This is a genomic window from Cryobacterium lyxosi (genome assembly GCF_004403345.1).
GTDB lineage: Bacteria > Actinomycetota > Actinomycetes > Actinomycetales > Microbacteriaceae > Cryobacterium > Cryobacterium lyxosi.
The window spans coordinates 169,684-285,026 of record NZ_SOGT01000012.1 but is presented as its reverse complement, the minus strand read 5'-3'; the positions used below and the strand labels follow the sequence as shown (position 1 = coordinate 285,026).

At 64.7% G+C, this 115,343-nt stretch carries 102 protein-coding genes, 1 tRNA gene and 1 riboswitch (2 of these 104 only partly in view); of the genes, 50 read left to right on the top strand and 53 right to left on the bottom strand.

Going from position 1 to position 115,343, the window contains the following annotated elements:
- From E3T27_RS11120 to E3T27_RS11100, 5 genes are all read left to right on the top strand, one after another.
- Positions 1–959 carry the 3' portion of an alpha/beta hydrolase gene (locus E3T27_RS11120; RefSeq protein WP_134572777.1) on the top strand. Its footprint begins 577 nt before the window's first position, so the window shows 959 of its 1,536 coding nt (coding positions 578–1,536); the start codon falls outside the window, past its left edge; its stop codon occupies positions 957–959.
- Positions 960–1,029: 70 nt separating this feature from the next.
- The gene (locus E3T27_RS11115; RefSeq protein ID WP_134572775.1) at positions 1,030–1,263 is read left to right on the top strand and encodes a hypothetical protein; all 234 of its coding nucleotides are present in this window, start codon (positions 1,030–1,032) and stop codon (positions 1,261–1,263) included.
- Between the two features lie 180 nt (positions 1,264–1,443).
- Positions 1,444–1,519: transfer RNA gene (locus E3T27_RS11110), tRNA-Thr, on the top strand.
- A 323-nt stretch (positions 1,520–1,842) separates the two neighbouring features.
- Positions 1,843–2,916: a tellurite resistance/C4-dicarboxylate transporter family protein gene (locus E3T27_RS11105; protein ID WP_241992221.1), complete on the top strand. Its 1,074-nt coding sequence runs from the start codon at positions 1,843–1,845 to the stop codon at positions 2,914–2,916.
- Positions 2,917–3,329: 413 nt separating this feature from the next.
- A complete protein-coding gene (locus E3T27_RS11100; RefSeq protein ID WP_134572773.1) occupies positions 3,330–3,650 on the top strand; it encodes a hypothetical protein in 321 nt (106 codons plus the stop codon).
- Positions 3,651–3,800: 150 nt separating this feature from the next.
- On the opposite strand, the gene bioD is transcribed toward E3T27_RS11100, so the two are convergent.
- The 5 genes from bioD to bioB are packed head-to-tail and all read right to left on the bottom strand — an operon-like array spanning position 3,801 to position 9,144.
- Entirely contained in the window at positions 3,801–4,526 is a 726-nt protein-coding gene (gene bioD, locus E3T27_RS11095; protein ID WP_134572771.1) for a dethiobiotin synthase, read from the bottom strand.
- Entirely contained in the window at positions 4,523–5,614 is a 1,092-nt protein-coding gene (locus E3T27_RS11090) for a cytochrome P450 (protein WP_134572770.1), read from the bottom strand. Before E3T27_RS11090 ends, bioD begins: the two co-directional genes overlap by 4 nt.
- Positions 5,614–6,768 carry an 8-amino-7-oxononanoate synthase gene (locus tag E3T27_RS11085; protein WP_338144898.1) on the bottom strand — a complete coding sequence of 385 codons (1,155 nt, stop codon included), beginning with the start codon at positions 6,766–6,768 and terminating at the stop codon, positions 5,614–5,616. The genes E3T27_RS11090 and E3T27_RS11085 overlap by 1 nt, the downstream gene beginning before the upstream one ends.
- Positions 6,768–8,096, bottom strand: a complete 1,329-nt coding sequence (bioA, locus tag E3T27_RS11080; protein WP_134572768.1) for an adenosylmethionine--8-amino-7-oxononanoate transaminase — start codon at positions 8,094–8,096, stop codon at positions 6,768–6,770. Before bioA ends, E3T27_RS11085 begins: the two co-directional genes overlap by 1 nt.
- Positions 8,089–9,144, bottom strand: a complete 1,056-nt coding sequence (bioB, locus tag E3T27_RS11075; RefSeq protein WP_104198326.1) for a biotin synthase BioB — start codon at positions 9,142–9,144, stop codon at positions 8,089–8,091. Before bioB ends, bioA begins: the two co-directional genes overlap by 8 nt.
- Positions 9,145–9,237: 93 nt before the next feature.
- Between bioB and E3T27_RS11070 the strand changes: the two genes are divergently transcribed.
- Complete coding sequence (locus tag E3T27_RS11070) at positions 9,238–9,879, top strand: TetR family transcriptional regulator (protein ID WP_134572766.1); 642 nt, start codon at positions 9,238–9,240, stop codon at positions 9,877–9,879.
- Positions 9,880–10,227: 348 nt separating this feature from the next.
- Here the strand turns inward: E3T27_RS11070 and E3T27_RS11065 are convergent, their stop codons facing one another.
- The 12 genes from E3T27_RS11065 to arsM all read right to left on the bottom strand — a co-directional run bounded on the left by E3T27_RS11065 (position 10,228) and on the right by arsM (position 22,424).
- A complete protein-coding gene (locus E3T27_RS11065) occupies positions 10,228–13,026 on the bottom strand; it encodes an AMP-binding protein (protein ID WP_134572764.1) in 2,799 nt (932 codons plus the stop codon).
- 382 nt (positions 13,027–13,408) lie between these two features.
- Positions 13,409–13,795: an ArsR/SmtB family transcription factor gene (locus tag E3T27_RS11060; RefSeq protein WP_104198323.1), complete on the bottom strand. Its 387-nt coding sequence runs from the start codon at positions 13,793–13,795 to the stop codon at positions 13,409–13,411.
- 48 nt (positions 13,796–13,843) lie between these two features.
- Positions 13,844–15,304, bottom strand: a complete 1,461-nt coding sequence (locus E3T27_RS11055; RefSeq protein WP_134572762.1) for a multicopper oxidase family protein — start codon at positions 15,302–15,304, stop codon at positions 13,844–13,846.
- Positions 15,304–15,603: an SHOCT domain-containing protein gene (locus E3T27_RS11050; protein WP_233201014.1), complete on the bottom strand. Its 300-nt coding sequence runs from the start codon at positions 15,601–15,603 to the stop codon at positions 15,304–15,306. Before E3T27_RS11050 ends, E3T27_RS11055 begins: the two co-directional genes overlap by 1 nt.
- 187 nt (positions 15,604–15,790) lie before the next feature.
- Positions 15,791–16,615: a WD40/YVTN/BNR-like repeat-containing protein gene (locus E3T27_RS11045; RefSeq protein ID WP_134572760.1), complete on the bottom strand. Its 825-nt coding sequence runs from the start codon at positions 16,613–16,615 to the stop codon at positions 15,791–15,793.
- A 121-nt stretch (positions 16,616–16,736) separates the two neighbouring features.
- Positions 16,737–17,396, bottom strand: a complete 660-nt coding sequence (locus E3T27_RS11040) for a M23 family metallopeptidase (RefSeq protein ID WP_206750166.1) — start codon at positions 17,394–17,396, stop codon at positions 16,737–16,739.
- 332 nt (positions 17,397–17,728) lie between these two features.
- Positions 17,729–18,178, bottom strand: coding sequence for a DUF305 domain-containing protein (locus E3T27_RS11035; protein ID WP_338144897.1), 450 nt, complete (start codon positions 18,176–18,178; stop codon positions 17,729–17,731).
- 235 nt (positions 18,179–18,413) lie between these two features.
- Positions 18,414–18,902: a hypothetical protein gene (locus E3T27_RS11030; protein ID WP_134572754.1), complete on the bottom strand. Its 489-nt coding sequence runs from the start codon at positions 18,900–18,902 to the stop codon at positions 18,414–18,416.
- 166 nt (positions 18,903–19,068) lie between these two features.
- The gene (locus E3T27_RS11025) at positions 19,069–20,307 is read right to left on the bottom strand and encodes an MFS transporter (protein WP_134572752.1); all 1,239 of its coding nucleotides are present in this window, start codon (positions 20,305–20,307) and stop codon (positions 19,069–19,071) included.
- Positions 20,308–20,500: 193 nt separating this feature from the next.
- Positions 20,501–21,187: a cation diffusion facilitator family transporter gene (locus E3T27_RS11020; RefSeq protein WP_134572750.1), complete on the bottom strand. Its 687-nt coding sequence runs from the start codon at positions 21,185–21,187 to the stop codon at positions 20,501–20,503.
- A complete protein-coding gene (gene cmtR, locus E3T27_RS11015) occupies positions 21,184–21,537 on the bottom strand; it encodes a Cd(II)/Pb(II)-sensing metalloregulatory transcriptional regulator CmtR (protein WP_104198315.1) in 354 nt (117 codons plus the stop codon). Before cmtR ends, E3T27_RS11020 begins: the two co-directional genes overlap by 4 nt.
- 134 nt (positions 21,538–21,671) lie before the next feature.
- Positions 21,672–22,424, bottom strand: a complete 753-nt coding sequence (gene arsM, locus E3T27_RS11010) for an arsenite methyltransferase (protein WP_104198314.1) — start codon at positions 22,422–22,424, stop codon at positions 21,672–21,674.
- A 96-nt stretch (positions 22,425–22,520) separates the two neighbouring features.
- Here arsM and arsD point away from each other — a divergent pair, with 96 nt between their 5' ends.
- Both arsD and arsA read left to right on the top strand, forming a co-directional pair.
- Positions 22,521–22,916 (top strand): arsenite efflux transporter metallochaperone ArsD, encoded by a 396-nt coding sequence (gene arsD / locus E3T27_RS11005; RefSeq protein ID WP_104198313.1) that lies wholly within the window; start codon positions 22,521–22,523, stop codon positions 22,914–22,916.
- A 4-nt stretch (positions 22,917–22,920) separates the two neighbouring features.
- A complete protein-coding gene (gene arsA, locus E3T27_RS11000) occupies positions 22,921–24,672 on the top strand; it encodes an arsenical pump-driving ATPase (RefSeq protein WP_134572748.1) in 1,752 nt (583 codons plus the stop codon).
- Here arsA and E3T27_RS10995 read toward each other — a convergent pair.
- A complete protein-coding gene (locus E3T27_RS10995) occupies positions 24,669–24,938 on the bottom strand; it encodes a hypothetical protein (protein WP_134545967.1) in 270 nt (89 codons plus the stop codon). The two genes, arsA and E3T27_RS10995, sit on opposite strands and share 4 nt — an antisense overlap.
- Before the next feature lie 56 nt (positions 24,939–24,994).
- On the opposite strand from E3T27_RS10995, the gene E3T27_RS10990 reads away from it, so the two are divergent.
- The 5 genes from E3T27_RS10990 to E3T27_RS10970 are packed head-to-tail and all read left to right on the top strand — an operon-like array spanning position 24,995 to position 30,210.
- Positions 24,995–26,377, top strand: coding sequence for a DHA2 family efflux MFS transporter permease subunit (locus E3T27_RS10990; protein WP_134572746.1), 1,383 nt, complete (start codon positions 24,995–24,997; stop codon positions 26,375–26,377).
- A complete protein-coding gene (locus E3T27_RS10985; RefSeq protein WP_134572744.1) occupies positions 26,374–27,360 on the top strand; it encodes a Gfo/Idh/MocA family protein in 987 nt (328 codons plus the stop codon). Before E3T27_RS10990 ends, E3T27_RS10985 begins: the two co-directional genes overlap by 4 nt.
- A 45-nt stretch (positions 27,361–27,405) precedes the next feature.
- Entirely contained in the window at positions 27,406–28,872 is a 1,467-nt protein-coding gene (locus E3T27_RS10980; protein ID WP_241992220.1) for a D-alanyl-D-alanine carboxypeptidase/D-alanyl-D-alanine-endopeptidase, read from the top strand.
- 19 nt (positions 28,873–28,891) lie between these two features.
- On the top strand, positions 28,892–29,482 hold the full coding sequence (locus E3T27_RS10975; protein ID WP_104198308.1) for an isochorismatase family protein: 591 nt from the start codon (positions 28,892–28,894) through the stop codon (positions 29,480–29,482).
- Complete coding sequence (locus E3T27_RS10970; RefSeq protein WP_134572740.1) at positions 29,479–30,210, top strand: alpha/beta fold hydrolase; 732 nt, start codon at positions 29,479–29,481, stop codon at positions 30,208–30,210. Before E3T27_RS10975 ends, E3T27_RS10970 begins: the two co-directional genes overlap by 4 nt.
- A gap of 90 nt (positions 30,211–30,300) precedes the next feature.
- Here E3T27_RS10970 and E3T27_RS10965 read toward each other — a convergent pair whose 3' ends face one another.
- The 8 genes from E3T27_RS10965 to E3T27_RS10930 all read right to left on the bottom strand — a co-directional run bounded on the left by E3T27_RS10965 (position 30,301) and on the right by E3T27_RS10930 (position 39,118).
- Entirely contained in the window at positions 30,301–31,647 is a 1,347-nt protein-coding gene (locus tag E3T27_RS10965; protein WP_134572738.1) for an MFS transporter, read from the bottom strand.
- A 224-nt stretch (positions 31,648–31,871) separates the two neighbouring features.
- On the bottom strand, positions 31,872–32,612 hold the full coding sequence (locus tag E3T27_RS10960; protein WP_233201010.1) for an IclR family transcriptional regulator: 741 nt from the start codon (positions 32,610–32,612) through the stop codon (positions 31,872–31,874).
- 29 nt (positions 32,613–32,641) lie between these two features.
- Positions 32,642–33,469 carry an HpcH/HpaI aldolase family protein gene (locus E3T27_RS10955; protein WP_134572736.1) on the bottom strand — a complete coding sequence of 276 codons (828 nt, stop codon included), beginning with the start codon at positions 33,467–33,469 and terminating at the stop codon, positions 32,642–32,644.
- On the bottom strand, positions 33,454–34,239 hold the full coding sequence (hpaH, locus tag E3T27_RS10950) for a 2-oxo-hept-4-ene-1,7-dioate hydratase (protein ID WP_134572734.1): 786 nt from the start codon (positions 34,237–34,239) through the stop codon (positions 33,454–33,456). The genes E3T27_RS10955 and hpaH overlap by 16 nt, the downstream gene beginning before the upstream one ends.
- Positions 34,240–34,250: 11 nt before the next feature.
- Positions 34,251–35,324: a 3,4-dihydroxyphenylacetate 2,3-dioxygenase gene (gene hpaD, locus E3T27_RS10945; RefSeq protein ID WP_134572732.1), complete on the bottom strand. Its 1,074-nt coding sequence runs from the start codon at positions 35,322–35,324 to the stop codon at positions 34,251–34,253.
- Positions 35,325–35,421: 97 nt separating this feature from the next.
- A complete protein-coding gene (hpaE, locus tag E3T27_RS10940) occupies positions 35,422–36,948 on the bottom strand; it encodes a 5-carboxymethyl-2-hydroxymuconate semialdehyde dehydrogenase (protein ID WP_134572730.1) in 1,527 nt (508 codons plus the stop codon).
- Positions 36,945–37,667 (bottom strand): GntR family transcriptional regulator, encoded by a 723-nt coding sequence (locus E3T27_RS10935; protein ID WP_134572728.1) that lies wholly within the window; start codon positions 37,665–37,667, stop codon positions 36,945–36,947. The genes hpaE and E3T27_RS10935 overlap by 4 nt, the downstream gene beginning before the upstream one ends.
- A complete protein-coding gene (locus tag E3T27_RS10930) occupies positions 37,652–39,118 on the bottom strand; it encodes a fumarylacetoacetate hydrolase family protein (RefSeq protein WP_104198300.1) in 1,467 nt (488 codons plus the stop codon). The genes E3T27_RS10935 and E3T27_RS10930 overlap by 16 nt, the downstream gene beginning before the upstream one ends.
- A gap of 159 nt (positions 39,119–39,277) precedes the next feature.
- Between E3T27_RS10930 and E3T27_RS10925 the strand changes: the two genes are divergently transcribed.
- From E3T27_RS10925 to E3T27_RS10900, 6 genes are all read left to right on the top strand, one after another.
- A complete protein-coding gene (locus E3T27_RS10925; RefSeq protein ID WP_134572726.1) occupies positions 39,278–40,759 on the top strand; it encodes an NAD-dependent succinate-semialdehyde dehydrogenase in 1,482 nt (493 codons plus the stop codon).
- Between the two features lie 270 nt (positions 40,760–41,029).
- Positions 41,030–41,584: an RNA polymerase sigma factor gene (locus E3T27_RS10920; RefSeq protein WP_134572724.1), complete on the top strand. Its 555-nt coding sequence runs from the start codon at positions 41,030–41,032 to the stop codon at positions 41,582–41,584.
- A 186-nt stretch (positions 41,585–41,770) separates the two neighbouring features.
- Positions 41,771–43,081, top strand: coding sequence for a DUF4397 domain-containing protein (locus E3T27_RS17000; protein ID WP_241992219.1), 1,311 nt, complete (start codon positions 41,771–41,773; stop codon positions 43,079–43,081).
- A 149-nt stretch (positions 43,082–43,230) separates the two neighbouring features.
- Positions 43,231–44,037, top strand: coding sequence for a TrmH family RNA methyltransferase (locus tag E3T27_RS10910; protein ID WP_134572722.1), 807 nt, complete (start codon positions 43,231–43,233; stop codon positions 44,035–44,037).
- Positions 44,038–44,088: 51 nt separating this feature from the next.
- The gene (locus E3T27_RS10905; protein ID WP_104198296.1) at positions 44,089–45,273 is read left to right on the top strand and encodes a thiolase family protein; all 1,185 of its coding nucleotides are present in this window, start codon (positions 44,089–44,091) and stop codon (positions 45,271–45,273) included.
- Positions 45,273–46,070: a 3-hydroxyacyl-CoA dehydrogenase gene (locus E3T27_RS10900; RefSeq protein ID WP_134572720.1), complete on the top strand. Its 798-nt coding sequence runs from the start codon at positions 45,273–45,275 to the stop codon at positions 46,068–46,070. The genes E3T27_RS10905 and E3T27_RS10900 overlap by 1 nt, the downstream gene beginning before the upstream one ends.
- Positions 46,071–46,188: 118 nt before the next feature.
- Here E3T27_RS10900 and E3T27_RS10895 read toward each other — a convergent pair whose 3' ends face one another.
- A complete protein-coding gene (locus tag E3T27_RS10895) occupies positions 46,189–46,506 on the bottom strand; it encodes a carbon-nitrogen hydrolase family protein (RefSeq protein ID WP_134572718.1) in 318 nt (105 codons plus the stop codon).
- Positions 46,507–46,578: 72 nt separating this feature from the next.
- Positions 46,579–48,021: an XRE family transcriptional regulator gene (locus tag E3T27_RS10890; RefSeq protein ID WP_134572716.1), complete on the bottom strand. Its 1,443-nt coding sequence runs from the start codon at positions 48,019–48,021 to the stop codon at positions 46,579–46,581.
- Between the two features lie 178 nt (positions 48,022–48,199).
- Here E3T27_RS10890 and E3T27_RS10885 point away from each other — a divergent pair, with 178 nt between their 5' ends.
- A complete protein-coding gene (locus E3T27_RS10885; RefSeq protein ID WP_104198292.1) occupies positions 48,200–50,047 on the top strand; it encodes a phosphoenolpyruvate carboxykinase (GTP) in 1,848 nt (615 codons plus the stop codon).
- Between the two features lie 119 nt (positions 50,048–50,166).
- Here E3T27_RS10885 and E3T27_RS10880 read toward each other — a convergent pair whose 3' ends face one another.
- Positions 50,167–52,140, bottom strand: coding sequence for an ABC transporter ATP-binding protein (locus E3T27_RS10880; RefSeq protein WP_134572714.1), 1,974 nt, complete (start codon positions 52,138–52,140; stop codon positions 50,167–50,169).
- Between the two features lie 67 nt (positions 52,141–52,207).
- Between E3T27_RS10880 and E3T27_RS10875 the strand changes: the two genes are divergently transcribed.
- From E3T27_RS10875 to E3T27_RS10865, 3 genes are read left to right on the top strand one after another with little or no spacing between them, the layout of a single operon-like run.
- Positions 52,208–53,149 (top strand): ABC transporter ATP-binding protein, encoded by a 942-nt coding sequence (locus E3T27_RS10875; protein ID WP_104198290.1) that lies wholly within the window; start codon positions 52,208–52,210, stop codon positions 53,147–53,149.
- Between the two features lie 29 nt (positions 53,150–53,178).
- Positions 53,179–54,009 carry an ABC transporter permease gene (locus tag E3T27_RS10870; RefSeq protein WP_104198499.1) on the top strand — a complete coding sequence of 277 codons (831 nt, stop codon included), beginning with the start codon at positions 53,179–53,181 and terminating at the stop codon, positions 54,007–54,009.
- Positions 54,006–54,845 (top strand): ABC transporter permease, encoded by an 840-nt coding sequence (locus E3T27_RS10865; RefSeq protein ID WP_134572712.1) that lies wholly within the window; start codon positions 54,006–54,008, stop codon positions 54,843–54,845. Before E3T27_RS10870 ends, E3T27_RS10865 begins: the two co-directional genes overlap by 4 nt.
- Before the next feature lie 59 nt (positions 54,846–54,904).
- On the opposite strand, the gene E3T27_RS10860 is transcribed toward E3T27_RS10865, so the two are convergent.
- The 7 genes from E3T27_RS10860 to E3T27_RS10830 all read right to left on the bottom strand — a co-directional run bounded on the left by E3T27_RS10860 (position 54,905) and on the right by E3T27_RS10830 (position 61,445).
- Positions 54,905–56,257, bottom strand: coding sequence for an MFS transporter (locus E3T27_RS10860; protein WP_198416526.1), 1,353 nt, complete (start codon positions 56,255–56,257; stop codon positions 54,905–54,907).
- A gap of 153 nt (positions 56,258–56,410) precedes the next feature.
- Positions 56,411–56,767 (bottom strand): hypothetical protein, encoded by a 357-nt coding sequence (locus tag E3T27_RS10855; RefSeq protein WP_104198287.1) that lies wholly within the window; start codon positions 56,765–56,767, stop codon positions 56,411–56,413.
- A gap of 33 nt (positions 56,768–56,800) precedes the next feature.
- On the bottom strand, positions 56,801–57,277 hold the full coding sequence (ribH, locus tag E3T27_RS10850) for a 6,7-dimethyl-8-ribityllumazine synthase (protein WP_104198286.1): 477 nt from the start codon (positions 57,275–57,277) through the stop codon (positions 56,801–56,803).
- Positions 57,277–58,536, bottom strand: a complete 1,260-nt coding sequence (gene ribA, locus E3T27_RS10845) for a GTP cyclohydrolase II (RefSeq protein WP_104198285.1) — start codon at positions 58,534–58,536, stop codon at positions 57,277–57,279. Before ribA ends, ribH begins: the two co-directional genes overlap by 1 nt.
- Positions 58,533–59,192, bottom strand: coding sequence for a riboflavin synthase (locus E3T27_RS10840; RefSeq protein WP_104198284.1), 660 nt, complete (start codon positions 59,190–59,192; stop codon positions 58,533–58,535). Before E3T27_RS10840 ends, ribA begins: the two co-directional genes overlap by 4 nt.
- A gap of 8 nt (positions 59,193–59,200) precedes the next feature.
- On the bottom strand, positions 59,201–60,244 hold the full coding sequence (ribD, locus tag E3T27_RS10835; RefSeq protein ID WP_104198283.1) for a bifunctional diaminohydroxyphosphoribosylaminopyrimidine deaminase/5-amino-6-(5-phosphoribosylamino)uracil reductase RibD: 1,044 nt from the start codon (positions 60,242–60,244) through the stop codon (positions 59,201–59,203).
- A gap of 87 nt (positions 60,245–60,331) precedes the next feature.
- Positions 60,332–60,473, bottom strand: a riboswitch (FMN riboswitch).
- A gap of 84 nt (positions 60,474–60,557) precedes the next feature.
- Entirely contained in the window at positions 60,558–61,445 is an 888-nt protein-coding gene (locus tag E3T27_RS10830; protein WP_233201034.1) for a sugar-binding transcriptional regulator, read from the bottom strand.
- A 209-nt stretch (positions 61,446–61,654) separates the two neighbouring features.
- Between E3T27_RS10830 and E3T27_RS10825 the strand changes: the two genes are divergently transcribed.
- The 4 genes from E3T27_RS10825 to E3T27_RS10810 all read left to right on the top strand — a co-directional run bounded on the left by E3T27_RS10825 (position 61,655) and on the right by E3T27_RS10810 (position 67,301).
- Positions 61,655–63,397, top strand: coding sequence for a glycerol-3-phosphate dehydrogenase/oxidase (locus E3T27_RS10825; RefSeq protein WP_134572710.1), 1,743 nt, complete (start codon positions 61,655–61,657; stop codon positions 63,395–63,397).
- Between the two features lie 182 nt (positions 63,398–63,579).
- A complete protein-coding gene (locus tag E3T27_RS10820; protein WP_104198498.1) occupies positions 63,580–64,314 on the top strand; it encodes an MIP/aquaporin family protein in 735 nt (244 codons plus the stop codon).
- Between the two features lie 89 nt (positions 64,315–64,403).
- Positions 64,404–65,918 (top strand): glycerol kinase GlpK, encoded by a 1,515-nt coding sequence (gene glpK, locus E3T27_RS10815; RefSeq protein ID WP_134545916.1) that lies wholly within the window; start codon positions 64,404–64,406, stop codon positions 65,916–65,918.
- Between the two features lie 441 nt (positions 65,919–66,359).
- Positions 66,360–67,301 carry an endonuclease domain-containing protein gene (locus E3T27_RS10810; RefSeq protein ID WP_206750165.1) on the top strand — a complete coding sequence of 314 codons (942 nt, stop codon included), beginning with the start codon at positions 66,360–66,362 and terminating at the stop codon, positions 67,299–67,301.
- 80 nt (positions 67,302–67,381) lie between these two features.
- On the opposite strand, the gene E3T27_RS10805 is transcribed toward E3T27_RS10810, so the two are convergent.
- From E3T27_RS10805 to E3T27_RS10765, 9 genes are all read right to left on the bottom strand, one after another.
- Complete coding sequence (locus tag E3T27_RS10805; RefSeq protein ID WP_134572706.1) at positions 67,382–68,251, bottom strand: HAD family hydrolase; 870 nt, start codon at positions 68,249–68,251, stop codon at positions 67,382–67,384.
- Positions 68,248–68,853: a GNAT family N-acetyltransferase gene (locus tag E3T27_RS10800; protein ID WP_134572704.1), complete on the bottom strand. Its 606-nt coding sequence runs from the start codon at positions 68,851–68,853 to the stop codon at positions 68,248–68,250. The genes E3T27_RS10805 and E3T27_RS10800 overlap by 4 nt, the downstream gene beginning before the upstream one ends.
- Positions 68,853–69,857, bottom strand: a complete 1,005-nt coding sequence (trpS, locus tag E3T27_RS10795) for a tryptophan--tRNA ligase (protein ID WP_104198276.1) — start codon at positions 69,855–69,857, stop codon at positions 68,853–68,855. The genes E3T27_RS10800 and trpS overlap by 1 nt, the downstream gene beginning before the upstream one ends.
- The gene (locus tag E3T27_RS10790) at positions 69,854–70,711 is read right to left on the bottom strand and encodes an exodeoxyribonuclease III (protein WP_104198275.1); all 858 of its coding nucleotides are present in this window, start codon (positions 70,709–70,711) and stop codon (positions 69,854–69,856) included. Before E3T27_RS10790 ends, trpS begins: the two co-directional genes overlap by 4 nt.
- A 13-nt stretch (positions 70,712–70,724) precedes the next feature.
- Positions 70,725–71,795, bottom strand: coding sequence for a YihY/virulence factor BrkB family protein (locus E3T27_RS10785; RefSeq protein WP_134572702.1), 1,071 nt, complete (start codon positions 71,793–71,795; stop codon positions 70,725–70,727).
- 76 nt (positions 71,796–71,871) lie between these two features.
- The gene (locus E3T27_RS10780; protein ID WP_104198273.1) at positions 71,872–73,539 is read right to left on the bottom strand and encodes a glycoside hydrolase family 13 protein; all 1,668 of its coding nucleotides are present in this window, start codon (positions 73,537–73,539) and stop codon (positions 71,872–71,874) included.
- 32 nt (positions 73,540–73,571) lie between these two features.
- Complete coding sequence (locus tag E3T27_RS10775; protein ID WP_134572700.1) at positions 73,572–74,477, bottom strand: carbohydrate ABC transporter permease; 906 nt, start codon at positions 74,475–74,477, stop codon at positions 73,572–73,574.
- Entirely contained in the window at positions 74,477–75,409 is a 933-nt protein-coding gene (locus E3T27_RS10770) for a carbohydrate ABC transporter permease (RefSeq protein ID WP_134572698.1), read from the bottom strand. The genes E3T27_RS10775 and E3T27_RS10770 overlap by 1 nt, the downstream gene beginning before the upstream one ends.
- Before the next feature lie 20 nt (positions 75,410–75,429).
- Positions 75,430–76,668: an ABC transporter substrate-binding protein gene (locus E3T27_RS10765; protein WP_241992218.1), complete on the bottom strand. Its 1,239-nt coding sequence runs from the start codon at positions 76,666–76,668 to the stop codon at positions 75,430–75,432.
- Positions 76,669–76,832: 164 nt separating this feature from the next.
- Between E3T27_RS10765 and E3T27_RS10760 the strand changes: the two genes are divergently transcribed.
- Positions 76,833–78,035, top strand: a complete 1,203-nt coding sequence (locus tag E3T27_RS10760; protein WP_134572694.1) for an ROK family protein — start codon at positions 76,833–76,835, stop codon at positions 78,033–78,035.
- A gap of 77 nt (positions 78,036–78,112) precedes the next feature.
- Here the strand turns inward: E3T27_RS10760 and E3T27_RS10755 are convergent, their stop codons facing one another.
- The 5 genes from E3T27_RS10755 to E3T27_RS10735 form a co-directional block, all read right to left on the bottom strand.
- Entirely contained in the window at positions 78,113–78,874 is a 762-nt protein-coding gene (locus tag E3T27_RS10755; protein WP_104198271.1) for a succinate dehydrogenase iron-sulfur subunit, read from the bottom strand.
- Complete coding sequence (gene sdhA, locus E3T27_RS10750) at positions 78,874–80,700, bottom strand: succinate dehydrogenase flavoprotein subunit (protein WP_104198270.1); 1,827 nt, start codon at positions 80,698–80,700, stop codon at positions 78,874–78,876. Before sdhA ends, E3T27_RS10755 begins: the two co-directional genes overlap by 1 nt.
- Before the next feature lie 17 nt (positions 80,701–80,717).
- Positions 80,718–81,170 (bottom strand): succinate dehydrogenase hydrophobic membrane anchor subunit, encoded by a 453-nt coding sequence (locus tag E3T27_RS10745; RefSeq protein ID WP_104198269.1) that lies wholly within the window; start codon positions 81,168–81,170, stop codon positions 80,718–80,720.
- 11 nt (positions 81,171–81,181) lie between these two features.
- Positions 81,182–81,595, bottom strand: coding sequence for a succinate dehydrogenase, cytochrome b556 subunit (gene sdhC / locus E3T27_RS10740; protein ID WP_104127400.1), 414 nt, complete (start codon positions 81,593–81,595; stop codon positions 81,182–81,184).
- A 110-nt stretch (positions 81,596–81,705) separates the two neighbouring features.
- The gene (locus E3T27_RS10735; RefSeq protein ID WP_134572692.1) at positions 81,706–82,890 is read right to left on the bottom strand and encodes a glycosyltransferase family 4 protein; all 1,185 of its coding nucleotides are present in this window, start codon (positions 82,888–82,890) and stop codon (positions 81,706–81,708) included.
- A gap of 96 nt (positions 82,891–82,986) precedes the next feature.
- On the opposite strand from E3T27_RS10735, the gene E3T27_RS10730 reads away from it, so the two are divergent.
- The 10 genes from E3T27_RS10730 (at position 82,987) to E3T27_RS10685 (ending at position 94,758) form a co-directional block, all read left to right on the top strand.
- The gene (locus E3T27_RS10730; protein WP_134572690.1) at positions 82,987–84,108 is read left to right on the top strand and encodes a mannose-1-phosphate guanylyltransferase; all 1,122 of its coding nucleotides are present in this window, start codon (positions 82,987–82,989) and stop codon (positions 84,106–84,108) included.
- Between the two features lie 63 nt (positions 84,109–84,171).
- Positions 84,172–85,233 carry a BMP family lipoprotein gene (locus tag E3T27_RS10725; RefSeq protein ID WP_134572688.1) on the top strand — a complete coding sequence of 354 codons (1,062 nt, stop codon included), beginning with the start codon at positions 84,172–84,174 and terminating at the stop codon, positions 85,231–85,233.
- Positions 85,234–85,375: 142 nt separating this feature from the next.
- A complete protein-coding gene (locus E3T27_RS10720) occupies positions 85,376–86,479 on the top strand; it encodes a BMP family lipoprotein (protein WP_104198266.1) in 1,104 nt (367 codons plus the stop codon).
- Between the two features lie 160 nt (positions 86,480–86,639).
- Complete coding sequence (locus E3T27_RS10715; RefSeq protein ID WP_134572686.1) at positions 86,640–88,202, top strand: ABC transporter ATP-binding protein; 1,563 nt, start codon at positions 86,640–86,642, stop codon at positions 88,200–88,202.
- Complete coding sequence (locus E3T27_RS10710) at positions 88,199–89,494, top strand: ABC transporter permease (RefSeq protein ID WP_104198264.1); 1,296 nt, start codon at positions 88,199–88,201, stop codon at positions 89,492–89,494. The genes E3T27_RS10715 and E3T27_RS10710 overlap by 4 nt, the downstream gene beginning before the upstream one ends.
- Positions 89,491–90,777, top strand: coding sequence for an ABC transporter permease (locus E3T27_RS10705; protein WP_134572684.1), 1,287 nt, complete (start codon positions 89,491–89,493; stop codon positions 90,775–90,777). The genes E3T27_RS10710 and E3T27_RS10705 overlap by 4 nt, the downstream gene beginning before the upstream one ends.
- Positions 90,774–91,202 (top strand): cytidine deaminase, encoded by a 429-nt coding sequence (locus tag E3T27_RS10700; protein ID WP_134572682.1) that lies wholly within the window; start codon positions 90,774–90,776, stop codon positions 91,200–91,202. The genes E3T27_RS10705 and E3T27_RS10700 overlap by 4 nt, the downstream gene beginning before the upstream one ends.
- Positions 91,199–92,503 (top strand): thymidine phosphorylase, encoded by a 1,305-nt coding sequence (locus E3T27_RS10695; protein WP_104198261.1) that lies wholly within the window; start codon positions 91,199–91,201, stop codon positions 92,501–92,503. The genes E3T27_RS10700 and E3T27_RS10695 overlap by 4 nt, the downstream gene beginning before the upstream one ends.
- Positions 92,504–92,822: 319 nt before the next feature.
- Positions 92,823–93,725: a hypothetical protein gene (locus tag E3T27_RS10690; RefSeq protein ID WP_134572680.1), complete on the top strand. Its 903-nt coding sequence runs from the start codon at positions 92,823–92,825 to the stop codon at positions 93,723–93,725.
- Between the two features lie 46 nt (positions 93,726–93,771).
- A complete protein-coding gene (locus E3T27_RS10685; RefSeq protein ID WP_134572679.1) occupies positions 93,772–94,758 on the top strand; it encodes an aldo/keto reductase in 987 nt (328 codons plus the stop codon).
- Positions 94,759–95,170: 412 nt separating this feature from the next.
- On the opposite strand, the gene E3T27_RS10680 is transcribed toward E3T27_RS10685, so the two are convergent.
- Positions 95,171–95,986 carry an aldo/keto reductase gene (locus E3T27_RS10680; RefSeq protein ID WP_134545867.1) on the bottom strand — a complete coding sequence of 272 codons (816 nt, stop codon included), beginning with the start codon at positions 95,984–95,986 and terminating at the stop codon, positions 95,171–95,173.
- 23 nt (positions 95,987–96,009) lie between these two features.
- A complete protein-coding gene (locus tag E3T27_RS10675; RefSeq protein ID WP_134572677.1) occupies positions 96,010–97,218 on the bottom strand; it encodes an MFS transporter in 1,209 nt (402 codons plus the stop codon).
- A gap of 150 nt (positions 97,219–97,368) precedes the next feature.
- Here E3T27_RS10675 and E3T27_RS10670 point away from each other — a divergent pair, with 150 nt between their 5' ends.
- The 8 genes from E3T27_RS10670 to E3T27_RS10635 all read left to right on the top strand — a co-directional run bounded on the left by E3T27_RS10670 (position 97,369) and on the right by E3T27_RS10635 (position 105,308).
- A complete protein-coding gene (locus tag E3T27_RS10670) occupies positions 97,369–98,346 on the top strand; it encodes a siderophore-interacting protein (RefSeq protein WP_134572675.1) in 978 nt (325 codons plus the stop codon).
- Positions 98,343–99,395, top strand: a complete 1,053-nt coding sequence (locus E3T27_RS10665; protein ID WP_134572673.1) for a FecCD family ABC transporter permease — start codon at positions 98,343–98,345, stop codon at positions 99,393–99,395. Before E3T27_RS10670 ends, E3T27_RS10665 begins: the two co-directional genes overlap by 4 nt.
- Complete coding sequence (locus tag E3T27_RS10660) at positions 99,395–100,450, top strand: FecCD family ABC transporter permease (protein ID WP_134573016.1); 1,056 nt, start codon at positions 99,395–99,397, stop codon at positions 100,448–100,450. Before E3T27_RS10665 ends, E3T27_RS10660 begins: the two co-directional genes overlap by 1 nt.
- On the top strand, positions 100,450–101,304 hold the full coding sequence (locus tag E3T27_RS10655) for an ABC transporter ATP-binding protein (RefSeq protein ID WP_104198253.1): 855 nt from the start codon (positions 100,450–100,452) through the stop codon (positions 101,302–101,304). The genes E3T27_RS10660 and E3T27_RS10655 overlap by 1 nt, the downstream gene beginning before the upstream one ends.
- A 62-nt stretch (positions 101,305–101,366) precedes the next feature.
- Complete coding sequence (locus E3T27_RS10650; protein WP_134572671.1) at positions 101,367–102,368, top strand: iron-siderophore ABC transporter substrate-binding protein; 1,002 nt, start codon at positions 101,367–101,369, stop codon at positions 102,366–102,368.
- Between the two features lie 274 nt (positions 102,369–102,642).
- Entirely contained in the window at positions 102,643–103,536 is an 894-nt protein-coding gene (locus E3T27_RS10645; RefSeq protein ID WP_134572669.1) for an ABC transporter substrate-binding protein, read from the top strand.
- Between the two features lie 21 nt (positions 103,537–103,557).
- The gene (locus tag E3T27_RS10640) at positions 103,558–104,541 is read left to right on the top strand and encodes an amino acid ABC transporter permease (protein ID WP_369831173.1); all 984 of its coding nucleotides are present in this window, start codon (positions 103,558–103,560) and stop codon (positions 104,539–104,541) included.
- Entirely contained in the window at positions 104,541–105,308 is a 768-nt protein-coding gene (locus E3T27_RS10635; RefSeq protein WP_104198249.1) for an amino acid ABC transporter ATP-binding protein, read from the top strand. Before E3T27_RS10640 ends, E3T27_RS10635 begins: the two co-directional genes overlap by 1 nt.
- Before the next feature lie 101 nt (positions 105,309–105,409).
- Here the strand turns inward: E3T27_RS10635 and hrpA are convergent, their stop codons facing one another.
- Entirely contained in the window at positions 105,410–109,507 is a 4,098-nt protein-coding gene (gene hrpA, locus E3T27_RS16995) for an ATP-dependent RNA helicase HrpA (RefSeq protein WP_241992217.1), read from the bottom strand.
- A gap of 101 nt (positions 109,508–109,608) precedes the next feature.
- Between hrpA and E3T27_RS10620 the strand changes: the two genes are divergently transcribed.
- The 4 genes from E3T27_RS10620 to E3T27_RS10605 all read left to right on the top strand — a co-directional run.
- Positions 109,609–110,442 carry an aldo/keto reductase gene (locus E3T27_RS10620; protein WP_134572667.1) on the top strand — a complete coding sequence of 278 codons (834 nt, stop codon included), beginning with the start codon at positions 109,609–109,611 and terminating at the stop codon, positions 110,440–110,442.
- 163 nt (positions 110,443–110,605) lie between these two features.
- Complete coding sequence (gene pnuC / locus E3T27_RS10615; RefSeq protein ID WP_104198247.1) at positions 110,606–111,271, top strand: nicotinamide riboside transporter PnuC; 666 nt, start codon at positions 110,606–110,608, stop codon at positions 111,269–111,271.
- 393 nt (positions 111,272–111,664) lie between these two features.
- Positions 111,665–113,917, top strand: coding sequence for a thioredoxin domain-containing protein (locus E3T27_RS10610; RefSeq protein WP_134572665.1), 2,253 nt, complete (start codon positions 111,665–111,667; stop codon positions 113,915–113,917).
- Positions 113,918–114,401: 484 nt separating this feature from the next.
- On the top strand, positions 114,402–115,343 hold the 5' portion of the coding sequence (locus tag E3T27_RS10605; RefSeq protein ID WP_104198245.1) for a stealth family protein. Its footprint extends 855 nt past the window's final position; the window shows 942 of its 1,797 coding nt (coding positions 1–942); the start codon lies at positions 114,402–114,404; the stop codon falls past the right edge of the window.

Sequence of the window (115,343 nt, the reverse complement as noted above, 5' to 3'; positions counted from 1 at the left end):
CCGGGCCGCTGCTCGGAACGGTCGACACGAAGAGCGCCGCCCGCGACCTGGACCTGCTGCGCGCGGTGCTTGGCGATACTCACCTGAACTACCTCGGTTATTCCTATGGCACCTTTCTCGGCGCCACTTATGCCGAGCTCTTTCCCGAGAAGGTCGGCCGTCTTGTGCTTGACGGGGCCGTTGACCCGTCGACCAGCAATTTCGAGGTGACCAAGACCCAGGCGGTGGGTTTCGAAAACGCCCTGCGTGCCTACCTCACTGACTGTCTGGCGGGCAAGGACTGCCCTTTCCGTGGAAGCGTAGACAGCGCGATGACGACGATCGGCGCATTGCTGAATTCGGTGGACGCCAGCCCCATTACCGCCAAGGACGGCCGTCAACTGGGCGGAAACGCGCTACTCACGGCGATCATCTACCCGCTCTACCAGGCCACGGCGTGGCCACAACTGAGCACCATGTTGGATACCGTGCTGCACGGCAGTGCCGAGGGCGCGTTTCAATTCGCGGATGCCTACAACGGCCGCGACGCCGACGGCAACTACACCGACAACTCGACCGAATCGTTCATGGCCATCAACTGCATCGACTATTCGTACAACGCCGACCCGACCGTGATGCGCGCCCAGGCCGCCGAACTCGAAGCAGCGGCCCCGGTGATCGGCCCGTTCATGAGCTTCGGCGACATCGGCTGCGCCGATTGGCCCTATAAGTTCACCGGCGAACGCACCGAGATTCACGCGTCCGGGGCGGCACCCATTCTGGTTGTCGGCACCACCAACGATCCGGCAACCCCGTACGTCTGGGCGCAGCAGCTGGCCGAACAGCTCGACAGCGGCAGCCTGGTGACCTATACGGGGGAGGGGCACACCGCCTACAACAAGTCGAATTCTTGCGTGAACGATGCCGTTGACTCCTATTTTGTCGACGGTATCGTGCCGGCGTCCGACCCGCAGTGCTGACCCGAGCAGATTTGCGTGCTGTGAAATAACTGAAGCATGTCGATCGAAACTGAAGTGCCCCGACAGCGACGTGCTGGCCGACCTGTCAGTGCTGCTCTCCCAGCGCTCGCAGTGCACGGCCGTAGACCGGGAGATTCACCAGCAGCGCCGCTCGGTCATGAAGGAAAACGTCTACCTTTCGGGCATGTGCACGGCTACCCTGCGTGACGTCGAAGACCAGGTACAGCAGGCCAGCGAGCGACGCTGTACGGCGGATGCGCCGGATCTCGCCCAAGATCAGGCCGAGCTGTATCAGCGCGCCTAGGTGTTCGCCCCCGTGGCCAGCATCCGTCATGCCAGACGGTGCTGGTCTGCGGGCGCTGGAGCGAGCCCGTTGTCGGACCGCGGGGGGATGCGTCATTCGCCGAGGTGTACAGAATCACCCGCAGAAACGACTAGGATTGGCTGCTGTGTCACCGAGTGCCTTATGGGGCGTTCTGGTAACGCCGCCTTAGCTCAGTTGGTAGAGCATCTCACTCGTAATGAGAAGGTCGTCAGTTCGATTCTGACAGGCGGCTCCACTAATAATCCTGGTCAGAGTCAGTTTACAAACTCGTCTCAGCGATATGTTTCTCGGATATTGTCATATTTGCCCACAATCCGCCACATTTGTTTCAAGTGCGCGGTTATTGAGGGTGTCTGCAACGGCGTCTAACGTCCGAGCCGCGGACCTGAATGTCGACTGGGGGGCGGTCGCTGCGGATATCGATCCGGGCTGATCCGGGCTGATCCGTGGTGTCCGCCACCACCTGGCCGCCTCCGCTGGTCCACTTGACCTGGATCGAGTCCGCCTCCGGGCCAGCGCGAGAGCCGCGAGTTCCGCTCGGAGGGCTAGCCTGTGATGATGGCGTCCGAGCGAAGTGTGCGAGTGCGCGCCGCCGTACGCACGATGCCACCTGGATATTTCGCCATGGTCATGGCCACCGGCATCCTCTCGATCGGCATGAACCTGATCGGGGTCGCAGGCCTCAGCTACGCGCTCCTGGTGGTCTGCGCCGGAGCTTATCTGGCGCTCTTGGTTTTGACTGCATGGCGGTTTGTGGCCTTCCGATCAGACTTTTTCGATGACCTGCACGACCCGAACCGGGGATTCCAGTTCTTCACCTTTGTCGCCGGCACCAATGTGCTGGCTGCGCGTTTAGCCGTGGAAGGATGGTTTCCTGCGGCAACGGTGCTCCTGGGTGTGTCTGGTGTGGCCTGGGTGGTGCTCGGTTACGCGGTGCCCTGGCTCGCCGTACTGGGCCGCACGGCACGCCCCGTACTGGGGTCGGCAAACGGAACCTGGTTTATCTGGGTCGTTGCGAGCCAGTCGGTCGCCGTCGTGGCAGCGGCGCTCGAACCGGTCGCGGGCGATGCCCGGCCGCTGCTCGCGGTGCTGGCCATATTGTCGTGGTCGGTCGGCATTTTCCTCTATGGAGCCGCTGGGGTGTTCGTCTCACTGCGCCTGATGCTCTACACACTGCGGCCGGAAGATCTCGATCCGCCGTACTGGGTATCGATGGGCGCCTGCGCGATCACAGTTCTGGCCGGCGCCCGCATCGTCGAAATGGCGGATGCTCCGATGGTAAGCGCGACTCGCGGACTGGTCGGCGGCATATCCGTGATGTTCTGGGCCTTCGCGACCTGGCTCATCCCCGTGCTCATCGCCGTGGGCATTTGGCGTCACTTCAAACGCCACGTACCACTGCGCTACCAAGCGACACTGTGGAGCATCGCGTTCCCCGTCGGAATGTATGCCGTCGCCGGAATCTATCTGGGTCAGGCCGACACGCTGCCGCTCGTCGGCCAGATTGGTACCGTCACGCTGTGGGCTGCGCTGGTCGTATGGCTCCTCGTTTTCACAGCGATGGCGCGGCAACCGATCCGGGCAGGTCGCGTCCGACATGATGCCCGATGGCACGAGAACGCCGTTCGGTAGCAGTCGGCGAGGGGGCTGGAGCACGCCGGGTCTAGTCCGGCGAGAGGGTGCCGTTTCGACCTGAGATGGAACGCGAACCGTGCGCGAGCATCCGGTTGCATGCGAGAAGCCATCTTTGGCCCCTTGGCCGACTTTGATGGGGCCAGAAATGGCATCTCGGGGGCGGTGCGATGTTCTCATGGGCCAGAAGGGGCATCTCGGCGTGTGTCCTTCGTCATCTAAGTTGGCGCAAATTGCTGCGTTGAGGACCGGTGCGTCAACTGGAGTGAACCTTCTTGGCTGGTAACGGTTCATTACGGATGACGCAAGTGGACGTTTCGGCTGCCTCTTCGCGCCTTCGAGGGATCGATGGTGTCTGGCCTATGAAACCCCGGAGCCCAGTTTTCGTCCGTTCAACGACGCAGCGGATCAGCGTGCCTGCCGGCCGCCATCAACTCGGAAGAATCCCGGTCCAGCGTGCCTTCACCACCGCCACCAGCGCCGAACTTGACGCGGTGCTCGTACTCACCGCGTCGAGTGATCCTTGGGTGGTCAAGCTGCTGGAGGAAGCATGCCGCCACGGCAAGGCCATCGCCATCGCCGATACGGCTCGCGACCAATTCAATAGCGTGAGCTTCTCCGCGGACACGGCCGGCGTGGTCTTCGGCGATGCCGCCGCGTCCACGGACGGCATCCTCGGTCTACTCCCGGCGCACCGCGTCTGGGAGCGCTTGGGTTGTGTTCAAGCGGGATAGCCAGCGCGGGTCACGGCACCGTTAGTTCTCATGTCGATGGTCTCGAATGTGGCACCGTCATGTTCGACTAGAACGGCAACCGTTCAAGTCAGATTGTCGCAGTAACTTGACGAGCGCACGGCCGAGGGAACCGCTATTCTGAAACGGTCCCTAGTCTGGTGTCCGAGGAGTCGACAGCGGGAGCCAGCCCGCCGCGCTTTTGCGGAAGACCGCAGGATCCAGGTGCGACGATCCTGCGGGGATTGCCCCGAGCAGCGGTACGCCCAGCGACTCGAAATACCGGCGATTGTCGAGCTCAATTTCAGACGGGTCGTTGGGCCAGGATCCGATGACGATACCCGCGACGGGGATGCCACGATTCCGAAGCGCCTCCAATGTCAGTTCGGTGTGGTTGAGTGTGCCGAGCCCGCTTCGGCAGACCACGATGGCCGCGGCATCGTGCCCGAATGACGCGGCCAGGTCGGCGAGCGTGTGACCGAACCGGTCGAGGCGTACGAGCAGGCCGCCCGCACCCTCGACGACAACCCGGTCGTGGCTTCGGGTCAGTCGGCGGATGCGTTCTAGGTGCTCGCCGAGAGTGGGCAGCGTCGCGAATTCACGGGCCGCTGCGGCGACTGGGGCCATCGGTGCCCCCAGTCGGATGCCCTCAGTGACGGAGCGGACGCCGGAGAGTCGGGCGACCTCGCCCATGTCACCCGGTTCGCCCGGCAGGACGCCGGTCTGTGTGGGCTTGTCGATGGCTACGCTCGAGGTGCTCTTCGGAGGGCTCGGAAGCACAGCCAGTGCGCACGCAAGGGCGGCGGCGGTGATCGTTTTGCCCACATCCGTGTCAGTCCCAGTGACGAAGAGGATGGGGGTTTCGGTGGCGACCGTCATGTGGCCTCCAGCGCAGCCATGACCGTCGTCGGCGTCTGGAACGAAAGGAGTCGAATCCATTCGGGATCCCGCCCCGTGAGCACGAGCGTGGGGAACGCGCGCGCGGTCTCCTCGAGCACGGTGATGGTTTCGAGTTCCGCGAGTTTGGCGCCAAGGCACCGATGGAGCCCGTGGCCGAACGCGAGGGAGTACGCGGTGGGCGTGGCATCTTCCGGATGATGCCCGCTGAGCTCAAGCAGGATCTCCGCACCGGCGGGCAGATTTACTCCCCCCAGCATGCTGTCCGTGGCCACCACGCGACGCCAGGTGTGGACGGACGACTCGGAGGCGAGCAGCCCCCGAACGAACGCAGCGGCCGATGCTCCCTGCGACAGCTCGTGCCACAACGTCCTATTCTGGAGCGCGCGGTAGAACGCAATGTTGATCAACTGCGCTGTCGTCTCCTGCCCAGCGATCACAAGGAAGTAGCCGAGGGAGCAGATCTCGGGGGTGCTCAGCCCGGCGGCGTCGAGCACGCCGAACAGCGAATCGTCTCCCTTGCTCGCAACGACGGTCTCGCGCAGCCACGCATAGAATTCGGCCGCGCTGGTGGCGAGCATGACTTGGCGTTCCTCGTCGGGCCATCCCCAGAATAATTCGAGCGAGTCCCGGCTCCACCGTTTGAGCAGCAACAGGTCGGGACAGTCGAACCCCGTCAGCTCCTGCATAATCACGGGTGGGATGCGGCGGCCGATGATATCCGCGAGGTCGATCGGTCCGCTTGCCAGTGCCTCTGCGGCGGCCTGGCAGCGCTGTCGTGTCAGCTTCGTCACGCGCGGGCCGACCGCGGCGACCTTAGCTGGAGTGAAAAAAGTGCCGACCATTTTTCGGACGGCGCGATGCCGGTCGCCGGTCGCGGAGGCGAGCACCGGTGGCAGGGCGAAGCGCGCGCGACTGAGCACGCGCAAGGCCGCCGTGCGGAGCGGAACCACAGTCGTCAGAGCGTTCGTCGGCACGAACTCGTCGACGCGGCGGAACACTTCCCGCACCTCGCCGGGATCGCGTACGACGTGATATTTCGTTGGGAGGTGCACTGCGTTCGCGGGCATCAGTTTCCGTCCAGGAGCATCGAGGTCATGAGGGCGGTTGCCCAGACCAGCCGGGCGGGGTCGGTGTCTGCGTGCGCCGTCAGTCTCAACCGTGAGATTCCATCCGGAACACTTGGTGGGCGGAAACAGCCGACAAGAATGCCCTCGTCGCGCAGCCGCTCTGTCACCTTCACGGCGATGTCGGGCGATCCGACGCGGATTGATTGTACGGGTCCGGCTGCACGATCCACTCCGCAGGACGAGGCGATCAGGCTCGCGACGCGATGAAGCGCATCCACTCGGGCTGGCTCGGCGAGGATGATGCGACATGCAGCAGCCGCAGCGGCCGCTGGCGCCGGGGCGAGTCCGGTGTCGAAAATAAAACTGCGGGCGGTGTTGACGAGGTGGTCCCGCAGCATTTCCGATCCGAGCACGGCGCCGCCCTGCGCTCCCAACGCTTTGGAGAGCGTGGCGGTCACGACGACGTGGTCTGCTCCCGCGAGGCCGGCGGCATATACGCCTCCCCTCCCTGCTCCGAGCACTCCGACTCCGTGGGCCTCGTCCACGACGAGCAGTGCGTCGTGCGTGGCGCAGAGCATAGCGGCGTCGAGAAGGTTCGGGGCGTCTCCAAGCACGGAATAGATGGATTCGATGACGACGATCGCTCGGGTCTGGGTACGGTTGGCCAGCAGGTCGTTGAGCGCGGCAAAGTTCGAGTGGGGGATCGTTGTGACTGGAGAGCGCGACAGCCGGGCTGCATCGACAAGGGACGCGTGGATGTGGGCGTCGATGAGGATGAGGGTGTCCGGTCCGCCGAGAGCGGTCAGGATGCCGAGATTAGCTGCATAGCCGCTGGAGAAGGCGAGCGCGGCGGGCTGACCTGTCAGTTCGGCCAACGACTGTTCGAGGTGATTGTGAATGGGAAGTGTGCCCGTCACCACGCGGGATGCGCGCGCCCCCGTGCCGTACCGTTCGGTTGCTGTGATCGCGGCCGCCTTCAACCGCGAATCGGTCGACAGGCCGAGGTAATCGTTGGATGCGAGGTCGAGGGGACGATCAAGCGCTCCCGTTCCAGCATCTTCGTCCGTGCCCGGTGAGATCCGGGTGGCACGCACGGTCCCGCGGCGGTCGCGCACCCGTGCCGCATCGATAAGCCGGTCTTGCATTGTTCCCATCAGCCGTGCACCTGCGCAATGGCTCCACCGATGGCTTCAGCAATGTTCGTGATGTCCTGCGAGCTGCTCACGTAGGGCGGCATTGTGTAGACGAGATTGCGGAACGGCCTCAGCCACACTCCCCGTTCGAGCGCCGCGCGGGTGACTGCGACCACATCGACGGGGCTGTCGAGTTCAATAACACCGACCGCCCCGAGGACGCGCACCTCTCGCACGAAACTGTACGAGGCGGCGGGTGCAAGCGCTGTGGCTAGAGCGGCACCGATCCGTGAGACCCGTGATTCCCAACCGTTCAGCAATCCGAGCGACGCGCTCGCCACGGCGCAGGCGAGCGGATTCGCCATGAACGTCGGACCGTGCAGGAGCACGCCCGGCGCGGATTGCCCAACTATCGTCGCCACCTCGGCCGTGCACAGCATCGCCGCGAGCGTGAGATAGCCGCCGGTGAGCGCCTTCCCCACACACATCACATCGGGAGCGATGCCGGCCCATTCGGTGGCGAATAACTTGCCGGTTCGGCCGAATCCGGTCGCGATCTCATCGAAGATCAGCAGGATGCCGTGTTGGGTTGCTACCCGCCGCAGAGCTTTCAGACACCGTGGCGCGTATACATACATACCTCCCGCGCCTTGCAGGATCGGTTCTACGATGATGCCGGCGATCTCGGCACTGTGCCTGAGGATCGTCTCCTCCATCGCCTCCACCCAGGAGTCGACGGCTACATCGTCGGTGACGAGCCGGCCATCGATAAGGGTGGCTTTGGGTGGCCGCTGAAGGAACAGCTGGGCTGGTATCAGGTTGGGGAATGCGGAGTGCATTCCATCGATCGGGTCGCAGACGCTCATCGCCCCGACGGTGTCCCCGTGGTAGCCGCCCCGAAGCGCTAAGAATTGTTGGCGGCGAGGACGGCCAGCAGACGCTTGATACTGGACGGCCAGTTTGAGGGCGACCTCCACCGAGACGGATCCGGAATCGGCGAAGAACACGTGCGCGAGTGGCTCGGGTGCGAGGTTCACCAGTTGTTCGGCCAGTCGCACCGCGGGCTCGTGGGTGAGTCCGCCGAACATCACGTGGCTGAATTGATCGATCTGTTTCCGGAGTGCCTCGTCGAGGACGGGATTCCGGTAACCATGGATGGCACTCCACCAGGAGCTCATGCCGTCGATTGCCTCGAAACGGGTGCCGTCCTCCGCCCTGAGGTGCAATCGCACCCCGGATGCGCCGGTGACCTCGTACGGCGCCGGACCGTTGAGCGCTGCGTATGGGTGCCAGACCAAACCGCGATCACGTTCCACGAGGGACCGCGCAGCGGCACGGGACTTAGGCATTGGGCGCGACGTGCGTGCCGGCTCCCCGCTGGCGGAGAGTGACCCCGGAATGGTGGTCAGCGCTGGGTGTGGCACCCAGAACCTGAAAGCCGGCGTCGGCGATCATTGCAAGATCCGCCTGGGCCTCCTGGCCTTCGCTGGTCAGGTAGTCGCCGAGAAACAGGGAATTGGCGACCTGTAGTGCGAGCGGTTGAAGCGAGCGCAGGTGCATCTCGCGACCGCCGGCCATTCGTAATTCGGTGCGGGGGCAGGCAAAGCGGACCAACGCGAGGATGCGCAGGCAGGCACCGGGAGTGAGCAGCCACGTGCCCTCAAGCGGCGTGCCATCGAACGGCATCAGGAAGTTCACCGGGATTGATTCGCTGCCAAGGTCGCGCAGCGCGAACACCGCATCGATCAGCTCGTCGTCGGACTCGCCCATGCCGACGATCAACCCGGAGCACGGCGAAAGTCCCGCATCTTTGGCATGCCCCACCGTGCGTACCCGATCTTCGTATTCGTGGGTGGTGCAGATGTCGGCGTAGCGAGATTCGCTGGTGTTGAGGTTGTGATTGTACGCGTCAACCCCGGCGGCCTGCAGCTTTTCGGCCTGCCCTTCCTTAAGGATGCCGAGACAGGCGCAGACTTCCACCTGCGGATGCTCCTCTTTCAGACGGTCGACCATGTCGGCAACCCGAGCGACGTCATGATTGCTCGGTCCTTTGCCACTGGCGACGAGACAGACTCTGGATGCGCCCGCCCGAATCCCAACGGTCGCCTGCTCGACAGCTTCCTCGGGCTTCAGCCAGCTGTACTTCAGGATCTGCGCGGCTGAACCTAGTCGCTGGGAGCAATAGTGGCAATCCTCCGGGCACAGCCCGGATTTCAGGTTCACGAGATAGTTCACCTTGACCATGTTGCCGAAGTGGGCACGGCGGAGCCGGGAACCGGCGGCTATCAACTCCATCAACTCGTCGTCGTTGCTGCGAAGGATGGTGAGAGCGTCAGTGCGGGTGAGCGTACCGTCATTCAGCTGCTGGGCGGCAATTATTTCAAATTTATTGAACACCGTTCAAGTATAGACTTAGACGTCCGGCATTGATTGCCCGGATCGTGCCCGTGAAGGTGCATTAGGACCTACTCAGCCCGACGGAGGATTCACATGGCACTGTCGCGGGAACATATCGTCGACGCCGCGATGACGATCCTGCGCAGCTACGGTCTCGCCTCGCTGTCCATGCGCAACCTTGCCAAGAATCTCGGGGTGCAACCCGGCGCTCTGTACTGGCACGTCAAGAGTAAGCAAGACCTGCTCGTACTGCTCGCCGACCGCATCCTCGCGACGACGCCGGCATGGACAGATCAAGTAGGGGCGCGTTCCGACCGGGCCGACGCGCGCCAGGCTGCGCTGGATATTCGCACAGCATTGACGTCCGTCAAAGACGGAGCCGAGGTGGTCTCGGTGGCCCAAGCCCTCAATCCGAGGCAATTGGCGCCACTGCAGCGACTGCGTGACACGCTTCCCTCCAATCTAACTCTGAGGCAGGCCGAGTGGGGCGCCCGAGCGCTCACCCACTACATCCTCGGCGCCGTGGCTGAAGAGCAGACCCACGCCGAGCTGATCCTGGCCGGCGTCGCCGCCAGCGAAGAGTCGACCGCCTACACGACCGAAGCATTCATCTTCGGAGTTGACGCATTCCTGCGCGGCCTCGGCGCCGCCGCCTCCGCACCCTGCACCGTGATCGACCTCGCAACCGAGGATCAACGCGCTGTTCCAAGAAAACAGCTACACGCCGACAGTTGAAATCGAGGAAGACGAGTCTCACGATCGACAGGGCGGCAGCCGGAATGGCGATAGCACGAGGATGAAAGCGCATTCGAACGCGATCGTGCCCCAGGTCGCGAGTTTCGAGAACGCCCGATGTTGCACAAGCCGCAGTCCGCGCGAAAGGTGCCGTGGTCGACCGTTGAAAGCATGTCGGCGGGCCTGCGTGTCCGCGCCTGATCCGGATCTGCTGTCTGGCCGCGTGTATCCCCGGCGGAATTCTCCTTGATCGTGAGTACGGTCACAGTGCCGCTTTCTCTTGCGAGTCTGGGATGTGCCCGAATATAGAGATATCGCACGTAATTTTGGCCTGACTGATTAGTATGCTCACCTCTCCCCAGCGACGGTTTTGGGCAGAATCACCGGCAGTCCGGCCCGCTCAGCAGACGAACCCACCGGCACCACCTCTGGCGCGTGGGGATTCATGTCTTGGGAGCGAAATCCCCCACTCCCATCCGCTGCCCAACGATTCATGCTCGGTTGGCTCGATCCGTTGATGTGGACCGGTTCAAGTTCGGATTGCAAGGGGGTTCGGCTCCTCAAGCCTGTGCTGGCAGCGTGATTGAGTGCTCGGCCGATCAGGCGATACAGGTACCACGCCGCGACACCGATGGTGAGTGACGAGACCGTTCCGAACCAGGGGGCGCTGGCCTCCCAAGTCGGGTAGACGACCCAGTGGGTGAGGTAGATGAACAGGGATGCGCTGGCCAGCAGTCGAACGGCCGGGACGAGGGCGCGTGGCATCCGCAACCGTTTCACCCAGATCAGCAACAGTATTCCGGCCACCACGACTGCTTCGCGCGCTGGATCCCCGAAAAATCCGATCGTGCCGACGATCGCCGCCGCCGATGCCGCCACACACTTCCAGCTATTGTCGGCGCGGGCGATGACCCAGCCGAGCACGAAAGACCAGAGCACGGTGACCGGGGTGTAGCGTTCAATTCCTTCTGCTTCGATGCCGACGAGTGCGAATCGGGTCGTGACGGCTGCCGCGAACAAGACGACCGGGAACGCCCACGGGTGCCGTCGTTCGAGGCGGTCGATCGGGCGAATGAGGAACATTGCAGCAAAGCCGAGCATGGTCCAGACGGCGGCCTCGAGAAACCAGAATTGCCATTGCTCGTTCCACTTGCCGTCGCCGGGGACGAGGTTATTGACCAGCAGCGCTGTGGTCCAGGTGTACTTGCCGGTGAACACGGCGACGGCCCCTATCCAGAGCGTGGCCGGAATCGCGATCTGGGCTGCGCTTCTGAGCAGGCGGCGAACGCGCGTGGCCCCTGCAACGTCGGCGAGCTGAAATCTGGCCAGGTTGTATCCGGCGACGGCGAGCAGCAGGTGTGCTCCGCCCTGAACCGTGATCAGGTCGGCATGGGTGCCGACGATCAGCACGATTGCAAGTGCGCGGAGAACGGCGGGAGTCTCGACCCGGGGAAAGCGGGCCCTCCACACTCCAACTGTCACCGCTCCACGCTTCGCCGTTTCGCCCACGGCCGTGCTGTCGGTCTGTGGGGGAGGGGCGAAGGCCGAGGACGCGAGGTGCCGGGCCGATTGTGCTGGCCAATCCCGCGGCAACGCCCCGAGGAGATCCTCCAGCTGCAGGGCCACCTCGACGTAGCTCAACGAATCCCCGCCGAGCCCGGCGAAAGTGTCGTCGATGGTCGCGTCTGGGCGCCCGAGGAGCACGATGAACAGGTTACGGATCAGGTCGGAGAGTGCGACCTGCCCGGGGTTCGCTGCTGTCGGCGCCTCCTGGGCGTCGATCATCTGGGCATACCGGACGAGCGAGGCAAGGTCGGGCTTGCCGCTGGCTGTGCGAGGAAACTCGCTAACGGGGTAGACGCGTATCGCGTGCGTGGGGATGCCGAGTCGCGCGGCGGCGCGGGTTCGTGCCCTGTCAACGTGCCGGGCTGCACGGATGAATACGAGCAAGCGTTCTCCGGAGCTTGCCGTACGGGCTTCGATTCCTTCCTCGGCGAGGAGACGTTGGACGGAATCGAGGTCGACCCGGAGTCCGTACACCTTCACGAATCGGCTGAGCCGTCCGACGACCTCGAACATGCCGTCCTCGCATTGCCGGGCGAGATCGCCGGTGCGAAGTTCGTGGACCGTGCGCCCCAACGCGAAGTCGGCGGGTGTCTCGGCGTAGCCGAGCATGACGTTGGGGCCTTCGTAGACGAGTTCGCCGACGTCGGCTCCCGCCTCGGCATCGATGCGCAGGTGGCCTCCAGGGATGGGGCGGCCGATGCTGCCGGCGGCGTGGTCGGCGAGCTCCGCGGGCACGTACGCCATTCGCGCAGTAGCCTCTGTCTGTCCGTACATCACGAAGAATTCGAACCCGCGACGCTCACCGAGGCGTGCGAAGCGGCGCACCGCTTCTGGGGCGAGGCGGCCGCCGGCCTGGGTGAGGTAGCGGATGCTCGCTGGCAACCGATCGGTGAAATCGCCCGCCTCGAGAAGCTCGAAGGTGTAAGGCACGCCGGCAAAAGAAGTGATCCGATGTGTCTCGGCCTCGTCCCAGAACGTCGCGTCGGCCACCGATCGCTCGGTGAGGACGACGCTCGCTCCCGACACGAGGTGGCTGTTCAGAACCGAGAGGCCGTAGCAGTAGTGCATCGGCAGCGTGGTTGCTGCCCGGTCAGCAGGAGTGATGCGCAGGTACGCCGCAATTGCTTGTGCGTTGCTCAGCAGGTTTTGCCGGGACAACCGAACGAGCTTCGGCGACCCGGTGGATCCAGAGGTGCTGACGAGCATAGCGAGGTCGTCGGAGAAGCTGTGCGTGGAGCCGGGCCGTATCTCCCGCAGGCCCGGGCCGTCCTCGCCATGGACGGCAATGACATCAGGGTCGAACCGTTCAGCCAGCGACGCGCGATGAGTCCGTGATGCTTCATCGTCACCCGGTGCAACCAGAAGCACCGGGTGGCCGCCTTCCAAGGCTGCAAGGTAGGTGACGACCGGCTCGATGGCATTTGCTGCTTCCAGCATCACGAGTCGGCGGACACTACCAAGCTCGAGACGGCGTATGGCGACCATCCTGGCCAGCTGGGCATAGCTGAAATCTCCACTGGCGGTGACGAATGCGACGTCGTTGTCTGAACCATTGAGGAGGGTCAGTCGTGGTGCGGGCATGGTGTGGAGCACGAGAAAACTTTCGAACGGTGCGCACGGGCTAGTTAGGTAAGGATACCCTACATTACAAGAAACCTCACAGACCGCGAAAGTTCATTTCGCCACTGAACCCGTGTCCACAAACGGGGCAAAGCCAGTCGGGCGGTTGCGACCGTGGTTCGCGAGCCCGGCATCCCGCCAGCGAGATAGCACGCAAGATAGATCCCCCACCACAGGGGCGCCGGTGCGCCAGCGAGTTGCAGGGACCAGGCGATGAGGAATAGCAGCAGCGCGAGGCCGGCCCAGCGAACCTCGGGCAGGCGGCTGTCCGTGCGGACGATCGATGGGGGTGTTGCGAGGACGCGGCCTCCGGTGCGGATTGGCGCATCTGACAGTTAGTCCGTCATGCGCTGCCAGCCTCCGCGCTTGTCGATGCAAGGTCAGCGTGGTGGTGGCGAGGCGTGCCGCCAAGGCTGTGCTCGGCTTGGAAGATCGCGTCGCGCACGAGCTGCGAGGCATGCTCGTTTTCGAGGCGGTAGAAAATGCGTGTGCCCTCTTGTCGTGTTGCCACGATGCGTGCCAGGCGCATCTTCGCCAGATGCTGCGACACCGACGCAGGGCTCTTGTCGACGATTTCGGCCAGATGGCCCACCGACAGCTCTCCCGCGTCTCGCAGCGCGACAATCAGACGCACCCGGGTAGCGTCCGCCAGCATCGAGAAGATTTCTACGGCGAGTTCGACGAAGTCGCCCTCGGGAAGATGACCACATAGCCGCTTATCTGCATCCATGCGCAAATAATAGCAGATACTCGTTGGGGCATCCCGGGGTTCCCTCGTTCAGCGGGCGTCGATGATGCCCATCATGCCGGCGTCTTCATGGTCGAGGATATGGCAGTGGTAGACGCTTCGCCCGCTGAAATCATCGAACTTGACCCGAACTCGTACAGTGCTGCGTGCCGGTATGTTCACGACGTCCTGCCAGATCACCGACTCGACTGGTCGGTCATCCTGTTCAATAATCTGCATCGGCCAGACGTGCAGGTGTACGGGGTGATCGAGAGTGCTGGTGTTGGTGAGGGTCCATTCTTCGATGCTTCCAAATTGTACGGTCGTGTTGACATGGGTGGCATCAAAGGTGCGGTCGTTGATCGTGGCTGACATCATTCCGCCGTTCATGCCGCCCCCCATTCCCATGGCGAACACCAATTCGCGTCGGGCGGTGACGGTAGAAGAACGCAAGTCCGTTGGTGAGAGTTGGTCGGGCACAGCGGCGAATGCGGCGGTGTCGGCGCCGGCGACTGCGAACGTGGCCAGTGCGACATCAGCGGAACTGAACGTGCCGCCGCCCATCATTCCGCCCGACGTGCCACGCTCATAACGGAGCGCGCGCAGGGTGGATGTGCCAGCGCGTGCCGTCACGAGCAGGTCTGCGCGATTGCCCGGAGCCAGGACGACTTCGTCAACGTTGCGGGCGGATTCGAACCGGCCGGAGTCGATGCCCAGGAGGGTGAGTTGCTGTCCGTCGAGTCGAAGATGCAGATAGCGGGAGGTGCAGGCGTTGATGACTCGCCAGCGTTCCCGCTCGCCGGGGCTGGCGCTCAGCAGGGGATCACGCTGCCCGTTCACCAGAACGAGCTCGCCCTCCCGGCCCGTCATTTTATCCATCTCGGTGGCAGCTGAAATGGTGCCGGATGAATCGAAGGTGATGTCGGAGATGACAAGGACGCGCTCCCGGGTGGCGGGAATCTCCTCAGGGTCTTCCACGATGATGGCGCCATAGAGACCTCCGAACACTTGGTCGGCGACAAAGCCGTGGTGGTGCGGGTGATACCAGTACACGCCCGGTGCGTGATTGTCGGGCAGTTCGTACTGGTAGTCGAAGGATTCGCCGGCTTTGATCGTGACGAACACGTTGTCGCTGTTGTTCTTCGGAGAGACGTGGAGGCCGTGCACGTGCAGGTTGCTCGGATCGGTCAGGCCATTACGTAGGCTGACATTGAGAATATCGCCGGCTCGAACACGCAGTGTGGGGCCTGGAACACCCCCGTTGTAACTGAGCGCGCGCACGTCCTTACCGGCAATGCTCACGTGCTGAGACGACGACTCCAAGGCCACCGACAGCACGCCGTTGGAGCTGCGCAATTCGGTGGGCTGAACGAAAATGGCCCCGGACGCAGACTCTGAGGCCAGCGGCCTGACTGATTGGTGATTCACGAGCAAGCCAGTCCCTCCGATGGCTACCCCGCCAATTCCTACCCCGCCCAGAATGAGAGCGTTTCGGCGGCTGATGTCAGCCATCATCGGCCTTCGGCGAGCACCCGTATCTGCTCGCGGTACTGCTCTGGTGTTAGCTCCCCGCGAGCGAAACGCTCGTCGAGGATTTTCCGCGCGCTGGTGAGATCGGGCGACGCGGGAACAGCCGGCGGTGCCTGGACAGCCGGCGACGAGGGGCCACTCTGCCCGTTTTTTGTAGATAAACGAATGACGATGTACACGAGAATGGCGACGCCGACCAAAGCCATCAATCCGAACCCCCAGAACCACCCCATACTTCCATTGCTCCACATCATGATGTGATTCCTTTCGTGATCAGTCAATACGTAATGATACCTCTGGGGGTATCTTTTCCTGCTGGAAGTCAGCCGAACATATTCAGATCGGATAAAAGGCCGGTGCCTGGGCCGGTGCAGGAGTGCACGTGGGACAACAAGCCAATCACGTCGTCTGGGGTGTGCCACGCGCTGGGGCAGTGAGGTATCCCGGTGTCGTTCGGCGGTGTGCCGGCTAGCTGGACACCGATACCAGTGTGGTCCAGGTGTTGCCGTAGTCACTGCTGGCGGCGATGCCGGTGGCGTCCGCGACGAGGATCCAGGGTGAGGATCCGCCGACGACGGTGAACGCTTCGGGGGTGCGACCGGTCGTTCCGGTTTGCGTCCACGTCTCGGCGTCCTGGCGCCAGACTCCGCCGTCGGGATCCAGGCCGACCAATCCGCCGCCGGCAAAATCCAGAAGCAGTAGCCCCGGTGCTCCGTCCAACGCGGTGAATGAGCGCCCCGCATCGGTGCTCACCAGAACGCCCGCGGCGGTCGTGGCGTAGAGCAGATCGACCTGGGCTGGATCTGCGCTCAGGTCGCGGAGTGCGAGCTGAGCTCCCGCTGACCACGTGAGGCCGGAGTCGTCACTGACGGAAATGGTCCCAGCTCCCGCGTCGTAACCGTAGACACGAAGGGTGCCGTCGTCGAGGGGGACGGCATCCAAATCGTGAAAATCGGTCTTGCCGGCCAGCGACAGCGGTGTCCAGGAAGACGCACCGTCTGTGCTGGAGATAAGTCCCAAATTGGGAAGCGCCAGATCGCTGGGTTCGGCCGGATCAGGGTGGCCCGATGCCATCAACTGGCCGGGCGCGGCCACGGTGAAGCCCATCGTGTCCTGCGCCAGGCCGGCGAGCTGCATCGGTTGGGTCAGGTCTGCTCGTGGCGCTCCGGTCAGATAGGTGTCTGGCAGCATTCCGGTCGGGATGAGCCACACCCCCTGGTGCGTGGCCGCGTAGGTGTCTCCCGTGAGAGGATCGGTGCCGAGTCCATGCACGTGTTCGAAAGCGTTCGCCATGGCGGCAGTGCTGGGCGATACCGCTGTCGGATCTCCATCGTTGGCCGAACACCCCGTCAGAACCATGAGGCTGACGAGCGGTACGGATAACGCACTGATCCGGCGTGTTGATCGGTTGATTTTAACCAAGAGTGACTCCTCGGGCGCTCATGAATGTTTCTGCATCGATGCCATCACCGTCGACGCGCGTTTCAAAGTGCAGGTGGCAGCCGCTGGACGCACCCGTTGATCCCACTATGGCAATGATTTCACCGGCTACAACCATCTGACCGGAATCAACGAGGAGCTGACTGTTATGGGCATAACCCGTCTCGATGCCTTTGCCGTGGTCGATGAGAACCCAGTTGCCATAGGAGCCCTGATAGCCCGAGGTGACAACTTTTCCTCCGGTCGCCGCGAAGACGGGCTGGCCGCAGGGGGCGGCAATGTCGGTGCCGTTGTGAAAGTCGCCGACACCATCAACTGGTTTGTTCGGCCGAGAACCGAACGGGCTCGATATTCGGCCCAGGACAGGTAGAGCCCAGCCTTGATCGCTGAGCTGGCCCGGACTCAGGCTGGCGTATTTTCCATCGCTGGCAACTGTGGTGTACGAGGCCGGTTCAGGTGCTTCCGTGATGGTGTACCCGTCACGTTGAAAGGGAACGGATGTTGTACCCGCGGCGGTGACACTTTGTAGATCGGCCGTCTTCGCGGCGCTCGCAGCTGCCGCCTGCGGTGGTTCTATGTTCACCGCGAGTGCGGGAAGGGACGCGCCGACCGCAAAGAGCGCGATCATCGCCATGGCGCTGGCGGCCGCAGCACGCTGGCGCAGCGGGATGGGCCGAGAGGTGGCTTTAACCGGTGGCGCAGTTTTCGATGAGCCGGATCGGCCCGCACGCACCATGTTCTCCATAGCGCGGATATCGCGGCGTGACATCGGTGGAATGACACCGGGGATGGGCGGCGCCGTGGCGACGTGACCGGTGTTATCCACGGAACACCGTCCCGGAAATACCCATCAGATGAAAAAATTGACGGCGATACATGAATATGTCCTTGCAGGTGATTCAGAAAACGAATGGTGGTGTCCTGGGGCCGGCCTACCAGAGAAGAACCCGCCCCGAATGTGCCGCTCTAGAGCGAGGTGAGAAGCTCGGCCATGACGGCGATTTCAGCCGACTGCGTCTTGACGATATTGGCGGCCATCGCCTGGGCATCCGCATTCTCACCATTATCGATTTCGAGCTGAGCCATCGCGACGGCCCCCTCGTGGTGCGCAGTCATCTGTTTCAGGAACAAGGAACTGGCGTCTGCTCCCGAGGCGTGCTGCAACGCCATCATGTCGTCGTCGGACATCATCCCAGCAGAGCTGCCGCCCATGCCGGACATGTCCGACATACTGTTCTCCTCTTCGCCCCACGCCGTCAACCAGTCTTTCAACTGGGCGATCTCCGGTTTCTGCGCAGCCTTGATCTCGGTCGCGAGGTCGACCACGCTTTGATCGAGGTTGTCCTTGGCGAGTAGCTCGTCGCTCATTTGAATGGCCTGTTCATGATGGGGGATCATCATCTGGGCAAAGGTCACGTCGGCGGAGTCAAACGCCGCTGTGCTTTGGCTGGCAGCAGGGCCCGCTGATTCGGCGGCGGGGCTGCCTCCAGAGCATGAGCTGAGAGTGAGAGCTGCTGCCAAGGTCACGGCAGCGTACAAGAAAGTTCGTGGGTAGAGCATCGTTCATCCATTCGTCTGTTAGCGGTAGAAACCGGTGCCAGCGGGCACGGCAAAGTTCCGACCACGTGCTGGCTCGGAACTGCATCTCGGTCTAAACGCGACAGATGGAGAGAAGGGTGAGACTGGGCCGCTGACGCGGTTGGGCGCTGATGCGCCAGGAGCTCGACATCACGCAGGTATCGAGCAGGCGTCGATACCTGGCCGGTAGCCGAGTCAGAAATACCAGAACGACGAGAGTCAGTAGCAGAACGCACATCATCGCCAGCAGAGCGCATTCAAGCATCCCGTGGAGGCTTCCGGACGCGATCGCCGCGAAGACGGGAGCTGCCATGACTGCAGCCATACCCGTCACCGACGTCTGGTGCTCCGCAATAGCCGGTGATGCAGCAGCCGATGATGCAGCAGCCGATGATGCAGCAGCAGCAGATGATGCGGGGACCAGCGCGGGCATGGCGTGCCCGGCGGTTTCGGAATGAACGGCGAAAACTGCGAACAATAGCGCGGCAAGAGCGAGCAAGGAGACGAACGGAGACGCAGAGGCGGGCGCTCGTAGACGTCGCACCGCACGATCCAGCGTCATTTCACCTACTTCTCTGCCAGCAGCCCCTGCTGAACTGCCCAATGTCTTCTCTTGCAGAATACCGCACGGCCAGCGGCGAATCCTGAGTGCCGGTTTTATCCGAGCCAAAACCGTGATTTCGACAACACATTCCGCCGCCATCGCGATCGATCAAGACCACCATCTCTCAGATGGTGATCGTTGATTCCGCCTGTGCCAGAGGTGTCGACTGAGTCGTCCAGGCCCGAAACGCAATGATCCCAGAGAGTATCCCGATACCGGCCAGTACGGTCGCCGTTGGCGCCAACCCGAGCTGGGCGCCGAGTATCCCGGCCAGTGGGTAGGTGACGATGAAACAGGCATGGGACAGAGAAAACTGGGCGGCGAAAACGGCCGGTCGGCTGGTCTCGTCGGAAGAGCGGCGCAACAGTCGCGCCGATGGCGTCAGGATGAGTGCGGTCGCGGCGCCGAGTATGAACCAGATCACGAGGAGACCAGGCCAGGTCAGGGGTATTAGCGGCGCGAGAACAAGACCGGCGAGGGCCAAAAGCCCGGCGGGCAACACCGCACAGCCGAGCAGCATGACGTTTCGGTCGTCAAAGCGCTCGAGTACCCGGGGCAGCGCAAGAGCGACGAGCATGGACCCGAATCCGTAGCAGGCGAGGGCGAGAGCAAAGTCGGACTGAGCGCGGCCTAAATGGCTTTGCACAAGCACGACGGTGTTGACGATGACCATACTGGTCGACGTTGCGACGACCATGTTCATGGCCAGCAGGGCGCGCAATTGCGGTGTGCGCGAGAAGACGCGAACGCCGCGGGTGAGACGCTCCGAGAATGGTGTTGTCACGGCCACCTGATGAGCCGGCAGAGTGGCGGTGAACACGAGGAGGGCGGAGCCAACGAACCCGACGATCGTTCCCACAAAAAGGGAGTGGTAGCTGATAACGGTTAAGAGGGCGGCGGCGAGAATCGGGCTGAGGAGCGATTCGAGGTCATAGGCCAGTCGCGACAGCGACAGCGCCCGGGTGTACTCGCTCTCCCTCGGCAGGACCTCCGGGATGAGGGCTTGGAACGCGGGGGTGAAGGTGGCTGAAGCGGCTTGCAGCACGAAGATGAGCAGGTAGATCTGCCAGGCATCGGTGACGAACGGCAGGGAGAGCGCGACGATCGCGCGGAGTGCATCCGCTGATACCAACAGGGTCTTGCGTGGCACGTGCGTGGTCAGCGCGGAAATGACCGGGGCGACGCCGACGTAGGCGAGCATCTTGATGGTCAGTGCGATGCCGAGCACTATCCCGGCGTCACCGCCGGCGAGGTCGAACGCGAGGAGGCCGAGGGCTACAGTGAGCATTCCGGTGCCGATCAGAGCGGCAATTTGCGCGCTGAACAATCGGCGATACGTTCGGTTGCGTAGGACCTCAAGCATGAGCGACCGCACAGTGTGTGTCAATGGCTCGCTCGAGCGGATGCCGGTGGTGCGCCGGTGTGCCCACGACGGCATGCCCAGCTTGGACGATCACATCCGCATCAAGCGTGCACATGTCCTTATCTGCATTCATACGCAGATTATTGCACAATGCCCCGCAGTTCGGTCGTAAGCCATTGCCCGGCATGAACTCTTAGGAGCCGGCCTCATGTTCAAGGGTGCGTTCACCGGTCAGCGCGGATACCGGCGTGGCGCACGTGTCGCCTTTCCATGCTGCACTGCCCTCTCGGATCGCGAAACCCGCGATAACCAGCGCGGCGACCGCATCAGCCCAGGCCCAGCCGAGTAGGGCGTTCAGCGCGAGCCCGATGAGTACCGCGGCCGAGAGATACGCGCACAGCAGGGTCTGCTTCGAATCGGCGACCGCCGAGGCGGAACCGAGCTCGCGGCCGATGCGGCGTTCGAAATAGCTCAGAACCGGCATGACCACCAGGCTGATGGCCGTGAGCACAATACCGACCGGACTGTATTCGGGTGTGCGTAACCCCATGATCGACAGCGCGGCGTCGATGCTGACGTACGCGGCGAGAGCGAAGAAGGAGAACGCGATCACGCGCAACGCGAGCTTCTCCCGTTGCTCTGGTTCTGGCGCAGCGAACTGCCAGGCAATCGCGGCAGCGGAAAGTACCTCCACGATTGAGTCAAGGCCGAACCCGATCAGCGCAGCCGACGACGCGATGGATCCGGCCGCGAGGGCGATGACGGCCTCGATGAGGTTGTAGCAAATCGTGATCGCGACGATCCAGCGGATCCGGCGCTGGAGGAGGCGTTTGCGAATCGGGCCCAGCGCCGGAAGATGAAGGGGTGAGGGCGCGCTCATGTTTCGGCTCTGCAACACAGGGGTACGTCACAGGTGTCATCTGCGCACGCGTCACCGTCATCGACGGCGAGGACCACGTCGACCAGCGCGACCAGCGCACGCGTCAGATGCGGGTCGGCAATCTCGTATCGCGTCGACCGACCTTCCGGCGTGGCCACCACGATGCCGCAACCGCGCAGGCAACTCAGGTGGTTCGACACATTCGAGCGCGTCAGCCGCAGCCCGTCTGCGAGCTGGCCGGGATACCCAGGGGTGTCCAGCAGGCTCAGTAGAATCCGCGATCGGGTCGGATCCGCCAAGGCCCGCCCGAGCCGATTCAGTACATCCAGACGAGAGGCACTAGTCAGCATGCACTGACATTACAGTGGTCACTGACGTATCCGCAAGCACATGCACTGTCATCTCGGGCTGTAGCGGTCCCACTTTCTGGTTCAGGATTGCTGCTCGTGGGGACCGGCCGCTCCCTGGAAAAAAGCGCCCGGGACTAGGCGCTGGGTTTGACCGCCTTCACGATGCTCCCGTGCATTTCGGGGGCGACTTCGTGGGTGTATTCCACAGTCGCGTCAAGAAATCCTGCTGCGGCGAGCGCGTCCAGGTATTCCTGGTTCGAGAGGGCCCCGGCGATGCAACCGGTGTAACTGCCGCGCTCGATGCGGTCCTCTGCGCTCAGGTGGTTTTCGGCCACCACGTCGGAGATTCCGAGGCGCCCGCCGGGCTTCAAAACCCGGAACATCTCGGAGATCACCGCATTCTTGTCGGTGGACAGGTTGATTACGCAGTTGGAGATGATCACGTCGACGGTTGCATCGGGCAGGGGGATGGCTTCCATTTGACCCTTGATGAACTCCACGTTGGTGGCTTGGGCCTTCGCCGCATTAGCTCGGGCAAGCCTGAGCATCTCATCGGTCATATCGAGCCCGTAGGCGAAGCCCGTTGGGCCCACACGACGTGCGGAGAGCAGCACGTCGATACCGCCGCCGGAGCCGAGGTCGAGCACCGTTTCTCCCGGGTGCAGGTCGGCGACAGCTGTCGGATTGCCGCAGCCCAGACTGGCCAGAAACGCCTCTTCGGGTATCTCTAAATTTTCGTTTCCGGTGTAGAGCGCGGAGCCGAACACGTCGCCGTTGCCCAAATCGGTCGGCACGCAGCACGACGTGCTCGAGACGTCACTCAATTGCACTGCGGCCGTCGCGTAGCGTGCGCGAACACGTTCCGTGATCTCAGATTTCTCGGTCATGAATTGATCCCTTCCGGTAGATGCGGCACCAGCCTACTGCTACATTGATTCTTATCGATATAACGAGTGAAGGCTCAACTTTTGAGGGAGATCCACATGGCTGCCATCCGAATCTACGAACCGGCACTGTGCTGCGACACCGGAGTCTGTGGCGTCGATGTCGACCAGTCCCTGGTCGAGGTGACCGCGACCGTGCGCAGTCTGCAGGACCTTGGCGCTGACATCCAGCGCCATAACCTGGCCACCGACCCGCTCGCTTTCACCACGGATGAGACCGTGCGCGCCTTCATGCACGTCGTCGGTTCGACCGGTCTGCCGCTCACCGTCGTCGATGGTGTCACCGTCGCGACCGGTGCCTATCCCTCGAAAACCCAACTGCTCGCCTTCGCCGGCCTCGCTCCCGTCACGAGCGAGCCAGCCGAGCGAGTCCAGCTCGGCCTGACCGAAAAATCTGAAAGCGGATGCTGCGGCGGCGCCACCGGCTGCTGCTAGCACCATGAAGTTTTTGAAAGACCCGCCCCGCTTTCTGTTTTTCACCGGTAAGGGTGGCGTCGGCAAGACATCCGTTGCCTGCGCTTCGGCCATCGAGCTGGCCACCCGGGGCCGCCGAGTGTTGCTGGTGAGTACCGACCCGGCATCCAACATCGGGCAGGTATTCGGCGTCACGATCGGCAACACGGTCACTCTGATTGAGGCCATTGCCGGTCTCAGCGCCCTCGAAATCGACCCGGAGCAGGCCGCGGATGCCTATCGCGAACGCATCATCGCCCCGGTTCGGGGACTTTTGCCGGAGCGCGAGCTGGCCAGCATTGCTGAGGGCCTGTCCGGTTCGTGTACAACCGAGGTTGCCTCGTTCGACGAGTTCACGAACCTGCTGACCGATGACAGCCTGCTCCAGACCTACGACCACATCGTGTTCGACACCGCGCCGACCGGACACACCATCCGCCTGCTGCAGTTGCCCGGCTCCTGGACGGAGTTTCTCAACGCGGGTAAGGGTGATCCGTCGTGCCTCGGCCCGCTATCCGGGCTGGAGAAGCATAAGACGGTGTATGCGGCTGCGGTCGCTGCTCTGGCCGACCCGCGGCGTACGCGGCTGGTGCTCGTGGCGCGCGCGCAGGCATCCGCTTTGAGCGAGATCGATCGCACGCACGCTGAGCTGGCGCAGATCGGAATTCTTGGTGGCTATGTCGTTATCAATGGACTGCTGCCAGTTGGCGCGGGAACAGAGCCGATAGCCGCAGCGGTGCGCACACGCGAGTCGGCCGCGCTGGACGGTATTCCGCCGACCATCGCTATCCTGCCGCGTGATCTGCTCGCGCTCAAAACCGGCAATATGACGGGTATCAGAGCGCTGCGCGACCTGTTTCAAGCCGACAGCGATAACGGAGTATCGCCGCAGACCCTGGTCGAAGTGCCGAATGCCCCGCTTGGCCAGTTCGTCGACGAGCTGGAACAGGCCGGTCACGGCCTGATTTTATGCATGGGAAAAGGCGGCGTCGGCAAAACCACGATCGCTGCGGCAATCGCGGTTTCCCTCGCTCGGCGCGGCCATGCGGTGCACCTGACCACGACGGACCCGGCGGCCCACCTGGTGGACACCCTGCACGGAACCCTGCCGGGGCTGCGCGTCTCGCGCATCGACCCGGACGAGGCGATTCGGGAGTATCGAAATCACGTCATGGCTACCAAGGGCAAGAATCTCGACGACGACGGCCGGGCTGCCCTGGCCGAAGACCTGCTCTCGCCGTGCACCGATGAGGTCGCGGTGTTTCGGCAGTTCTCGAAGGCCGTACATGAATCGCGGCACGAATTCGTTGTCGTTGATACCGCTCCGACCGGCCACACCTTACTGTTGCTCGATGCCACGGGGTCGTACCATCGTGAAATCGCGCGTCAGATGGGGGAGGGCATGGCGTTCGTGACCCCGTTGATGCGGCTGCAGGATTCCGCGCTGACCAAGGTGTTGCTTGTCACCCTGGCCGAGACGACGCCGGTGCTCGAGGCCGAGGAGCTTCAGCAGGATCTTCAGCGAGCCGGAATCCAGCCGTGGGGCTGGGTAGTCAACAATTCCATTGCCGCAGCGCGCCCCGAGTCACCGTTTTTGCTGGCGCGCGCCGCCAACGAAGTCACCCAGATCGACAGGGTGTTCGACCACGCCGATCGGGTTGCGATCGTGCCGTTACTGGCCGATGAACCGATCGGCGTGGACAGGCTGACTGCGCTGACTGCGCCCGGTCGCGGCTAGCGGGCCATTTCGGGGTGCACCTTGATGACGGTGATGTTTTTCGTGGGATGCACGGTTTTCGCTGGCGCCCGCGAAAAACCTTTTGCTCCCTCGAGGCGGTTCTGACCGCGAAACTCGGCCAGGGCGTCGTCAAAGATGGCGTTCAACTGGGCCCCGGTGAATTCTCCCACCGCCCCCTCTGTGAAGCTGATGCTGATGAGCGTGGTGTCGGGAAAGTGCCGGTTCATGCGGATGAAGCCATCGGCATCCTGCTGCAGGGTGATCATTGGTCTAGTCTGACCTATATGGCACGCCGCGGCAGCACGTGGGGTTCATTCACGTCATGACCCGTTCACCGACCGATTCCCCACGGCTTGTTCTGGTGGTCGCGGTGCTGGCCTCGTTCATCGCCTTTCTCGACGGCACCGTCATCAATGTGGCCCTCCCCGCGATCACCCGTGAATTGGGCGGAGGCATCTCGACCCAGCAGTGGGTCGTCGATGCCTACCTCATCACCCTCGGCGGCATTATTCTGCTGGCCGGTTCGCTCTCCGACGCGTTCGGGCGCAAGCGGGTGCTGTTGTGGGGTCTCGTGGGGTTCGCTTCGGCATCCGTTCTCTGTGCGGTGGCTCCAAGCGCTCCCTTTCTGATCGGCGCACGTGCCATCCAGGGCGTCGCTGGTGCGCTGCTGGTGCCGAGCTCGCTCGCCCTCATCTTCAGCACGTTTTCGGGTGCCGGCCAGGCCCGCGCGATCGGAACCTGGACCGCCTGGACCAGCACAGCCTTCATCGCCGGCCCGCTCATCGGCGGCCTGCTGGTCGACCTGGCGTCGTGGCGGCTGGTGTTCGCCATCAACATCGTGCCGATCGCGCTCACCCTGGTTCTGTTGGCGCGGTTGCCGGGCGACCGGGCAGCGGATGCCGCGCCCCGTGTCGACGTCAGCGGAGCGGTTCTCGGAGTGCTCGGCGTGGCACTGCCCGTCTTCGCGCTGATCGAGCACGCCGCCTTCGGCTGGGGAAGCCCGGTCATTCTGGTGCCGCTTATCGTCGGACTGCTGAGTTTTGCGGCGTTTATCTGGCACGAAAACCGTGCGAAAGCGCCGATGATGCCGCTCAGCCTGTTTCGGGTGCGCAACTTTTGGGTGGGAAACGTGGCGACGACTCTGATCTACGCCGCTCTCTCGCTCGGCACGTTCCTGCTCGCTGTCTTCTTGCAGCAGGTTGGCGGATACAGCGCGACGCGCGCCGGGTTGGCCCTGCTGCCAGTGAGCATTTTGAGCATCGCCCTGTCCACCGTCGTCGGCCGTCTGGCTGGCCGATTTGGCCCGCGTCTGTTCATGTGTGTCGGGCCGATCATCGCCGGTATCGGGTTTTTCGTCATGCTCCGCATCGATTCGAGCGTCGCCTATTCCAGCCAGGTCCTGCCCGGCGTCATCATCTTCGGCCTGGGCCTGACAATCACGGTCGCGCCGCTGACCTCCGCCATCCTGGGCGCGATAGAACCCGGCCGGGCGGGCATTGCCTCCGCGGTCAATAACGCGCTCTCCCGGGTCGCCGGACTGGTGGCCATCGCCGCGGCGAGCATTATCGTGGGCCCGGTGCTCGACGTCGATGGGTTCCATCGCGCCGCAATCGTCACCGGAATTCTGCTGGTCGGAGGCGGAATCATCTCAGGCATCGGCATCCAGGACCCCGTGTCGGTGCCGGCCGATAAGCTCCAGGCATGACAGATTCGATTCGCTGGGGAATCCTGGCCACCGGCGGTATCGCCCACCTGTTCGCGAGCGACCTCGTACAAAACGGCCACACGGTGCAGGCCGTCGGGTCGCGCAGCCAGGCGTCAGGGGATGCCTTCGCCGCCGAATTCGGCATTCCCACGGCACATGCCAGCTACGAGGCGCTGGTCAACGATCCCGAGGTCGACGTCATCTACGTGTCGACACCGCATCCGTTTCATGCCGAACACGCTGCCCTCGCGTTGAATGCTGGCAAACACGTGCTGATCGAGAAGCCGATCGCGCTCAACGCCCGGGAAGCCCGACAGATCGTCGACCTGGCCGCGAGCAAGAATCTGCTCGTGCTCGAAGCCATGTGGACCCGGTTTCTGCCGCACATGGTTCGCATCCGTGAGATTCTGGCGGCCGGCACGCTCGGCGATGTGCGCAGCGTGCTCGCCGACCATACCCAGGACCTTCCCGACGACCCGGAACACAGGATCAATTCCCTGGTCCTCGGCGGCGGTGCCTTGCTTGATTTGGGGGTCTATCCGGTGAATTTCGCGCACGCTGTGTTCGGGGCGCCCGAAACGATACTGGCCAGCGCGTCGTTCAAGGCCACCGGAGCGGATGCCCAGGTCGCGACGATTTTTCGCTATGTGGGGGGTCAGATCGCCACGACCTTCTCGGCAAGCGACACCCGCGGCCCCACCTCGGCGTCGATCATCGGCACTGAGGGGCGCATCGACATCGACGCCGTCTGGTACGCACCGACCGGTTTTCGGGTTTTGGACACGGTCGGCACCGTACTCGAAACGTTTGTACCGGCCGAGTTCACCGGCCGCGGGATGCACTTCGAGGCGGTCGAAGCCGAGACCCTGATTCGAGCCGGCAAGCTCTCGAGCGACATCATGCCGGCCGAAGAATCGGTTGCCATCATGCACACCCTCGACGCGGTTCGGGCCAGGATCGGCCTGCGCTACCCGGGTGAATAGCTGGCCCGAAGGCGCGTCGGTTACCATACGGAGGTGGATGAACCCGTGCAGACACCCGTAGCCCACGAGGCCGACCCTGCCCCGCGCAGCGGAATCCGGGCAGTCTTCACCCGGTACCGCCGGGCCTGGCTGATCGCCGCCGGTGCTCTCGTCTTCGTGCTGCTGGGCAGTGGGGCCGTCTTCGCCGGAACCCAGACCGGCGCCGCCGAACCGGCAGCGGCATTCGTTGCGCCGTCGCCCGCGGCCATGCCGCTTCCCACTCCCACCATCGATCCGGTTCGACCGGTGCCCGCCGAAGCGACAGCGGCCAGCCGGTTGCGTACCTGCTCGGTTGCCGCGCTCGCCGCCGACGCCCGCCTCGCCGATTTTCAGGCGCAGGTCGTCAATGCCAACACCGGTGAGGTGTTGTTCGACCGCGGCGGCACGACGTCCTCGCGCACCGCGAGCGTCATGAAGGTGCTCACCTCGGCCGCTGCCCTCAACGTGCTCGGCAGCGACTACCGGGCTACGACCCGCGTAGTGAAGGGCGCGGAACCCGGTCAGGTCGTGCTCGTCGGCGGGGGAGACCTGACCCTGTCGCGGCTACCCACCGGTCAGGAACCGTTCTACACCGGCGCCGCCCACCTCGACGACCTTGCCACCCAGACCAGGGTCGCCTGGGCCGCCGACCCGACCAATCCGCCGATCACCTCCCTCGTACTCGACGCCTCGTATTTTTCCGGCCCTGACTGGGACGAGGGCTGGGCCCGCACCGAGCTCGGCCTCGGCGCCATGCCCGAGATCACCGCGCTGATGGTCGACGGTGACCGCGACGACCCGACCCGCAGCACATCGGCGCGCAGCGAAGACCCGATTGCCCGGGCCGGCCAGGCCTTCGCCGACGCACTCGGCGGCGGCCTCAGCATCAGTCAGGCCACCGCCCCGGCCGGAACCGTCCAACTCGGTGCCGTACAGTCCGCGCCGGTGTCTACGCTCATTCAGCAGTCCCTGATCGTGAGTGACAACACCATCGCCGAGATGCTCGCCCGCCTCGTGGCCATCGAAAACGGCGCGGGCAACTCTTTCTCCGCGCTGCAACAGGGCATCGTCGGTGGCCTCGCCGCCTACGGCATCGACACCACCGGCATGATCATCAAGGACGGCTCGGGACTCAGCCCCCACAATGCTGTTTCGCCGGCGTACCTGACGGCCCTGTTCCTCAAGGTCAACGCCCGCGAGGGCAACCTCGGCGTGCTCTTCGACGGCCTGCCGATCGCCGGCGGACCGCGCGGTTCCCTCTCCTACAGCGACCGTTTCGCCGGTGCGAATTCTGCCGCCGACGGCGCAGTGTTCGCCAAGACCGGCTGGATCGACACCGGCTACACGCTCGCCGGGGTCATTCGCGCCGCCGACGGCACCCCGCTCACCTTCGCCATCTACGCTATCGGCAACGTGAGCTCAAACGCTAAAATCGCCATCGACACCTTGACCACCGGCTTGTTTCACTGCGGTGACAATTTGTCGAACAACTAACCCTTCGCAAGGAGACCTCGTGACCCGCGCACTGTTCATCATCGACGTTCAGAATGATTTCACCGAGGGCGGAGTGCTCGGCGTTGACGGCGGGGCAGCGGTCGCGGCGGGTGTGAGTGCGCTGCTGGCCGAGCATCCGCTTGCCTATGAATATGTCTTCGCCTCGCGTGACTGGCACGATATCGGCAATGACAACGGTGGCCACTTCGCGCGCGATGCGGCGCCCGACTACGTCACAACCTGGCCGGTGCACTGCGTGGCCGGCACGACGGGCGCCGAGTACCACAAAGCTCTGACAACGGATGCCGTGACCTTCCACATTCGCAAGGGCCAGGGCCGGCCCGCATATTCCCTCTTCGAGGGCGCCACCGAGGCCGGGCAGACGGTGACGGAGTTGCTGAGCGAGCACGGCGTGACCGAGGTCGACATCGTCGGCCTCGCAACGGACCACTGCGTGCGAGCGTCCGTTCTCGACGCGCTCGAACACGGCCAGCGCGTGCGGGTGCTGACCGATCTCGTTGCCGGTGTCGCCGCGGAATCCACGTTGACCGCCCTCGCTGAGATGGCGCACGCCGGCGCGGTGTTTGCCGTGAGCGACGCCGTCGAGTGACCTTATTCGCAAAAAGACTCGACGGCGTACGTATTGCCTGTGATGCCGCTCCCGGGGAGCGACCGGTTCTGCTCGTGCACGGTTTCGCGTCGACCGCGGCGGTCACCTGGATTGGCTCGGGGTGGGTGCGGGCGCTGGGGGAAGTCGGGCGGGGCGCGATCACGCCCGACCTGCGCGGGCACGGGCGCAGCGACAGGCCGCATCACTGTGCCGACTACCTACCGAGGCAGCTCGCCGCTGACCTCGTGGCGGTGCTCGACACGCTGCAACTTGAGCGGGTCGACGTAATCGGTTATTCCCTGGGGTCGCGGGTCGTGGCCGCCCTGGCCAGGCTGGTTCCTGAACGCGTGCGCAGCCTCGTGCTCGGCGGGGCAGGGCCGCTCGAACTATTCGACACCTGGGATCAGGGCGAGGTCAACCGGTTCCTGCTCTCTGGCGACCTTCCTTCCGACCCGACCATTGCCGCCGTACTCGGGCCGGCGATCACTGCCGGTGCCGACCGGGAGGCGCTATGGGCGTGCGTGCAGGGAATGGCGGGATGCACCCTGGACGTGCCAGTGGGTATCCCGCAATTGTTTGTGGCGGGCGGCGCCGACCAGATTCCGGCGGGGGTAGCCGTGCTCGCGGCCGAACGCGGTGCCGGGTACGTCGAACTGCCCGGCCGCACCCACCTCAGCGCGCTGACCGCCCGCGAGTTCAAGCAAGCCGCCCTGGAGTTCTTGAACTGAGCCGCTGGCTCGTAGCCCGAGCGCAGGGAGCATGAAGTAACCGTGCCGCCGAAGTGTTAATCCGAGCGGCACGGTTGTGATCTACGACAGTTACTCGTGCGTGCTGATGCCCAGCGCAACCCCGCGCGTCTCTTTCACAAGGGTCACCGCGATGAAGGATATCGCGGCGAGCGCCATGAGGTAAATGCCGATCGAGATGGACTGTCCGGTCTGATCGAGCAACAGTTGCGCGATGAGCGGGGCGAACGCGCCACCGAGAATCGCGCCGAGCGCGTAGCCGATCGAAACGCCGGAGTAGCGCACCTGGGCCGGGAACATTTCGGCGTAGAGCGCGGCCTGCGGGCCGTAGGAGAAGCCGAGCCCGCTCGCCAGGATGATGAGCGAGAGCGCAAACCAGACGATGTCGCCGGTGTCGATGAGCAGGAACATGGGGATCGCCCAGATGAAGAGGAACGCGTAGCCGAGCTGGAAGGTGCGCACGCGGCCGATTTTGTCGGAGAGGATTCCACCGAGCATGGTCGACGCGAGCCAGAACGCGGCGGCGACGGTGCTGGCGATGAGCACCGGGGTGCGCTCCATGCCGAGTCCGCCAGCTTCAGCGGGCTTGGTGGCGTACGAGCCGAAGAAAGCGATGAGCATATAACCGGCCGCGTTGTTGGCGATGAAGATCAGTGCGGTGAGGATGACCTGACGCGAGTGGTTCTGGAAGAGTTGCTTGAGCGGGGCGGCAGATTCCCTCTTGCGGGTCTGCATCTCTTTGAAGACCGGGCTTTCGGCGACCGCGCGGCGGATGACCCAACCGACGACGATGAGCAGCACAGAGACGAGGAACGGAATACGCCAACCCCAGCTGAGGAATGCTTCGTCGCTCATCGAGGTGGTCACGATGATCATGACACCGGTGGCGAGAATGAGGCCGACCGGAACCCCGATCTGCGGGTAGGCACCAAAGAATCCGCGCTTGTTGATCGGTGCGTGCTCGACGCTCATGAGCGCCGCGCCGCCCCATTCGCCGCCGGCCGAGAAGCCTTGCAGGATGCGAAGCACGATCAGCAGGATCGGTGCCGAGACGCCGATCTGGTCGAAGGTCGGCAACAGGCCGATGAGGGCAGTGGCCGCGCCCATCATGACGAGTGTGAACACCAGCATCGCCTTCCGACCGATGCGGTCGCCGAGGTGCCCGGCGACGATGGCGCCGAGCGGGCGGAATAGGAAGCTGATGCCGAGTGACGCCCAGGCGATCAGCTGGGCGAGCGGCTCGTTTTCGCCGGCGAGCGGGGCGAAGAACAGGCCGGCCAGTACGAGGCCGGCGGCCTGGGCGTAGATGAAGAAGTCGTACCACTCGATTGTGGTACCCACCATCGTGCCGGCGAGGACCCGCCGTTCTTCATTCCGTTTGGCGCTGATTGCCTGCGTGCGCTCGGTCGTTAAGGCCATGGAATACTCCCTTGTATCTCACTGCGGTGCTGGGTCGGGTACTGCTGCAAAGTGTGGGGATCGTGCGGAGAAAACCGGCACGGGGGCAGTATGGCAGCAAAACCAAAGATTACCTACCTATTGGTCAGTATTGTGTGGGATCGTTACTTGTGCGGGATGTGGAGCATGATCGCACCTTGCACGCACGATTGACGCGCAGTAGCGCGTGTGACGCGCAGAGCGGGTCAACTGAGCTCGGCGACGATCGTGCGCGCAGCCTCGGTGAGGGCTGCGCCGATGTCGGTGGGGGAGTGCGGGCTCGAGATATAGACGACGGCGATGGCGGCAGGCGAATCCCCGGGCACGGGCAGCGGCACGGCGATCGACGACAGGCCGGGAATGACTTCGTCGTGGCTGGAGGCGTAGCCGACAGTGGAGACCTCACCGGCCTCGCTCCGGCGGGTTTCGGTGAGACCGAGCGCGGCCCACTGCTCGGCGTTCAGCGCGGACTGGATGGCGATCCCTGGTGCCCCCACGTGCAGCGGATGCCGTGTGCCGGGCCGCTGCACCACCGTCGCGTGGGGCTGGCGCGATTCGATGCTCACGAGCGTGACCACCTCGCCCTGGTCAAGCACGGCGACGAACGCGGTCATGCCGAGCTCGTGGGCAATGCGGGTGAGCACGGGCAGTGCCGCGGCCTGCAGGTCGCGGGACACCCCGCGGGCCAGGGCGGCCAGGCGGGGGCCGAGCCGCACCAGTCCGGCCGGGTCCCGCACGACGAGGCCGTGATCTTCCAGGGTGCGGAGGATGCGATAGGCGATCGAACGGTGCACGTCGAGGGCGGCGGCGAGTTGGAGGATACTCATCGGTTCGTCGGATTCAGCGAGAATCTCCAGTATGCGAATGCCCCGCGACAGGGTTTGCGAGTGCGCGGCGGGCGCCGAGGCGGGGCTGCCGGAGGTCTCGGCGAATTCGGGGATCGACACCCTCTCATTCTCGCATTCGGCCTGGGCGCTCAGTAACTCGGCCGTGGGACGGCATCGACGGCAGGGCCCGTGGTGCCGGGTTTGATGAACGTCGCAGCGAGCTTCTCCGAGGCCCGGGCGAGAACGGCCACGTCGGCACCGACGAGCACGAAGCGGGCGCCCGCCGCGAGGTAACGCTCGGCGGTTGCGGGTTCGAAGGCATTGACGCCGGCGGGTTTGCCGAGCGCCGACACCGTGCGGATGCACTGCTCGACCGAGGCGACGACGTCGGGGTGGTCCTGCTGGCCGAGCAGGCCCATCGACGCGGCGAGGTCGGAGGGGCCGATGAACAAGCCGTCGATGCCGTCGACGGCGGCGATCTGGGCGATGTTGGCCACGGCATCCGTCGTCTCGATCTGCACGAACAGTGAGATCGTGTCGTCGGCGCGGGCCAGGTAGTCGTCGATACGGTTCCACCGGGACGCCCGGGCGAGGGCGCTGCCGACGCCGCGAACGCCGAGCGGTGCGTAGCGCACCGCGGCGGCCATCTCGCGGGCCTGCTCGGCGGTGTCGATCATGGGGATCAACAGGTTCTGAGCGCCGAGGTCCAACAATTGCTTCACGATGACGCGCTCGCCGGCTGGTACGCGTACCAACGGCACGATCGGGTAGCCGTGCACGGCCTGAAGCTGGCTCAAAGTTGACTCGAGGCCGTTCGGGCTGTGCTCGGTGTCGATCAACAGCCAGTCGAGACCGCTGCCGGCGCAGATTTCGGCCACCAGCGCGCTGCCGGAGCACACCCACATTCCTATCTGGGCACGTGCGGTGCCGGCGAGAACGTCGCGGAAGGTCGGCTCTGCTGCTACTCGAATCGGCATGTGATTGCTCCCAATGGTCCGTAGTCGGCGTGCACCGTGTCGCCCTGTTCCACCCACATCGGGCGGGTGAACGAGCCGGCCAGGATGATCTCGCCGGCCTCGAGCCTGGTTTCGTGCTGGGCGAGCTTGTTCGCCAGCCAGTAGACGCCGGCAGCGGGGTGGCCCAGCACGGCCGCGGCCACGCCGGATTCCTCGATGGTCTGGTTGCGGTAGAGCAGCGCCGACACCCAGCGCAGGTCGATGTCGCCGACTTTCACCGGCGTACCGCCCAACACCATTCCGCCCATCGCCGCGTTGTCGGAGATGGTGTCGACGATGGTACGGGCGGCCATTTCGATGCGTGAGCTGAGGATTTCCAGCGCCGGAACGACGTAGTCCGTGGCATCGAGCACGTCGAACAGGGTGCAGTTCGGGCCGGACAGTGACCTGCCGAGCACGAACGCGAGTTCGACTTCGATTCGCACGTTCGAGAAGCTGTCGAAACGGATGCTCGCGCCATTCTCATAGACCTCGTCAGCGAAGATCACACCGTAATCGGGTTCGGTGATGCCGGTGGCGTTCTGCATGACCTTGGAGGTCAGGCCGATCTTGTGGCCGACGAGACGGCGGCCGGCCGCGATACCGCGCTCCCTCCACAGGCTCTGCACGGCGTAGGCATCGTCGACGGTCATGCCGGGGTAGCGGGCGGTGAGGAGGGGGACCGTCGACCGGGTTCGGCCGGCCGCGACGAGTTCGTCGGCGATCTCTTCGATGACGCAGTGATCAAGCATGGGCGCTGCTCCTAGAGGGTGGTGCCGAGTTTGAAGCCGGCCAGCTCGTCGTCTTTGCGCGTGTACGAGAAGCCGTCGGCGCCGACGGTCACGGCCATTTCGCTCGACTCGGTGCGCTCGATTACCGGCTGGGGGTTGCCGTCGAGGTCGAGCACGAGCGAGGCATCCGTGTACCAGCTGGGGACAACGGGGTTGCCCCACCAGTCGCGCCGCTGGTTGTCGTGCACGTTCCAGGTGACAACAGGGTTGTCGGGGTCGCCGGTGTAGTAATCCTGCGTGTAGATCTCGACGCGGTGGCCGTCGGGGTCACGCAGATACAGGTAGAACGCGTTCGAGACGCCGTGACGACCGGGTCCGCGCTCGATCAGATCGCTCTTGCGCAACGCGCCGAGTTTGTCGCAGATATAGATGATGTTGTGCTTCTCGTGCGTGGCGAAGGCGATGTGGTGCATACGCGGCCCGGTGCCGCCGGTGAGGGCGGTGTCGTGCACGGTGTCCTTGCGGCGCATCCACGCCGCGTAGGTGACGCCGTCTTCGTCTTTGATGTCTTCTGTGACACGAAAGCCGAGATCTTCGAGGTATCCACGGCCGCGGCCGACGTCGGGGGTGACCTGGTTGAAGTGGTCGAGGCGCACGAGCGCGCCCGGACCCTGCAGGTCGTAGCGCCAGGCGAGTCGTTCTACGTGGGTGGTCGCATAGAAGAATTCATAGGGAAAGCCAAGCGGGTCTTCGACGCGTACGCTGTCACCGATGCCCGTCACGAAGCCATCGGTGCGGCGTTCGGTGCGGCAGCCGAGCTCCTGATAGTAGGCCTCGGCGAGGTCGACGTCTTCGGGGCTGCGCACCCGAAAGGCCATCGCGGCGACGGCGGCGATGGGTCCCTGGCGCAGTACCAGGTTGTGGTGGATGAATTCCTCGAAGCTGCGCAGGTAGATCTCGGTGTCGCTCTCCTCGGTGACGACGAGGCCGAGAATATCGACGTAGAACTCGCGTGACTTAGCCAGGTCGGTCACGACGATGTCCATGTAGGCGCAGCGGAGGATGTCGGGCGGGGGGTTGGTGGGGGTGGGAATGGGATTGGTCATGGGGTTCTCCTCGTTGAGATAACGGATGCGTGGGGCGGAGTCTTGACACAGCCAGCGTTGGTCGAATGGCTGGTGCCGACCCCACCCGGGAGCGGGGCTAGTTGCCGCCGAAACGGGGCGTGTGCACCGGGGCGAGCGTGATGTGCACGGCCTGCGAGTCGGTATAGAAGTCGATCGATCGGTAGCCGCCCTCGTGGCCGAGGCCGGAGGCCTTGACTCCGCCGAACGGGGTGCGGAGGTCCCGCACGTTGTGCGAGTTCAACCAGACCATCCCGGCATCAACAGACTGGGCGAAGTTGTGCGCGCGACTGAGATCGGTGGTCCAGATGTAGGCCGCCAACCCGTACTTCACACCATTGGCCAGGGCGAGGGCTTCGGCATCCGTTTCGAAGGGGGTGATGGTCACGACCGGGCCGAAGATCTCCTCCTGAAAGATGCGGGCGGTCGGGGCGACGTCGGCGAACACCGTGGGGGAGACGTAGTTGCCCCGTGCCAACCGTTCGGGAAGCCCGGCGGGGCGACCGCCGCCGGAGAGCAGACGTCCCTCGGTCTTTCCGATCTCGACGTAGCTCAGGACCTTGGCGTAGTGCTCGGGGTGCACGAGCGCGCCGACCTCGGTCCTGGGGTCGTGCGGGTCGCCGACGACGATGCTTGCTGCGCGGGCCGCGTAGCGTGCGCAGAAGTCATCGTAGATAGAGCGCTCCACTAGGATACGGCTCGACGCGGTGCACCGCTCGCCATTCAGCGAGAACACACCGAACAGGGTCGAGTCGATCGCGGCGTCGAGGTCGGCGTCGGCGAAGACGACGGCTGGTGATTTGCCGCCGAGTTCCATGGACATGCCCTTGAGGTTCGCGGCGCAGTTGCGGTAGATGGTCTGGCCCGTGGTGGTTTCGCCGGTGAAGGAGATGAGCGGCACGTCGGGATGCTTGACCAGCGCATCGCCGGCCTCCTCGCCGATGCCGTTGACCAGGTTGAACACGCCGTCGGGAACGCCCGCAGTGCGAAAGATCTCGGCCCAGAGGCTTGCTGACAGCGGCGTGAATTCGGCCGGTTTCAGCACGACGGTGCAGCCGGAGGCGAGCGCGGGCGCGAGCTTCCAGCTTTCAAGCATGAATGGGGTGTTCCACGGGGTGATCAGCCCGGCAACCCCGACCGGCTTGCGGTTGACGTAGTTGATCTGCTTGCCGGGTACCTTGTAGGTGTCGTCGGCCTGCGCCACGATCAGGTCGGCGAAGAAGCGAAAGTTCTCGGCCGCCCGTTGCGCCTGGCCGAGCGCCTGCGTGATCGGCAGCCCGGTATCGAAGGTTTCCAACTCGGCGAGCCGGGCATCCTGCGCCTCGACGGCGTCGGCGATGCGGTTCAGCACGCGGGCGCGGGCGCGGGGCAGCATGCGCGGCCACGGTCCGTTGTCGAAGGCGTCCTTCGCGGCCGCGACAGCCAGATCAATGTCCGCCTGCTGGCCGGCGGCCGCGGTGGCATAGGTCTGGTTCGACACCGGGTCGAGCACGTCAAACGTTTGGCCGCCGACGCTGTCGACGAATTCTCCACCGATGAAATGACGGATACTGGTGGGCAGGTCGGCCGGTACGTAGTGTGCGGTCTGGGCAGACGTCTGTGTCATTGGTCAGGCTCTCTTTCTCGGGACGGGTCGGATGCCGGCTGGGGGTGCTGCGACTTCTGGTACACGAGGAAGGCGTCCAGTGTGCCGGTGCGGTGGGCGCGCGCGGCCAATTCGAGCGTGAGCGCGTCGGCGCCCGACTCGATCAGCTGCAGCAGGTTGTCGTGCTCCGCTACTGAGTCGCGGGCGCGGCCGGGCACGAAGCTGAAAGTGGAGTCGCGCAGCACCTTCATGCGGTTCCAGCCGCGGTGCACCAGATCGAGGATGTGCGGGTTCGGGCAGCTCTCGAACAGGATCGAGTGGAATTCGAGGTTGAGTTCGGTGAACCGGTGCGGGTTGAGATCTTCGAGGGAGGCGATCATGGCCTGGTTGACCGTGCGGGCGCGTTGGATGTCAGCGGTGGTGATGAATGGCGCCGACAGGGCCGTCGCGACGCCCTCGACCACGCTCAGCGTTTGCATCGTATAGAGATATTCGGTCTCTTCGAGCATGGCGACCTGCGCCCCGACGTTGCGCTCGAAGGTGACCAGCCCCTCCGCTTCGAGGCGACGGATCGCCTCGCGCACCGGTACGACGCTCACGCCCAGATCCTTACCGATCGCGCCGAGTACTAAACGGTAGCCCGGCGTGAAGGTTCCGTCGGAGATGCGCGCCGTGATCCATTGGTAGGCGAGTTGGGACTTGCTCACGCCGATGGGCGGGAGCGTCACTGGGGCAACCATTTTTGGTACCGCCCTTTCCACGTGGCGTTCATCGGGTATAGCCCGTCGATGCCCTCGCCCGCGGCAACCATCTCGGCGATGAAGGTCTCCTCACGCTCCTGCTCGATCGCGTCGGTGACGACCTCCTCGATCAGGTGCGGCGGAATCACCAGGACGCCGTCGGCGTCTCCCACGATCACATCGCCGGGTTGCACGGCCGCACCACCGCAGGCGATGGTGAGGTCCGTGTCCCACGGCACGTGACGACGGCCGAGAACGGCCGGATGCGCGTTGGCGAAGTACGTGGGCATCTCGAGGGCGGCCACGGCGGTCACGTCGCGCACCCCGCCATCCGTCACCAGACCGGCTGCGCCGTTGACCTGCGCGCGAAGGGCGAGGATGTCCCCGACGGTGCCGGTGCCGGTCTCGCCGCGAGCCTCGATCACGAGCACATCATCGGGGCGGAGCGAATCGAAGGCGCGCTTTTGCGCGTTGTAGCCGCCGCCGTGGGCGATGAAGAGGTCCTCCCGGTTGGGAATGAATCGCAGGGTTCGGGCGAGCCCCACCAGACGTTTGGTGGGACGAGTGGACTGGAGTCCGTCGATCGAGACGTTGTTCAGGCCGCGTTTGCGCAGTTGAGAGCTGAGCGTGGCCGTTCCGACCGAGTTGATCTTCGCTTTGAGTTCGTCGGTCAGAACGCTGGCTGAGCTGGCCGAAGCTGTCAGCCCGGCCGCTTGGGATGAACCCCACGCCTCAGCTCGCTGCAGATCGTCGATCTTCGGGCTGGCGCCGTATTCGGCCATCGCGACCGTACCGGCGATGACCGGGGTGACCAGTCGCCCGCTGCTCGGCGCGCCCGGCGCAGTCGGGGCATCCACTTCGACCTCGACCACGTCGCCGGGCTGCACCACGGAGGACCCAGCGGGGGTTCCGGTGAGAATCACGTCGCCCGGCTCGAGCGTCATCAGCTGGGAGAGATCGGCGACCAGACGGCCGAACGGGAAGACCACGTGCGCAGTTGTGTCTTCCTGCACCAACTCGCCGTTGACCCAGGTGCGCACCCGCAGGGCATCGGGTTCAACGCCTCTGGCGTTGATCACGTTCGGGCCGAGAGGGGTGAAGCCGTCTCCGCCCTTGGACTTCAGATTCGACCCCTTGTCGGCGTAGCGCAAATCGTAGACGCCGAAGTCGTTTGCGGCGGTGACGCCAGAGACGGCCGCCCAGCCCTGTTCCGGGCTCACTCGACGGACCCTATGGCCGATGATCAGGGCGATCTCGCCCTCGAAGGCGAGCAGTTCGGTGCCGGCCGGGCGGTCAATCGGGGTGCCGGACGCGCTCACCGAGGTGCCAGGCTTCAGAAAGTAGGAGGGCTGCTCCGGTACCCGGCCGCGCTGGGCAATGCGCGAGGGATAGTTGAGGTGCAGGGCGATCACCTTGCCGGGGGTACCGGTGAATGATGTGGGCTTCTGCATAGAACGGCCTCTCGCAGCGCTGCGTGTGTATTTGAAATAATATACGATCACGCGAAAGGCGCAACCCCGCAGAAACACGAGCGACCAGCGACCCTGTCGGTGGGCGCCGTTAGGCTACTAGCGTCAGATCGACGGGCAGACACAAGCATGGGAGATGCAATGACAGTTGTTACCGACGCGCCAACGAACGAATCTGAGCTGCTCGCTCGAGTGCCGGGCCAGCTTTACATCAACGGGCAGTGGGTCGCTGCGACCGGCGGGCGCACCCTCGATGTCACCGACCCGGCGACCGGTCGTGTCATCAAAACCATCGCTGACGCGAGCGTGGCCGATGGCGCCGCCGCCCTCGACGCCGCCGACGCCGCCCAGGCCGGCTGGGCCGCGACTCCCGCCCGCGTGAGGGGTGAAATTCTGCGCCGCGCCTTCGACCTGCTGCAGGAACGCAAGCACGAGTTCGCGCTGCTCATGACCATCGAAATGGGCAAGCCACTGCCCGAGGCACTCGGCGAGGTCGCCTACGGCGGCGAGTTTTTGCGCTGGTTCAGCGAAGAAGCCGTGCGCATCAGTGGCCGTTACGGCGCCAACCCCGAGGGCACCGGGCGCATGATCGTCACCCAGCACCCGGTCGGTCCCTGCTTCTTGATCACCCCCTGGAACTTTCCGCTGGCCATGGCGACCCGCAAGATCGCCCCGGCACTCGCCGCCGGCTGCACCGTCGTCGTCAAGCCGGCCGCGCTCACTCCGCTGACCACCCTGCACTTCGTGGCTCTGCTCGAAGAGGTCGGCCTGCCAGCCGGGGTCGTCAACGTCATTACGACATCACAGTCCGGCGCGGTCTCCGAGCCGATCATCACCGACCCGCGCCTCCGCAAGCTCAGTTTCACCGGGTCGACCGCGGTCGGCAAATCCCTCATCAAGCTGTCCGCCGAAAACGTGCTGCGCACCTCGATGGAACTCGGTGGCAACGCCCCCTTCGTCGTCTTCGCCGATGCCGACCTCGATCAGGCCGTTGATGGAGCCATCATCGCAAAGTTCCGCAACATCGGCCAGGCCTGCACTGCAGCCAACCGCTTCATCGTGCACGAGTCCGTCGTCGCCGAATTCACCCGCCGGATCACCGAAAAAGTCGCGGCGTTCCAGATCGGGCGTGGCACCGAGACCGGCATCACCATCGGCCCGCTCATCGACGGCAAAGCCGTCGCCAAGGCAAATTCGCTCGTGCAGGACGCCCTCACCCGCGGTGCGACCCTGATAACCGGCGGCGCTGCAATCGAGCGCGAGGGGTCCTTCTACGCGCCCACCGTACTCACCGATATCCAGCCGGGTAGCGACATTCTGCGCGACGAAATCTTCGGTCCGGTGCTCGCGATCAGCACCTTCACCGACGAAGCGGACGCTGTGCGCCTCGCCAACGACACCGAGTTCGGCCTGATCAGCTACGTATACACGACCGACCTCGCCCGCGGCCAGCGCATGATCGACACGTTGCAGACCGGCATGATGGGCCTGAACACCGGCGTCGTCTCGAACGCGGCCGCACCCTTCGGCGGCGTGAAGCAGTCCGGCCTGGGACGTGAGGGAGGGCTCGAGGGTATCCAGGAATACCTCTCGACGAAGTACACGCTCACGCCTGTTCCCTAACCTGCTGTTCTTCGGTGGCTGGTCAATCTGCGGCAGGGTGCATCCGTCTTGCTCTCAATGAGAGAACTTAGGGAGTAACTAGTTCCCACCCCGGGAGGGTCACAGTACGCGGCGTCGGGCATGCTGCTGTGGCCCTCTTTGTGCGGCTGCGAAGTCCTGCCTGAAATGAAGAAAACTCACTAAGCTGGTGCGCGCGAGTGTTGATTCCCGAGGGTTCGCGTCTCGCGCCCCTGTCCAGTTTGTGTTTTGACCCCGAGGATCCGCCCCGACGTGAGTGCACCCACCGACGATGACGAGGCCGTGGCCCGCGCGTTTTGCGACGGCGACGAGCGCGCGTTGACCGCAGCATACGCACGCTGGTCACCGCTGGTGTTCACGATCGCCGTACGTTCGCTCGCCAATGCGACCGATGCCGAAGACGTCACCCAGAAGGTGTTCATCGCGGCCTGGCGCGGGCGCGTGGGGTTCGACCCGGCGCGCTCCCGGCTGCCGGCCTGGCTGATCGGCATCGCCCGGCACATGATCGCGGATGCCCACGAGGTGCGCAGGCGACAGCGGCGGCTCGAGGAATGCCTCGCCGCAACCATCCCATCGCACCATTCCGATGACAGTGCCAGCGTCGTCAACCGGGTGCTGGTCGGCGACGAAATCAACCGTCTGGAGCCTGTGCCCCGCCAGGTAGTGCGGCTGGCCTTCTTCGACGATCTCACCCAGGTGCAGATCGCCAGGATCCTCGGGCTGCCGCTCGGCACGGTCAAGAGCCATATGCGCCGCAGCCTGACGCGCTTGCGCACCCGGCTGGAGGTGTCCGATGACTCCTATTGATGCCGGGCATATAGCTGCGGACGACCTGCACCTCATGGCTCTCGCCGAACTCGATACGCGCGCGGTGAGCTGCACTTGCTCTAGCATCGAAAAACTTTCCGACGGTGCATCCAAAACCCGGCGGGGCAGGGAAGTTGTTAACAGGAAGGCGAAGCCGCCTGCCGTAACGACCCAATGGAGGTAGCAATGCGCAAGTCCATCGCCGTCGGAATATCCGCCGGCCTCCTCGTCGCCCTTGCCGGGTTCGCGCCGGCGCAGGCGGCCGTGCCCGCGGCATCCGCGGCACCGGGCACCGCCTCGGTGTCGGTGCTACACGCCATTCCCGGACTGATCCTCGACATTTCGGTGGACGGCCGTGTCGTTGTCGATGACTTCACGCCGGGAACACTGCTCGGCCCGCTGAAACTTGCAGCTGGCACGCACACCGTCAAGATTTCCGCCATGGACCCCCTCGTGCTCGGCGGCAGTGCCAACGGCAAGCCGACGGTCGACATCTCACTCAGCGGTTCGACCACCGTGACCCTGACGGCTGGCCGCAGCTTCACGGCCGTCGCCCACCTCGCCGACACCGGTATTCCCACCGCCACCCTGTTCAACGACGACACCACGCCGCTGGCTGCCGGGCAGGGCCGTCTCACGGTGCGCCACGTTGCGGCCGCTCCCTCCGTCGACGTTCTCGCGAACGGTGCGGTGGCCGTCGCCGGCTTGACCAACCCGTCGCAGGCCATGCTCGACCTGCCGGTCGGCACGATCAGTGCTGTCGTCGCCGCCGCCGGAACCACGGCGCCGCTGCTCGGCCCGGCCGACGTCACGATCGCCCCGCGCACCAACACCATCGTGTACGCCTGGGGTAGCCTCGCCAAGGGAACCCTTGCCCTGTTCGTACAGACGGTACGCACTCGGGCCGCCGCGCCGGCATCCGTTTCGGTGCTGCACGCGATCCCCGGCGTCGTGGTTGACGTGTATGTCGACAACAATCTGGTCATCGACAACTTCGAACCCGGCACCCTCACGAAGACGTTCCGTATTGCGGCCGGCAGCTACACCCTCGCCATCACCGCAGCGGATGCCGCCGACGCGAGTGCTCCTGTGATCGGTCCGGTCGACCTCACGGTCGCATCCGGCCTGAACTACACGGCCGTAGCCCACCTCAGTGAAACCGGAGTACCGACCGCAGCCTTGTTCACGAACGACACTTCCGCGCCCGGCGACGGCCAGGGCCGCCTGACCGTGCGCCACGTTGCTGCCGCCCCCGCCGTCGACGTGCTCGCCAACGGAGCCCCGGCCATTTCCGGCCTGACCAACCCGAACGAGTCCGTGCTCGTGCTACCGGTCGGTACCATTTCAGCAGCGGTCACCGCTGCCGGAACCACCGAGGCCCTCATCGGTCCCGCCGACGTCGACATCGCCTCGAGCACGAACACCATCGTGTATGCCTGGGGCAGCCTGGCCGACGGCACGCTCGCCCTGGCCGTGCAGACGGTGTCCACCAAGTAGATCCAGCCCGACTCGGGGCATAACTCCTGCAATTTGATTCGTGTTCCTGTGTGTGCCGGAGAATTCCGGGGCCCGCACGCAGGCCGTCTTGAAACTGCAGGAGTTATGCCGTCGAAGGGGCCGAGGTGGCCGCTCGTTAGACTTTGCGGATGCCCCTGATCGCTATCGATGACCTGAGCGACCCACGACTGGTCGACTACGCCCACCTCACCGACGTGGCCTTGAAGAAGGCCCGCGGCACCGAACACGGGCTGTACATCGCCGAGTCAGCCCTCGTGCTCGAGCGGGCCCTCCGCGCCGGGCATGCTCCGCGATCGGTGCTCGCTCTCGGCAATACGGCCGACGAGGCACTCACGGTGCTCGGCGACTACGCCGCCGAAATTCCGGTGTTCGTCGGTCCTGGCGACCTGCTCGCCGATCTCACCGGGTATGTTCTGCATCGCGGTGTGATCGCAGCGATGAACCGGCCAGAGCTGCCGGACGCCGATGCCCTGCTGGCCGGAGCGCGCCGCATCGTCATCCTCGAAAACGTGTCGGACCCGACCAACGTCGGCGCCATCTTTCGCTCGGCCGGGGCCATCGGGGCGGATGCGATCCTGGTCACGCCCCGCTGCTCCGACCCGTTCTACCGCCGGGCCATTCGCGTGTCCATGGGTACCGTGCTGCAGGTGCCGTGGACCCGGGTCGGCGACTGGATGGAGACCCGCGCCCTGCTCACCCGGCACGGGTTTCACATGGCCGCCCTCGCCCTCACCCCCGACGCGGTCAGCCTGCGCGATTTCGATGGCACCGGGCATGAGCACCTGGCCCTGCTGCTCGGCGCCGAGGGAGAGGGGCTCACGCCCGACGCGCTCGCCGCATCGGACAGCGTCGTGCAGATTCCGATGAAGCACGGCATCGACTCGCTCAACGTGGCCGCGGCGAGTGCCGTCGCGATGTGGGCGCTGTCCCAGTAGTCGAATGCCGCCTGCCTGCTGTTGTCGCACCGGCGGGCCTAGGCTGGGGTCATGAGCAATGAAGCTGTCATCGTGGACGTTCTGCGCACCCCGTCGGGCCGGGGCAAACCCGGGGGAGCTCTCGATGGTATTCATCCGGCCGACCTTCTGGCCACCGTGCTGCGCGAACTGGTCAGCCGCAACAACCTCGACCCGGCGCTCGTCGACGACGTGATCGGCGGCTGCGTCAGCCAGGTCGGCGAACAGAGCAACAACATCACCCGCACCGCTCTACTGAGCGCCGGGTTTCCCGACACCGTTCCCGGCACCACGATCGACCGGCAGTGCGGGTCCAGCCAGCAAGCTACCGCCTTCGCCGCCCAGGCCGTCATGAGCGGCAGTGCTGACGTCGTCATCGCCTGCGGCGTCGAGTCGATGAGTCGCGTTCCGCTCGGGTCATCGGCCAGCTCCCAAGACCCATTTGGCACGCTCATGCATGAGCGCTATCCCGACGAACTGGTGAACCAGGGCGTCTCCGCCGAGCTCATCAACCAAAAATGGAACCTCGGCCGCGACGCCCTCGACAACTACGCGGCCCGCTCCCACCGGCGCGCAGCAGCGACGGCCGAACGGGGAGATTTCTCCGGCGAAATCGTGACCGTCACCCGGCCGGACGGCAGCGTGGTCAGCGAGGACGAGACCATTCGCGCCGGCACGTCGCACGCCTCGCTGGTGGGCCTGCTGCCCGCCTTTCGTACCGATGCCCTCGCGGCCCGGTTTCCGAAGCTTGGCTGGCATGTCACGGCCGGCAACTCCTCGCCGCTGACCGACGGAGCCTCGGCGACCCTGATCATGAGCGCCAAGCGGGCCGACCAGCTCGGCCTCAACGCGCGCGCCCGGTTTCACAGTTTCACCGTGGTGGGAAGTGACCCGCTGCTCATGCTGACCGGCGTGATTCCGGCGACCCAGCGCATCCTCTCGCGGGCCGGCCTGAGTATCGACGACATCGACGCTTATGAGATCAACGAGGCCTTCGCAAGCGTGCCGCTGGCATGGCTGCACGAGCTTCACGCCGACCCCGATTGCCTCAACCCGCGTGGCGGCGCCATCGCCTTGGGCCACGCGCTCGGTTCCTCGGGTACCCGCCTGCTGGGGACCCTGCTCAATCACCTCGAAATGACCGGTGGTCGATGGGGCCTGCAGGCCATGTGCGAGGGCGGCGGCATGGCCAACGCCACCCTGATCGAGAGGCTCTGATGCACGCCGTCAATGTGCTCAATAGCGGATGCTCCGCCCTCATCACCGGAGGCGCCTCCGGCCTCGGCCTGGCCTGCGTTCGCACCTTGCACGAAGCCGGGGCATCCGTGGTGTTGCTGGATCTGCCCGGTGCCCCCGGCGAGGAGATCGCCGCCTCCCTTGGCGACCGGGCCCGGTTCGTCGCCGGCGATGTGACGAGCGCCGGCGATGTGCAGACCGCCGTCGACGCCGCGGTGGCCCAGGGTCCGCTGCGCATCGTGGTCAATTGCGCCGGCATCGCGCCGGGCGCTCGCACGGTCGGCCGCGATGGGCCGCTGCCGCTCGAAGACTTCGAACGCGCCATTCGCATCAACCTCGTGGGTACGTTCAACGTCGTGCGACTGGCCGCCGCGGCGATGCAGCGCACCGAACCCGTCGGTGACCCGGACCGCCAGGGCGGCGCCGAACGCGGCGTCATCGTGAACACGGCATCGGTCGCCGCGTTTGACGGGCAGATCGGGCAGGCGGCCTACGCTGCCTCCAAGGGTGGCGTCGCCGCGATGACCCTTCCGCTGGCCCGCGAGTTCGCGCAAAGCCTGATTCGGGTCATGTCGATTGCGCCTGGAATCTTCGACACTCCCATGCTGCAGGGGCTGCCGCAGCCGGTGCGGGACTCCCTGGGCGCTCAGGTGCCGCACCCGTCCCGACTCGGCGACCCCGACGAATTCGCATTCCTGGTGCGGCATATCATCGAAAATCCCATGCTCAACGGAGAAACCATCCGTCTCGACGGGGCGATTCGGATGCAGCCGAAGTAGTCATTGGCGGCCTGGCCGCCCTCGCACATAGGCCTGCTGGTTTTCGGCGTTTCGCTCATGCACAAAGAGTGGGGTGATTCGGCGTATCTGATTGTCGGGATCGTCCCCGTTCTGCCACTCATCTTCGCCCTGTGGCGCAATGGGCGTCTGCCGGCTGACGCCTGATCAGGCCGTCCCGGAGCGGCTCGGCATCCGCTTTGAAAATTCTGGCGGCCCGCACGTTCCCGGGGTGCTTGCTGAGGGTGAGTTCGGGCAGAAAGACGATTCGGGCACTGGCCTCGGCGGCCAGGCGGATGCCCTCGGCCAGCTCAGCCTGCAGCGTCGCCTCGTCGGCGTGCCAGCGCTGCTGCACGAGGCCGACGCACAGTGGGAGGCGGTCGGGCGCCTGCACCCGCATGGACGAGGATGGGCACGACGGGGCCGTAATCAGACGCATGTTGTTCCCCAGAGATTCTGAGCGATCAACTACCGATTTCACACTAGAGGGCGCCGCTACTTCGCCACGCCGCTACTCCGCCGCGTGTGCCTCGAGGAACGCGTACACCTCGGAGTCGTCAACGCCTGGAAAAGTTCCGGACGGCAACGGTGACAACACGTGCGCGTGCAGCCGGGCGCTCGGCCAGGCCCGTCCAGCCCAGCGGGCGGCGGCATCGGAATCGGGCCGACGGCAGCATGACTCGTCTGGGCAGCGCGATACCGTGCGCTGCGTGGTCTCCCGCCCGCGAAACCACTTGGCCTGCGCAAACGGAACGCCGACGCTGATCGAGAACTCGCCGGCATCCGTTGACCCGGTCTGCGTCGCCGACCAGTACGTGCCGGCCGGGGTGTCGGTGTATTGGTAGAACTCGGTGGTGCGGTTGGTGTGGGTGAAGGCGCTGCGGGCGCTCCATTGCTTGCAGACGTACTGGCCTTCGATCGACCCGGTGACGTCCACCGGAAACGGCAGGTCGTCGTTCTCGTACCCCTTTTGCAGGGCGCCGTCGCCGTTGACCCGCAGAAAATGCAGCGTCATGTCGAGGTGGGATGTGGCGAGGTTGGTCAATCGCAACGCCGCCGCCTCATGGGTCACGCCGAAGGCGTCGCGAAAGTCTTCCACGGCCAACTCCCGCTCCTGCTTGGCATGTGCAAGAAAGGCAACGGACGCTTCGCGCGGCATCAAACACGCCGCCGCGAAGTAGTTGATCTCGAGTCGCTGCCAGAGGAACTCGGCGTAGCTGACGGGCCGTTCGTGCCCGAGCAGCCGGTGACCCATCGCCTGCAACGCCATCGAACGCAGGCCGTGCCCGCCGGGAATCGAGGCCGGCGGCAGGTAGATGCGACCGTTGGCGAGGTCGGTGACCGACCGGGTGGAGCCCGGCAGGTCATTGACATAGATCAGGCTGAAGCCGAGCTGATCGGCCATGACACTGACCTCGCGGTGGGTGAGGGCGCCCGAGGTATGCCCGCTGGCGCGCACCCGCTCCTCCACGAGCTCCTCGATCTCGGGCATGTAGTTGCCCTGCTCGCGCATCCGTTCGCGCAATTCGGTGTTCGCGCGGCGCGCCTCCTCCGGCGTCGCGATGGCTTCGCTGGCCCGGCGCGACAGCTCCCGGTGCAGGCCGAGAAGCGACTCGATGGCCGGCAGCGGCATCCCCTTCGTGACTTTGACCATTGGCAGTCCCAGCGCCCCGTAAAGCGGATTCTTCTGGGCCCGATCCAGTTCGATCTCCAGCGCCGCACGGTTATTGGGCGCTTCCCGGCGCAGCAGCTCGGCCAGATCGACCGACAACGCGGTCGCGAGGTCCTGCAGGGTCGACAGTTTCGGTTCGCGGCGGCCATTCTCGATCAGGGACAGCTGGCTGCCGGCGAGGCGGACCCGCTCACCGAGCTGGTCGAGCGTCAGACCGCGCTCGCCGCGAAAATGGCGGATGCGATGGCCGAGGGTGATCAGATCGGAACCTTGAGGCGACATTCCTTAACGATATCTAAAGAATGACGATTCTTAACTCGCAATATCGCGGTTTCTCATTGGGAGGAAGGCCACTCTGAAGTTGTGGCCAAAATTCTGGCCGTACGCAGCGTCATTCACGCAACGCAGCCCGGCGTTCCACAACTTTGCACCTACCCGAGCAGTACAGAAAGGCCAGACGATGACCCTCACCCATTCCCGCCAGAGCACCGGGGACGCCGACCCGAGTCGCACGGGTAGCACCGACCCCAACCTGCAAGCCTGGGTCGACGAGATTGCGCGCCTGACCGAACCCGACGCGATCGTCTGGTGCGACGGCTCCAAGCGCGAGGCCAATGACCTGTCCAAACTGCTCGTCGCCTCCGGCCAACTCATCCGGCTGAACCCGGAATGGCGCCCCAACAGCTTTCTTGCTCGCACCAATCCGAAGGACGTCGCCCGCGTCGAGAACCGCACCTTCATCTGCTCCAACGATGAAGCGGATGCCGGCCCCACCAACAACTGGGCCGAACCGTCCGCCATGCGCGCCGAACTGCGCGGGGTCTTCGCCGGCTGCATGCGCGGTCGCACCATGTACATCGTGCCGTTCTCGATGGGCCCGCTTGGCGGGCCTATCTCGCAGCTCGGCGTCGAGATCACCGACTCTCCCTACGTCGTCCTCAACATGGGCATCATGACGCGCATGGGTGAGACCGTGCTGACCATGATCGAAGCCGGCGAACCGTGGGTGCACACCGTGCACAGCGTCGGCTACCCGCTGATCGACCAGTCGGGCATCACTCGCCCCGAGGTGGAGTGGCCCTGCAACGACGACAAATACATCGTGCAGTTTCCTGACACCCGGGAGGTCTGGTCCTACGGTTCCGGCTACGGCGGAAACGCCCTGCTGTCGAAGAAGTCCTTCGCTCTGCGCATCGCGTCGGTCATGGGCCGAGACGAGGGCTGGCTCGCCGAGCACATGCTGCTCATCAAGCTGATCTCCCCCGAGGGCGGCGTGTTCCACATGGCGGCCGCGTTCCCATCGGCCTGCGGCAAGACGAACCTGTCGATGTTGCGCCCGACCATCCCCGGTTGGAAGGTCGAGACCATCGGCGACGACATCGCCTGGCTGCGCCAGGGCGAAGACGGTCGCCTGTGGGCGATCAATCCAGAGGCCGGCTTCTTCGGCGTCGCCCCCGGCACCGGTGAAACCACCAACCCGACCGCCGTCTCCACCATGTGGGGCAACACCATCTTCACCAACGTCGCTTTGCGCGACGATGGCGACGTCTGGTGGGAAGGCCTCACCGACAAGGCTCCCGACCACCTGATCGACTGGCAGGGCAAGGACTGGACGCCCGATTCCGGCCGCACCGCCGCCCACCCGAACTCTCGCTTCACCGTTGCGGCCGCCCAGTGCCCATCGATCGCCGACGACTGGGAAGCCGCCGGTGGCGTACCGATCGACGCCATCGTGTTCGGTGGCCGCCGGGCGACGAACGTTCCGCTGGTTGCGCAGGCGCGCAGCTGGAAACACGGCGTGTTCATGGGAGCCACCATTTCGTCTGAGAAGACCGCAGCCGCTGACGGCATCGTTGGCGAGCTGCGCCGCGACCCGTTCGCCATGCTCCCGTTCTGTGGCTACAACATGGCCGACTACTGGGGCCACTGGCTCAAGGTCGGCAAGGAACTCGGCACCAACGCCCCGGCAATCTTCCAGGTCAACTGGTTCCGCAAGGGCCCGGACGGCGCTTTCATCTGGCCCGGTTTCGGCGAGAACTCGCGGGTACTCGAATGGATGATTCGCCGCATCCAAGGCACCGCCGACGCCATCGATACCCCGATCGGCCTGCTTCCGGCCGAGGACGGCCTGAATCTTGACGGTCTCGACCTGTCGAAGGAAGCCGTCGACCAGTTGTTCGCGATCGACCAGAACAGCTGGCTCGCCGAGTGTGACCTGACCGAGGAATACTTCGACAAGTTCGGTGACAAGGTTCCGCCGGCGCTCCGGGCCGAGCTCGCGAGCGTGCGGTACCACCTGAAGGACTAGTTTCTGCAGCAGAAACAGCCCTGTCGCCTCGCGCGGCAGGGCTGTTTCGTGCTTTCAGTCCGACTCCGGTAGCTGAGACAAGCCGATACCGGTTTGAAGCATCCTGACGGCGCGGCTGGCTAGACCAGAAGCTGGTGCTTGGCGAGATCCCGGTACAGGGGCGTCGAGACGACGAGTTCGGAGTGCGTGCCGACGCCGACGACCTGGCCATGATCGAGCACCACGATCTGGTCGCTGTCGACGACGGTCGACAAACGGTGCGCGATGACGATGAGCGTGCGGTCGGCCGCAACGGCATCGATGGCCTCCCGCATCATCTGCTCATTTTTACCGTCGAGGCTCGACGTCGACTCGTCGAGTAACAGAATCGGTGGCGCCGCGAGCAGCGCCCGCGCGATGGCGAGTCGCTGGCGTTCGCCACCGGAGAGCTTGACTCCCGATTCCCCGACCGCGGCGCCGAGCCCCGCCGGGTCGCGCTCGAGCACCTCACCGAGATTGACGGCGTGAAGCACGGCGATGCACTCGTCATCGGTGGCGTCGGGAGTTGCCAGAGTGAGGTTGTCCCGCAGCGATCCGGCGAGTACCGGGGCGTCCTGTTCCACATAGCCGATCTGGGCGCGCAGCGCGGTGCGGTCCAGCGAGCGGATGTCCAGCCCGCCGAGTCGCACGGTGCCATCCGTGACGTCGTAGAACCGCTCGATCAGGGCGAGAATCGTGCTTTTGCCGGCGCCGCTGGGCCCGACGAGCGCCGTGCGCAGGCCGCGCGGTGCGTTGAACGAGACTCCCGTGAGCACGGGACGGGGTTTTGTGGAGGCGGGAGCATCGGTCGGGGATGCCGGGACTGCGTCATCGGGGGCAACGGCAGGGCCAACCAGACCGGCGGCATCTGTGGCCTCGGTGCTGCCCGGGTCGGACTCAACCGGGGCGACCGAGTAGCCGAAGTGCACATTCTCGAAGCTGATTGCAGCGGCCTCGGGGCGTACCTTTTCGTTCGCGGCACCAACGGTCATCGCGAGCGGGGCGATGTCGCGATCGAACTGGTCCTCAGCGGGCAGATCGATGATTTCCTGGATGCGGCCCAGCGCGCCGAGCGCGGAATTGACCGAGGTGATCGCGCCGAAGAACTGCCCGAGCGGCATGATCATCATGAAGAGAAAGAGAATGAACGCGACCAGGTCGGCAATGGTGATGGCGTCGCTGGCGACGCGAAAACCACCGACGCCGAGCACGACGAGGAACGACACCTGCAGGGCAATCCCGGCGATCGGTACGACGAGGGCGCTGATCTTGGCGACCTTGATACCCATGCGCCAGGCACCGCGGGCGTCCTCGTCGATCACGGCGACTTCACGTTCGGTTGCATTGGCGGCACGAACAGTGCGGATGGCGCTGATCGCCCGTTCGACGCTGGCCGCAAGGTCACCGACCTTGACCTGGGCTGCCGTGCTCGCAGTGCGGATGCGACGCGACAGCAGGATGACGGTGACCACCGATACCGCGATGACGAGCACGGTCAGTCCGAGCAGCACCGGGTCGATGATGAGCATTGCCACGAGTGCACCGATGAAAGTGAGTGATCCGCCGATAGCTTCGACCAGGCCCTGGGTGAGCACCGCGCGCAGCAGGGTGGTGTCGCTGCCGACGCGGGAGACGAGGTCTCCGGTGCGACGCGCGTCGAACTCGCTGATCGGCAGGCGCAGCAGACGCCCGACCAGTTTGCGGCGGCTCGAAAGCACAACCCCCTCACCGGTGCGCTGCAACAGGTAGTGCTGGTAGCCGCTGATCAGGCCCGAAATGACCACGAGGGCGATCAATAGGCCGACGAGGGATCCGAGTGGATCGTTAGCCTGCACGATCGTGATGACCTGGCTGACGAGCAGAGGCTGGGCCAGGCTCGCGGCAGCGCCGAGCACGCTCAGTACGATGACGACGCTGAGCACCTTTTTGTGCTCGAACAGGTAGGGCAGCAACTGGCTGAACGTCGCCCTCGGCCCGCTGGGGGCGGGGCGGCCACGACGGCCGCGCGGCGGCTTCGCTGCGGTTGGCGAAGCGGGGGCAGCGGAGGTTTCGGGCGCACGGCTAGCGGTAGTCACTCGTAAATCTTAACCGTCCCGGATGCGAACCATCCCCACTGAAGCGGGGGCGGTCTAGGTTGGAACTGTGCCAGCGACTGTCATTGCCACCCAGAATCTCGTCAAGAGTTATCCGGTCAAAAACTCAAAGGATTTCGTCGCCGTCGACGGCATCAGTTTTGAGGTCGCGCCGGGGGAGTCCTTCGGGCTGCTCGGCCCCAATGGCGCGGGCAAGTCCACGACGATGCGCATGATCGGTGCGGTCTCCACCCGCACGAGCGGTGACCTCGACGTGCTCGGCCTCGACCCGAACCGCTATGGTCCCGAGATTCGCTCGCAGCTCGGCGTCGTGCCGCAGGAGAACAACCTCGACATGGAACTGAAGGTGCGCGAGAACCTGCTGGTCTACGGCCGTTACTTCGGGCTGCCACGCGCCCGCGTCGCCCGCCGCGCCGACGAACTGCTCGAATTCGCCCAGCTCGCCGACAAGGCCGGCGCCAAGGTCGATGACCTCTCTGGGGGCATGAAACGCCGCCTCACCATCGCCAGGGCCCTCATCAACGACCCGCGCATCTTGCTGCTCGACGAACCGACGACCGGCCTCGACCCGCAGGCGCGCCACATTCTGTGGGACCGTCTGTTCCGCCTGAAGGAGCAGGGCACGACGCTGCTTCTCACCACCCATTACATGGACGAGGCTGAACAACTCTGCGACCGCCTTGTCGTGGTCGACAAGGGTCGCATCATGGCCGAGGGCTCCCCGGCCGACCTCATTCGCCGCTATTCCTCCCGTGAAGTACTCGAAGTGCGCTTCGGTTCTACCCAGAACGCTGAGGTCGCCGGTCGCATCCAGAGCTACGGTGAGCGAGTTGACGTGCTGCCCGACCGCATTTTGGTCTACAGCGACAGCGGCGAAAACGAATTAGAGCGGATGACCGCTGCCGGCCTCCGCCCGATCACCAGCCTCGTACGCCGCTCCAGCCTGGAAGACGTATTCCTGCGGCTCACCGGCCGAAACCTGATCGAGTGAGCGGCCCAGTGGACGACATCAGCGACGAAATGCGCGCAGAGACGCGCGCGGCGGCCGTCGCAGCCGCGGCGCGCACCCGACGTTACGGCTCCTGGTATGTGGCCGAGCACCGGTTTCGGGTCATGCGGTCGTATGCCCAGACCGTGCTCTTCACCGCCGTCGGCAGCCCGCTCGTCTACCTGTACGCGATGGGCGTGGGCCTGGCCAGCCTCGTGGACGGCAATCTCGGGGATGACGCCATCGATGGGGTGAGCTACCTCGCCTTTCTGGCGCCGGCGCTGCTGGCAAGCAGCGCGATCGCCGTAGCCTCCGAGGAGTTCACCTACCCGATCATGCTCGGCTTCAAGTGGAACCCTACCTTTTTCGGTATGAATGCGAGCTCCATCCAGCCCGGCCAGATCATCAACGGCCTCGTCATCTCGGTCGCGGCACGCATGCTCGTCACCTGCACTATTTTCTACGTCTTCATGCTCGCCTTCGGGGCGGTGCCCGGCCGGCTCGGGTTCGTCGCCGTGCCGGTGGCGCTTGTGACCGGGCTGGCCTTCGGCGTGCTTGTGATGGCCTACACGGCCACCCTGAAGGACGACACCGGACAGCTGGCCATGGTGCAACGCTTCGTGATTTTGCCGATGACCCTGTTTTCGGGCACGTTCTTTCCGCTCGACGTGCTGCCGCCGTATCTGCAGTGGATCGGCTGGATCTCCCCGCTCTGGCACGGCACGGAGCTTTCTCGCGTCTTTGCTTACGGCCTGCCGGAGCCGATCTGGCTCAGCCTGGTGCACGTGCTTTATCTGGCCGCCCTGCTGGCCATCGGCTGGGTCTGGGCCCGCCGCCTCGCGACCAGACGGCTGAACAAATGACCGGGCCGCAGCTCTCTCCATCGACCGTAGCGGTGTCCGCTGCCTCGCCGCGCCGGTTTGGCAGTCTGTATGCCGGCAACGCGCGCAGCGTGATGGCGCGCGGCTGGCGGGCCACACGCAGCACCAACTCGCTCGTGGTGCTCAGCGGATTCGTCGAGCCCATCTTCTACCTGCTGTCGATGGGCCTCGGCCTCGGAGCCCTGATCGGCCAGGTGCAGACCGCTGACGGCACTCAGATGCCCTACGCGGCGTTCATCGCCCCGGCCCTGCTCGCCGTCGCCGCGATGAACGGCGCGATCTACGACTCGACCTGGAACGTGTTCTTCAAGATGCAGTTCGCCAAGCTCTACGAGGGCATGCTGTCCACATCGCTTGGCCCGCTCGACGTGGCGCTTGGCGAGATCTCGCTCGCCCTGCTGCGCGGGCTGCTTTACGCGACCGGATTCCTGCTCGTGATGCAGGTGCTCGGGCTCAACTTGTCTTGGTGGGCGCTTCTGGCCCTGCCGGCGGTCTTGCTCATCGCGTTCGGCTTCGCGAGCATCGGGATGGCGGTGACGAGCTACATGAAGACCTTCCAGCAGATGGACTGGATCAACTTTGTGCTGCTGCCGATGTTTCTGTTCTCGGCCACGTTCTACCCGCTCAGCGTCTACCCGCAGGGCATCCAGTACGTGATCCAGGCGCTGCCGCTCTGGCACGGTGTCGAGCTCGTTCGTGGCCTGACTACCGGGCAGATCGACCCCGGAATGCTCTGGCACGTGCTGTACTACGCCGTGATGATCGTGATCGGCCTGGTCTTCGCCACTCGCCGCCTCAAGGCCCTCTTCTTGAACTGAAGAAACGCACCCCCTCCTCGCAATCGCGAGAGGGGGTGCGGATGCTGTGCGGCGACAACCTAGCGGTGCAGGTCGAGGTCCTTCGTTTCGCGGCTGAGGACCAGCGCGATCAGGGTGATGACAGCCATGACCGAGAGATAGATACCGACCCAGAACGGGCTTCCCGCACCGAGGGTCCACAGCCAGATGGCGATGAATGGGGCGACGGCTGCGCCGAGAATTGAACTCATGTTGTAGGCGAAGGCTGAGCCGGTGTAACGCACGCTGGTCGGGAACAGCTCGGGCAGCAGCGCGCCCATCGGGCCGAAGGTCATGCCCATGAGCGAGAAGCCGACGATAAGGAACAGCATCACGCCGGGAAAGCCCGCGCCGAGCAGTGGTACGAACAAGAGGCCGAACACGATGATGAACAACGTCACGATGATGAGCGTCTTACGTCGTCCGTGCTTGTCTGCCCAGGGTCCAGAGGCCAGCGTGAAGATTCCGAAGAACACCACGCCGAGAATCATCATGAGAATGAAGTTGTTGTAGCTGAATCCCAGGCCGGGAACCGGGGCATCCGTTGCGGCCCGGCCGTAGCCGAGCGTGAACGTGGTCATCAGGTAGAACAATACGTAGGTCGCGAGCATGATGAACGTGCCAAGGATCAGTTCGCGCCAGTTGGACTTGAACACCGCCGCGAGCGGCAGCTTCTCGACCCGGTCTGCCTGGACGACCTTGGTGAAGACCTCACTCTCTACCAGGCGCAGCCGCACCCAGAGTCCGATGATGACCATAACGGCCGAGAATAGAAACGGGATGCGCCAGGCCCATTCGAGGAATGCCTCGGACGGACGGGTCGGGTCGGTCGACGGCAGGGCGAGGGCAAGGCCGAGGAACAGGCCGTTGGCGATGATGAAGCCGAGCGGCGCGCCAACCTGCGGGAAGGTGCCGTACCAGGCGCGCTTGCCTGCCGGTGCGTTCTCGGTCGCGACGAGTGCTGCGCCGCTCCACTCGCCGCCGAGGGCGAAGCCCTGGGCGAGACGCAGGAGGACGAGCATGAACGGCGCCCACCAGCCGATCATGTCGTAGGTCGGCAGCAGGCCGATCAGGAAGGTCGCGATGCCCATCGTGAGCAACGCGCCGACCAGGGTGGCCTTGCGTCCCTTACGGTCACCGAAGTGACCGAAGAACAGCGCCCCAATCGGGCGGGCGACCATGGCGGCGCCGAACACGGCGAAAGAGGCGAGCAGCGCGGTGGTCTCGTTGCCCGTCGGAAAGAACAGGTGCGGAAAAACGAGCACGGCCGCGGTCGCGTAGACGTAGAAATCGTAGAACTCGATGGTCGTGCCGATGAGGCTCGCCATGATGACGCGGCTCTTCGGGTTGAGAGGCGTGGTCGGCGTCGAAACTGGCGCTGTGGATGTTGACATGGGGGTGAAACGCTCCGGAAGGTGGCTGGGCGCCAACGAAACCCGCAAGTCGATCTGACTTCCCGCGGAAGCGTTTACGCACGAATAGTGGTGTGACCTCGTGTAGAGGTCACATCGCAGTTTACCCCCGGGGGCTATCGCCTCGAAGACCCGTTACTTCCAGAGCACCGCGATCACGACGTTGGCGAAGGTCAGGGCGCCGATGGCCCACAGTACGAGGGACGACACGGTCGGCTTCTTGCGATTCACGATCACGAGCACGGTGATAACGATGAGCACAAGCAGCTTGATGCCGATTTTGGTGTTGTCGATATAGCCGAGCGAGCCCATCTCGATGACGCCGACGAGCAGCAAACCGGTGACCAGTTGGGTCAATGCACCGTGAAACATCGCGGTGACAATCGTGCCCTTGCCGGCAATGATCGGCTTGATCTGCACGAGGAAGCCACCAAGCAGTGAGGCCAAACCGACGAAGTGCAGAATAAGCAGAATGTTGCGTAGAAGGTCCATGCGTTCAGCCTAGGCACTCAAACGCGCCCCCAGTTACCCGATGTGCCCGCGTAACTCCTGCAGCACCAGCGCGGTGGCCAGAGCGGCGGATGCCGCCTCCGCGCCCTTGTCTTCCTTCGAACCGGGTAGTCCCGCCCGGTCGAGGCCCTGTTGCTCGTCGTCCAGGGTCAGCACCCCAAATCCAACCGGTTTGCCGGTATCGAGCGCGACGCGGGTGAGGCCATCCGTTGCCGCATTCGACACGAAGTCGAAGTGGGGAGTGCCGCCGCGAATGATCACACCGAGGGCGATGACAGCATCAGCACCGCTGTCCAGGGCGACCTTGCAGGTGACGGGCAGCTCGAAGCTGCCCGGTACCCGCACGAGTGAGAACTCAGCGTTGCTCGCTTCGAGTACCCGGGTGGCACCGGCGATGAGACCGTCGGTGATCACGTCGTGCCAAAGACCTGCCACGATGACCACCCGCAGGCCTGCCGCGTCAACTGAGATTGTGGGTCCTGTTCCAGCCATTAGGCGATTCCATTCATAATTTCGATGTTGGAGATATGGTGCCCCATGCGGTCACGTTTGGTGGCAACGTACTTTTCGTTGAACTCCCCGATGCCGACGATAAGCGGTACACGCTCGGTCACGGCAATGCCGTGCAGCTCGAGCTGGCGCACTTTTTCGGGATTGTTGGTCAGCAGCCGTACCTCGCGCAATCCCAGATCGTGCAGAATGCCCGTGGCCGCGCCATAGTCGCGGCTGTCACCGGGCAGACCCAGCGCTAGATTCGCATCCAGGGTGTCCAGGCCGTCTTCCTGCAGCGCATACGCCCGCAGCTTGTTGATGAGGCCGATGCCGCGCCCTTCCTGGCCGCGCAGGTAGACGACCACGCCGCCCTCCGCCTGGATGATGTCGAGCGAAGCGCTCAGCTGCGGTCCGCACTCACACTTGAGCGAGCCGAACGCTTCGCCGGTGAGGCACTCGGAGTGCACCCGCACGATGGCGCCGTCGACCGGCGTGCCCGCCACGAGAGCGACGTGGTCAGCACCGGTCGAGCGGTCCCGGTAGGCGCGTATCCGAAAAGTTCCGTGCCGGGTGGGCACCGTGGTCTCCACCTCGAAGTCGACCCGTGGCGCCTCGGTGAGCGGGGCGATTGTCGGTAGGGGTTCATTCGGGTGGAACTCATTGAGGTAGCTGATCAGGTCTTTGATCGTGATGACGAGCAGGCCCTCGCGCTCACCGAGTTCGAGCAGGCCGGGGAGGCGCATCATCTCACCGTCTTCGCCGACGATCTCGGCGATGGCCGCGACTGGAACCAGACCGGCCAGTTTCATCAGATCGACACCGGCTTCGGTATGGCCGCCACGCTCCCTCACACCGCCGTCTCTGGCGCGCAGGGGCAGGATGTGGCCGGGGCGGTGCAGGCTCGCCGGTGCCGACGCGGGGTCGGCGAGCACACGCAGGGTGTGGGCTCGGTCGGCAGCGCTGATCCCGGTCGACAGCCGGTCGGCGGCGTCGACGCTTACCGTGTAATTGGTGCCGAGCGGATCTTCGTTGTTCACGACCATCACCGGCAGATCGAGCTGGTCGGCGAGCTCGTTGGTCATCGGGGCACAGATGAAACCGGAGGAGTAGCGCACGGTCCAGGCGATCCATTCCTGGGTGGCGAGCTGGGCCGAGATGATGACGTCGCCCTCGTTTTCGCGGCCCTCGTCGTCGGCGACGATGACCGGTCGGCCGAGGCGTAGGGCGTCCAGTGCGGCAGGAATGTCGGCGAGGTTCATGATGCGCTCCTTGGTGCGGTTGCGTGCTGGGGTTCTGGGGTTTTTGCGGCGGCGCTGAGGGCCAGCATTCGCTCAACGTGACGGGCCAGAATGTCGGTCTCGATGTTGACCTGATCGCCGACCCGGCGCTCGCCGAGCGTTGTCGCGGCGAGGGTTTCGGGGATGAGGGACACCTCGAACCACTGGGTCGCGTCGGTGGCCGGGCTGATGTTGCTCACCGTCAGGGAGACGCCGTCGATTGCGATCGAGCCCTTGTCGACGACGAGTTTGGCAAGCTGGAGGCTGACGCTGAATCGCAGCACTCGCCAGGCTTCGCCCGGAGTGACGGCGAGCACGGTGCTCGTGCCGTCGATGTGGCCCTGCACGATGTGACCGCCGAGGCGCCCGCCGACGAGCGCTGCGCGTTCGAGGTTGACCGGGGAACCGACGCGGGCCTCGGACAGTGTCGACATGTGCAGGGTCTGCGCCATCACGTCGGCGGTGAAAGTCGAGGCGGTGCGCTCGACCACGGTGAGGCAGACCCCCGAGACGGCGATCGAGTCGCCGTGACCGGCGCCATCGACCACGAGCGGGCCGTGGATGGTGAAGCGGGCAGCATCCACTGTGGTCTCGATGCGCGCAATCTGGCCGAGTTCCTCGATTATTCCGGTGAACATGGGGTTCCTTAGGTAGTGAGGGGTCTGGCGACGATGAGAACATCGTCGCCAATCCGGTTGAGGGAATGGATGGAGAGACGGCGCTGCTCGCCGATGGTGGTCACGCCGAAGTCGCCGAGAGCGAGCTGGGGGCCACCGAGGAGCGTTGGTGCGAGGTAGACGAGGTACTCGTCGACCAGCCCGGCGGCGACGAACGCGCTCGCCACGGTGGGCCCGCCCTCGATGAACACGGTGCGCACAGCCCGCTTGTGTAGGTCGGCCACCAGGCCAGGCAGGTCGAGGCCGTCGAAAAGTAGTGGCGGGTGCGGGTGTGCGTAGACCGCAGCGGATGCCGGCAGCGCTCGGCGTCCAACGACCACGGGAATGGGCTGTCGGGCGAGGAGGTCGCCGGCGAGGTCGCGGGCGGTCAGCGCCGGGTCGTCGGCGAGCACGGTGCCGGTGCCGACCAGGATCGTGTCGCTGGCGGCGCGACGCCGGTGCACGTCGAGCCGCGCTGCCGCTCCCGTGATCCAACGGCTGGAGCCGTCGGCAGCGGCCGCGCGACCGTCGAGGCTGGAGGCCCACTTCAGCGTGATGAAGGGCCGGCCGAGGCGGGCGGCGACAAGCCAGTCGCCGAGAAGGGCTTCCCCGTCAGTGGCGAGCAGGCCGCCCTCCACCTTGATGCCGGCCGTGCGCAGCCGCGTGGCACCGCCGCAGGAGTGCTCGCCCGGGTCGGTTACGGAATAGACGACGCGGTCGACGCCGGCGTCGATCAGAGCGACCGCGCACGGACCGGTCCGGCCGACATGGTTGCACGGTTCGAGCGTGACGACGACGGTGCTGCCGCGGGACAGGCCGGGGGCGAGATGGGAGAGCGCGTCGACCTCGGCGTGCTGGCTGCCGGCACCGCGATGCCACCCCTCGGCGAGGGTGTCGCCGTTGGCGCTCAGGATGACGCAGCCGACCCGTGGGTTCACGCCGGTGGCCGGACCGCGGGCGGCGAGTTCGAGGGCGCGGCGCAGTGCGCTAGCCAGTACAGCGCTATCCAGGCCGACTGCCGCGTTGTTGGTCATCCCGCCCTCATCCGTATGGGACGAGCTCCGGGGGTATGGGGTGTGCAGCATGCACAAACCCGTCGGTCGACCATAGGGGCCAACCAACTCGTGCGCCTCCCGTCCGGACTTTGACCGTCGGTGCTGGAGTTTCACCAGCTCAACCGCTGGTCCCTCGATGGCGCTGGGGGACTAACGGGTCGCGGACTTTAACCGCCGGTTCGGAATTACACCGACCCCGGAGCACGTGTATTGCAAGTTCTTCTTCTAGTTATAGTGCAACAGCCTGCGTGACGTGTTATTCCCGGCGACAAGGGCTGTCACGATACCGACGTCAGGGGGCCTCGACCAACGCGCGGGCGGTGCTCTCATCGACGAATAGGTCGGTGATGAGCGACGCGGCGAGGGCGCCGCGCAGACTAGCGAGCTTGGAACGGCCAGCCACGACGCAGATGCGGCGCGGCGTGCGGCGCAGCACGGTGAAGTCCGGTCCGGTGGACCGCTCGTTCAAAGCGATACCGTCGGCCGAGCCGTCGGCGCGGTAGAACACTGTCGCCACATCGCCGACCACGCCGGCTGCGCCGAGTGCATCGAATTCGGCCTGTTCAAGGTAGCCGCCCGCGTAGACGCGGCTGACCACTCCAGAGAAAGGAGAACCGAGGCCGAATAATGCGATATCCATGATGGCCTGCATCTCAAGCAGGCGACTGACGCTGCGCTCCCGCCACAATGCGTGCTTGGTCGCCGGGTCGTCGAAAAAGGCGGGCACCGGAAACTGCTGCACGTGCGCGCCGAACGCCGTGCCGAAACGGCCGAGAATTTCGCTCGCGTAACCCAGGCCTGTGGTGCGCATGTTTCCGGCACCGTTCAACTGCACGATCTGGGAGTTGTGGGTCTGCTTCGGGGTGATGTGGCGGCTGATCACGTTCATGGTGGAACCCCAGGCGATGCCCATAGTCATGTTTGAGTCGAAGTATTGACCGAGAATCCGTGCAACCGAGAGGGCGACACGCTCGAGCCGATCGACGTCACTCGCGCTGTCCGGCACCGGAACGACGTGAGCGGTGATCTGAAATCGAGCCTCGATCTGCTGCTCGAGTTGACTCGGGGCATCCAGTGGAGACTTGATCTGAATATCGACCAGGCCGGTCTCGCGCGCGTGGCTGAGCAGGCGAGAGACCGAGGAACGGGAGGTGTGCAGCTCTTGGGCGATGGCATCCATCGTGAGGTCCTGAATGTAATACAGGTGCGCGGCGGTGAGGGCGTCGCGGCTGCGATCAGACTGTGCGGGATCGGTGTCGAAGATCACGGGGCTCCTTGCACGTATGTTCAATCCAGTTGAGAAATTGTGTCGGACTGTCAGACTACATCTATTCATACGGCTTGCCCCGTGCAGATTATCGGGCAATCCCCGAGACAAAGGTGACAACAATGTCGTTCCTCAACTCACAGACTTCGACCGCAATCGCCGATCGCCCGAGCGCCCAAGTGCTCATCATCGGTGCCGGTATCAACGGCATCGCAACCTTTCGTGATCTAGCCCTGCAGGGCGTCGACGTGGTCATCGTTGAGAAGAACGATTACGTCTCCGGCGCCTCGTCGGCCAGCTCGCACATGATTCACGGCGGCGTGCGCTATCTCGAAAATGGCGAGTTTCGCCTGGTCAAGGAGTCGGTCGAGGAACGCAACGGCCTGCTCAAGATCGCGCCGCACTACGTCAAGCCATTGCAGACGACCATCCCCATCTTCTCGACCTTTTCGGGTGTGATGGCCGCGCCGCTACGTTTCCTCACTCACAAGCAGGGCGCCAAGCACGTCGAGCGCGGCGCGATGCTCATCAAAATCGGCATGATGATCTACGACGCCTTCTCCCGTGACGGCGGATCGGTACCCCGCCACGAATTCAGGGGCCGCACCAAGGCACTCGCCGCCCTGCCGCTGCTGAACCCAGGCCTGAAGTACACGGCCACCTACTATGACGCCGCCATGCACGACCCCGAACGCCTCGCCCTCGACGTGCTGCGCGACGGCCTCGACGCCGGCCCGCACGCTCGCGCCGCCAACTATGTCGAAGCGGCCGGCATCACGGAAAACGGTGTACTGCTTCGCAACAGCATCACCGGCGAAGAATTCTCCTTTCGTGCAGACATCATCGTCAACACGAGCGGGCCGTGGACCGACCTGACCAATGACGCTCTCGGCCAGCCGAGCACTTTCATGGGCGGCACCAAGGGTTCCCACGTCGTGCTCGACAATCCGCAACTCCTCGCGGCGACGGGAGGCCGAGAGATCTTCTTCGAGCACGAAGACGGCCGTATCGTGTTGATCTACCCGCTCAAGGGCCGCGTTCTCGTCGGCACCACCGACCTCGAGCACGACATCACCCAGCCCATTCGCTGCACCGAAGACGAGATCGATTACTTCTTCGATCTGGTCGCGCACGTTTTTCCAACGGTACCGGTCGATCGTTCGCACATTGTGTTCCGCTTCGCCGGCGTGCGTCCGCTACCGCGACACGACGATGAAACACCGGGTTTCGTCTCCCGTGACTACCGCATCGAGTCCCGTCCGCTGCCCCGCACCGACGCCGCTGATGGCACCCTGCTCAGCCTGATCGGCGGTAAGTGGACCACCTTCCGCGCCCTCGCTGAGAACCTGAGCACGGACATCCTGAAACTGCTCGGCCTGCCGCGCACGGTTTCTACCGAGGGGCTCGCTATCGGTGGCGGCCGCGACTGGCCGGCAACGGATGCCGCCCGCCTGGTTTGGGTCACAGCCCACGGCGACGAGGTGGGTACCGATCGCGCCGCAGCCCTGCTCGCCCGCTACGGTACCAGAGCGAGCGAGGTCATCGACTTTCTCATCGATCCGGCCGGTCCAGCGGACGCCCCCCTCGTGCACGACACCGACTACACGCGGCGTGAAATCGAGTTCCTGGCCGGGTTCGAGGGCGTTGTGCGGCTGAGCGACGTGCTGTTGCGCCGCACCAGCATGGCCTTCGTCGGCGCCGTGACCACTCCTCTGATCGAGGAGATCGCCCGCGTTGTCGCCCCTGTTCTCGGCTGGAATGCCGCACGCCGCGCTGAAGAGATCGAGCTGGCTCGCGCCAACCTGATGGACGTGCACGGGGTCGACCTCGCCCCGGTCGCCGAAGCCGGTGTTCTGATCGACTGACCCACTCGGACTGACGATTATTGACAATCTGCACGAACGTGCACGAGAAACCTGCTCACTCCGGCCCGGTCACCGCTACGTTTTAGACATCACGCACGACAGCCGGACTCAACAACACTGTTGGGTGCGGTGAACAGCACTCCATCTGAAAGGTCAATGTGGACAATCTCGGTGTCGTCTTTATGTCAGAGGTCGTGGGAACGGCCATCCTCGTATTACTCGGCTGTGGTGTGGTGGCCAACGTCGCGCTCGCCAAGAACAAGGGCTTCGGCGGTGGCTTTCTCATGGTCACGATCGGCTGGGGCCTCGCGGTCTATGCCGGTGTGATCGCCGCGTACAACTCCGGTGCCCACCTGAACCCCGCCGTCACGCTCGGCCTTGTCGCGAGTGGGGTTGATACCTTCGGGTCCGGCGTTCCGGTCAATGTCGCCTCGACGCTCGCCTACATCGGCGCGCAGATGATCGGCGCTATTCTCGGCGCCGTCGTGGTCTGGCTCGCCTACAAGCCGCACTTCGATCAGGAGCCGGACGCGGCAAACAAACTCGGTGTCTTCGCGACCGGGCCAGCCATCCGCTCTTACGGGTGGAACCTCGTCACCGAGATCATCGGCACCTTCGTGCTCGTCTTCGTCGTCATCGGATTCGGCCGCAACGGCGATGCCGGCGGGCTCGCCGCGCTCGGCGCGCTCCCGGTGGCGCTGCTCGTGATCGCCATCGGCGCCTCGCTCGGTGGGCCGACCGGGTACGCTATCAACCCCGCACGTGACCTCGGTCCCCGCATCGCGCACTTCCTGCTGCCGATCAAGGGCAAGCGCGGCAGCGACTGGTCCTACTCGTGGGTTCCGGTTGTCGGTCCTATCATCGGCGGCGTGCTCGCCGGAGCATCATCGGGCGTGCTGCTGCCGGTTTTGGGCTAATCCTTCCGACGCAGTCCGCGGCATCCGCTTTCGTTATCGTTATCGTTTCAACACCGTATTTCTCACCTGGAACAACAAAGGAGTTACACATGGCCAAGTACGTTCTCGCCATCGACCAGGGGACCACGAGCTCCCGCGCGATCATCTTCGACAAGGCAGGGTCGATTATTTCGACCGGCCAGCTCGAGCACGAACAGATCCTGCCACAGGCTGGCTGGGTTGAGCATGACCCGAAGGAAATCTGGGACAACACCCGTGAGGCCATCGGGCAGGCGCTGTCGAAGGCGAATATCACCCGCCACGACATCGAAGCCGTCGGCATCACCAACCAGCGCGAAACCGCTGTCGTCTGGGACAAGACCACCGGCGTGCCCGTCTATAACGCCATCGTCTGGCAGGACACCCGTACCCAGCCGATCGTCGACCGGTTGGCAGCAGATGGCGGCGTCGATCGGTTCAAGTCGACCGTCGGCCTGCCGCTGGCCACCTACTTCTCCGGGACCAAGATCGTCTGGATCCTGGAAAACGTCGAGGGAGCACGCGCTAAAGCGGATGCCGGCGACCTTCTGTTCGGCACCACCGATTCCTGGGTGCTGTGGAACCTGACCGGCGGCACCGAGGGCGGCGTGCACGCAACCGACGTCACCAATGCGAGCCGCACCATGTTCATGGACCTCAAAACACTGCAGTGGGATGACGAGATTCTCAGCATTTTCAATGTGCCGAAGTCGATGTTGCCCGAGATCAAGTCGTCCTCAGAGGTGTATGGCACTGCCAGCGGACACAGCCTGCTGCGCGAGGTGCCGATAGCCGGCATCCTCGGCGACCAGCAGGCCGCGACCTTCGGCCAGGCTGCTTTCGACCAGGGCGAAGCGAAGAACACCTACGGCACCGGAAACTTTCTGATCTTCAACACCGGCACCGAGATCATCCACTCGAAGAACGGCCTGCTCACCACCGTGGGGTACAAGCTCGGCGATGCCCCGGTGCACTACGCGCTCGAGGGTTCGATCGCGGTGACCGGCTCGCTCGTGCAGTGGATGCGTGACCAGCTCGGCATCATCAAGGACGCCTCCGAGATCGAAGACCTCGCCAAGACGGTCGACGACAATGGCGGGGCCTACTTCGTGCCGGCCTTCTCCGGCCTGTTCGCGCCGTACTGGCGGTCGGACGCGCGCGGGGCGCTCGTGGGACTCACGCGCTACGTGAACAAGGGCCACATCGCCCGGGCGGCGCTCGAGGCCATCGCGTATCAGACGCGAGAGGTGCTCGACGCGGTCAACGCGGACTCCGGGGTGCCGCTGACCGAGCTCAAGGTCGACGGCGGTGCCACGGTCAACGACCTGCTCATGCAGTTCCAGGCCGACATCATCGGCGTGCCCGTCGTGCGCCCGGTCGTCGCCGAGACCACCGCGCTCGGCGCCGCCTACGCGGCCGGCCTCGCCGTGGGCTTCTGGAGCGACCTCGACGACCTGCGCTCCAACTGGCAGGAAGACGCACGCTGGGAGCCATCCATGGAGCCAAAGGAAGCTGCTCGTCTCCTGCGCAACTGGAAGAAGGCCGTCACGAAGACCCTCGATTGGGTCGACGAGGACGTGAAGTAGTTCACACCTCCCTCCCCGCCCGCCGCTTCCCCCTCCCGGGGCGCATAACTCCTGCAATCTGCCGCGTCAAATTTTTGGTGGTCCGTGTTTTGGCGGTCCGTAGACACAGCGAGTGCAATCTGCAGGAGTTATGCCTCGGTGACTGCCGGTGATCGGTGATCCGTGATCGGTCAACATGGCTCGATCGCCCTTCTGGGTGATCGTTGTCACTCCGGGATGGCCCAATCGCGTAACTCCTGCAATTTGGTCTCTCGGTCCGGCCGACCCGAGTGCTTCCGGGTTAGATTGCGGACGAGCACGGAGATTGCAGGAGTTATGCGCTTAGGCGAGAGGTACGACACGAAAGAGTAAGCACGGAAAAGTAAGCACGGAAGAGTTATGCACAGGCGGCTGGAAGCGCTGTCCCCAGATTGGTTGCGGGGAGGTCCTAGTGACTGGAAAATGACGACGATCGTCTGCATGAACCCATTTCTGATCTCCCTCGCTGGCCAGTGCCGCATCGTCAGCCGACAAGACCTATTGAACAGCGGCATGCGAGCCAAACACATCACGGCGGCAGTGCGTAGCAATACGCTCATCCGAGTCCGCCGCGATCACTACGCTCTGCCGGGAACCGATCGACACACGCTCGAGGCGGTTCGCATCGGCGGGCGCGAAGCCTGCGTTTCGGCGGCCCGGGAGATCGGCTTCTTTGCCTTCGACACGCAATTCACCCACGTGCATATCCCGCGGGAGGGCTCCCGCCTGCGCAGTCCCCAAAGTCGTCACGTTCCGCTGGCGGCCGCCCCGCGGGACGGCGTCGAGCTGCACTGGTGGCCGCTCATCGACAGAACTGATGGCACCGAGTACTGCGTCGGGCCCCGCGACGCCCTCGCCCAGATCATCCAGTGCCAGGAACCTCGCTTCGCTCTCGCGGCGCTCGACACAGCCCTGCACGAGCATAAGATTCGGGGAGCTGACCTCGATGAGATCTTCGCCCATGTCCCCGATAAGCATGGCGGGCTGCGGTCCCGCATCGATGCGCGAGTGGATGCCGGCCAGGAGTCCGTTCTACGCGACCTGTTCCGGTCCGCCGGGTACCGCTGTGACATTCAGGTGCACATCGACCGGGTCGGCCGCGTCGATGTCCTGGTTGAGGGCTGTGTAGTCGTTGAGGCGGACAGTCAGAGTCATCACAAAGCCTGGGAGGAGCACATTCGCGACCGCACCCGAGACCGGTTGCTGGCAACCCTCGGCTATGTGACGCTCCGCGTGCTGTATCAGGACATCATGTTCGATCCGGAGGGCGTGCTTCGGGCAATTCAGAAGCTCGTCGACATTTGCCGGTATGGGAGCCCCCGAGTCTTCACTGCCGCCCAAGCAACGGGAATCCGCGGCGCATAACTCCTGCAAATTTCGAATGACCCAAAATATAAGGCCCACAATTCGGGGCCTTATCGAGCGCAGGCTGCAATTTGCAGGAGTTATGCTCCCGGGTGGGCAGCAAACAGGCCCGGCAGGCTGGCGAGAGTGTCGATGCGGAGAACTCCGAGGCGTGCGGCATCGTCTGTGTCGCCAACGCCAACGCCAACGCCAACGCCAACGCCAACGCCAACGGCAACGCCAACGGCAACGCCTTCGGCAACGGCAACGCCTTCGGCAACGGCAACGCCTTCGGCAACGCCAACGCCAACGCCATCGGCGGCAGCGGATGCGCCGGCGCGGTCCAGCCAGACCCCCGTCAGCCCCGCAGCGGCCGCGCCCAGGGCATCCGTGCGCAGCCGATCTCCCACGTAAACCGCTTCCTCGACGGGCACGCCAAACAGCGCGCAGGCGTGCTCGAAGATGCGCGTGTCGGGCTTGGCAAAGCTGAGCGCGCCCGAGGCGATGACATGCTCGAACCGGTCAGCCAAGCCGACGCGACGAATCTTCTCGCCCTGAAAAACCGGGTCGCCATTCGTGATGAGGCCAAAGCGCACCGCGGGAATCACCTCGGCCAGCGCATCGAAGCAGGGGAGCGCATCGTCATGCAGCTGCCACCGGGACCGGTAGCTTTCGAAATATTCGTCAAACCACGCATCTGCTTCGGCGTCGGTCAGCACGATGCCGGACGAGGCCGTGAAATCCTGGGCGCGGGCGCGGCGCTGGCCGGCAAAGGTGAGAGTGCCCGCGAGGTAGGAGTGATAGTGCTCCTCCTCGAGCGCACTCCACAGCACCGTCGCCGCTTTCCGGTCGGCGGTCGCGAAGGCACCGCCGACCCGGTCGAGGTGGAGCAGAATACCGGCAGCGACCGCGTCCCGGTGAGCGAACAGGGTGTCGTCGAGGTCGAACAGTACGACGCGCGGCACGGTCATCGGGCGAGGGCCGCTGCTGGCCAGCCGGGCTGCCGGCTGCGGTCATCGCCGGCTGCGAGGTGGCCGTGCCAGGAGTCGGGGAAGGTTCCGTCCCGGTAGGCGGTGACGGATGGCCCCGTGCCGGAATATCGAAATCCCGACTTCCATGCCGCTCGGGCCGACGCGACGTTTCCGACCAGGCATTCCCAGTGCAACACGTCGATGATTCCTGCCGCGAACGCCCAATCGGCGACGAGCCGCTGAGCTTCGGGTATGAGGCCGCGGCCCCGGTACGGGGCGCCCAGCCAGAAGCCGATGGAGCCCACCCGGTGAACGGATGCGTCCGCCGCGACGGATTCCCCGCTCAAGCGCAGACAGATCACGCCCAGCAGGTCTGGGCCGGCAGGGTCCCGCAACGCCCAGGTATATTCCCGATCCGACATCCATCCGGAGGGGACATACTCAGCGAGGAAACCTTCGGCGTGCTCCAGATGGTAGGGCCACGGAACGGTCAGGTAGCGCTCAAAAAGCGGGTCCTGGCAGTACTCGAAGACCCGGTCAACGTCTCCGACGACGGGCGCATCAAGCAGTGCCAGCGGGGAGGAGAGCGAGAACGGCTGCATTAGCGAGGGGGGAGAAAACCGACGCGGTCGTAGACGGTGGCCAGGGTCTCATTGGCAACATCAGAGGCCCGGGCCGCGTTGGACGCGAGAACCCGGTCGAGCTCGGCCGGGTCATCCAGCAGCTCGGCCACGCGCTGGCGGATCGGGTCGAAGGTACCCAGAACCACCTCGACGAGCCCCTTTTTCAGGTCACCATACCCACGGCCAGCGTATTCGTTCTCGATCGACTCGATCGATTCGCCGGCGAGCACGGAGTAGATCGTGAGCAGGTTGGCCACACCCGGCTTGTTCTCGCGGTCGAAGATTACGCCGCCGTCGGCATCCGTCACGGCCCGCATGATCTTCTTCTTGGTGACGCCGGGCTCATCGAGCAGCCAGATGATACCGGCATGCGACTCGGCGGACTTCGACATTTTCGACGTGGGATTCTGCAGGTCGTAGATCTTCGCGGTCTCCTTCACGATCGCCACTTCGGGAATCGTGAAGGTGTCGCCGAAGCGTGAGTTGAAGCGCAGGGCGAGGTCGCGGGTGAGTTCCACGTGCTGGCGCTGGTCTTCCCCGACCGGCACCACCTCGGTTTGGTACAGCAAGATATCCGCCGCCATCAGCGTCGGGTAGGCGAACAGGCCAACCGACGTAGCGTCGGCGCCGTGCCGCACGGACTTGTCCTTGAACTGCGTCATGCGACTCGCCTCACCGAACCCGGTGATGGTGTTGAGCACCCAGGCCAGCTGGGCGTGCGCGGCGACGTGCGACTGCACGTACAGCGTTGACGCCGACGGGTCGATACCGGCCGCAATGTACTGCGCCGCCGTGCCACGCGTGTTCTCGCGTAGCTTGGCCGGCTCCTGGGCGACGGTGATGGCGTGCAGGTCGACGATGGAGAAGAACGCGTCGTGCGTCTGCTGCAGCGACTTCCAGTTCAAAAGCGCGCCGATGTAGTTGCCGATCTGCAGGGACTCGGCCGAGGGCTGCATACCCGAATACAGGCGGGGTTTGGTCATGAGTGTGCTTCCTTCGCGAGGTCATAGTCGACCACGACGGGGGAGTGGTCGCTCCAGCGCTGGTCGTACGCAGCGGCCCGGTCGACCGCATAATTCAGAACGGATGCCGCCAGCTTCGGGCTGGCCAGATGGTAATCCAGGCGCCACCCGGTATCGGTATCGAAAGCCTGCCCGCGCTGCGACCACCAGGTGTACGGTCCTTCAACCTCGCCGGCCCACTTACGGCCGACGTCCACCCAGCCGAGTCCCGCCCCCGTGTTGTACTCCGGCTCGCCTTCGCCGCCGAGGATACGGTCGAAATACTCACGCTCCTCCGGCAGAAATCCCGCGTGCTTCTTGTTGCCGCGCCAGTTCTTGATGTCGAGCGTGCGATGGCCCACGTTGAGGTCGCCGAGCACGAGCGCGAGCGGGCTGTGCTCGGTCAGTTCGGGCATCCGGGCAATCATGGCATCGAGAAATTTATACTTCTCGATCTGCTTCGGGGTGTCGGTCTCGCCGGAGTGCACGTAGGTGCTCACGACGGTGACGATCTGTCCGTTGACCTCGTAGTCCGCCTCGAGCCAGCGGCCGGCGCTGTCGAATTCTTCAGCGCCGAGAGCGACGCGATGAATGGATGCCGTGGCCCGGCTCGCCAGGGCGACACCGGCCCGGCCCTTGGCGGTGGCGGCGTCGTGCAGAATATTCCAGTCCGGCCCCAGCAGACCCTCGAGGTCTTCGGTCGAGGCGCGCACCTCCTGGATGGCCAGAATGTCCACGTCGCGCTTGTTCAGCCAGTCGCCCATTCCCTTGCGGTACGCGGCTCGTACCCCGTTTGTGTTGATGCTGGCAATGCGGAGCGGTTTGGCAGAAGACATGGGTCAAGTCTAGTTAGCGCGCATCTGCCGAATCGGCCAGGGCGCACTCCGCCACCCGCGCTTTCGCCGCCTTCAGGCGGCGGCCGGCGGCCCACCGGGCATACCACGGCGACGTATCGAGGCCGGCCTGGGCTGCTGTGAGCTCGGCCTGCGCGGTCAATCGGAGGGCGTCCCGCATCCGTTTCTCGTGCCGGTTGGCAGCCTCGTCGGCGCTGAGTGTGTGCGGCGGAATGCCCGCGTCGGCCATGCCGACCGCGATCCACGAGGCCGCGATGAGTGTCACGGAACTCACGAGGTTGAACCAGACCAGCAGACCGATGATCACGGCGAAGGTTGCCAGCAGTGGGTTGCGGCTGGCGCCACCGAGGAGCACTCCACCGAGAATTTTCAATAGTCCGAGGGCGACACCGCCGAGCAGTGCCCCGGCGAACAGCCGTCGCACCGGAATACGCACCCGTGACAGCACCCGGAACAGGCCGGCGAGGGTGAGCGTGTCGATGACGAGTACGACGGCCAGGCCGATGCCGCGAGCAGACGCCTCGTAGAAGAACGAATCCTGCGCAATCTGAAAGAGGCGAAACAGGGCGCCGAGCAGCGCGGTGCTCGCGAGGGAGACGAGCGCTGACACGACCAGGGCGAGCCCGAAGATCAGCCCCAGGCCGAGCTCGCGCAGCTTGACCCAGATGAAGAATGTGGTTTGTGGGGGCATCCCGAAGACGGTGCGCACCGCCTGTGCGGTGGTCGAGAGCCAGCCGAGGGCGGTCAGGAGCAATCCCGCCAGGGCAATGGCGCCGGTCCAGGTGAGTACGCCGGTGGTGGCGAGTACCTTCGGATCGATGATGGCGTCGGTGCCGATCAGGCCCGGAACCGACTGGTTGATGATCGCGTACAAAGCGTTCAGCAGTCCCTGATTCGCGGTAAGAAACAGGCCGGCGATGGAGAACCCTACCCAGACTGCCGCAAAGATGGCGAAGATGGCCTGGTACGACATCCCGCCGGCGAGGATGCCGCCACCCACATTGGTGAAGTGGGCGAACACCCGCACCGGACGCCACGCTTGGATGCGCGCCAGAAACTCTTCCACGAGCTACAGCTTAACGACGAGGACGCCTCGTTCACCAGCGAAGAGTGACTGACGCACCCGGCAGTGCGTGGGTGTCCTACCGGAGCAGCCAAGCGGTCGCTGCGCCGGGAAGTAATCCAGCAGTCAGGGGCGAGCTGGTCACCAGGACGGTGCCCTCTGGCAGCGCGACCGGTGCGACGCCGAAGTTTGTCACGCTGGTCCACCCGTTTGGCCGGCTGAACGCCAAAACATCGGGTAGTTCGGTGTCGATCCATTCGAGACGCTCGTCCGTCTGGAACTCGCGGCGCAGCTCGAGCGCCCGGCGGTACAGGGTCAGCGTTGAATTCGTGTCGTGTTCCTGTGCCTCCACGGACAGGCCGTGGAACCACGCCGGTTGGGGTAGGTGCGCGGCACCGGCACCGAATCCGAATGAGGGACCTGTTTTCGACCAGGGCAGCGGAACGCGGCATCCGTCGCGTCCGACATCGATACCCTGACTCCGGAAGAACACGGGGTCCTGGCGGTCATCGGCTGGGATATCAGCGACCTCGAGCAAGCCGAGTTCTTCTCCTTGATACAGGTAGGAAGATCCCGGCAGCGCCAGTTCGAGCAGCGTGGCTGCGCGAGCTCGACGAAGTCCGAGTTCGGCGTCGAGGGCCGGCGTTGTTCCGCCGCTGAGTAGCCATTCCGTGCCTTGTTTCACGGTACTTCCGGCACGAGGAGGAAGGCCATAACGCGTCGCGTGGCGGACGACGTCGTGATTGGAGAATACCCACGTCGTCGACGATCCAGACTCTGCAGCCAGCTCGAGGTTGAACGTGATGACATCACGGAACGCCGTGGCGTCGAAATCCGCTTCGAGGAGGTCGAAGTTGAAGGCCTGCCCGAGACCTTCTGCACTGGCATAGCGGGCGCGGCGGGAGGGGATGACCCACGCCTCAGCGACGGCGGTGCGAGGAGGGTCATAGGAGTTGAACACCGTGCGCCACTCGGCATAGATATCGTGCACGTCGTCACGGTCCCACATGGGATGCGACCCAGCTTCGTGCGGGGCGTCGAGGTCGGCCTGTGACGGTAGCGACTGAGGGAGATCTTTCGCGAGACCGTGTGCAACATCGATACGGAAGCCGTCGACACCCCGATCCGACCAAAATCGCAGTGTGTGCACGAAATCTGCTCGAACCTCGCTGTTCTTCCAATTGAGGTCGGGTTGTTCCGGCGCGAAGTAGTGCAGGTACCACTGGCCGTCACCAACGGGTTCCCACGCCGGGCCGCCGAACGTGGACGTCCAATCGGCGGGTGGCTGAGTACCGTTTGTGCCGAGGCCGTCGCGGAAGATGTATCGAGCGCGGGCCGCGGATCCGCGGGGTGACGCCAGCGCCTCGCGGAACCATTCGTGTCGGTTTGACGTGTGGTTGGGCACGATATCGACGATGAGGCGCAACCCGGCGTCATGGAGCGCCGTGACCATGTCGTCGAAATCGGCGAGGGTTCCCAGTTTGGGGTCGACGTCGCGGTAGTCGTCGACGTCGTAGCCGCCGTCGGCGAGGGCGGATGGATAGAACGGACTGAGCCAGACCGCGTCCACTCCAAGGGTCTGAAGATAGGGAACCCGCGTCGTGATGCCGGGCAGATCGCCGATGGCGTCGCCGTTCGAATCCGCGAATGAGCGTGGGTAGATCTGGTAAACGGCCGCCTGTCGCCACCAGGCGGCGGCGCTGTTGGCATCGATCGTGTCGGGTTGGGCGTCGAGGACGTTGGTCATGATTTCCTTTGTGAGGGTGGTTGGTCAGGTCGTTATTTGATGGCGCCTTGCGTGACTCCGGACATCACCCAGCGCTGCGTGAAGAGGTAGACGATGATTGCGGGAGCCAGGGCGAGGAGGTATGAAGCGAACGCAACGTTGTAGTTGTTGCTGAACTGCGTCTGGAAGATGCTTTGCAGAACGGGGAGAGTCTGTAACGACGGATCGGACGTGATGAGCGATGGCATCATGAAGTCGTTCCACGACACGAGGAACGCGAAAATTCCGACGGTAGCGCTCATCGGTGCCAAAAGCGGAAACACGATTTTCCAAAAGACTTGCCCCGTCGTCGCCCCATCGAGCCGCGCGCTTTCTTCGAGCTCCTCGGGGAGTGACCGGAGGAAAGCCGTGAAGAGCAGGATGCTGAACGACAGCTGAAACATGACGTGCAATATGGCCACGCCGATCGGGTTATCCAGCCCGACGAGTCCGGTGAGGGTGACCTGGGACAGGGCGAGAACGGGGAAAGGCAAGAACATCGCCGCGAGGAGATAGTAGAACGACCAGCGAAAGAAGCGACGGTGCCAATTGCGCGAGATTGCATAGGAGGCGAGAGCGCTGAGCAGAATCGTCCCGAGCACCGTGGTCGTGGTGACGAACACCGAGATGGCGAAACCACGCGGAAAGTCGGTGAGACTCCAGGCAGCGAGAAATCCGTCGACCGAAAATGGTGACGGAAGTGAGAATGCGTTTCCGTTGACGGCTTGTGCCGTCGTTTTGAAAGCCATCGACACGGTCACATAGAGCGGCGCGAGCACCGCAAGGGAACACAGTACGAGCACGAGTGTGAGCGTGAGCCGCGGACGCTTTCTGCGGTTGCGCCGACGCTGCCTGACCTGGTCGGACTCGGTACTGCGCCAAACGGTATCGGTGGGAGCAATCAGCAACTGGCTGGTCATCAGAAGGCCGCCTTTCCGCGGGTGAGGCGCACTTGGATGAGGGCAATCACGAGGGCGATCAAAAAGAAGATCGTGGCATTGGCCATCTGATACGCGTAGTCCCCGCTGGTGAATCCGGAAAAGATCACCATCGCGATGCTTCTCGTCGAGGTCCCCGGACCCCCGTTAGTCAGGCCGAAGATGATGTCATAGGCATTCAGAAAGTTCTTGAAGCCGATGACCAGATTGATGAGGACGTAGCCGGAAATGAGCGGAAGGGTGATCAAACGCAGCTGTGCCCACGTCGACGCCCCGTCGAGTGACGCTGCCTCGTGAACATCACCAGGAATCGACAGGACACCAGCGATGTAGATCAGCAGTGCCGACGGTATCGCCTGCCACGCGGTTACGAGCGAGATGGCGATCCACGCCAGGTTCGGATCAGAGAGCATGCTGCCGACCAGGGGCGCGAATCCGATCGACTCAGCGAAGGCTGGCAGCGAGTTGGAGAACAAGAAATTGAAGACGAACGCAATGATGATGCCTGATACCACCATGGGCAAGACGAACACGGCGCGCAGGGCGACCGTGCCGCGGATGCGAGCGGTGAGGGCAATCGCGAGCAGGAATGCGATGATATTGACCAGTATCACCGTCACTAATGCCAGCCCGATCGTGAAACCGTACGAGTTGAGTACGGCCGGATCGGAGAACAGGGCGACATAGTTCGTGAAGCCGGTGAAACTCCACTCCCCGAAGCCGATCGAGTCGGTGAAACTGAAGAAAATACCCATGAGCGCTGGCAGGGTGATCGCGAGCGTGAACAGCACCAGGGTCGGAAAAAGGAATAAGTGGAAAGTCGGGTCGACACGGTCGGCACGCGCCGACTTCGAGCCGGTGTGGGGAACCGCAGTGCCGGGGATCTTGGCCCGGGCATGGAGTGAGATGGCCATGGGATGTCCTTCGTTGTCGGTCAGGAACGGAAGGCGAGTCGCGCCCAGTCGGCGTCGAGGGTGCGCAGCGTTGCGGCAGGATCGTCGTCGAGCACCATTGCCTGCGCATAATTTTGCACGGGGATGCTCTGGGGAACCAGCTGTGAAGCGCCTAGGGAGAATGCGGCGTCATCATAGAACGGCTGTAAGTCGACCAGAGTGGGATGGGTGACGGGCGGGGCATCCGTTGTGACGCCGAAGGCGTTGTTGACGGCGTTATAGGCGTTGATGATTTCTGGTTGCATCAGGTAGGAAAGAAACTCCCGCGCTGCGGCCTTCTTGGTCGATGCCTCCGGAATCCACAGGGCAAGGTCGACGTTGACTCGGATCTTGCGGTCGGCGGCCACTTCTGTCATCGGCAGAGGGAACGCCCCAATGGGCAGATCGGGAGCGGTCTTGGCGATCTCGCTCAGCGCCCAGGGTCCTTGAAAATACATGGCGGCCTCGCCGTTGGCGAAAGCGAGGTTGCCGTCGCCGTAACTGCGGCTGTTGGCATCTGCGTTCACGTAGGCGGCAAGCTCAACCATGCGCTTCATCGGGTGGGCCAGAGCCTTCTCAAACGACACGGATGATGACGGGCCGACGTTGTGTCCCAGCGATTCAAGTTCGTTGAACAGCGATGCAACGTCGACGCTTCCGCCCACCGTGTAGTCGAAGAGCCCCTGTGACACGGTCCAGGGGTCCTTGAAGGTGCCGTAGATCGGCGTGATACCCGCTGCGGTGAGTACGTCGCACACGGCGATGAACTCGCTCCACGTGGTGGGCACCGTGAGGCCCTGTTCGGCAAAGATCTGCCGGTTGTAGAGCACACCCGCCGCCATGAAGGAGTAAGGGATAACGCTCGTGCGCCCGGGATAGGTCGCGGTCTGTTCGATCAACGGCACAAGGTCGGCGTTGATCCGCTTCGCCTCGGGCAGGTCGGATAGGTCGCTCAGGGCACCGTGCTCGACGTAACGCGCGATCTCGAAGTTGTAGTTCAGGCAGCCGAGGTCAGGTGGGTTGCTCCGCACGAAGCCGGCCGACAGGTTGGACGAGAAATCGTGCACCACGCGAATGCGACTCTGGGCTGCGTGAAAATTCTCGATCACCTCGTCGAAGTAGCCGATGACCTCCGGCTTACTTTGGTGGAACGTTATCTCGGTAAAACCGGATCCAAAACGGGCGGGTGTACACGCACTCAGGCCGAGGCTGACAGCTGCAGCGGCAGCACCACCAAGCACGGACCGTCTGCTGAGAGGTCGAGGGGTGAGAATTTTCGAGAACACGTCTTTGTCTCCTAGATGAATCGCAGCGCACCGGCCGATAAACAACCAGTACTAAATCTAGGATATAGATTTAGTTAGAAAAAGCCAGTTTCGTTTCCAGGATCGGTAAAGTCACATCAATGGAGCAATCACTTGGCGCGGTGTCGACGCAATTGCTGCGACGTATCAACGCCGGACGAGTCGTGCAGTTTGCCTGGGACACGGGTGCCTTCACCGCGAGCGACGCAATCGTTGCCTCCGGGCTGACCAGATCAACCGTTTTACGGGTATGTGACGAGCTCATCGTGAAGGGGTGGATTCACGAATTGAGTGACACCCGCGAGGCCGGGGCGTACAGCAAAGGCCGGCCAGCGAGGCGTTACGCTTTCCGCAGCAGCGCTGCCCACGTTGTCGCGGTCGACGCTGGGCAACATCATGTTTCGGCCTGGGTGACCGACCTGCAAGGTAGCGTGCTGGCGTCATCGCCCGAGCCGATCACCCCTCGATCGGATAGCGCTCTCGACCGGCGGCGCGCCGTGGAAAGGGCCGTGAACCTGGCCGTCGACGGCGCCGGCGCATCGGAGCGATCCGTGCTCGCCGCAGTCATCGGCGTTCCTGCACCCACGGACGAAAACGGTGTGTCACCGCGGGGAGATGACGGCTTCTGGGCACGGATGAATCCGGGTTTCGCACAGCTGTTCGGCCAGCGTGGCTGGAGCGTCGTGGTAGAGAACGACGCAAACCTGGCGGCAATTGCGGAGGGCGCGATCGGGGCAGGAGTCGGGGTATCCTCCTTCGTGAATCTGCTCTCCGGAGCCCGGTTCGGCGCGGGGGTCATGGCGAACGGAGCCCTCGTGCGGGGTGCCCGGGGTGGAGTCGGCGAGCTTCACCTTCTCGACCTCGTCGATGGCGTTGGATCTGCCGATGGACTGGGTCGACTCGCGGTGGCCTGGACTGACGCGGCACGGGTCAAGGGCACAATCCCGATCACGAGTCCGCTCGCCGCGGGCCAGGTGGAGGCTTTGGACGTGTTCGCGGCCGCTCGAGCTGGCGATGCGACCGCAGTGGGTATCGTCGACCGGTTAGCGGCGCGTCTCGCCCGGGTGTGTGCGGTGCTGGGTGGCCTGTTGGACACAGAACGCATCATCATCGGCGGGGCCATTGCTCCGGCTGCGGACCTGTTGATTGAGCGGGCCGAGCCCATTCTGGCGGCGTTCATGCACGGTCAGGTTCCAACGCTCGTAGCTTCTCCGCTGGGCGCTCGCGCCGTCGGGCTGGGCGCAATCCACCGCGGCCTCGAACTCATTCGCAGCGACCCGTTGCGCTTTTCCCTCAATACGTAGACTGAAAGTGACTTTCGGCCACGGTGTCACGTTTGAAGTGAATGAGATCGAGGCCCGCCAGCGGGCCTGGGTGACAGTTACGCCTTGCCGCGCATGATGGCCTGCTTGACCTCGGAGATGGCCTGGGTCACTTGGATGCCGCGGGGGCAGGCCTCCGTGCAGTTGAAGGTCGTGCGGCAGCGCCACACGCCCTCCTTGTCGTTGAGAATGTCGAGGCGCACGGCCGCATTCTCATCGCGGGAGTCGAAGATGAAGCGGTGCGCGTTGACGATCGCGGCCGGGCCGAAGTACTGGCCGTCGGTCCAGAACACCGGGCAGCTCGACGTGCACGCTGCACACAGAATGCACTTGGTGGTGTCGTCGAAACGGGCGCGCTGGGCGACCGTCTGGATGCGTTCCTTGCCCTTGACCGGGGTGACGCTGTTCATGAGGAACGGCTGCACCGCCTTGAACGAGTCGAAGAACGGCTCCATGTCGACGATGAGGTCCTTCTCCAGCGGCAAGCCCTTGATGGCCTCCACGTAGATGGGCTTCGTGACGTCGAGGTCCTTCATGAGCGTCTTGCAAGCGAGACGATTGCGGCCGTTGATGCGCATGGCGTCCGAGCCGCAGACGCCGTGTGCGCACGAGCGACGGAAGGTCAGCGACCCGTCCTGTTCCCACTTGATCTTGTGCAGCGCGTCGAGCACGCGGTCGGTCGGGTAAAGCTGCACATCGAAATCCTGCCAGTGCGGCTCGTCGTCGACCTCCGGGTTGAACCGACGAATAATGAGCGTCACCGTGAAGGACTTGATCTCCTCGGGAACGACGGGCTTCTGATCAATCGTGGCGGAACTCACTAGTACTTCCTCTCCATCGGCTGGTAACGGGTGATGACAACCGGTTTCCAGTCGAGTTTGATGTGGTCGGCGGCATCCGCGCTCATGGCGTCACCCTTGAGGTAGGCCATGGTGTGCTTGAGGTAGTTCTCGTCGTCGCGCACGAGGTAATCCTCACGCTGGTGTCCGCCGCGGCTTTCCTTGCGGTTGCGGGCGGAGTAGACGACAACCTCAGCGAGGTCGAGCAAGAAACCGAGTTCGACCGCCTCGAGCAGGTCGGTATTGAACCGTCGGCCCTTGTCTTGCACGCCGATGTTCTTGTAACGCTCACGCAGCAGGTGGATGGTCTCGGTGACCTCGGCGAGGGACTCGTCGGTGCGGAACACCTGGGCCTTCTTGTCCATCTCCTCCTGCAGAATCTTACGCAGCACGGCAATGCGTTCGGTTCCAGTCGATGAGCGGATGCCTTCCAGCAGTTCGCGCACCTCTTTGGCCGGGTCTTCCGGCAGGGGCGTGAACGAGGCCGTCTTGACGTACTCGACCGCGTTGTTGCCAGCACGCTTTCCGAACACGTTGATGTCCAGCAGCGAGTTGGTGCCGAGGCGATTGGAGCCGTGCACCGAGACGCAGGCGCATTCGCCGGCGGCGTATAAGCCGGGAACGACCTCTTCGTTGTTGCGCCAGACTTCGGCCTTCACGTTGGTGGGGATTCCGCCCATCGCATAGTGCGCGGTCGGCATGACCGGCACCGGTTCGGTGACCGGGTCAACGCCGAGATAGGTGCGGGCGAACTCGGTGATGTCGGGCAGCTTGGTCTCGAGCAGTTCCTTGCCGAGGTGCGTGCAGTCGAGGTACAGGTAGTCTTTCTCCGGCCCGGCGCCGCGACCCTCAGCAACCTCCTTGAGCATGCAGCGCGAGACGATGTCACGCGGGGCGAGGTCCTTGATGGTCGGCGCGTAGCGTTCCATGAAGCGCTCTCCGGAGGCGTTCCGCAAAATGGCGCCCTCACCGCGGGCTCCCTCAGTCAAGAGGATGCCCAGCCCGGCCAGGCCGGTCGGGTGGAACTGGAAGAACTCCATGTCCTCGAGCGGAAGGCCCTTGCGCCAGACGATACCGACGCCGTCACCGGTGAGGGTGTGCGCGTTCGAGGTGGTCTTGTAGATTTTTCCGAAACCGCCGGTGGCGAAGATGAACGCCTTGCCCTGGAAAACGTGCAACTCGCCGCTCGACAGGTCGAGGGCGACCACGGCCGATGGCTGGTCGACGCCGTCGACGCTGGTCATGACGAGGTCGAGCACGTAGTACTCGTTGAAGAAGTTAATGCCGCGCTTGACGCAGTTCTGGTACAGCGTCTGCAGAATCATGTGGCCGGTGCGGTCGGCGGCATAGCAGGAGCGGCGAACCGGGCTCTTGCCGTGGTCGCGGGTGTGGCCGCCGAAACGACGCTGGTCGATCTTGCCCTCCGGCGTACGGTTGAACGGCAGGCCCATGTTTTCGAGGTCGATGACCGCGTCGATGGCTTCCTTGGCCAGGATCTCGGCAGCGTCCTGGTCGACCAGGTAGTCGCCGCCCTTGATCGTGTCGAAGGTGTGCCATTCCCAGTTGTCTTCCTCGACGTTGGCCAGGGCCGCGGCCATGCCGCCCTGTGCCGCACCGGTGTGCGAACGCGTCGGGTAGAGCTTGGAGATGACCGCTGTACTGGCGTGGGGGCCGGCTTCGATGGCGGCACGCATGCCAGCCCCACCCGCTCCCACAATGACGATGTCGTGCTGGTGGTAGTGCACGCCGTCTACGACGGTGGACTCCGGAGCCGGATTGGGAACGGCGGGTGAAGTAGAAGAAGTCATATGTGTGTGTGCAGCTCCTAGAGGGACGTACAGAACGAGGCAACGAGGTCGGCGGGCGCACCGGCGGGGCAGGGATCGAAGGTGAACACCACGAGGGTGCCGAGCACGATCAACGAGACAACACTGACCAGAATGGCAACCTTGAGGATGCCGCGGCTGATTCGCGAGGTCGCGTAGTCATTGACGAGGGTGCGCATACCGTTGCCGCCGTGAATCAGAGCGAGCCAGAGCATGATGACATCCCAGACCATCCAGAACGGGTTGGTCAGCTTGCCGGCCACGAACGCGAAGTTCAGGGCGCTGACGCCCTCGCCGATCATGAGGTTGACGAACAGGTGGCCGAAGATGAGCACGACCAGCACGACGCCGGAGACACGCATGTAGATCCAGCCCCACTTTTCCCAGTTGACACCGCTCTTCTTGGTGGAGTGGCTGTATGGGCTGCGGGGAGCTTCGATTGTTGAAGTCATAATGTCGCCCCCTAGTGGCTGAACACGTTGATGAGGTGGCGCGGCACGAAGCCCAGCATGGTGACGACCCACAGGCCGATGACGACGTAGAACAGCACCCGCTGGTACTTGGCGTTCCAGAAGTCGATCAGAATGATCCGCAGCCCGTTGAACGCGTGGAACACGATGGCTCCGACGAGTGCGACCTCACCGAGGCCCATGATCGGCGTCTGGTACTGCGCGATAACCGCGTTGTACGCTTCGGGACTGACCCGCACGAGCGCCGTGTCGAGAATATGAACGAGCAGAAAGAAGAAAATCGCGACGCCCGTGATGCGGTGCAATACCCACGACCACATCCCCGTGTTGCCCCGATACAGGGTGCCGGCGGGGCGACGTGACGTCGTCTTCTGCTGAGAATCTAGGGTTCCTGCCGTCTGTGGCATGAACAACCCTCCCTGGCTGAATAATGGCTCTTTAGTGAGACCGAGAATGCGCTATAAGCACATGCCATTATTCTACAAGCGTGCCGCCCGCTCGTGTCAGTTAGGTTGCCCTAACGTTGCATCGAGGGTGGTATGTGCGTGCCGGCGCGCACGGCCAGTCGCTCGTCGACGGCTTGCTCGTAGTAGTCGACCAGTTCGGCGCAGACCGTCGGCCAGGAGCGCCCAAGCACTGCGCGTCGCCCGGCTTCGCCCATGCGTGCCCGCAACATCGGATCACGTGCGAGCTGGTACACCCAGTGCCGCAGGTCGTAGTCGTCGTCCGGTCGAAACAGGTACCCGTTCACGCCGTGCGTCACGAGGTCGATCGGTCCGCCAGCGTGCGGGGCCACGACGGGCAGGCCGGCGGCGTGCGCCTCCTGCAGCGTCTGACCAAAGGTTTCTTCGGTACCCGCGTGCACGAATACGTCAAAGCTCGCGTAGGCAATGGCCAATTCGCGGCCCGACAGGCGTCCCAGCCAGGTGACGGGCATACCCGAGAGAGCGCGCCGAATCGAAGGGACGCTCGGCCCGTCTCCGACGAGAGCTAAACGGATGCCCGGCACCCCGCGCAGTGCACGCAGTCGCTCCACCTGCTTCTCCGGGGCCATCCGGCCGACATACCCGACAATCACGTCAGGCTCAGCGCCATTGCGCGTGAAGGCGTCGTGCTGCGGCGCAATTCGTTCCCGCAGGGCGGCGACCGCCGGGTCATTCTTCAGATTCGGGTGAAACCCGGCGAGATCGACTCCGCGAGTCCACATCGCCAGGCGGGGAACGCCGAGGCGCAGCAGGGCAGCCATCGACGACGACGACGGCACGAGAGTGCGGGTGGCGCCCTCGTGCACCCACTTCACGAACCGCCAGGCCAGGGCGGTGGCGGGGCCGAGGTGGTTTCGGTGCGCGTAGCCGGCGACATCCGTCTGAAAGATCGCGACGGAGGGAATGTCGAGCCGGTTGGCGGCGCTGATGCCCTGGGCGCCGAGCAGAAACGGGGAGGCTGCGTGCAGGACATCGGGGCGAAAGTCAGCGAGCAACTTCTGCACCTGCGGGCTCGGCATGCCGACCGGAAACTCACGGTAGTTGACCGCCGAGACGGTGTGCACCGGAAAACCGGCATACTCGACGGGGGCGCCGTGGGGGGCGATGACCATGGCCTCGTGACCGGCGGCGGCCAGGTGCTCGAGCACCCGGCAGACGCTCGTGGTCACACCGCTGACGGTGGGGAGAAAACTTTCGCTGATTACTGCGATCCGCATGGTCTGAGAGTAAACAACGAGCATTGCCGCCGAGTAACGGGCGCATGAACAGTGGTCTCGCGCCGTCGGAGTGCGGGCGCCGGATAGTCTGGGCGCATGATTACGTCCACTGAGCCCATCGACCGCCTGTACAGCGTGATTCCCGCCGGCGGTATCGGCTCCCGACTGTGGCCGCTGTCGCGAGCGGATGCCCCCAAATTTCTGCACGACCTCACCGGGTCTGGACACACCCTACTGCGCGACACCTGGGATCGCCTCGTTCCGCTTTCGAACGAGCAGCGCATCATGGTGGTCACCGGGCGGGCGCACCGTGCTGCCGTTGAACAGCAGTTGCCCGAACTGACCGACCCGAACGTTGTACTCGAGAGCGAACCGCGCGACTCGACCGCCGCGATCGGCCTCGCCGCGGCCATTCTGGAGCTGCGTGAACCCGGCGTGATCATCGGGTCGTTTCCCGCCGACCATGTCATCAAGGGCGACGCGCTGTTTCGTTCGGCGGTGCTGGAGGCGGTTGTCGCAGCGGATGCCGGCTATATCGTCACGATCGGCATTCAGCCGACCGAGCCCGCGATCGGCTTCGGTTACATCAAGAGCGCCGCTTCTCTGGCGATCGATGGGGCACCGAGCGCCCTGGCCGTTGACTCCTTCGTCGAAAAGCCCAGCCCCGATGTTGCGGAGCGCTACCTCGCCGACGGCCATCACTTGTGGAACGCCGGCATCTTCATTGCCCGTGCCGACCGCCTGCTGGCCGAGATTGAGGCGGCCGAGCCCGAGCTGTACGCCGGGCTCATCGAACTGGCTGCCGCCTGGGATACCCCGGCCCGCGGCGCCGTCGTCGACCAAGTCTGGCCGCGCCTGAAGAAGATCGCCATCGACTACTCGGTCGCTGAACCGGCCGCCGCCGCCGGCAAGCTCGTGGTGATTCCCGGCCAGTTCGACTGGGACGACGTGGGCGACTTCGCCTCGATCGCCAAGCTGCATTCGGGCGGACGCAAGGCCAACCTGGCCATCCTCGGCGAGGGAGCACGGGTGCTCGCCGACTCGTCGAGCGGCATCGTGGTCAGCCACACCGGCCGCATGATCGCGCTGATCGGCGTCGAAGATATCGTCGTGATCGACACGCCTGACGCGTTGCTGGTCACCACGAGTGCGAACGCCCAGAAGGTCAAGGCGGTCGTCGACGCGCTGAAGCTCTCGGGTTCGAGCGATGTGCTCTAAACCGGTACCGGTGTTCGGCTCGCACTGAGTAGAATTCCAGTTCATGCTAAAGGGAGTGTCTTTATGCGTCACTTGATTGCTGTTTCTGCTCTCGCGGCATCCGCTCTGCTGCTGGCCGGGTGCGCGCAGGCACCGACACCGACCGCGACAACGGATGCAACAGCGCCGGACTATTGCGCCCGTATGGTCACGAACTCGGGCGGTCTCGACGACCGGTCCTTCAACCAGTCCAGCTGGGAAGGGCTGCAGGAGGCGGCGACGAAGTACAGCATCGGCACCGAGGCGATCGTGTCGACGTCGGAGAGCGATCTGGCACCCAATGTGAGCCAGGCCGTTGCGACCGGATGCCAGTTCGTTCTCACCGTCGGCTTTGAACTCGCCGATGCCACGCTCGCCGAGGCGACGGCCAACCCCGACGTACACTTCGCGATCGTCGACGAGGTCGTCGATGCGCCCAACGTGAAACCGATCGTCTTCGACACCGCGCAGGCGTCCTTTCTGGCCGGCTACCTTGCGGCCGGCGTGAGCAAGACCGGCATTGTGGCCACCTTCGGTGGCGGCAACCAGCCGCCCGTCACCCTGTTCATGGACGGTTTCGTCGACGGCGTCGCCATGTACAACGACAAGCACACAGCTGCGGTGCAGGTGCTCGGCTGGAACAAGGACACCCAGGACGGCAGCTTCACCGGCGATTTCGAAGACGTCAACAAGGGCAAGGCCTTTGCCCAGGCGTTCATCGACCAGGGCGCTGACATAATTTTGCCGGTGGCCGGCCAGGTCGGGCAGGGCGCCGCCGCCGCCGCCGTTGAAACACCGGGAGTCTCTATTATTTGGGTCGATAACGATGGCTATGTCACCTTGCCGGCACAATTCCAGTCCGTCGTACTCACGAGTGTGCTGAAGAACACCTCGGCCGCTGTTGTGGAAACCATCGGGTCCGACCTTGACGGTACCTTCGACAACACGGCTTTCGTGGGTACGTTGAAGAACGGCGGCGTCGAGATCGCCGACTTCCACGACCTGGCCTCGCTGGTCACGCCTGAACTGAGTGCCGAGCTCGACCAGATCAGAGCCGCGATCGTAGCCGGGATCATCGCCGTAGAAGGCCCCAGCACACCCCAATAGGGGGAAAGTCGTCTCGGCAATGTCGCGGCTTGGTAACGACTCGCGCGCGCACCCACAATGCTCATCCGCGCACCGTCACATTGGGTAACGTGGATCGCACCACGCCCGTGCGATCTCGCTGGGCAGCACCCTGGAGGTCCTCTTGACAATTTCGACCCGTAAGGCCGCACTTGCCGGTCTTGCAATGTTCGGTACCGTGGCGATGCTGGCCGCCTGTGCTCAGGCGCCCGCTACGACCGACAACACCAACTCTGCCGCCGCCAGCGACTTTCTGCCCTGCATCGTGTCCGACTTCGGAGGCTTCGACGACAAGTCGTTCAACCAGTCGAGCTTTGAGGGCATAAGCCAGGCCGCCGACGAAATCGGCGTGGAGTTCAAGCAGGCGGAATCCAAGTCGGCCGACCAGTACGTGAGCAACGTGAGCAGCATGGTCGATCAGGGCTGCAACTTCATCCTCGACGTAGGGTTTGCGCTGGCCAACGCCACCCGCGATGCGGCCAAAGCCAACCCCGACGTGCAGTTTGCGCTGATCGACTCGGCGATCTCCAACGATGACTTCAGTCCGCTCGTGCTCGACAACGTGAAGCCGGTGCTCTACGACACCGCCCAGGCCGCCTACCTCGCGGGCTACCTCGCCGCCGGCACCACCAAGACCGGAACCGTCGGCACCTACGGCGGACAGCAGTTCCCCTCCGTCACCATCTTCATGGACGGCTTCGTCGACGGCGTCGCGCACTACAACGAGGTCAAGGGCGCAGACGTCAAGGTTCTCGGCTGGGACAAGGCCGCGCAAGCGGGCTTGTTTGCAGGCAGCTTCGACGACATCGCCAAGGGCAAGACCATCAGCCAGGGCCTCATCGACGCGGGCGCTGACATCATCCTGCCCGTCGCCGGACCGCTCTTCCAGGGCACCGCGCAGGCAATCCAAGATTCCGGCAAGGACGTCGCCATCATCGGCGTCGACTCCGACCTCTTCGAGACCTCGCCCGAGTTTGCCTCCATGTACCTCACCTCGGTCATGAAGCAGATGACGGATGCCGCCAAGAGGATCACCGTGGACGCCTCCAAGGGTGACTACACCTCGGAGGCCTACGTCGGCACCCTGGAGAACAAGGGAGTGCTCCTCGCGCCCCTGCACGAGTGGGAGTCCAAGGTCGACCCGGCAATCATGACCGAGATCGACGCCATTACCGCCGACATCATCAGCGGCGCGATCGTGGTCGAGTCACCCGCCACACCGAAGTAAAACACCGACGACGCCGGGGAGGACAGCTCACGCTGGCCTCCCCGGCGTCGTTCCGCGTTCCCGACCGCGGGTGCCGGTGCGACAGAGTCTCCTCGTCACCCGGCCCCGCTGAACTGAGTCGCCGCGTTGCTGGCGGCGTCCGCTCAATAGAATTGGACTCATGAAGCTCGAACTCCGCGGCATCACCAAGAGGTTCGGCGCCCTGGTTGCCAATGACCGAATCAGCCTCACCGTCGAGGCTGGTGAAATTCACGCGCTGCTCGGCGAGAACGGCGCCGGCAAATCCACCCTGATGAACGTGCTCTACGGCCTGTACCGGGCCGAAGAGGGCGAGATCCTGCTCGACGGTGTAGCCCAGCACTTCAGCGGGCCCGGAGACGCCATGAACGCGGGCATCGGGATGGTGCACCAGCATTTCATGCTCATCCCCGTCTTTACCGTCGCCGAGAACGTGATGCTCGGGCACGAGGAAACGCGCTCCGGCGGCCGCCTCGATCTTCCCGCCGCCCGCAAGCGCGTGCGTGAGATCTCGGAACGGTTCGGATTCGACGTTGACCCCGACGCGCTCGTGGAAGACCTGCCCGTTGGCGTGCAGCAGCGGGTAGAGATCATCAAAGCGCTCTCCCGGGACGCGAAGGTGCTCGTTTTCGACGAGCCCACTGCCGTGCTCACCCCGCAGGAGACCGACGAGCTCATGGCGATCATGCGCCAGTTGAAGCGCACGGGCACGTCCATCGTCTTCATTACGCACAAACTGCGGGAAGTGCGCGAAGTCGCCGACCGTATCACGGTCATCCGCCTCGGCGCGGTCGTGGGCGAAGCCAGCCCTACCGCGAGCAACGAGGAACTGGCCATGCTGATGGTGGGCCGCGCGGTCGACCTCACCGTGGAGAAGACCGAGGCCGCGCCCGGTGAGGCGGCCCTGGTCGTGACCAACCTCACGGTGCACGATGCGCTGGGCCACGTCGTCGTCGACGATGTGAGCTTCACGGTCGCTGTCGGCGAGATCCTCGCCATTGCCGGGGTGCAGGGAAACGGCCAGACTGAACTGACCGAGGCCCTGATGGGGCTCCAGCCGCGGGTCACCGGCGGGATCACCCTCGACGGCGTAAGCCTGCGCGGCCGCACGGTACGCCAAGTGCTCGATGCCGGCGTTGGCTTCGTGCCGGAGGACCGAACCGAAGATGGCCTGGTCGGCGAGTTCACCATTGCCGAGAACCTCATGCTCGACCGCTCGCACACCGAGCCGTTCGTCAAGCGTTTCAACGTACAGCTCGAGTACCTCTCCCGCTTCGCCACCGAGAAAGTCGCCGAGTTCGACGTGCGGTCGCAGGGAATCGACACTCCCGTCGCTCGGCTCTCCGGCGGCAACCAGCAGAAGGTCGTGCTCGCCCGCGAGCTCAGCCGCTCCCTGCGCCTGTTCATCGCCGCCCAGCCCACCCGTGGGCTTGACGTGGGTTCCATCGAGTTCGTGCACGATCGCATCGTTGCCACCCGGGATGCGGGCACGCCGGTCATCGTGATCTCCACCGAGCTCGACGAGGTGGCGGCACTGGCCGACCGCATCATGGTTATGTACCGCGGTCGCATCGTCGGTATCGTGCCCGGCCTGACCCCTCGCTCCGTGCTCGGGCTCATGATGGCCGGCGAAGTGCCCAACCCGGCCGGTCCCACGAATACGCCCGACACCGACACGCCACGTACAGAAGGAGCTGCCGCATGAGCGACAGTCAGACTCCCGCCCCGAGCACCCCAGCAGCAGGCACTCCCGACTCCACGACGCGCGGCCCAGCTCCCCACACGCCGGAACAGTCTCGCTGGCACAACGCATTCCGGGAAATCACCACGGGGAGCGCCCTCATCTCGGTGCTCGCCGTCCTGCTCGCACTCGTGGTGGGCGCGGTGATGATCGCGTTCACCAATAAAGACGTGCAGGCCGCGTCCGGCTACTTTTTCTCGCGCCCCGCTGATACCGTCTCCGCCATCTGGCAGGCCGTGAGCGGTGCGTACTCCGCCCTGTTCCAAGGGTCGATTTACAACTTTCGCCGCCCCGATTTCGCCGACGGCATCAAGCCCCTCACGGAGACGCTCACCTTCGCCACGCCGCTGATCGCGGCGGGGCTCGGCGTGGCCCTCGGCTTCCGGGTGGGCTTGTTCAACATCGGTGGGCGCGGGCAGATGCTCATCGCCGCGGCCATTGGCGGCTGGGTAGCCTTCGCCGTGGACCTGCCCTACGGCATCCACCTCGTTGCCGCGCTTGTGGCTGGCATCCTCGGCGGCGCGCTCTGGGGCGGTCTGGTGGGCCTATTGAAGGCCCGTACCGGCGCCCACGAAGTGATCACGACCATCATGCTCAACTACGTTGCTTTCTACCTCGTCAGCTACCTCCTGCGCGACGGGTTTCTCAAGACACCCGGCTCGAACAACCCGCAGAGCCCCGCCACTCAACCGACCGCTATCTTTCCCGACCTGCTCGGACCAAACTACAATCTGCACTTCGGCTTCGTGCTGGTGATCGGTGCGACGGTGTTCACCTGGTGGCTGCTCAGCCGCTCCAACATTGGCTTCCAGTTTCGCGCCGTGGGTGAGAACCCCAACGCCGCGCGGGTCGCGGGCATCAGCGTGCAGCGCATGTACGTCTACGCCATGTTGTTCTCCGGTGGCCTCGTCGGGCTGGCCGGAATCAACCAGGTGCTCGGTACCACGACGAGCGGTTTCGGCGCCGGAATCGACTCCGGAATCGGCTTCGACGCGATCACGGTCGCCCTGCTCGGTCGTTCCAAACCGTGGGGTGTCTTCGCCGCCGGCATCCTCTTCGGTGCTTTCAAGGCCGGTGGGTTCTCGATGCAGGCCGCGGAGGGCGTGCCGATTGACATTGTGCTCGTGGTGCAGTCCCTCATCGTGCTCTTCATCGCCGCGCCGCCGCTCGTGCGCACTATCTTCCGTCTGCCCACACCCGGCGCCCTTCCCCGCCGCCAACGGCCCATCATCACCAAAGAGGCGGCAGCTAAATGAGCGTCATTGCCCCCAGCGTTCCACGCACCCCGTCAGCCCTGAGCGGGGACACGACCCTGGTGAGCTGGAAAGCACCGATCGCCCTCGCGATCTTCACGGCCCTCGGCATCCTGCTGCTCGTCGTTTTCGCCAGGGACGGGATAAGCACCATGCGTCTCTCGACCTCGACCGACCTCCTCCAGCTGCCCGAGGTCGAGCTGCCGACGCGGGCCACCGGCATCGTCGTCACCCTCATCCTCGCCCTGATCACCGGCTGGAGCTCGTGGCTCGTGCGCTCGTCGAAGAAGACGCCGATCTGGTCGATCAGTGTGTTCGCGTTCCTTTTCCTGGTCGGCTTTTTGGCCTGGGCATCCGCGGGAAACACCATCCCGGTTCCCGGCCTGTTGTTCGGCTCGCTCAGCCTCGCCGTTCCGCTGATCTTCGGCGCCCTTGGCGGAGTCATTTCTGAGCGCGTCGGCGTGGTCAATGTCGCTATCGAGGGCCAGCTGCTCGCCGGTGCTTTCACGTCAGCACTCGTGGCCTCGCTCACCGGTTCGGCCATCGCCGGCCTGTTCGCCGCCATGGCCGCCGGTGTGCTCGTTTCATTCGTGCTCGCTGCGTTCTCCATCAAGTATTTCGTCGACCAGGTTATTGTCGGTGTCGTGCTCAATGTGCTCGTCACGGGCTTCACCGGCTTTCTGTTCTCGCAGCTTCTGGCTCCGAACTCGGACCGGCTCAACCAGCCTCCGCGCTTCGACCGCATCAACATCCCGCTGCTGAGTGAAATCCCTGTTATCGGACCGGTGTTCTTTCGCCAGACGCTCATCGTGTACATCATGTACGTGGCCGTTGCGGCGGTGTATTACGGTATTTTCCACACCAAGTGGGGCCTGCGCCTCCGCGCCGTGGGGGAACATCCGCAGGCCGCCGATACCGTCGGCATCAATGTGGCGGCCACCCGCTTCTGGAACGTGTCGTTGGCCGGCGCCATCGCGGGTCTCGGTGGCGCCTACTTCACCCTGGGCTCGGTGGGAGCGTTTGGCAAGGAGATGACGGCCGGAGCCGGTTTCATCGCCCTCGCCGCGGTGATCTTCGGCCGCTGGGATCCCATCCGCGCCACCCTCGCCGCTCTGTTGTTCGGCTTCGCGAGCAATCTGCAGAACGTGCTGAGCATTATCGGTTCGCCCGTGCCGAGCGAGTTCATGCTCATGCTGCCCTACCTCGTGACGATATTTGCCGTGGCCGGCCTCGTAGGCAAGTCGCGGGGCCCGGCAGCATCCGGCAAACCGTATATAAAATCATGACCGGGGCCGACTTGGTCGACTGGGCCGCCCTGCGCGAGGTCGCCCTCGCCGCCATGAAGACGGCCTACGTGCCGTACTCGAAGTTTCCGGTCGGCGTCGCCGCGCTCGTCACAGACGGGCGAGTCATCAGCGGATGCAACGTGGAGAACGCCTCCTACGGCCTCACCCTCTGCGCCGAGTGCGGTCTGGTCTCGGCGCTGCACCTCAGCGGCGGCGGCCAGCTCGTCGCGTTCACCTGCGTCGACGGCAATGGCAACATCCTCATGCCGTGCGGTCGTTGCCGGCAGCTGCTCTACGAACACTCCGCTCCGGGCATGCTGCTCGAAACGGTGTCGGGGGTCAAGACCATCGACGAGGTGCTTCCGGATGCGTTCGGGCCTCGCCAACTCGCCGACTACCGCGCTGCCAAGGAGTCCACGCCATGACCGCCATCGAAGCGTTTGACGCCGTCGACCTCATTCACACCAAGCGCGATCGCGGTGAGCTCAGCGAGCCGCAGATCAACTGGCTCATCGACGCCTACACGCGTGGTTTTGTCGGCGACGAGCAGATGGCCGCCATGACCATGGCCATCTTTCTGAACGGCATGAGCCGTCACGAGATTCGCGCCCTCACCATGGCCATGCTCGCGAGCGGTGAACGCATGAGCTTCGATGGCCTCGGCAAGCCGACCACCGACAAGCACTCCACCGGCGGTGTCGGCGACAAGATCACCCTGCCGCTGATGCCGCTCGTCGCGGTGTTCGGCGCGGCCGTTCCACAGCTCTCCGGCCGTGGCCTCGGCCACACCGGCGGCACCCTCGACAAGCTCGAGTCCATACCGGGCTGGCGCGCCAACCTCACCAACATTGAGATGCGGAAGCAGTTGCAGGAGATCGGCGGCGTGGTGTGCGCGGCCGGCAGCGGCCTGGCCCCGGCCGACGGCAAGCTCTACGCCCTGCGCGACATCACCGGCACGGTCGAGTCGATTCCGCTGATCGCGTCGTCGATCATGTCCAAGAAGATCGCCGAGGGCACCCGTGCGCTCGTGCTCGACGTGAAGTTCGGCTCCGGCGCCTTTCTCAAAGACATCGAGCGGTCGCGGGAACTGGCCCGCACGATGGTGGAGCTCGGCGAAGATGCCGGGGTGGCGACATCCGCTCTGCTGACCAACATGAACGTGCCGCTGGGACGTGCGATCGGTAACGCCAACGAGGTGCGTGAGTCGGTCGAGGTGCTCGCCGGCGGCGGACCTTCCGACGTGGTCGAGCTCACGGTGGCTCTCGCCGAGGAGATGCTGTCCCTGGCCGGAATCACCGGCGTCGACGTGGGAGCAGCCCTCACGGACGGCCGGGCCATGGATAAGTGGCGTGCGGTGATTCGGGCGCAGGGCGGCGACCCGGATGCCGCACTGCCGGTCGCCCGCGAAACCCACGTCGTGCTCGCCGAGAGGAGCGGCGTGCTGGTCGAACAGCAGGCACTGCCCTTCGGCATCGGCGCCTGGCGGCTCGGGGCTGGCCGGGCGCGCAAGCAGGATCCCGTGCAGCATGCCGCCGGAATCGACCTGCACGCCAAGCCCGGTGACACCGTCGTCGAAGGCCAGCCGCTCTTCACCCTCAGTGCGGACGAGCCGGCGCGGTTCGCCCGGGCGCTCGAGGCCGTTGCTGGTGCCTGGCGCATCGATGATCCGGGGGAGCCCGTGCACACCGGCGGTCCGCTGATCGCGGAGCGCATCGGGAGTCGGTAGCACAGCGTCACCCGCGTGCCCGGCGCCCTCTCGCGCACCAGTGGTGGCGCGAGGTGCCATCTCTGGCCCCTTGATCTTGGTGAGGTGCCACTTTTGGCCCCATGGTGAGCTTTCATGGGGCTAAAGGTGGCATCTCGCCTGGGTCGGGCAGTGCTCATGGGGCTAAAGGTGGCATCTCGCCTGGGTCGGGCAGTGCTCATGGGGCTAAAGGTGGCATCTCGCGTGGCTCACGCGAGGTTGCCGGGCGAGATCGCAGAGGACTGCCTGCAACCCTGTGGATAACTGCCGGGCCGGCCGCCGACCGTGGCACTGTCAGGCCATGCATATCCAAACTTCCCTCCCTCCCGGCTTCGAGTCCGGAGCGTTCACCTGTGCCGAGGCGCTGGCAGCGGCCATCTCGGCTAAGCGCCTACGGTCGCGCGATGTTGATCATCCGTTCTGGGGAATCTGCGTTGCGGGTGGCAGCGTTCAGAACCTGCAAGACCGTTGCCGGGCATTTCAACAACGGATGCCTGCAGGCGCCTTTTTCAGCCATGCCACTGCTGCCCGCCTGTACGGGGTACCTCTGCCAGCAGGACTCGAGGCTGACCTGCGTATCCACGTAACAGTGGTGGACCCGGATCGGGCTCCGCGAGCAGCGGGCGTCATCGGACATCATGTGGCGAATCTTCCTGGAGTGGGCACCGTCGGCGGGATTCCGGTGCTCGCGCCGATTTCGGCGTGGTGCCAGTTGGCATCCGTTCTGGAATTGAACGATCTGGTGGCCGCTGGAGATCATCTACTGCGCGCCGAGCTTGGACTTGCGACGGCCGTGGAGATCGCCGCGCGGGTTGCGCAGTACGCGGGGCATCGGGGCGCCCTGCGATTGCGCGCGGCTGAGGCACTGATTCGGCCTCGCGTTGAATCCAGGCGGGAAACTTTCCTGCGCCTGTTTCTTCTGATGTGTGAGTTTCCTGAACCGGAAACAAACATGGATATTCCACTGCCGCTCGGTAAGCGACGCGTGCGCGGCGACCTCGTCTACTTTCGCTATAAGGTTTTGGTGGAATACGACGGGGAGCAGCACCGCACCGACGACGTGCAGTACAACCGCGATGCCGAACGCCTGCACGATCTGCGTGAGGCGGGCTGGCTGGTGATCACGGTGCGGAAGGGGTCGTCGAAGGAATGGGTGCGTGATGCCGTTGATGCGGCGCTGCGGTCGCGAGGGTGGCGCCCGTAGCTTCGCCGCCGTCACAAAACGGGGCGCCTGTGCCTAAGCTGGGGGCATGCAAACACGCACTCTCGGAAGAACCGGCCGCACCGTTTCTGTCATGGGCCTCGGCACCTGGCAGCTCGGGGGTGACTGGGGCGCCGTGACTGACGCCGATGGGGTTGCTGTGCTCGCGGCATCCGTTGATGCCGGAATCACCTTCTTCGACACAGCGGATGTCTACGGTGACGGCCGCAGCGAGCGTTTGATCGGGCAGTTTCTTGCGAATGACGCTTCCGGTGCTGAAATCACCGTCGCCACCAAAATGGGTCGCCGGGTCGAGCAGCTGCCGGAGAATTTCGTGCTGGCCAATTTTCGCGAGTGGACCGACCGGTCGCGGACCAACCTCGGCATGGACACCCTCGACCTCGTGCAACTGCACTGCCCGCCAGGCGCGGTCTTTGAATCCGGTGAGGTCTACGACGCGCTCGACACCCTCGTTGGCGAGGGCGTCATCAAAAATTATGGTGTGAGCGTGGAGACCTGCGACCAGGCCCTCGCCGCGATCAGCCGCCCGGGCGTCGCCACGGTGCAGATCATCCTGAACGCTTTTCGGCTCAAGCCGCTCGACGAGGTGCTGCCGGCTGCGCGTGCCGCCGGAGTCGGTATCATCGCCCGGGTTCCGCTGGCCAGCGGGCTGCTGACCGGCAAATATTCCCGCGAGACCGTGTTCGCCGACAGCGACCACCGCAATTACAACCGCGACGGCAGCCACTTCGACGTCGGTGAGACCTTCTCCGGCGTCGACTTCGAGGTCGGCCTGCAGGCCGCCACCGAATTCGCTGCCCTGGCTCCGGCTGGCCTCACCCCGGCGCAGGCCGCACTGGCCTGGGTCGCCCAGATCGACGGCGTGAGCGCCGTCATCCCGGGAGCCCGCTCGGTCGCGCAAGCGCAGGCCAATGCCGCGGCCGGTATGGCCGAGCCGCTCGGCGTCGCCTTCAACGAGGGCGTTCAGGACATCTACGACCGGCTCCTGCGGGAGCAGATTCACCCGCGCTGGTGAATGCGACCGGCCCCGGGTTGAGGCCCGGGATCAGCTGGTCACTCCAATGCGTCAGAGTCGCGGCGGCTGTCGACAGGCCGGCTGCGGATCGATCGCACCTGCAGGCACGCAGCTCGCAGGCCGCGGAGTCAGCTGGTGGGCCACCGGCAGGATCATGGCTGCAGTCGCCGCGCATGACGTGATTCGGCAGAGCGGCGGGAGAACCACTAGCCGTGATGACCAAACCTTGCAATCCACTCTGAACGGAGTACGGTCCGTCTACGGGTTTTGATTCATTGTGTATCTCGTTTGGCTGGGGCCCGTTGTGCAGACCGGGAACCCCGTCACTGGTTCGATGCCCGTTGCAACATGGATCGATGAGCGGTCGGCCCTGCGACCACCTCCCGCGGTTCCGGGCTCGGCCCGCGGCCGCTCAGTCGAGGTCGTCGGGGTCCTTACCGGTGCGCTCGCCGCTGTCGAGTGCCGCAATCGCGGCAAGGTCCTGCGGGTCGAGCACAATGTCGAACACGTCAATGTTGGCGCGAATGCGGGCCGGTGTGACCGACTTGGGAATGACAATGTTGCCGAGCGACAGGTGCCAGGCGATCACGATCTGCGCCGCCGACTTGCCGTGCCTGGCGCCGATCGCGTCGAGGATCGGGTTGCCGATCGCGCGCCCTCGGGCCAGGGGTGACCACGCTTCGGTACGGATGCCGCGGGCCGCGTCGTACACGCGCACCTTGGTTTGCGGCAACCACGGGTGCAACTCCACTTGGTTGAGCACGGGCACGACCTCGGTCTCGGCCAGGAGCCGGTCGAGGTGGTGCGGGTGAAAATTGGAAACGCCGATCGAGCGGGCCCGGCCCGTGGCGCGGATCGCTTCGAGGGCGCGATAGGTGTCGACATAGCGGTTCTGCTTCGGGGCCGGCCAGTGGATCAGGTATAGGTCGACGTAGTCCAGGCCCAGCTTGGCGAGGCTCTCGTCGAAGGCTTTCAGGGTTTCGGCGTAGCCGTGGCGGTCATTCCAGACCTTGGTCGTCACGAATACGTCTTCCCGAGGCACGCCGGAACGCGTGAGTCCCTGCCCGACGCCGACCTCGTTCTCGTAGAGCGCGGCGGTGTCGACGTGACGGTACCCGGCGTCGAGCGCGACCTGCACGGTCTCGGCGGCCAGGTCATCCGCTACCTTGTACACCCCGAGACCGAGCTGGGGAATCAGGTGGCCGTCGTTGAGGGTGAGTGAGTTCATGCCTTCATGCTAGGAGAACTGGGCTAGGAAACCTGCACCTGAATGGGCTCGGTGTCGGGGATGGGGCTGATATCCCGGCCGCGCAGGTCGGGGTGCCAGCGGCGACCGAGTGCGGGAATGATGCAGCCGAGGGCGGCGAAGCCCGCTGCGACATAGATCGCGGAGACCGGTCCGGAGTGGTCGATGGAAAAGCCCGCGATGGCCGATCCCATAGCGGCGCCGATCAGCTGGCCGGTACCGACCCAGCCGTAGGCTTCGGCGGTGTCGCTGAACTTCACGCTCGCCGAGACGATGCCGAACAAGACCGCGAAGGCGGGAGCGATGCCGACCCCGGCCACGAGCAAGGCCAGGGACAGCCACCAGAAGGTGAGCCAGAGGCTCGCCAGGGCGAGTCCGATCGTGACGATCAGCATGCGGGCGGCCAGTGCCCACGGTCCGATCGGGGAATGGCCGAGCGCGAGCCCGCCGATCAGGGAGCCGATGGCGAAGATGCCCAGCACCCAGCCAGCGTCGGCGCTGCCGTGCCCGAACACCGCGACCACTCCGGCTTCGACGGCGGCGCAGGCGGCTACGAGGGTGAACCCGACGATAGTGCTGAGCAGCACTGCGGGCTTCTTCAGCACCACACCGAGCTTGCGGCGGCTGCGCGGAATGCGCACCCGCCCCACCTCCGGAAGGGAGACGAACCAGATTCCGCCCGCGACCAGAAAGAATGCGGCGAGCAGGATGCCCGCGGTCGTCGAAACCTGCAGCGCCACGAAGGTCGCGATGACGGGGCCGAGTACCCAGATGATCTCCTGTGCCGAGGCGTCGAGTGAGAACAGCGGGGTGAGCTGGCGAGAGTTGACGATTTTGGGATAAATGGTGCGCACGGCCGGCTGAATCGGCGGCGTTGACAGGCCGGCCACGAATCCGATGAGCATGAGGCTCAGCACCGACAGCGGAACCAGCGCCATGACGACGATCGACACCGCGCAGATGAACATGGTCGCGATGATCACCGGGCGCATGCCGAGCTGTCCCATCAGACGGCTGGTGAGGGGGCCCGCGATGGCCTGACCGATGCTCATTGCCCCGAGAACCAGCCCGGCAGCGCCGTAGGAATCAAAGATGTGCTCGATGTGAATGAGAAACGCGAGCGAGAGCATGCCGAACGGAAAACGGGCCGTCAGCTGCGCGCCGATCAGGCGGGACACGCCGGGTGTGCGCAGGAGCGTCCAGTAACTTTTCACAATGATTTCAGTCTAGAGTCGTGCGCGTCGAAAACCGGGGCGTCGCAACTGGGGCGATCAGACCGGGGCAGTGAAACCGGGGGAGACGGGTGGCCATGCTGGGTCCTTATGCAAAGCCCACTGTAAGGCAAGGCATGCCATACTTAGGTAATGCTTACCTTACCGATTCGGACCGGCTTGGGAGCCCGGGCGGTCACTGACCGCCCGGCTTACGGGCCCTACCGGGGCACCGTGGTCGGCATCCGCTCGCTGAGTGATCATTTCACCCGGGTGACGTTTTTCGGTGCGCAGTTCGATACTTTCGGCACTGCAGGGCTCGACCAGCGCATCAAAATAGTGTTGCCGCTGCCCGGCTGCGGCCTCTGTGATATCGGCGCAGATGATGATCGCGCCGGCGCCGACGGCACCTGGTATGACCGCTGGCGTGCGTTGCCCGACGCCGAACGTAACCCCCTTCGCACCTACACGATTCGAGCAGCGCGCCCCGAACAGCGCGAAATCGATGTGGATTTCGTGACCCACTCCGGACACGGCGCCCTCGGGCCGGCCGCGCGCTGGCTGCAGGCTGTGTCCATCGGGAGTGACGTTGTCATCGTCGGCCCCGACGAACGCAGCCCGGAGCGTGCGATCGGCCTCGACTGGCACCCGGCCCACGCGACCGACCTGCTGCTGGCCGGTGATGAATCGGCCGCCCCCGCTATCTGCAGCATCCTCGAGAGCCTGCCCGCTGGCCGTCGTGCCCGCGCCTTCATCGAAGTGCCTGTCGAAGCGGATGCTCTCCCCCTCGTGTTACCGACCGGTTGCGAGATCACGTGGCTGGCCCGCGACAAAGCGCCGCATGGAGAACGCCTGGATGAAGCCGTGCGCGACTGGGTCGCCGACAACGGCGCGCTCATCAATCTGGCGGTCGCCGCACACGCGCAGCCGCTCGCCGACGTCGACGTGGACTGCGACCCGCTCTGGGAATCACCGAACAACGGGAGCGGCACCGGTTTCTACGCCTGGCTTGCAGGCGAATCCGGCATGATCAAAGTGCTTCGACGTTTTCTGGTGAGCGAGACCGGCATCGACCGTTCACGGGTGGCTTTCATGGGTTACTGGCGGCTGGGCCGGTCCGCAGCTCAATGACCCTGGCTCTCGAACGACCTGCACCCGCTGCACCGGCGCCGGCCCGCGTTCACCCGCGTCGCGTCGTCATCGGCTTCATCATGGCCCTCGTGCTGCTGGGGCTCAGCATCGCCGCGTCACTCCTTGTCGGCACCCGCGAGATCTCCCCGGGCACCGTGTGGAGCGCGCTGTTCAACCCGAACCGCACCCTGACCGACCACACCGTCATCCTCGACCTGCGCGTGCCGCGCACGGTCGTGGGCCTACTGGCCGGCCTCGCCCTCGGCCTGGCCGGCGCCCTCATGCAGGGCGTCACCCGCAACCCGCTCGCCGACCCCGGCCTACTCGGCGTCAATGCCGGAGCCTCCCTGTTCGTCGTTGCCGGCATCGCCTGGTTCGGCGTGACGTCCTCGCTCGGCTACGTCTGGTTCGCCTTCGCCGGCGCCGCCGTTGCGGCAACGATCGTGTACCTGATCGGATCGCTCGGCCGTGAAGGCGCGACGCCGGTGAAGCTCGCCCTCGCCGGAACCGCGCTGACGGCAGCGTTCACCTCGCTCATCACGATCGTGCTAATGGCCGACTCCGAGGCTTTCGACCGCTACCGATTCTGGGCGGCCGGCTCACTCGTCGCCCGCGGCCTCGACGTCGCCCTGCCGTTGGCCCCGTTCATCCTGGTGGGGACGATTCTCGCCATCGTGGCGGCCCGCATGCTCAATACCCTCGCTCTCGGCGACGATCTCGCCCGTGGTCTCGGCCAGAATCTGGTCACTGCCCGCATCGTCTGCGCCGTCGCGATCGTTCTGCTGTGTGGCTCGGCGACCGCGATGGCCGGTCCGATCGTGTTCGTCGGCCTCGCCGTGCCGCACGTGGCCCGCTGGATCACCGGCCCCGACTACCGGCTCATCATCGCGTTCTCCGCTTTCTTCGGGCCCACCCTGCTCGTCACGGCGGACGTACTCGGCCGCATCATCGCCCAGCCGGGGGAGATCGAGGCCGGCCTCGTCGTCGCGTTCCTGGGGGCACCGGTACTAATCGCCCTGGTGCGCCGTGTGAAGCTGGCCGGTCTGTGATGACCACCCGCAGTAAAATACAAACGGATGTCGCGCCCCTCAGCTACGCGCGCGCCCGGCAGAGCAGGCGCGAGCGGCGGCTCGTGCTCGCGTTGCTCGGTGCCCTCGTTCTCGTGGCCGCCCTCAGCCTGGCGGTCGGCGCGTACTCGCTGAGCGTGCCCGACCTACTGCGCACCCTCACCGGTCAGGGCACCCAGAGCGAGAACTTCATCGTGCTCTCGCTGCGCTTACCCCGGCTGACCCTCGCCGTGCTGGTCGGGGTAGCGTTCGCGGTCTCCGGAGCGTTGTTCCAGACCGTGCTGCGCAATCCGCTCGCGAGCCCCGACATCATCGGGGTCACCGGGGGAGCGAGCGCCGCCGCGGTGTTCGGCATGCTCATCCTCGGTTTCGGAAGCGTCGCCACCTCCCTCGCTGCGTTTGCCGGCGCCATCATCGTTGCCTGCGCCATCTACCTGCTGGCGCGCCGCGGCGGCGTGGTCGGCTACCGCTTCGTGCTCATCGGCGTTGGCGTCGCGTTCATGGTGCAGGGCCTGCTCGGCTACTTATTGTCCCGCGCCGATCTCAACGACGCCCAGGGCGCCCTGCTCTGGTTGGTCGGCAGCGTCAGCGGCGCCGGATGGCACGACATCGCGGTCGTGGCCGTCGTGCTACTCGCGCTGCTGCCCGTCATTCGTATTCTGAGCGGCCGCCTGCGCGTACTGCAACTCGGCGATGACCTCGCCACGAGCCTCGGCGTTGGTGCCGAACACACCAGGCTCGTGCTGCTCGTGGTCGCTGTCGCGCTCGCCGCGACGGCGACCGCAGCTGTCGGACCGCTTGCCTTCGTGGCGTTCGTGGCGGCACCGATCGCCCGGCGCCTGCTCGGCACCGGCGGTCTGGCCCTGATCCCCACGGCGCTTATCGGAGCGCTCATCACGACCGTCGCCGACTTCACCGCCCAACACCTGCTGCCCGGGCAGCTCGAACTACCAGCCGGAATCATCACGGGAGCCATCGGCGCCCCGTACCTGCTCTGGCTGCTCGCCACCAGCAACACAACCGGAAAGAGCGCCTGATGACCCACCTACTGCGCGCCGAGAATGTCAGTCTCGGCTATGACCACACACCCATCATTGAAAACCTCGACCTTGAAATCGTTCAAGGTGCTGTCACGGTCATCGTCGGAGCCAACGCCTCGGGCAAATCCACCCTGCTCAAAGGTCTCGCGCGCCTGCTGAAACCGGATACCGGCCAGGTCACCCTGGGCGGGCGCAACATCGCCGCGCTCCCCGCAAAGAAGGTCGCGACCGTCGTGGGCCTGCTGCCGCAACAGCCCATCGCACCTGACGGCATCACCGTGGCAGACCTCATCAGCCGCGGCCGCTACCCGCACCAGGGGTGGTTTCGGCAGTGGTCGAGCACCGACGACGCGATCGTCGCCGCTGCAATGGCCGCCACCAACACTCACGAACTCGCCGCGCGCCGCCTCGAAGACCTCTCCGGCGGACAGCGCCAGCGCGTCTGGATCGCCATGGCGCTCGCGCAGGACCCCGAGATTCTGCTGCTCGACGAACCGACCACGTTTCTCGACGTGACCCACCAGATCGAGGTGCTCGACCTTCTGCTCGAGCGCAACCGTGAGCGCGGCACGACCGTCGTGATGGTGCTGCACGACCTCAACCTGGCCGCCCGCTACGCCGACCACCTCGTCGTCATGTGCGCCGGACGTATCGTGGCCAACGGAACGCCCGCCGAGACGCTCAACGCCGACATCGTGCGCAACGCCTTCGACCTCGACGCCACGATTGTGTCCGACCCGGTCTGCGGTGCGCCCATGGTCGTGCCGATCGGCCGGTTCCACGGACTTGTTCCGCCGGGCTCACCGAGGCTGAACGTCCCTGCTCTTCAGCGTCAGCACATCAGAAATTAGGTTAGGCTAACCTTATATTGGCGGGGCACTCTGTCGCCCGCTCCTGACGACTGGAGAAATTCGTGTCCCGACGCCTGACCGTCACGCTTGTTGCCGCAGCGAGCATCCTTGCCCTGGGCCTGAGTGGTTGCACGGCCGCCAACGATACGGCTGCCCCTGTCGACGCCGCGGCATCCGGCAGCTTTCCCGTCACCATCGAGCATGCCTTCGGTGAAACCACGATCGACTCGCAGCCCGCCCGCGTGGTGGCCTGGGGATGGGGCAGCGCCGACGACGCGATCGCGCTCGGCGTGATCCCGGTGGCTATCCCGTTCCAGAGCTACGGTGGCGACGAGAACGGCGTGCTGCCGTGGATCGGCGAGGCTCTCCAGGGTGAAAAGATGCCCCTCGTGCTGCCCGATACTCAGGAGCCGCCCTATGAAGACATCGCAGCAGCAGCCCCCGATGTGATTCTCGCCGCCTACTCCGGCATCACCGAGCAGGAATATGACCTGCTCAGCAAGATCGCCCCCGTTGTCGCCTACCCGGGCGACGCCTGGGCCACCCCGTGGCGCGATCTGATCGAGATCACCGGAACTGCGCTCGGCAAGACCGACGAAGCAACCGCCCTGCTCGCATCGATCGACACCGAAATCGCTGACCAGGCCGCCGCGCACCCCGAATTCGCCGGCAAGACCATCGCCCTCACGAGTGACAGCGCCGGCACCTTCTACGTCTACAAGAAGCACGACCCGCGCGTCGATTTCACCCTCGACCTCGGCTTCGTCAGCGCGCCCGCCGTCGATGAGCTCGCAACCGACGAGGCGAGCTTCTATTACACGCTCAGCTACGAACAGCTCGACCAGCTCGGCAGCGACCTGCTGGTGAACTTCGGTTCCACCCCGGAGGAATCCGACGCGTTCCTTGCCGCGAGCTACGCGCAGGCCATGCCGCAGGTGCAGGCCGGCACGGTCGCATCCCCGGTCGGCGCGGCCTTCATCGCCTCGGTCTCCCCTCCCACGGGTCTGTCGTTGTCCTGGGGCCTAAAAGACTACGTCGCGCTGCTCGCAGCCGCAGTCGAGTAGGACTGTTTTCGAAACGGATGCCGCAGCGCCGGCTTGCTGTGGCATCCGTTGGCCTCGGCTTCGACCAGCGACCCGGCGGCGTGTACAAAATGTTCGGTCTGCGGTGGGGCACGTTTCGTGCGATAGATCCGCCGCATCCGCTCGTCAAAATTTCACCGTGGGGTAAACGCTCGAATTTGCCGCGCCGCGCGTGCACTAAGCTCGATAGGTCTTACCCGCGTGTGGGTTCATCGGCGAACTCGCGCATTTTCGACCATCTAGAGAAGGAAGTGCCATGCGCGCACGATATTTTATTCCAGCATTCGCTGCCGTCGCCGTAGTGCTGCTGACCGGCTGTGTCGACAACTCCACTCCTGCAGCCACGACGACGCCCGATGCTGCAAGCACCATTGAAGCGGATCCCGCCGCGGTCGCGCTGCTCCCCGCGGACATCAAAAGTGCAGGGGTACTCGTCGTCGGAACGGACGCGGCCTACCCGCCGAACGAGTTCAAGGACCCGTCCGGTGCACCGATCGGCTGGGGTATCGAGCTCGCCGACGGCATCGCCGCCAAGCTCGGCCTCACCACCAAGTATCAGATCGCGTCGTTCGACACCATCATCCCGAGCATCACCGGTGGCACCGTCGACATTGGCGAATCCTCCTTCACCGACAACCTCGAGCGCGAGAAACAGGTTGACTTCGTCAACTACTACAACGCCGGAATTCTTTGGGCCGCGCCCGTTGGCAACACCGTCGACCCCGACAATGCCTGCGGTCTGACCGTCGCCGTGCAGGACAACACGGTTGAAGAGACCGACGAGCTGCCCGCCAAGAACGCGGCCTGCGTCGCCGCCGGCAAGGAGCCCATCGACGTGCTGCCCTACGGCTCCCAGGACGAAGCGACCAATGCGGTCGTGCTCGGCAAGGCCGATGCCCTCAGCGCCGACTCGCCGGTCACTCTCTACGCCATCAGCAAGGCCGACGGCGAGCTGGAGCCCGCCGGCGAGAGCTTCGACACGGCGCCGTACGGAATCACCGTCGACAAGGGATCCGAGCTGACGGCGGCCGTGCAGGCCGCCCTGCAGTCCATGGTCGATGACGGCTCCTACGGCAAGATCCTCGACGCGTGGGGTGTCGCCGATGGTGGCATCGACACCATCACGATCAACGTCGCCTCCAAAGGCTAGAAAGAGTAAGCGACCCACATCATGACTCACATGACCGAGACCGGCGTCGAGACCGAGCCCGGTATCAAGGCCATCCGCCTGCGCCACCCATGGCGCAACATCTTCGCGGTCGTGTTACTGCTCATCGTTGCGCTGTTCGTCGCCGATGCGGCGATGCGCCCGGCCTACGACTGGCCGGCGGTCGGCAAGTACCTGTTCGACCAGCGCATCTCGCAGGCGGCGTTCATTACCCTGCAACTGACGGTCTACTCCATGGTCATCGCGATCATCCTCGGAGTGACCCTCGCCATCATGCGGCTCTCACCCAACACGGTCGTCAGCAGTATCGCCTGGGTCTATCTCTGGATCTTCCGTGGTACCCCGGTGTACGTTCAACTCGCATTCTGGGGCCTGATCGGTACGATCTACCAGACCATCGACATCGGGTTGCCCTTCACCGAACCGTGGGTGTCTTTTCCGACCCGCGTCGCGCTGAGCGCGTTCATTCTCGCCATCGTGGGACTGGCCCTGAACGAGGCGGCCTATATGGCCGAGATTGTGCGCGCCGGCCTGCTCTCGGTCGACAGCGGGCAGGAAGAAGCGGCGACCGCGCTCGGTATGAGCTGGTTCCAGACCATGGTGCGCATCATCGTTCCCCAGTCGATGCGAGTGATCATTCCGCCGGCCGGCAACGAGGTCATCTCGATGCTCAAGACCACCTCGCTGGTGACGGCCATTCCGTTCACCCTCGAGCTCTACACACGTTCCCGCGACATCGCCGCAGTGACCTTCGAAACAGTGCCGATGCTCATCGTCGCGTCGATCTGGTACCTGTTCTTCACGTCTATTCTCATGGTCGGCCAGTACTTCCTCGAAAAGCGGTTCGCCCGCGGTATTGGCGACCGTCGCCCAGACAAGAAAGCGGATGACGCGGCCGCGTCGCTCACGGGGGCCACCCCGGTCGTCGGCAGCGGCCAACCCACCGTGGTGCTGCCCCCCACCGACCCGCCCCAGGGAGATCGCTGATGCTCGACACTCCCATGGTCGTCGCCGACCGCGTCTCCAAGAGCTTCGGCTCCAACGAGGTGCTCAAGAGCATCTCGCTCGAGGTCAAGCGCGGCGAGGTCATGTGCCTGGTCGGCCCCAGCGGTTCGGGCAAGTCCACCTTTCTGCGGTGCATCAACCATCTCGAAGTCGTCTCGTCCGGGCGGCTCAGCGTCGACGGAGAGCTCATCGGCTACCGCGAGACCAATGACAAGCTCTACGAGATGCACCCGAGGGAAGCGGCCCGGCAGCGCCGGGACATCGGCATGGTGTTCCAGCGGTTCAACCTGTTTCCACACATGACCGCTCTGGAGAACGTGATGGAGGCACCCATCCGGGTCAAGGGCCTGTCGAAGGCCGGGGTCGAGGCCAACGCCCGGGCTCTACTGGCACGGGTCGGTCTCGCCGAACGCGCTGACTACTACCCGGCGCACCTCTCCGGCGGCCAGCAGCAGCGGGTCGCGATCGCCCGCGCCCTGGCGATGGAGCCCAAGCTCATGCTGTTCGACGAGCCCACCAGCGCGCTCGACCCCGAGCTCGTCGGCGAGGTGCTCGACGTCATGCAGGGCCTGGCCCGCGACGGCATGACCATGATCGTGGTCACCCACGAGATGGGTTTCGCCCGCGAGGTCGCCGATTCGCTGGTCTTCATGGACGGCGGAGTCGTCGTCGAGAGCGGCGTGCCCACCGAGGTGCTCGCCAACCCGCAGCACCACCGCACCCAGGCCTTCCTTTCCAAGGTGCTCTAGCCCCGCACCCGCACCCGCACCACCGGACGGGGCCCGGGCCCCGTCCCCGGGCCCAGTTTATAGACTGGGCCCGGGTTCATAAGGTGGGCCTGGAGCGCGAACTATCCGGTGAGCGCCTTCTGAATGCGCTGCAGCGAGACGGGCTCCGCAGCCCTGAGCTCCTGCGCGAACAGGCTGATGCGCAGCTCCTCGATCAGCCAGCGGGCGCGCAGAACGGATGCCGCGGCATCCGCTTGGAGCGGCATGGTACCGCCAGCGTTCTCGAACCGGGTGGTGGCCGCCTGGGTTTCGTTCATCCAGACCCGGTCGCGGCTCGGGTTGTCGACGAGTTTGGGTACCCGGGCGCTGATGCCACCGAGGTAGCGCGGCAGGTGGCGCAGCTGGGCGAGACCGGTTTCGCTGACGAAGCCGGGATAGACCAGGGCGGTGAGCTGCTGGCGGGCATCGCTGATTCCCGGCAGCAGCGCCATGCTGGTTGCGGCCTTGAGCGCCTTATCAGCCAGGCGCTGCGCGGTGAGGATGCGGGCGACCAATCCGACCGTTTCGAACATGGAATCCATCACCACCCCGGACACCCGGTCACGGATGGTGTCGAACTCCGCCTTCATGAACACCTGGCCGTCGGGGCGCACCCGAAACAATACGTCGTCGACCGCGGCGGCCAGGCAATCCTCAAACAGGGCCTGCGTGGTTTTGTATGGGCTCGTCGCGAGGCTGAGCTTTTCGGCGGCGGTGAGGTGCTGCTGTACGTACGCGGCGGGTGACGGCGTCGCGAGCAGCAGCAGCCGGCGCACGCCGCGGGGCAGAGCGCGGGCCTGCTCCAGCTCGGTGCTCATCATGCGAATAGAAACGGATGCCCCATCATCGACGAGCGTCGGATACCCGCGAATCGTATTGTTACCCTGCTTGGTGTCCAGAAAGCGGGGGAGTTCACCGAGGTCCCAGGTCGTGAGGCCGCCGCGCTCGATCGCGTTGCTCGGCGCAGCGGCGCTCGTCGCCTTCGCGACGCTCTCGCGCACCCGGGTGCCAAGCCGGCGTTGCAGGTCGGCGAGGTCCTTGTCGGCGGCGACCGTGCGACCGCGCTCGTCGGTGACGACGAAGGTCATGCGCAGGTGCGCGGGAAGTCGGTCGAGCTCGAAATCGCGCATGCTGACCGGCACGTAGGTGAGTTTCTGAATCAGTGCCGCGAGCGTCTCGGCGAACGATGCTTCGGGCACCGCTGTCGGCAAGGCCTCGACGATGCCGGGCTCGCCGGGCAGTTCGCCCAGCAGCCGCGCGGCCCAGTCGGCAGCGGGGACGACATTACGCCGGATACTTTTCGGCAGCGACTTGATCATGGCCGTCACGAGTTCGGCGCGAAGGCCGGGCACCTGCCAGTCGAAACCGTTCGGTGACAGGCGGGCCAGTAACGCGAGCGGAATACGCACGGTCACTCCGTCATCTTCTTCGCCGGGCTCGAAGCGGTAACCAAGGTTCAGGCGCTGGTCGCCCTGCTGCCAGCTCGGCGGAAAGAGTCCCTCATCGATTTCGGGGGAGTCCTCGGCCACGAGGGCGTCGGCGGTCATCGTGAGCAGGTCGGGGGTGTCGAACCTGGCCGTACGCCACCAGCCCTCGAAGCTCTTGGTCGATGACACCTCGGCTGGAATACGACGCTGGTAGAAGTCGAAGACGGCTTCGTCATCAAAGAGGATGTCCCGGCGCCGGGTGCGTTCCTCCAGCTCGGCCAGTTCCTCCCGCAGCCGTGCATTTGCGCGTTCAAACGCCCACATGCCGGGGTCTCCCGTTTGGCCGGGCCGTCCGCCACGGCTCGCGCTCGAGCCGACGGCGGGCGCGCCGTCTGATCGGCCGGAACCGCGCCCACTCGACGCTGTGCCGCCATCGACCGAGATGCCGACGCGTTCGTTGCGCGACGGCCCGCGACCGCCGCGATCCGCTTCCTTCTCCGCCGCAGGCGATTGCGGCCCCGAGGCACGGTCCCACTCCCCGGCGACCAGCGCGTGCCGAATGAACAGCTCGCGGGCGTAGGCCGCGTCGATCCGCGAGAACTGCACCCGACGGCGCGCCACGATCGGCACGCCGTACAGCGTCACTCGTTCGTAGACCACGGCGGCGCCCTGCTTCATCTCCCAGTGCGGTTCGGAGTAGCTGCGCTTGCACAGGTTGCCGGCAAGCGGTTCCGCCCAGGCTGGATCGACGACCGCGTTCATGCGGGCGAACAGCCGGCTGGTCTCGACCAGTTCGGCGCTCATGACCGCGTTCGGCTGTTTCTTGGCCAGGGTCGATCCGGGAAAGAGCACAAAGCGCTGCGCTCGAGCGCCGACGTAGTCCTTCTTCGCGACGTCTTTCAGGCCGATGTGCGAGAGCAGCCCAGCGAGCAGCGAACGGTGGACGCCGTCGGGGTTCGCGCTCGGCTCACCGAGGTGCAGGCCGAGCGGCTTGGCCAGCTGGCGCAACTGCCGCAGCACGTCCTGCCACTCGCGCACGCGCAGGTAGTTGAGGTATTCGTTCTTGCACAGGCGTCGAAAGGCACTCGAACCCAGTTCGGACTGCTGCTTCTCGAGGTAGTTCCAGAGGTTGAGCAGGCTGAGAAAGTCGCTCGTGGGGTCGGCGAACCGGGCATGGAACTGGTCAGCCTGGGCGCGACGCTCGAGCGGGCGCTCCCGCGGGTCCTGGATGGTGAGTCCGGCCACGATCGCCATGACCTCCCGGCTGGTGCCCTGCGTCTTCGATTCGATCACCATGCGGCCAAAGCGCGGGTCGATCGGCAGTTGCGCGAGTTGCTGGCCGATACGGGTGAGGCGCGGGGTGGCCGGGCCGGTGGTGACGGCCGGCGCCGCGGCATCCGTTTCACCGCGGGCAGCGCCGCGACCGCTCTTGGTGCGCCCGGTGCCCGCGGCCTCGATGGCGCCGAGTTCGGCGAGCAGGTCAAGGCCGTCCTTGATATTGCGGCTGTCCGGCGGAGTCAGGAACGGGAACGAGGCGATGTCGCCGAGGCCGAGCGAGATCATCTGCAAAATGACGGCGGCGAGGTTCGTGCGCAAAATCTCGGGCTCGGTATATTCCGGGCGGCGCATATAGTCTTCTTCGGAGTACAGCCGAATCGCGATGCCGTCGCTGGTGCGCCCGCTGCGGCCGCTGCGTTGGTTACCGGAGGCCTGTGAGATCGCTTCGATCGGTAGTCGTTGCACCTTGGAGCGCACGCTGTAGCGGCTGATGCGCGCGGTTCCCGCGTCGATGACATAGCGGATGCCCGGCACGGTCAGGCTGGTTTCGGCCACGTTGGTCGCGAGCACGATGCGTCGTTTCACCCCCGCCACGGTCGACGGCTGGAACACCCGATGCTGGTCGGCCGACGACAGGCGGCCGTAAAGCGGCAACACCTCAGTCGGGTTACGGCTGGCCGAGGAGGCGTACTTGCCCTGCAGCGCGTCGGCAGCGTCGCGAATCTCGGTCTCGCCGGAAAGAAAGACGAGAACGTCGCCGTTCGACTCCCGTTCAAGCTCGTCAAGAGCCGCGGTGATGCCCTCGATGTAGTCGCGGTCAACCGGGGGAGCGGAGTCGGTCGTGTCGTCATCGTCGTCGATTGCCGGCTCGGCGACGAGTGGTCGGTAGCGAATTTCGACCGGAAAGGTGCGTCCAGACACTTCGACGACCGGTGCCGGGGTACCGTTGGCGGCGGCGAAGTGCTTCGCGAAACTGGCCGGGTCGATGGTGGCCGAGGTGATGATGAGCTTGAGATCGGGGCGTTTGGGCAGCAACTGCCGCAGGTAGCCGAGTAGAAAGTCGATGTTGAGGCTGCGTTCGTGCGCTTCGTCAATGATGATCGTGTCGTACTTGCGTAACATGCGGTCGCGGTGAATCTCATTCAAGAGGATGCCGTCGGTCATCAACTTGATGCGGGTGTCGGCGCCGACCTTGTCGGTGAACCGCACCTGGTAGCCGACCAGTTGCCCGACTTCCTGCCCGAGCTCCTCGGCGATCCGTTCGGCGATGGTGCGCGCGGCGAGCCGGCGCGGCTGGGTGTGGCCGATGTTCTTGCGGCCGAGCTCCAGACAGATCTTGGGCAACTGAGTGGTCTTGCCCGACCCGGTCGACCCGGCGACGATCACGACCTGGTTATCGCGAATCGCGCGGGCGATGTCGTCCCGACGCTGGCTGACCGGCAGTTCGGGCGGGAAGGTGATATTCAGCGTTTCCATGAAGACTTAATATTACGTCGGCTGCATCGCTGCTTTCGCGGTGAGTGAACATTAGGTGTTCACGGGGGTTGATGCAGAACACCAGCCAATAGGCTGCTGGGATGACGAAATCTGTTCCCACCATCACCCTCAACGACGGCCACACGATTCCGCAGCTCGGTTTCGGCGTGTTCAAGGTCGAACCCGACGAAACCACCCGCATCGTGGCCGACGCGCTCTCGGTCGGCTACCGCCACATCGACACCGCCGCCGTCTACGGCAACGAGGAGGGCGTGGGCAAGGCCCTCGCTTCCTCCCACATCGACCGCTCCGAGCTGTTCATCACCACCAAGCTCTGGAACGACCGTCAGGGCACCCAGTCGGCCTTCGATGCGTTCGAGGAGAGTCTCGAGAAGCTCGGCCTCGATTACGTCGACCTCTACCTGATCCACTGGCCGGCCCCGGCCAACGACAAATTCGTCGAGAGCTGGAGAGCTCTCGAGAAGATTCAGGAGTCCGGCCGGGCCCGCTCCATCGGCGTCTCGAACTTTCTGGTGCCACACCTTGACCGCCTGCTGCATGAGACGAGCATCGTGCCGGCCATCAACCAGATCGAGCTGCACCCGGCGCACCAGCAGCCAGAAGTCACCGCTTTCGCCCGCGAGAATGGCATCAAAATCGAAGCGTGGGGCCCGCTCGGCCAGGGCAAGTACCCACTGTTCGAGGAACAAGTAGTAGCGGATGCTGCCGACGCGCACGGCAAGTCGCCCGCACAGGTCGTCATTCGTTGGCACCTGCAGGTCGGCAACATTCTGTTCCCCAAGTCGAACCGGGTGGAGCGCATGACCGAGAACTTCAACGTCTTCGACTTCGAACTCACCCACACCGAGGTCGCCATGATCTCCGCCCTGGAGCGCGCCGGCCGCGTCTCGGCGCACCCCAACGAGGTTAACTAGCACGCAGCATGCATGTGAGGCCGTGGCCCCGCCGACTCATGGTCGGTGGGGCCACGGCCGTGTGCCCGGCCGGATTCGACCCGCCAGCGGCGTACATTGGGATGCGTTGCGTTTTTTATGAGGCGCGGGTGCGCGCGTCTGCGCCGATAGGCAGAAAGATCCCATGAATCCGATTGAATGGCTGTTCGACGCCCAGTTGCAGATCGGTACCCAGACCATTCTCTGGCGCGAGGTCGTCGGCAATGCGTTCGGAATCGCGAGCGCGGTCGGCGGCATGCGTCGCAAGATCTGGGCCTGGCCGGTTGGCATTATCGGCAATGCGCTGCTGTTCACCGTGTTCCTCGGCGCCGTTTTCGGTACACCCAACCCGGTGAACCTGCTCGGGCAGGCTGGCCGCCAGATCATGTTCATCGTTGTGTCGATCTTTGGTTGGGTGCAGTGGCGCCGCAGCCGCGACTCCGCGGTTCAAGTGGCCGTCGTGCCACACTGGGCCAGCAATCGCACGCGTGTTCTGCTGGGTCTCGGCCTCGTCGCTGGCACGCTGGTGCTCACCCCGATCTTTCGCGCGCTCGGCTCCTTCGAGCCGGTCTGGGCGGATGCCTGGATCTTCACCGGCTCCCTGCTGGCGACCTACGGTATGGCCAAGGGCTGGACCGAATTCTGGCTCATCTGGGTGGCCGTCGACATCGTCGGGGTGCCGCTATTGATCAGCGCCGGCTACTACGCCTCCGCCGTGCTGTACCTGTTCTACGGGGCGTTCACCGTCATCGGGTTCATCGTCTGGGTGCGGGTGCATCGCCGCGCCCAAGCGCTTACGCTACGTCGTTGAGCGTCTTCTCCATTGCCTTGAGCCGGCTCTCAATCAGTCGCAACTGTTCTGTAACGTCGCGTTGGGCGGTAATACCCTCCCGCATCACTTGCAGGGTCTCCTGGGTCGTTGCCACGCTCGCGCCATTTCGACGCTCTTTCTCCAATCCACACGAGAACCACGAAGCATCCGGGGATAGCCTGCCCGAACAAAGTTTTGATTGTCAAATAAACATTTCATGTCGATTTTTTCTAGATGAAATTGTCCGACGGTTTATTGTGCGAGCACATGATTAGATTTCTGATTCATCACCAGAATATTTTTCGCTACAGTGTGCTAATTTATCGTCACGTTTGCTGAGGTAGCGACCGAGCGCGGGTACCCTAATTTGCGCGGTCGGAGCACAATGGAAGAATGCCCAACCACCTAGTTGATGCCGTCAGTCCGTACCTGCGTTCCCACTCAGAAAACCCGGTGCACTGGCACAGCTGGGGCATCGAAGCCTTCGTCGAGGCAAAAAAACGTGATCTGCCCGTTCTCGTATCGATTGGATACTCGACCTGCCACTGGTGCCACGTGATGGCCAGGGAAAGCTTCAGCGATCCAGACATCGCCGACTATCTCAACGAGCACTTCGTGAGCATCAAGGTGGACCGCGAGGAACACCCCGATGTCGACGCGAGCTATCTCGCGGCCGCGAGCGCCTTCGTGCAGGGCCTTGGCTGGCCACTCAACGTGTTCGTCACGCCCGACGGGCAGGCCTTCCATGCCGGAACGTATTTTCCCCCGGTCGGTCAGCCGGGACATCCATCATTTCGCGACGTACTGTCCGCGGTGACGGATGCCTGGCTCACCCGCCGCGAGGAGGTGACGGCGGGCGCAGCTCGCGTAGCGGAAGTGCTCGCCGAGTCGGCTCGGCAGCTTGCCGCGGGGTCGGAGTCGGTCGGAGCGGACGGTTTCGCGGATGACGCCCGACCCAGCGCGGAAGAACTCGACCACGCCGTCGCGGAGCTCGTCGGCTTCGAAGACACCCTTTTCGGCGGCTTCGGCGGCGCGCCGAAGTTTCCGGCGTCGCCGACGCTCTCCTTTCTGCTCGGGCACGGCAGGGTGTCCGCGTCCGCGTCCGAGCCCGGCGCCGCGCCGAGTAGCGCAGCCCCAAGCGACGGCACCGACCTTGCGCTGCGCACGCTCAAGATCATGGGTGCATCCCCGCTGAGGGACCCGATCGAGGGTGGCTTCTTTCGCTACGCGGTCAACCGGGATTGGAGCGATCCGCACTACGAACGTATGCTCTACGACAACGCTCAACTGCTCGGCCTGTACACCCGCGCCTGGATGCTCACCGGCGGGGCGTGGGCTCGCCACGTGGCCGAGGGCGTCGCAGGTTTTCTCACTGATGTGATGCAGCTCCCGAGCGGCGGGTTCGCCAGCGCGCAAGACTCTGAGAGCACGGTTGATGGCGTGCGGGTCGAGGGTGGCTACTACGCGCTCGAGGCGAGTGAGCGCCAGCGGCAAATTCCTCCCGCACTGGACGAGAAGGTGCTGACTGGCTGGAACGGCCTCGCCATCCAGGCCCTGGCCCGGGCCGGTTTCGTCTTCGACCGCCCCGACCTCATCAGCGCCGCCCGTCGTGCCGCTGAGTACCTGCACGAGCAACACGAGCGCGCCGACGGTACCCTCGTGCGCGCCTCTGTTGCCGGTGTAGACGCAGCCCGGGTCCAAGCGCACCGCACCGCCCGCGACGGTACTGCTGCCGATGGTATCGCTGCCGACGCCCCTGCTGCCGATGATATCGCTGCCGACGCTACTGCTGCCGATGATATCGCTGCCCACGCTACTGCTGCCGGTCGGGCTGTCTCCGGCCGCACGTCAGCAGCCAAAGCCACGCTGGAAGACTACGGCATGTACTCACGGGGGCTCCTCGAACTCGCACTCGTCACCGGCGACGTGACCTACGCCAGCCGGGCTCGCCGCCTGCTCGACAGCACGATATCAAACGCCCCTTCCACCGCCGAATCGTCGCAATCAGCGGCTCGGGCCGGAGCCAGTGGCACGCACCAATCCGCCGTTTTCCGCCCGCCACACGGCGCGGATCCGGTGCTCAGGGCGCAAGGGCTGGTCAGCGCCGTCGATCCCTCCGAAGGTGCCTACCCGTCCGGACTGTCCGCGAGCGCCGACGCCGCCGTGCTGCTGTACCGCCTCACCGGCGACGATCGCTATCGCCGGGCCGCGCAGGCCGGCCTCAGTCTGGTGGCCTCACTCGCGCCACAGCAACCGCTCGCCTTCGGCGCAGCACTGCACCTGTTCGACGAACTGAGCACCCCGATCGAGCAACTCGTTATCGTCTCGCCCGACCGAAGCGACGAAAACCAGCAGACCGTCACACCGCGCCCCGTCACTCTCCCCGATCTCGCTCGGCGGCATCCAGCGCACGTCGTCGCATCCGTTTCAGAGGCGCAGGCCCGGGCCTTCGCCGCCGCCGGCTTCTCCCTGTTCGACCAGCGCACCGCGCCGAGCGGCCTGCCCACCGCGTATCTCTGCCGCGATTTCGTCTGCCAGCTGCCGGTGACCGAACCGGGCGAGCTACCAATGCCGGCCGCGACGACCGACCTGATCGCTCGCATTGTGGCCGAACGGCAACACCCCGGTTCGGCGCCCACGCACTGACGGCGGGGAACCCGTCCCATATCCGGGAAACCGGAGAAAGAACCGTCATGGTTTCCGAAATCAACATCTGGGCCGGATTCACCGCAGCCCGCAAGGTCACGCACGACGCGTTCGGCCGCCGCCCGGCCGGCCTCACCGGCTCACCCTCGCTCGTGAACGGGTGACGATCTTGTTGATGGCCCTGATCAGGGGCCTCTTCAGTATCACCGCGCTCTGACCCCGCTAAACCGGCCGAACGGGTGCCACAGCATCCGTTCATGCGCGGCCGGTCGCGGCAACGAATTACCAACGTCAAGACGTACACTAAGTACAAATGCCACCGCGTTTCACAAAACGCCAGTCGCTCATCGAGAACCTCGTCGCTTCTCGAGAAGATCGTCGCTGCGAAACACCCTGAATCATTCACGCCGGCAATTTCGATGCACTCCTCGGTGTCAGCCCTGGCTGGTCCACGATCGAGTGCACCACTTTCTCAAGGAGGACCATGGCGACACGCGATATCCCCAAGGCACAACCCGAGACTCCCAACCAGGGCTATGCCGATACTTTCGACGGTGACATTTTTGACACCGACGCCTTTCGCCCCGACTCCGTCGGATTCGACTCGAGCGAGCCTGAACCCCCCACCAACACCGGGCTGATTCCGACCCTGTCCCTCAGCAGTGAACCCGAGTTGGTGTTGATAACACCGGATGCCCGTACCCGTCGCTTCGACCGTGACGATCTCGTCGTGCGCAAGGGCGAGATAGCCCTCATCAACGGCCACTACACGCCGCACGAGTCCATGGTGAAGGACCTCGTGGCCGTGTACGACGCCCTCACCGCTGCTGGCATCGACTTTCTGCTTGTGCGCGGCGACCACAACCGGCCGGTCATCGCCGTCGACCGCAAACGACGCAAGGAAATCACCAAGGTATTGAGCCGGGCGTTCGCCAACGAGCCCTTTTATGCCAAGCCGCAGGATGGCAACGTCAGCCAGCAATTTCTGCTTGCCGACGGCGCTCTCATGACGCTGCGCAAATCCTCCGTGTTTCGCGTTTACCGGCCGCGTATCGAACCGATCGGCCGCCTGCGCTACGGCGCCCAGACCGCGTTCCAGCTGGAATTGTGGCGCTTCGGCGAAGACGAAATAATCGCCCCCGTGGAAAACGCCCTCATGCGCACCCGACTGCCGCGCTCTGAAGCCCGTGAAACGACGATCGACCTGCATGGGCGCTCCTGGCTGACCCTGCAGAACATGTTCGACGACCTCGCAAGCGACGTTTCTTTCGACATCGACCTTGTGTTCAGCTGGGTCGACGGGTCGAGCGACGAATTTCAGCGGGAACGTGCCAAGCGCATGAAGGCCTACGTCATCGGCGAGGGAGACGATTCCGACGCCCGTTTTCGCCAGATCGACGAGCTCAAGTACGCGCTGCGGAGCGTG

Coding starts and splice junctions, on each gene's coding strand:
- E3T27_RS10925 (WP_134572726.1), top strand. CDS start 39,278: ATGACAGTTGTTACCGACGCGCCAACGAACGAATCTGAGCTGCTCGCT.
- E3T27_RS10820 (WP_104198498.1), top strand. CDS start 63,580: ATGTCAGAGGTCGTGGGAACGGCCATCCTCGTATTACTCGGCTGTGGT.
- hrpA (WP_241992217.1), bottom strand. CDS start 109,507: ATGGAAACGCTGAATATCACCTTCCCGCCCGAACTGCCGGTCAGCCAG.
- E3T27_RS10860 (WP_198416526.1), bottom strand. CDS start 56,257: ATGTCAACATCCACAGCGCCAGTTTCGACGCCGACCACGCCTCTCAAC.
- E3T27_RS10780 (WP_104198273.1), bottom strand. CDS start 73,539: ATGACCAACGTCCTCGACGCCCAACCCGACACGATCGATGCCAACAGC.
- ribA (WP_104198285.1), bottom strand. CDS start 58,536: ATGAACCTCGCCGACATTCCTGCCGCACTGGACGCCCTACGCCTCGGC.
- E3T27_RS10885 (WP_104198292.1), top strand. CDS start 48,200: ATGACCCTCACCCATTCCCGCCAGAGCACCGGGGACGCCGACCCGAGT.
- E3T27_RS10665 (WP_134572673.1), top strand. CDS start 98,343: ATGACCCTGGCTCTCGAACGACCTGCACCCGCTGCACCGGCGCCGGCC.
- E3T27_RS11045 (WP_134572760.1), bottom strand. CDS start 16,615: ATGGCGAACGCTTTCGAACACGTGCATGGACTCGGCACCGATCCTCTC.
- glpK (WP_134545916.1), top strand. CDS start 64,404: ATGGCCAAGTACGTTCTCGCCATCGACCAGGGGACCACGAGCTCCCGC.
- trpS (WP_104198276.1), bottom strand. CDS start 69,857: ATGACCAAACCCCGCCTGTATTCGGGTATGCAGCCCTCGGCCGAGTCC.
- E3T27_RS10645 (WP_134572669.1), top strand. CDS start 102,643: ATGCGCGCACGATATTTTATTCCAGCATTCGCTGCCGTCGCCGTAGTG.
- E3T27_RS11105 (WP_241992221.1), top strand. CDS start 1,843: ATGGCGTCCGAGCGAAGTGTGCGAGTGCGCGCCGCCGTACGCACGATG.
- hpaD (WP_134572732.1), bottom strand. CDS start 35,324: ATGACCAATCCCATTCCCACCCCCACCAACCCCCCGCCCGACATCCTC.
- sdhC (WP_104127400.1), bottom strand. CDS start 81,595: ATGCCACAGACGGCAGGAACCCTAGATTCTCAGCAGAAGACGACGTCA.
- E3T27_RS10690 (WP_134572680.1), top strand. CDS start 92,823: ATGCATATCCAAACTTCCCTCCCTCCCGGCTTCGAGTCCGGAGCGTTC.
- E3T27_RS10685 (WP_134572679.1), top strand. CDS start 93,772: ATGCAAACACGCACTCTCGGAAGAACCGGCCGCACCGTTTCTGTCATG.
- E3T27_RS11060 (WP_104198323.1), bottom strand. CDS start 13,795: ATGGATGCAGATAAGCGGCTATGTGGTCATCTTCCCGAGGGCGACTTC.
- E3T27_RS10790 (WP_104198275.1), bottom strand. CDS start 70,711: ATGTCTTCTGCCAAACCGCTCCGCATTGCCAGCATCAACACAAACGGG.
- E3T27_RS10620 (WP_134572667.1), top strand. CDS start 109,609: ATGACGAAATCTGTTCCCACCATCACCCTCAACGACGGCCACACGATT.
- E3T27_RS10810 (WP_206750165.1), top strand. CDS start 66,360: ATGACGACGATCGTCTGCATGAACCCATTTCTGATCTCCCTCGCTGGC.
- hpaH (WP_134572734.1), bottom strand. CDS start 34,239: ATGCTTGATCACTGCGTCATCGAAGAGATCGCCGACGAACTCGTCGCG.
- E3T27_RS10715 (WP_134572686.1), top strand. CDS start 86,640: ATGAAGCTCGAACTCCGCGGCATCACCAAGAGGTTCGGCGCCCTGGTT.
- E3T27_RS10610 (WP_134572665.1), top strand. CDS start 111,665: ATGCCCAACCACCTAGTTGATGCCGTCAGTCCGTACCTGCGTTCCCAC.
- E3T27_RS10660 (WP_134573016.1), top strand. CDS start 99,395: ATGACCACCCGCAGTAAAATACAAACGGATGTCGCGCCCCTCAGCTAC.
- arsM (WP_104198314.1), bottom strand. CDS start 22,424: ATGACCGAGAAATCTGAGATCACGGAACGTGTTCGCGCACGCTACGCG.
- E3T27_RS10655 (WP_104198253.1), top strand. CDS start 100,450: ATGACCCACCTACTGCGCGCCGAGAATGTCAGTCTCGGCTATGACCAC.
- E3T27_RS10735 (WP_134572692.1), bottom strand. CDS start 82,890: ATGCGGATCGCAGTAATCAGCGAAAGTTTTCTCCCCACCGTCAGCGGT.
- E3T27_RS10985 (WP_134572744.1), top strand. CDS start 26,374: ATGACAGATTCGATTCGCTGGGGAATCCTGGCCACCGGCGGTATCGCC.
- E3T27_RS10965 (WP_134572738.1), bottom strand. CDS start 31,647: ATGGCCTTAACGACCGAGCGCACGCAGGCAATCAGCGCCAAACGGAAT.
- E3T27_RS10870 (WP_104198499.1), top strand. CDS start 53,179: ATGCGCGCAGAGACGCGCGCGGCGGCCGTCGCAGCCGCGGCGCGCACC.
- E3T27_RS10745 (WP_104198269.1), bottom strand. CDS start 81,170: ATGACTTCAACAATCGAAGCTCCCCGCAGCCCATACAGCCACTCCACC.
- ribH (WP_104198286.1), bottom strand. CDS start 57,277: ATGGCTGGAACAGGACCCACAATCTCAGTTGACGCGGCAGGCCTGCGG.
- E3T27_RS10710 (WP_104198264.1), top strand. CDS start 88,199: ATGAGCGACAGTCAGACTCCCGCCCCGAGCACCCCAGCAGCAGGCACT.
- E3T27_RS10670 (WP_134572675.1), top strand. CDS start 97,369: ATGCTTACCTTACCGATTCGGACCGGCTTGGGAGCCCGGGCGGTCACT.
- E3T27_RS10760 (WP_134572694.1), top strand. CDS start 76,833: ATGGAGCAATCACTTGGCGCGGTGTCGACGCAATTGCTGCGACGTATC.
- E3T27_RS10855 (WP_104198287.1), bottom strand. CDS start 56,767: ATGGACCTTCTACGCAACATTCTGCTTATTCTGCACTTCGTCGGTTTG.
- E3T27_RS10805 (WP_134572706.1), bottom strand. CDS start 68,251: ATGACCGTGCCGCGCGTCGTACTGTTCGACCTCGACGACACCCTGTTC.
- arsA (WP_134572748.1), top strand. CDS start 22,921: ATGAAGTTTTTGAAAGACCCGCCCCGCTTTCTGTTTTTCACCGGTAAG.
- E3T27_RS11020 (WP_134572750.1), bottom strand. CDS start 21,187: ATGAGCGCGCCCTCACCCCTTCATCTTCCGGCGCTGGGCCCGATTCGC.
- E3T27_RS17000 (WP_241992219.1), top strand. CDS start 41,771: ATGCGCAAGTCCATCGCCGTCGGAATATCCGCCGGCCTCCTCGTCGCC.
- E3T27_RS10840 (WP_104198284.1), bottom strand. CDS start 59,192: ATGTTCACCGGAATAATCGAGGAACTCGGCCAGATTGCGCGCATCGAG.
- E3T27_RS10695 (WP_104198261.1), top strand. CDS start 91,199: ATGACCGCCATCGAAGCGTTTGACGCCGTCGACCTCATTCACACCAAG.
- E3T27_RS10775 (WP_134572700.1), bottom strand. CDS start 74,477: ATGACCAGCCAGTTGCTGATTGCTCCCACCGATACCGTTTGGCGCAGT.
- E3T27_RS10935 (WP_134572728.1), bottom strand. CDS start 37,667: ATGGTTGCCCCAGTGACGCTCCCGCCCATCGGCGTGAGCAAGTCCCAA.
- E3T27_RS10680 (WP_134545867.1), bottom strand. CDS start 95,986: ATGAACTCACTCACCCTCAACGACGGCCACCTGATTCCCCAGCTCGGT.
- E3T27_RS10825 (WP_134572710.1), top strand. CDS start 61,655: ATGTCGTTCCTCAACTCACAGACTTCGACCGCAATCGCCGATCGCCCG.
- E3T27_RS10635 (WP_104198249.1), top strand. CDS start 104,541: ATGCTCGACACTCCCATGGTCGTCGCCGACCGCGTCTCCAAGAGCTTC.
- E3T27_RS10995 (WP_134545967.1), bottom strand. CDS start 24,938: ATGATCACCCTGCAGCAGGATGCCGATGGCTTCATCCGCATGAACCGG.
- E3T27_RS10640 (WP_369831173.1), top strand. CDS start 103,558: ATGACTCACATGACCGAGACCGGCGTCGAGACCGAGCCCGGTATCAAG.
- E3T27_RS10865 (WP_134572712.1), top strand. CDS start 54,006: ATGACCGGGCCGCAGCTCTCTCCATCGACCGTAGCGGTGTCCGCTGCC.
- E3T27_RS10930 (WP_104198300.1), bottom strand. CDS start 39,118: ATGCAGAAGCCCACATCATTCACCGGTACCCCCGGCAAGGTGATCGCC.
- E3T27_RS10730 (WP_134572690.1), top strand. CDS start 82,987: ATGATTACGTCCACTGAGCCCATCGACCGCCTGTACAGCGTGATTCCC.
- E3T27_RS10895 (WP_134572718.1), bottom strand. CDS start 46,506: ATGCGTCTGATTACGGCCCCGTCGTGCCCATCCTCGTCCATGCGGGTG.
- E3T27_RS10725 (WP_134572688.1), top strand. CDS start 84,172: ATGCGTCACTTGATTGCTGTTTCTGCTCTCGCGGCATCCGCTCTGCTG.
- E3T27_RS11065 (WP_134572764.1), bottom strand. CDS start 13,026: ATGCCCGCACCACGACTGACCCTCCTCAATGGTTCAGACAACGACGTC.
- sdhA (WP_104198270.1), bottom strand. CDS start 80,700: ATGACTTCTTCTACTTCACCCGCCGTTCCCAATCCGGCTCCGGAGTCC.
- hpaE (WP_134572730.1), bottom strand. CDS start 36,948: ATGACACAGACGTCTGCCCAGACCGCACACTACGTACCGGCCGACCTG.
- E3T27_RS11040 (WP_206750166.1), bottom strand. CDS start 17,396: ATGGCGATGATCGCGCTCTTTGCGGTCGGCGCGTCCCTTCCCGCACTC.
- cmtR (WP_104198315.1), bottom strand. CDS start 21,537: ATGCTGACTAGTGCCTCTCGTCTGGATGTACTGAATCGGCTCGGGCGG.
- E3T27_RS10800 (WP_134572704.1), bottom strand. CDS start 68,853: ATGCAGCCGTTCTCGCTCTCCTCCCCGCTGGCACTGCTTGATGCGCCC.
- E3T27_RS11030 (WP_134572754.1), bottom strand. CDS start 18,902: ATGACGCTGGATCGTGCGGTGCGACGTCTACGAGCGCCCGCCTCTGCG.
- E3T27_RS11090 (WP_134572770.1), bottom strand. CDS start 5,614: ATGCCCGCGAACGCAGTGCACCTCCCAACGAAATATCACGTCGTACGC.
- E3T27_RS10955 (WP_134572736.1), bottom strand. CDS start 33,469: ATGCCGATTCGAGTAGCAGCAGAGCCGACCTTCCGCGACGTTCTCGCC.
- ribD (WP_104198283.1), bottom strand. CDS start 60,244: ATGACCAACAACGCGGCAGTCGGCCTGGATAGCGCTGTACTGGCTAGC.
- E3T27_RS11055 (WP_134572762.1), bottom strand. CDS start 15,304: ATGGCTGACATCAGCCGCCGAAACGCTCTCATTCTGGGCGGGGTAGGA.
- E3T27_RS10705 (WP_134572684.1), top strand. CDS start 89,491: ATGAGCGTCATTGCCCCCAGCGTTCCACGCACCCCGTCAGCCCTGAGC.
- E3T27_RS10700 (WP_134572682.1), top strand. CDS start 90,774: ATGACCGGGGCCGACTTGGTCGACTGGGCCGCCCTGCGCGAGGTCGCC.
- E3T27_RS10830 (WP_233201034.1), bottom strand. CDS start 61,445: ATGGATGCCATCGCCCAAGAGCTGCACACCTCCCGTTCCTCGGTCTCT.
- bioA (WP_134572768.1), bottom strand. CDS start 8,096: ATGCCTAAGTCCCGTGCCGCTGCGCGGTCCCTCGTGGAACGTGATCGC.
- E3T27_RS10770 (WP_134572698.1), bottom strand. CDS start 75,409: ATGGCCATCTCACTCCATGCCCGGGCCAAGATCCCCGGCACTGCGGTT.
- E3T27_RS11070 (WP_134572766.1), top strand. CDS start 9,238: ATGGCACTGTCGCGGGAACATATCGTCGACGCCGCGATGACGATCCTG.
- E3T27_RS10905 (WP_104198296.1), top strand. CDS start 44,089: ATGAGCAATGAAGCTGTCATCGTGGACGTTCTGCGCACCCCGTCGGGC.
- E3T27_RS10990 (WP_134572746.1), top strand. CDS start 24,995: ATGACCCGTTCACCGACCGATTCCCCACGGCTTGTTCTGGTGGTCGCG.
- arsD (WP_104198313.1), top strand. CDS start 22,521: ATGGCTGCCATCCGAATCTACGAACCGGCACTGTGCTGCGACACCGGA.
- E3T27_RS11025 (WP_134572752.1), bottom strand. CDS start 20,307: ATGCTTGAGGTCCTACGCAACCGAACGTATCGCCGATTGTTCAGCGCG.
- E3T27_RS10910 (WP_134572722.1), top strand. CDS start 43,231: ATGCCCCTGATCGCTATCGATGACCTGAGCGACCCACGACTGGTCGAC.
- pnuC (WP_104198247.1), top strand. CDS start 110,606: ATGAATCCGATTGAATGGCTGTTCGACGCCCAGTTGCAGATCGGTACC.
- E3T27_RS10890 (WP_134572716.1), bottom strand. CDS start 48,021: ATGTCGCCTCAAGGTTCCGATCTGATCACCCTCGGCCATCGCATCCGC.
- bioD (WP_134572771.1), bottom strand. CDS start 4,526: ATGACGGTCGCCACCGAAACCCCCATCCTCTTCGTCACTGGGACTGAC.
- E3T27_RS10900 (WP_134572720.1), top strand. CDS start 45,273: ATGCACGCCGTCAATGTGCTCAATAGCGGATGCTCCGCCCTCATCACC.
- E3T27_RS11085 (WP_338144898.1), bottom strand. CDS start 6,768: ATGGGAACAATGCAAGACCGGCTTATCGATGCGGCACGGGTGCGCGAC.